The sequence below is a fragment of the Megasphaera sp. SC8-1 genome (genome assembly GCF_024436295.1).
Lineage (GTDB): Bacteria > Bacillota > Negativicutes > Veillonellales > Megasphaeraceae > Megasphaera > Megasphaera elsdenii.
The window spans coordinates 54415-168305 of sequence record NZ_JANFQH010000034.1; the positions used below are offsets into that span (position 1 = coordinate 54415).

A 113891-nucleotide genomic window follows, 5' to 3' on the forward strand; every position below is an offset into this window, starting at 1 on the left:
CCCTGCGACGTCTTCCGGATGTTCGACGACGACAGCCTCGATGCCGAATCGCTTACCCTCTGCCGCCGTCTGAGCCGCGACGGCCAGCGGCGCGAGGATCAGGACCGGCTTATCCGTATGCCGGCGCACCTGGTCCGCCCAAGCCAGCTGCATGAGCGTTTTGCCGAGGCCGCAGTCAGCAAAGATAGCCGCGCGCCCCTTAGCTAAGGCCCAATGGACGATATCGCGCTGGAAATCGAAAAGCGCTGCCGGCAGGGCTGTCGGGTCCACTTCAAAGCCGTAATCCTCGGAGACTTGTTCCTTTTCCCGGATGAATTGTTCATATGCTTCCAATTGTGTTTTCTCCGTTCGTGTGATATGATTGATTTGAGATGTTTGTGTTGGAGCCGTTCCCTGTTGGCGCAGGGGCGGTTCCTTTTTTTTACGGATATCCGCGCAATCATCGGGGATGCAATAGCCGTCATGCGGGCAGGTCTTGCAGTGCATCATCGTTACCCATGTTTCCGGTTCCATCATTGATATCACCTCCTTTCTCGGCGCTTTCGCGGGCTTTACGGTATTCTTCCAGGGCCTTGACATTTTCCGGCTTGCTGTAAAATTCCACGATGTCCGCGCAAAATAAATCGAGCATTGTCCTCACCTCCCTAGAATCGCAGGACGATTTTCTGCCCTGGTTTCAGGCTGGCGTTCTGATCAAGGCCGTTGTTGACACTGACCAGATACATCACTTCCCGGATGTCCATGCCGCGCACATCGGCCAGCGGGCGGCAGATGTCCCAGAGGTTTTCCCCCGATTCGACAACATGCACATCCGCTGGGTCCGCTTTGATTTCTGCGGCGCTGACATCGGCGGGGCGGTCAATGAACCAGCCCAGGCTGAGGGCAATCGCGACGGCTGCAATGGCCGCGCCGGGGATTCCCCGTTTCTTACCTTTTCTCATCAGTACCCGCCCCCTGTCTGTAAGAATAACGCTTCCATGGCGTCGTTCGCCGAGGATTCCAAGGCTTCCAGCGACAGGATAAGGTCTTCATCGTCGATGCCGTAATCAAGCAGGACGTCTTCATAGGACCGTGTTTCTTTGCGGACGATTTTATAGGATTCCACGCCGTCGCAGTCTTGGATCAGGCGCGTATGCCATGTGTAGAGTTTCTGGCCGGCGTCGTCCAGCAGCGAGATGCTGTAGCGCGTCGGTTCGATATTTGCTACTGCTTTCATGTTGTTCTCTCCTTTACATAATCCATGCCCCGGCTTGCTTTAAGATGTCATAGAGCATCGCCGGGATGTTGTCACAGGCCACATTTACAAGCCGCGAATTGCCGCTTTCGATGTCTGTGACGTGTATAGTTTCATCGTCGATCAGTTGGAAGAAAAAATGTTTCTCATCCAATGCCAGCGCCCGTTCGAGGTAAATCAGGGCTTTCATCTTGTTGCGTCGTTCTTTATCGGTCATTCGGTTTCACCTCCTTTAAAATCGGTGTAGGCTGAATCCCGCGTTGGATTCCGCATCCATCGCCCATTCGCGGATCATAACATAGACATCCGGGCCTTCGTATTCGGGGTTAGCTTTTAAAATGTCTTCGGCCAGGTATTTCGCGCCGACTGCTCTATCAATCGCACTCTGTGCGGCCGGCATCATGTCCGGCTTTTTCTGAGCGTCTCGCAGTAATGCTGCTGCGTGATACCATTGGGCGATGAATCCTTTTTTCAGGGCTTCCTTTTCAGCTTTCGTCATAGGTCATTAACCCCCCTTTCGTATTCGTCCATGGCCTCCTTGCGCCATGCAGATACAATTACGTAGGCTTCATCTTCCTCAACCGTCAACGAGAGGACAGTAACGGCCGCCATTGCGTAGCCGTATACGATATTCCAGTGAGCTCTTTCCCGGGCCGCAAGGTCCTTGTCATCGGGATTCTTCTGAGCTTTGGCCTTAGCGGCTAGCGCCTTATCTACATACATCTTGTAGTTTGCCTCTAGGTAGGCTCTTTCGTTCTTTGTCATTTGCTATCACCTCTTTTCAATTAAATCGAGAATGTCATAAACTTCGACACGGCTGACCTTATCGGTCAGTTCGTCGTCAACGCAATTTAGGATAATGGCATAAAAGCCGCCGTCGCATTCGTTGATGAATTCGTTGTGAATGTCCGACAGTTTCAGGTCGCCGCCCTTAGGCGTAGAGACAATCATGAAATGTCTGCCTGCGGTGTCGTAGTGGCCCCGCTCGATGATGATTTTTGGCTTTCTCATTCCAGGACCGCCCCTTCTTTTTCTTCCACTTCATCGGCCCAGGCGCGAACAATGCTATCAGCATTCGATACGCCTTTCGTGACTTGCAGGATATCTGCGATAGCGTACATGTAGCCCCGTGCAACGTTTGCCGCTTCTTCAGCGATTTCTTTTCTTTCCGGTTTTTCTTTGGCGAGCTGTTGCTGATAGATTGCTTGACTCCAGCGGCTTTTAAGATTAATTTCAGCCCGGATAAGTTCTCTCTTCGTCATAGTGTTCTCCTTTTGTTTCTTTTAGGAAACTTTTTGATTAAAAAAAACATCCATTACTTCCCCATCGTCCATGGTAAGTACGTGGATGATGGAGCACATTTCTGCGCGAGTGAATTCAGATAAGCCCCGGATTTTCTTGGACCATGTAGACGGCGGCATCTGAATCGCCATTAAAAAGTCCGACATGGAAAAGCCTCTGAGCTTGATAAGCGCTAATAATTTATTCGGGTTCATATTTTCACCTCCCTCGGTGTCGTTTCCTTTAGGACACTTACAGTATAATGCAATTTCCGATATATGTCAACACTTTAGGAAACTTTTCTTTCTTTTTCGGAAAAAATATTGCTTTTTGGAAACGAAAATAGTATTATATATGTAGGATAAAAAGGAGAGATCGCGATATGAAAGTTAATGAATTAATAGCTAACAGGCGAAAAGAACTAGGTTTGACCTTGGAAGAAGTAGCCGATAAAGTCGGCGTTAGCAAGAGTACCGTTAAGAAATGGGAATCCGGATACATAAAGAACATGCGCCGAGATAACATGGCGCTGCTTGCAGATGCCCTCCACATATCGCCCCTAGATTTGCTAGGCCCTGATGAGGACCCAAAAACAGCTGATGACAGCCGCGGCTATTACGTGGATCCGGAAGTCGCGGCCCTCGCGGAAGAGCTGCGAACGGACCCTAATCGCCGCATCCTTTTCGACGCGACAAAGGACCTGAGTAAAGCCGACATCGATATCGTACTGAATCTGATTAATGGATTGAAAGCGAAAGAAGGTAAAAAGTGAATATTGTACTGACCTATCAGGACCTGCCCGGGCGAATCCGGGCATTGGTCCACATGAATGACGACGGCAGCTATACAATTATCATCAATGCCCGTTGTAATTGGGAAACACAAAAAGCCGCTGTCCTTCATGAGCTGATGCACATTAAAGGCAACGACTTTAGCGCAGACGTCCAGGCGGACATGCTGGAAAAGCTCCTGCATGGCCAGGCCTGCGCGGATGCTGATCTAGATGACTTCCGGTTTTTCATTGCCGGATGAGTATATACAAAAAGAGGAGATGACGTAATGAAAAAATCAATTCTAGCCGCTTTAGCTTTGTCGGCCCTGCTGGTGTCGGGCTGCGGCAGTGATCCCACGAGTGATATTGCCGACGCTACGGGATTAACCAAGGACCAGGCAGGCGCCGTACTCACACAGCTGAAATGTGTCGGCGTGACAAAGTTTGACGGTGTATCTACACTGGACAAGGGCAAAGGTTATTACTATGTCCAGGATGAAAAGTATGGCCGTGTCTTTTTCGGTGTCAAAGACGGCAAACTGGTTTCTATTGAAAATCAGCAAGGCGTCAAAGTGTACGCGTCGGATCAGAAAATCAGTGATCTTGCCGACGTCACGCTGACGGATGCACAGGTAGCAGAATATCAGGTTATCGCCCAGGACGCTGTCAAAAACAAATTGAAAGCCCCATCGACGGCAGACTTTGACAATCTGAAAGTCGTAAAGAGCAAAGACGGCTCTGTCCTGATTTCCGGCACGGTCGACGCGCAGAACAGCTTCGGCGCAAAACTCCGGCGGGGCTTCATGGTAACTGTTGACGCCAATAAACAGGTATCCAGCGTGAATTTCTTATAAGTATCGTCTGATTTAAAGTAAAAAATTCCCCGGCCATCGTCGCGACACGATGCCGGGGATACGCAGGATGTCACATCCTGCGCGATTGTAAAACACTCTTGAAAGGGTTGTGCTTACTGTATCATTATAGCATACACAGCCCATTCGTAGCCATACGAAAGGACTGATTTTTTATATGGAAGAAAGAGCAAAAGCCGTCATCTATGCCCGTTTTTCCTCGGACAAACAACGGGAAGAGTCCATCGACGGCCAGATTCGCGAATGCACCGCCTATGCGGAAAGCCAGAATCTGGAAGTCATCGGCGCCTACATCGACAGGGCCCTGTCCGCCCGGTCTGATAATCGGCCTGATTTCCTGCGTATGATTGCCGACAGCGCGCGGAAGAACTTCCGGTATGTCATTGTGTACCAGCTGGACCGATTCAGCCGCAGCCGTTATGACAGCGCCGTCTATAAGAACAAGCTCAAGAAAAACGGCGTCCGGGTCCTGTCCGCGAAAGAGCACATCGGCGACGATCCCAGCTCTATCATACTTGAATCCATGCTGGAGGGCTACGCGGAATACTACTCTGCCGAGCTGTCCCAGAAGGTCAAGCGCGGCATGACTGAAAACATCTTAGAGGGTAAATGGGTAGGCTGCCGTGTTCCCCTGGGCTACAAGCTGACTGCTGACAAAACGCTGCAAATTGTTTCCCGGGATGCCGATGCCGTTCGTCTGATCTACACGATGTACAATGCCAACGAACGAATCATCGACATTGTCCGATACCTCAACGCGCATCGGTATAAGACAGCCGCAGGCCGAGCCTTTACCCGCAGCAGCCTTACAAAGATATTGGGCAATAAAATATACATTGGTACCTACGAATGGGATGGCCATGTCGTCGAGCAATTCGCCCCGCCTATTCTCGACGATGACGTCTGGGAAGCGGCGCAGAAACGGACCCAGCAGCATAAGCTAAACCCGCGGCCTAAGCGCCGCAGCGCCGATTATGCCCTGACGGGCCTCATCTACTGCGGTGAATGCGGCAACCCGATGACCGGGCAAAGCGGCCGGTCCAAGAACGGCAGCATGTACCGCTATTACCGGTGCAGCACAAAGAACAACTATCACTCCCGTGGAAAGAAACAGCATATCAAGTGCAAATCCCGGAACATCAGCCGCGAAAAAGTAGAAGACCTGGTCCTTGATGAGACGGTCCGCATCCTGAGCAACCCTAAAGCCGTGAAAATCATCGCCAAACAGGCCGCGAACGTACAAAAAATTGATCCCACGGCCCAGGAGCAAGCCCGGATATCGCAGGAGCGTAAAACTATTCAAAGCAAACTCGAAAACTCCATAGCGGCTGTCGAGAATGGATTATGCTCAAAGACAATCGCCGAGAACATCGAGCGGTATGAATCGCGGATCAGCGAATTAGACCAGCAGATCGACGAGCTCAAATTTGCCTACGCCCCTATCCGCATCGACGCCGTCGCTGTCGAATTTTTCCTGAAAAGCCTTCTGAACAAAAAGAAGGACCATGACAAATACCGCCTGGACATGTTCCGGACCTTCATCCGCCAGGTCATCGTCTATGCTGATAAAATCGAGATACGGTACAACTATACTGCCTGCCCACAGATACTAAAAAACCCCGTCAGCATAGCACTGACGGGGCTGCCCGAGTGTTCGGGTAATGATTCTGTGGTGCGCCTAGAAGGATTCGAACCTTCGCACCCGGTTCCGGAGACCGGTGCTCTATCCCCTGAGCTATAGGCGCAAGTAAGTGGTGACCCAGTAGGGATTCGAACCCTAGACCCACAGCTTAGAAGGCTGTTGCTCTATCCAGCTGAGCTACTGAGTCTCAAAAAATGGAGCGGGTGATGGGAATCGAACCCACATAACCAGCTTGGAAGGCTGGCGCTCTACCACTGAGCTACACCCGCATTCGTCGGTAATGGTCGGAGCAGCAGGATTTGAACCTGCGACCCCCTGGTCCCAAGCCAGGTGCGCTACCAAACTGCGCTATGCCCCGCCAACAAAAAACATTATACAAGAAATGAAATAGTTTGTCAACGTTTTTTTAGCTATAGCAGCTATCTTCTACGGGTCTATTTTCTAAATTTCCTATACGGCAGATAACTGTAGTATAACATACTCCCGATACGATAACAACGGGCGAACAATCCGCGAGCGGAGGCTACAATTTGCACCACGTGAATACCTTTTTGACATTGGCCCTCTGGGCGGCCCCTACGCACAAGGCTATTGCCGTATTTTTTTTGCAGTCTGCAGGACCGCGGCGACCTGCGGCCGACCGTCTGCGAACTGCGTTCATTTTACGGTGCGCCGCTGGCGATGACGAGTCCTGTCACGCTGGTGGCGCCTTTTTTTGTCAGCGCCTGGGCACAGGCTTCTAAGGTCGCGCCGGTCGTGAAGATGTCGTCGACGAGGAGAATGTGTTTTCCCTGGACGGGGACGGTTTCTTTGACGGCAAAGGCATCGTGGACATTCTCCTTCCGCTCGTCCCGGCAGAGCTGCCACTGGACTTTCGTCGGCCGCAGGCGCTGCAGGGCGTCGCACCAATCCCAGCGGACCGAAGCCCAGTCGCGAAAGAGGGCTTCGGCCTGGTTAAAACCGCGGCGCTGCAATTTTTCCGGTGCCAGCGGGACGGGTACGACCCGGTCGATGCGGTCGAACCGTTCCGGCCAGGGAAAGCGGTCGAGCAATACCCTGCAGGCCCGGCACTTCCCTTGTTTGCCGTTATATTTGATGTCGTGCAGGATGTGGCGCATGGCGCCGCGGTAATCGGCCAGGCAGTAACAAGCGGCGAGGTGCCTCACTGCCGCCGGCTTGTTGATGCGCCGGGGATGCCAGACAGCGGCCAGGCAGGACTGGCACCAGTCGCCGTCGCTGGCTACCAGGGCCCCGCAGGCCGGACACCGCGGCGGGTATAAGAGATTGAAAAGGTGTGTAATCAGGGACATAGTCTTCCCTCCCTAGACGATGAGCTCTCCTTGCAGGCGCGGGATGAGCAGCGTGAAGCGGCGGCTCGTGCGCTGGTTCTGGACGGCAGTCTGGACAGCCCGCTTGCTGCCGACGAGGATGACTTTCCGCTTGGCCCGGGTGACGGCCGTATAAAAGAGATTACGCTGGAGCATGATGGCATGGCTGTTGACCAGGACCATGATGACCGTGTGGTATTCGCTGCCCTGGCTCTTGTGGACGGTAATGGCATAGGCCAGGGTAATCTCATCGACTTCCTGCCCTTCGTACTTGACGTCCTGTTCGGGATAGCGGACATAGACCATATCCTTCTGGATGGCAAAGATTTCCCCTATATCACCGTTGAAGACGCCTTTTTCATAGTCATTGTGCTTCTGCATGACCTTGTCTCCGACGCGGAAAATCACGTTCTTCCCCTTCAGCTCGCCTTTTCCTTCAGCCGGCGGGTTGAACCGCCCCTGGATGAGCTGATTGAGGTTGTCGACGCCGCAAGGGTTCTTGTACATCGGCGACAGAACCTGGACGGCGAACTTATCCCCCGTTTCCAGGAGCTCGCTGTTATAGAGGGCGCTTATCTTCTCGGCCCCATGGGCTTCGTCTTCGATTTCAACGAAGCGAAATTCCGGGTCTTCATTGACGACGGGCAGACGGCCGCTGTTGATGAGGTGGGCATTGGTCACGATACGCCCTCCTTCTTGCTGACGGAAAATCGTATCCAGGCGGACGACCGGGACCTGTCCCGAGGCGATGATGTCATGCAGGACGGCACCGGCCCCGACCGACGGCAGCTGATCGGCGTCGCCGACGAGGATGCAGCGGCACTGCGGTTTCAAGGCACTGAGGAGATGGTACATCATTTCCATGTCGAGCATAGAGACTTCATCGACGATGACCAGGTCGGCCGGCAGCAGCTTGGTTTCGTTGTATTCAAAGACCTGGATCCGTCCCTGACGACCGTCGGGGATGAGCAGACGGTGAATGGTTTTGGCCTTGCGCTGCGTCGTTTCGGCCAGGCGCTTGGCGGCCCGCCCGGTCGGCGCACAGAGGAGGATGCGCAGCCCTTCCTGTTCGGCCAGGCGGATGATGGTCTGGACGACAGTCGTCTTGCCCGTCCCGGGACCGCCGGTAATGACCGTCATGCCCGATTCCAGCGATTTTTCGACGGCTTCGCGCTGCTTATCGGCCAGTTCAAAGTGGCACGAATCCTGCCAGCGGTCGAGGAAGAGCTGGACATGGGTCTTCATGGGCAGGGGCTTCATGGCTGCCATGTCCTGGATGCGCCGGGCAATATAATTTTCTTCTTCATAGGCTTCCGGCGTATAGACATAGACGGTCCCCTGGAAATCGGCCGTACAGAGCTGGCCCACTTCGATAGCTTCCTTCAGGATATCGTGCAGCCCCAGGGCATCGGCCTGTAAGATGAAAGCCGCCCGGCGGACCAGTTCCGCATCGGGGATGCAGACGTGGCCGTTCTGGGTCATGGTCTGCAAGACATAGGTCAGGCCGGCGCTGAGGCGCTGCGGGTCCTGCCGGTCCATGCCATAGGCTAGGGCCATCTGGTCGGCCGTCTTGAAACCGATGCCGTCGATTTCGGCGATCATGCGGTACGGTTCTTCCGTCAGGACATAGTGGACGTCGTCACCGTATTTCTGCAAGAGCCTGCCGGCGTAGCGCCCGGCGACGCCATGCTGTTCCAGGTCGTAGGCGATATCGTTGACCTGTTTCTCTTCGTAGAATGACTCCGTAATGACGGCCAGTTTCTTCGGGCCAATGCCTTCGACTTCCAGGAGCCGCTGCGGGTCCCTTTCCAATATCTTCATCGTGTCCTTGCCAAAGGCCGCGACGACGCGGTGGGCCAGGGCCGGCCCCAGTCCCTTGACGGCACCGCTTCCCAGGAAGCGTTCGATGCCGTCGACCGATTCAGGGATGATGCGGCTCCAGCCGTCGGCGGCGAACTGGCGGCCATAGCGCTTATGCTGGACCCAGTGGCCCTTGATTTCCAGGCGGTCGCCGACAAGAGGTTTCGTCCCATGGCCGGTGACGGTATACGTCGCGTCGTCGGCTTCGTCATGAAGGCGGAAGACGCGGTAATCCGAGTCGGGCGCTTCAAATAAGAGGCGTTCCGCAATGCCTCGTACTACAATCTGTTCCATCTTCACAGCCCCATATGCTCCCGTTCGTATTTCTTGCTTTCGTCCATGATGCACTGATAAATACGCCGCAGATACGGCGACAATTCCTTCTGGACCGTCAAATTGGCGATTTTATCCAGGACCTGCCGTTCCCGACGGGGGTCGTAGATTTCCATATGATGTTCCTTCTTATAGGCGGCGACTTCGGCGACGACCTGCATGCGCCGTTCCAATATTTTCGTCAAGTCCCGGTCCAATACGTCGATTTCCCGGCGACATTCTTCTAAATCCATACACTGCCCTTCCCTTCTGCAATTAATATCCTTATTATAACATAGTAAAAAAACTGCGGCCAATCCCTATAATCCATTAATCGCATAAACGATTTACGTCCATGCAGAATCTCCATTTGTCAGAGCCCGATTCTTCCTTTATAATGTAAAGGTATGAGTTTTTTTAGATTTTATTTATCAATTCTGTAAAAAAAGGTTGTGATTTTGCATGGAAGAAACTCAACAGCAGCAGGGGCTGCGCCGCAGCCTGAAAGCCCGTCACATGAACATGATCGCCATCGGCGGCGCTATCGGCACGGGCTTATTCGTCGCTGGCGGTGAAACGGTCAGCTCGGCCGGTCCTGGCGGCGCCCTCGTGGCTTACGCCCTCATCGGCATCATGGTTTATTTCCTCATGACGGGCCTCGGCGAAATGGCGTCGTACCTGCCGGTCAGCGGTTCTTTTGAAACCTATGCCAACCGCTATGTCGATAAATCCCTGGGCTTTGCCCTGGGCTGGAACTACTGGTTCAACTGGGCCATCACGGTAGCAGCCGAACTCGTCGCCGGCGCCCTGATCATGAAGTATTGGTTCCCCGACGTACCGGCTGCCATCTGGAGCGGCTTGTTCCTGATCATCCTCTTCGTCCTCAACTACTTGTCGACCCGTTCGTATGGCGAAAGCGAATTTATCTTCGCCGGCATCAAGGTCCTGACCGTCCTGGTCTTCCTCTTCGCCGGGACGCTGCTCATCCTGGGCCTCGGGCCGGAACCGTCGCCGGGCTTTACCAACTGGACCATCGGCGAAGCCCCCTTTGTCGGTGGTTTCACGGCCATGCTGGGCATCTTCATGGTCGCCGGTTTCTCCTTCCAGGGGACGGAAATGATCGGCATCGCAGCCGGTGAAAGTGAAGATCCGGAAAAGAACGTGCCCCGCGCCGTCCACTCCATCTTCTGGCGTATCCTGATTTTCTATTTAGGCGCCTTCACGGTCATCGGTTTCCTCATCCCCTATACGGACCCGAACCTGCTCAACACGAACATCGAAAACATCTCCATCAGCCCGTTCACGCTGGTCTTTGAACGCTTCGGCCTGGCCGCAGCCGCTTCCATCATGAACGCCGTCATCCTGACCGCCGTCCTGTCGGCAGGCAACTCGGGCCTCTACGTTTCGACGCGTATGCTCTACGCCATGGCTGAAACGGGACAGGCTCCGAAATGCTTCCTCAAGCTGAACAAGCGCGGCGTCCCGTCGTATGCCCTGTTCGCTACGGTCGTCTTCGGCCTGGCCGCTTTCCTGACGTCCCTCATCGGCGAAGGCAAAGCCTATGACTGGCTGGTCAACATCAGCGGCATGGCCGGTTTCATCACCTGGATAGGCATCGCCATCTGCCACTTCCGTTTCCGCCGGGCCTACGTCGCCCAGGGCAAGGACTTGAAAGACCTGCCTTATAAAGCCACGTGGTTCCCCTTCGGCCCCCTCCTGGCCCTGATCATGTGCATCATCGTCACGGCCGGCCAGAACTACTCGGCCTTCACAGGCGCTGAAATCGACTGGTACGGAGCCAGCGTAGCCTACATCGGCATCCCTGTCTTCTTAGCCGTCTTCTTCTATCATAAAATCAAACATAAGACCCACCTCATCCCCTTGAAAGAAGTCAATCTTTCCCGGGATAAGTAGGAAAAAGAGGCTGTCGCATTAAGACAGCCTCTTTTTCCGTTGATCGTAGGTCGTTCATCGTTTGTCGTATGGGATTAAAAATATCAATCCATCGCGATGAACGATGAACTACGAACAAAAAACTTTTAAGTTTAAGGGGCCTCACATGATGGTAGAAGCCTTCGTGCAACAGTCCCTTTTTAAGTAGTTATGAAAGGGACTGGGTAAGATTCTGAATACATCTTTTGGAAATCAGAAAATCAATACGTCTTCAGGGTCATACGTGTTTTTAGCCCCATAGTGCTCTATTTTTGATTGATATTTTTTACCGAGGTTATAGAATCGGATGCTATCTTTATTTTCATCCATAATTTTAATCAACTGATGTTTCAACAGCATCAATTCATCTGGCTGTAACAGACACTCAAAAACTGAATTCTGTACCCGCTGTCCGTACTTTTCGCACTGTTTAGCCACCTGATGCAGTCGCCGTTTTCCAGCATCATCTTCCGTACTGACATCATAAGTTACTAATACCAACATAGGCTCATCTCATTTCCATAAAAACGAAGGATATACATCTAAGTCACCACGTAATACCTTTCCCAATAATTGTGCCTGCACAAAAGGCACCAATCCCCAAGGTATTTTTTCATCTAAAAAAGGATGTTTGATGATATCTTTCTTACGATTCTGCCAATCTGTCAGGAAAATTTTCCTGCCTTTATCATTCAACAATACGGCTCCATTTTCTTGTCGCTCAAAGGCACTAGCATTTATTTTACGATTATTTATCAATGTTAAGACAAAACGGTCCGCATAGATACTACGAAGTTCTTCCATTAGATCCAAGGCCAATGAAATACGTCCCGGCCGGTCACGATGTAAGAAGCCTACATAAGCATCGAGTCCCACCGCTTCCAAGGCAGAAGCACAATCATTTGCCAAAATAGTATAACAAAAAGAAAGTAACGCATTGACAGAATCCTTAGGCGGTCGTTTCATCCGTTGTTTAAAAGAAAAAATTTTCTTATTTTGTAAAATCAGATGATCAAATACTGAAAAATACAAGCTGGCCGCTTCTCCTTCGTAACCGCGTAAGCTGTCTAAATCACAACACTTCCTGGCCTCCTTTGCCAACCGAAGTAACGACGAGCTGATTTCTTTCAAAGATTGTATATCAAAACTCATAGGATGATCCCGTTTGGCTCTTTCCAGTACACTGCGGGAATTGAATATTTTTCCAACAATAAAATATTTGGCGATTTGGCAGCTTCGTATTTCATCATCAGAACAACGATACTGCTCTTTTCGCAACAAAACATTTCCTTGCGTCGTACCCACTGTTCTGGCTAAAAACCTGCCATTGGGGCGATAAAAACAAAGACCTATATTTCTTTTAGCACATTCCCCCATCAAGGCCGGAGATGCCCCTTTATAGCCAAAATAAACAATCTGTTCCAACGTATGGAGTGGAAATTTCCCCAAGACTTTTTCATCCAGTAAAATGATAATATTATCGTTTTCCAATGCCAGATACGTTTCTGGAGTCATGACATATAATGTATTCAATAGTTTTCTCATACGTCGTCGCTTCCTAACATAGCTTCATAATACGGTTGGGCAGACTTCTTTTTACAAATAACGGGTAGGCAGATTTCTTTCAAAGAACAACTGGGGCAGCCCTTTTTAGGCCGTACTTTGGGAATATATCCGCGTTTAAAATAATCATGCATCATTTCCAGCATATTTCTAACTTCTTGGCGTAAAGGTTCTGTTAGCTCAACAGGTTCCCTTCTATGTGTTTCGTGATAATATAAAGCCCCTTGATATATAGAAACACCTAACATCTCTTCTAAACACATCGCTTGGCAACATAGTTGAAGACGATCTGCATTAATATCCTTTGTTTTCCCTCGTTTGTACTCAATAGGAAATGGAAGCCATAAGCCATTATGTCCATATAAACGACCTCCACCATCATCCCGGTGAAATTCCACCACATCACATTGTCCAGTTACACCTAAAGTCCTTGAAGCAATCCGAATCCCGCGAGAAATAAGAATTTCACCACGCTTCTCTATAAAATCTGGATTATGGCAATTTTCATGGATAATATTGCCTTCCATCGTCTTCATGTTTTCATCCCAAACCTGGTCGATGTGAATCAAGGCCCATTGTCGAGGACAAAATGAAAAATGTTGTATCCCTGAAATCATCAAAAAATCATCTTCATCGTATTCCATAACAGACACCCCCTCATTATATTGTAAAATTCGACTGCTGATCTATAAAAACATTTCCCCATCCCAATACGGATTCTCACCATTGAAGATTCTCTTCCGCAGTAATTTTGCCCGAACAATCTAAAGCAAGTTAACATTCTTTTTTCCCATGAAAGGTGATACTTGTAAGTATCCGTACAAGGCGGAGCCTCCATGTGATTTCAATCCACGCACCCATGAAGAGTGCGACCCACTGCCGGCGTTACTCATGACGTTATTTGTCTGATTTCAATCCACGCACCCATGAAGGGTGCGACCCACGGCAGGTCGCCGGTGGCTACCGTGCGGCTTTAATTTCAATCCACGCACCCATGAAGGGTGCGACCCGGCGTACGGCTAAGCGGACGCCTGTCTCTAAGTTATTTCAATCCACGCACCCATGAAGGGTGCGACGTCCCGATAGTTGGCCTTGATGTCCTCTCCTTTCGTATTTCAATCCACGCACCCATGAAGGGTGCGACCGAACGGGGACTGGGATACACAGATAAGGGATTTATTTCAATCCACGCACCCATGAAGGGTGCGACGACGCCCCACGCCAAGGACCTCTACGACGACTGGATTTCAATCCACGCACCCATGAAGGGTGCGACTCGGCACCGAAACCCATACCGTCGGCCTTTTTAATTTCAATCCACGCACCCATGAAGGGTGCGACGCGGTAAGAAACTCCGGTGTACCTGCTTTTACAACATTTCAATCCACGCACCCATGAAGGGTGCGACGTCGAGTGGGCGATTTCATGGGCGCAGGTGGCGTAATTTCAATCCACGCACCCATGAAGGGTGCGACGGCCCCTATCGTGGGAAACAGGCTGCCGTGATGACATTTCAATCCACGCACCCATGAAGGGTGCGACGCGCGTAGCATGACGAGCAAGGAAAAGGAACTGTTATTTCAATCCACGCACCCATGAAGGGTGCGACACGAGCGCCACCACGGGGCCAGGGCGGCAGAAATACATTTCAATCCACGCACCCATGAAGGGTGCGACGTAGTAGGCGTTATATTTAGTGCCACCTGGAAAGATTTCAATCCACGCACCCATGAAGGGTGCGACAACGCATCCGCAGCGTCATAGACCGCGCCTGCCGGATTTCAATCCACGCACCCATGAAGGGTGCGACGCGCTACGTAAAGGACGATATGTGGGCAATCCTCATTTCAATCCACGCACCCATGAAGGGTGCGACTGGGGTCATCGTTGGAACAAAGGGGGTATTAAATATATTTCAATCCACGCACCCATGAAGGGTGCGACATCCCGTTCTAGGCAATAAACATTTTCATTTTTTGATTTCAATCCACGCACCCATGAAGGGTGCGACACCTGCCCCAGCGGTCCAACGCGGGTTACAATGTCGATTTCAATCCACGCACCCATGAAGGGTGCGACGGCGCCCGTTGCCCGCACTGCCAGGGCGAAACAGTAATTTCAATCCACGCACCCATGAAGGGTGCGACCTGGACAGGCGGACCGGGCCAAGCGGGCCTTTCAGGATTTCAATCCACGCACCCATGAAGGGTGCGACGAAGATCTATACATCTTCGACGAAATCTATCAGCAATTTCAATCCACGCACCCATGAAGGGTGCGACAAAATAGGATCTACCAAGGCGTTGACGATAGGGCTATTTCAATCCACGCACCCATGAAGGGTGCGACTCGACGTTCATCCGGGCCGCGCAAGCAATCGTGCGATTTCAATCCACGCACCCATGAAGGGTGCGACAGTCTTCAAATTAACTCAGTCATCGCCTGCTTTTCTATCATCTATATTGCGAACTGAGAGAAAGCCAATCTAATTTTTTGAGTTAATTATCTGGATATTGCTTAATTTTATAGAAAGTAAGGCCTGCGCGGAACCCCGATATATTTTATGTGTGATGCCGCTTCGCACCACTTTCTCTCTATAAATCAGTCTTGACAGAGTTCGGTATGACCGGGTTACATATACGGATAGCCAAGATGCCCTGTCTTAATTCGGTAATCTATTTTATATGGTTAGTATACCTCTTTCACCATAGAAAATCAATATATAATTCTGTAATGTTGACTAGTAATTTAATAGCTATAGAAAAAACCTGCCGCAGGGTTAGCATACGGCAGGTTTCCACCTCACTTACTATTCAACGTTACAATTTCAATCCACGTCCTTGTGGAATCCACAAAAACGACAATTATATTATACCATAAAATCCAGTATCGACGCGACTTAGTTGTTGTTTAAGTTAAACCTTAAACTTAAACGTTTATTGGAATTATTTCAAAAAATATTATGTTTTATTCTTGACTTTATTAAGCGATGATGCTATTATAGCACCATCAACTGATAAACGTCACAAACGCGATGACGCAAAATAGTACGTCTGAGTCTATCGTTTCCAGAGAGCTGCCGGCTGGTGTGAGGCAGTATCGATTCCGGACCGAACTCATTGCTGAGCGGAAAGGCTGAATGAAGTAGGCCGATACGGGAACTCCCGTTACAGAGCGTGGATATCGCCATGGCCGTATCCGAGAGTGCATCCATAAAGGATGAAACAGAGTGGTACCGCGGAAGGATTACAACGCCTTTCGTCTCTCTTCAACGCTTCGTGCAGAGAGACGGAAGGCGTTTCGTTTCTCTCCATTGTCCTAAAAGGAGGAAAATCTTATGGCTAACATTTCATCAATCAAAGCCGCTTCACTGAGCATGTGTTTTTCCGTCGGTGCCGTCTTATTCAGTTCTCACGCCGGCGGCGGTTTCGCTACGGGCAACCAGGAAAACGTCTATTTCGTCAGCCTCGGCTGGCTCGGCCCGATTACGGCTATCATAACCATGCTGCTGTTCACGCTGACCATCAAGGAAGCCATGAACATGTACAATTCCCGTCACCTCACGAGCTACCGTCAATTATTCCAGAACTTATACAGCCCCTTCAAAGGCATTGAATACCTCTTCGAAGCATTCTTCTATATCATGGTCTTAATGGCCGTATCGGCTACGATTTCCGGCGCCGCCTCGGCCATCAATGCCCAGACGGGCCTCAATTATTACGCCGGTATCGGCATCGTCGGCACGATCATCTTCTTCCTGACCATATTCGGTGCCGGCCTGGTACGTCGGGCCACGACCTACATGGGCATGGCCATCTTAGCCATGGTCATCATGATTTTCTCCGTCGGCATCTACATGGGCGGTTCCATTGAAGGGACGCAGTTCTTCACGGCTGCCATGGCCCAGGATTTCGCCACGAACGGCTTCAGCAAAGTACCGACAGCCATTCTCCACGCTTTCACCTATTCCGGTTTCCAGTGCGTCGTCATCCCGACGATGATCGTCGTCGGCACGCCCTTAGTCACCCGTAAGAACTGTGCCACGTCCATGTGGTTCTCCTTCGCCATGAACGCCATCGCCCTGACCTTAGCTGTCTGCATGCTCTTAGGCTGGACCGGCATCTACGGCAAATCGCCCTTACCGACCCTGACCAGCTGCAAAGCCATGGGCATGTCCTGGCTGACCATTGCCTACAGCGCCTTCTTACTGCTGTGCCTCATCTCGACAGGTGTCACGACGGTCTTCGGTTTTACGGCCCGCTTCTCGGAAACGAAATGCCTGAAGAAAATCAGCCGCAGCACCGTTACCCGCTCGGCTATCGTCACCTTATTCATCATCATCGCTTCCATGACCGTCTCCGTCGCCGGCCTGACCAACATCATCAAATACGGCTACGGCTATTGCGGTTACTTAGCCATCGCCATCATCATCGTTCCCTTCCTGACCATCGGCCGCTACAAAAACAAACGCTATGCCGCTGACAGCGAATACCGCGCCCGCATCGACGCCATGAACGAAACCCCTGAAGCTGCCCAGGCATTCCAGCCGACAGCCGAAGCTGCTGGACATTAGAAAAAAGGGACCTCGCATGATGGTAGATGCGGCCTATTTCCCGATAGGAATGGCCTTAAAAAAATGAAAAATCATGGCTCGTGGTTCGTAAAAATCCTGCCATTATACTCGAATAGGCTGTGGTCGAACTTCGCAGCGGGCCGCCCTAACCGGGTCGGCCCCTACGCACAAGGCCATGGGCCGTGTATGTTTTTGCGGCCTGCCACCTGCGATCCGCGACCTGTGATCTGCAGCTGAAAAAGGCCCGTCATATGGCGACGGGCCTTTTTCAGTATCTATGAGGTAAATTTTAGCTGGAGCCTAGCGGATAGAAACGTCTTCGCCGGCGAGGATGCGTTTCATCGTGCGAGCCGGGCACATCTTGCCGCACATAGTGCAGGTACCTTCACATTCCGGTTTGCTCGATTCGTAGTAGCGGCGGGCTTTTTCCGGATCGATGGACAAGGAAATCATCTTGTCGAAGTCGACGTCAACGCGGGCTTTACTCATGGCGTCATCCCATTCCTGGGCACCCGGGATGCCTTTGACCAGGTCGGCAGCGTGAGCTGCGATGCGGGCAGCGATGATGCCTTCTTTGACGTCGTCGACGGTCGGCAGGCGCAGGTGTTCAGCCGGTGTGACGTAGCAGAGGAAGTCGGCACCACAGGAAGCGGCGATAGCACCGCCGATGGCACTGGTGATATGGTCATAGCCCGGTGCAATGTCCGTGACCAGGGGCCCGAGGACGTAGAACGGAGCGCCGTGGCATAGGCGTTTTTCAATTTTCATGTTGGCTGCGATTTCATTGAGGACCATGTGGCCCGGGCCTTCAATCATGACCTGGACGTTATGGGCCCAGGCGCGTTTGGTCAATTCGCCGAGGGTAATGAGTTCTTCAATCTGTGCGGCATCGGTAGCGTCATGGGTACAGCCCGGACGACAAGCGTCGCCGAGGCTCAAGGTGACGTCATATTTTTCACAGATGTCGAGAAGACGGTCGTAGTATTCGTAGAACGGGTTTTCCTGATTGTTCATTTCCATCCAGGCGAAGAGCAGCGAGCCGCCGCGGGAAACGACGTTGGTCAGGCGCGGGTTGTCTTTGATGCGCTGAGCCGTCTTGCGATTCATGCCGCAGTGGATGGTCATGAAGTCGACGCCGTCTTCTGCGTGCTGTTCGACGACGGAGAAAAATTCATCGACGGTAATGTCTTTCAGGTCCTTTTCCAGCATGCCGACAGCATCGTACATGGGGACCGTGCCGATCATGGCCGTAGACATCTTGACCAGTTTACGGCGAAATTCACGGGTCTTGCCGAAGTTGGACAAGTCCATGATGGCTTCGGCTTTCATATCGATGGCATTCTGGACTTTCTGCAATTCTTCTTCATGGTTGTTGTGTTCCGGAGAAACGCCGAGGTTGACGTTGATCTTGGTGCGGCAGTCCTGGCCGACGGCTTCCGGCGACAGACTGGTGTGGACTTTGTTGGCCGGAATGGCGACTTTGCCGCTGGCGACGAGGGCCATGAGTTTTTCGACAGGCATGTGTTCCTTTTCAGCGACGATCTTCATCTGCGGCGTGACGATGCCTTTGCGGGCAGCATCCATCTGTGTTGTGTAATCCATTACTAACATCCTTCCTATACAAAAAAATAATCCAATGCAATAAAAAAAGCTCGCCCTACGGTCTTCCGCAGGTAAGCTTTATAATCCCGTAAAGCTTCCCTACGGCGGCATGATCCGCATCAGGTAAAGGGTCAAGTGTAATCCGTCACTTTTCTCAGCCCGAAGGCTCCCCTAGCTTTTTCTATGTATCTGTGGCTATTATAGTACGCCACGAAAAAAAATGCAACACTTTTGTCATATTTGGCATAGACAAATACGTTATTTGTCCTACATAGACGTACATTCACCGATATGGTATAATGAAACCACATTGAAAAGGAGGTCTTACCTATGAAATATAAACCCTTGAAAGGCCTGGTCGTCGCAGCCATGCTGGCGTCGTCCCTGGTACTCGCTGCCCCGCAGTCCCTGGCAGCTGGCCCGGAACCATCTGTCGTCACCGTCACGGGCTATGCCCAGCAGGAAGTCGCACCGGATACGGCCTATGTCACTATCGGTACGACCAGCACCGATGCCGACGCCCAGCAGGCCCGGACCAAGAACAACCTGGCCATGAATGAAGTGACCAATGCCCTGAAAGCCATGGGCATCCCGGCCGAAAACATGAAGACTACGGGATTCTATATGTCGCCGAACTACGACATGAAAGGCCAGAAAGTCACGTCGTATACGGTAAGCAACAACCTGGAAGTCAAACTGACCGACCTGACCATGGTATCGCAGGTCATCAACAAGGCCGGCAGTCTCGGTGCCAACCAGATCAACAACGTACGTTTCACCAATGAACACGCCGACCAGATCAAAGAAAACCTGATCAAAGAAGCTGTCCACAACGGTCAGCGCGCTGCCCAGGCCGCAGCGGAAGCCGCTGGCAGCCAGCTCGGCGCCGTCAAGGAAATCAACATTTCCGGCACAAGCCCCTCGTATAACCGCGTCTATGCAGCCGGCATGAGCCTGCGGGCCGTCAAGATGGAAGCCGCCGATTCGACGCCTGTCGAAGCCGGCACCAATACCCTCAGCCAAAGCGTCAACTTGACCTATTATTTGCAATAAGCATACATGATTTGCGGGACGCCCTCTGGACGCCCTCTGGGCGTCCCCTACGAGCCACGAACCACGAACCACGAAAAAAAAGGTTTTGTCCTTTGATGACAAAGCCTTTTTTCTTTCCCCAAAATATGCTATGATAATACTGTTCTACCATAATAAAATAAGTTCTGAATCATGGAGGCCAGACAAGATGAAAGAATACACCCCTTTTAAATCCGGTAAAGTACGCGAAGTCTATGACGCAGGTGACAGCATTATCATGGTTGCAACGGACCGCATTTCCGCTTTCGACCATATCCTCAAGAACAAGATCACCAAAAAAGGCGCCATCCTCACGCAGATGTCCAAGTTTTGGTTCGATATGACGTCGGACATCATCCCGAACCACATGATTTCCGTCGACAACGCTGACATGCCGGAATTTTTCCAGCAGGAACAGTTCGTCGGCAACAGTATGAAATGCCAGAAACTGACTATGATTCCCATGGAATGCATCGTCCGCGGCTACATCACGGGCAGCGGCTGGGAAAGCTATCAGAAAGACGGCACCGTTTGCGGCATCAAATTGCCGGCAGGCCTCAAAGAATCAGAAAAACTCCCGGAACCGATCTTCACGCCGAGCACGAAAGCGGAACTCGGTGACCACGACGAAAACGTATCCCTCGAAGAAGGCGCCGCTTTCATCGACAAGACCTTCCCGGGAAAAGGCAAGGAATACGCTGAAAAAATCCGCGATTATACCCTGGCTCTTTATAAAAAATGTGCCGAATACGCCCTTTCCAAAGGCATCATCATTGCCGACACGAAATTCGAATTCGGCCTCGACGACAAAGGCAATATCGTCTTAGGCGACGAAATGCTCACACCGGACAGCTCCCGCTTCTGGCCCCTCGAAGGCTACAAAGCCGGCCAGAGCCAGCCGTCGTATGACAAGCAGTTCGTCCGCGACTGGCTCAAAGCCAACCCGGACAGCGATTATCTCCTGCCCCAGGACGTCATCGACAAGACCATTGCCAAATACAAAGAAGCTTACGAAATGCTTACAGGCAAAGCCTTCGACTAGTGTCTACCAGCTAACGAAAAGGGACTGTGCATGATGGTTTCGACCATCATGCACAGTCCCTTTTGCTTACCACACTTTTACTTGTATCCATTCATCGTTATAGCGTTTATCCCCTTCTTCACCTAAATACTTGTATGTTTCCTGACCAGCGTAAGCTTCTTCCGGCGGGAAGACGACAGGGTTATCTTTATAGTCTTCGTCTTCTTCCATATCCGGAACGGCCGTATTGGGCGTCGAATAGGTCAGGTACTCGAAGTTCTTCAGGGCAATGTCCGGGCGGCTCATGAAATCGATGAATTTATGGGCATTCTCGACGTGTTCGGCGTTCTTGGGGATGACCCACGAGTCGATCCAGAGGTTGGTCCCTTCTTTGGGGATGACGTATTCCAGGTCGCGGTTCTCCAGGATCATGCGCAGGGCTTCGCCGGAAAAGACGACTCCCATGGCCGCTTCGCCGGAGACGAGCTTGTCCTTGACGTCATCGATGCCATAAGCCTGGACCAGGGGCTTCTGGGCAATGAGCATCTCCCGGGCTTCTTGGATCTGCTGGGGATCCGTCGTATTCAGGGAATAGCCCAGGCGCTTCAAGGCGACCATGAAGGAATCGCGCGGCGAATCCTGCATGATGATGTCATTCTTGTATTTCTCTTTCCAGAGGATGGACCAGCTGTCGACGGGTTCATCGACCATGGTCCGGTTGTAGACGATGCCGACAGTCCCCCAGCAATAAGGGACGGCATAGCGGTTGCCGGGGTCGAAGGACTCGGACTGAGTCCAGAACTGCTTGCCGACGTACTGGCGGGCGTTAGGCAGCTGGGAATAATCGAGGGGCTGCAAGAGATCGTTGTGGATCATCTTCTGGATCATGTAGTCCGACGGGCAGATGACGTCATAGCGTTCGGCACCGGCTGCGACCAGGGGATACATGCTCTCGTTGGTATCAAATTCATCCATGACGACGCGGATGCCCGTTTCTTCTTCGAACTGCTTGAGCGTGTCCGGGTCGACATAGTCCCCCCAGTTGTAGACATAGACGACGTTGTCCCCGTCTTCTTCACTTTCCCAGAAGCCACAGCCGCTCAAGGCCAGGATGCAGCAAAGGCCGAGCAGGATCAGGCGGATATATTTCATGACAGACCTCCTACCAGTTCCGTCCCAGGGTCAGGCGCTTGCGGTTGACGATGAGCAAGACGGCGAAGACCAGGACGAAGACGAAGACTAACGTCGAAAGGGCGTACATTTCCGGATGGATGCCCAATTTCAGTTCGGCATAGATTTTCGTCGGCAGCGTATCGATGCCGGCGCCTTTGGTGAAATGAGTAATGATGAAGTCATCGGCAGACATGGTGAAGGCCAGCATGAAGCCTGCCAGGAGGCTCGGCCGCAATTCCGGCAGGACGACGCGGCGGAAAGCCACGAACGGCGTCGCTCCCAGGTCGCGGGCCGCATCATAGCAGCTGCGGTCCAGGGACAGGAACTGGGGCATGATGCACAGGATGACATAGGGCAGGTTGAAGACGACGTGGGCCATGAGGATGGAACCATAACCCAGGCGCAGGCCCATGCCCAAAAAGAGGAGCATCAGGGAAATCCCCGTGACGATGTCCGCATTGAGCAGAGGCATACTGGCCACGCCGAGGAAGACCGATCGCGGTTTGCGGCCCATGCCGCGCAGGGCCATGCAGGTGATGAGGCCCAGGACGGTGGCAATGGCCGCTGACGACAGGCCGATAGTGACGGTGTTCTGCAAGGCGTCGAGGATGCCTTCATTCTGGAAGAGTTCGCCATACCACTGCAGGGTAAAACCCGTCCAGTGACCGCGGTAGCGGCTGGCGTTGAAGGACTGGGCCACGAGGACGCCGATGGGCGCATAGAGGAAGAGGACGACCAGGGCGACGTAGAGTTTCTTCACTTTTTCCATCACTTCTTCACCTGCCCTTCACTGCGGTCGAAATAAGCCGTCACGGCCATGTTGATGACGATGAAGACCATGAGCACCAACGACAGGCCGCTGCCCAGGTGCCAGTCGTAGGCCATGGTAAATTCCTGTTCGACGATATTGCCGATGAGGAGGATCTTATTGCCCCCTAAGAGGCCGCTGATGAAGAACGTCGTCAGCGACGGAATGAAGACCATGGTGATGCCGCTGATGGCACCGGGCAGGGACAAGGGCAGGATGACCTTGGTGAAGGTCTGCCAGGAACTGGCGCCCAAATCGCGGGCAGCGGCGATGACGTTGCCGTTGATCTTGCTCAGGGCCACGTAAAGGGGCAGGACCATATAGGGCAGGAAATTGTAAATCATGCCGATGACGATGGCTGCCGGCGTATTGATGAGGCTCACGTCGGGCAGGGACAAGAGGCGCAGGAACTGGTTGAGGATGCCGTTCTTTTCCAGAATCGTCTGCCAGGCCATGGTCGTCAGCAGGGAATTCATCCACATGGGCAGGATGAAGAGCAGGAACAGGAGCGAGCCCTTTCCCCGCTTCTTCTCAGTCAGGATGAGGCATAGCGGATAGGCCACGATGAGGCAGATGACCGTGCTGATGAGGGCCAGGACGATGGACAATTCCAGGGCCTTCAAGTATTCCCAGTGGGTCATGAGGCTGATATTGGCCAAGGTCATCGCCCCCTGGGCATCGGTCAGGCCGTACCAGGCGATGGCCACGACGGGACAGAAGATGAACAGGACCGCCCAGATGAGGAACGGCGCGGCAAAGAGGTTGCGGATCGCTGCTGAATTAATCATTTTCCATCGCCCTTTCGTCTTCCGATTCCGGTTTATTCATGATCTGGATGTTGAAGGGGTCCACCCAGAGGCTGACTTCGTCGCCAGGCTGGTAGTGCTTCGTCGATTTGACCAGCCATTCGATGCCCCGCGCCTGGATAGTGAGGTTGTAGGTCATGCCTTCGAAGATGGTCTTGGTGACGACGCCGTTGAAACCGCCGTCCTGAGGCGGACGCAGTTCCATGTCTTCCGGCCGGATTTGGACGTCGACAGGCCGGTTGGTCCCGAAGCCGACGTCGACGCAGTCGAAGTCGTAGTCGGCAATGCGCACGAGCTTATCGTGGACCATGAGGCCGTCGACGATGTTGCTGTCCCCGATGAAGTCGGCAACAAAGGCGTTTTCCGGTTCATTGTAGATGTTTTCCGGCGTACCGATCTGCTGGATATAGCCCTGGTTCATGACGACGACCGTGTCGGACATGCTCAGGGCCTCTTCCTGGTCGTGGGTGACGAAGACGAAGGTAATGCCCAGTTCCTCTTTGATCTTGATGAGTTCCAGCTGCATACTGCGCCGCAGTTTGCGGTCCAAGGCGCTCAGCGGTTCGTCCAGGAGCAGGACCCGCGGCTCATTGACGACGGCCCGGGCGATGGCCACGCGCTGCTGCTGGCCGCCGGACAAGTCGACGATGTTGGCGTGTTCATAGCCGTCGAGGTTGACCAGTTTCAGGGCATAGCGGATCTTGTCGCGGATATAATCGCGGGACTTGCCGTGGATTTTCGGACCGAAGGCGATATTTTCGGCGACGTCCATATGGGAAAAAAGAGAATAATTCTGGAACACCGTATTGACCTGGCGCCGGTTCGGCGGCAGCTGGGTGATATCGGCTCCCTCAAAGAGGATGCGCCCTTCATCAGGCGTCTCAAAGCCGGCGATGAGGCGGAGCGTCGTCGTCTTGCCGCAGCCGCTGGGGCCAAGGAGGGTGACAAATTCATTTTCCGAAATCGCCAGGTCCAGGCCGTCTAATACCTTGTGCCCATCATAGGTCTTGGATACGTGCTCCAAGTGAATCAATTCTTTTTCCATTCTCACTTCTCCTTCTATTTATGAATAAGACCGTAAAAAAAGGGAGTCGCATGAGCTCGATGCGAGGTCCCTTTCTCGATATTATTTTCTACGGGTCCCTTCGCCCCATGGCAGGGACGTCGTCCAATAGGACGGACGCGGGTGTTCCGGTGCTACGCGCGCCGCTTTGGTCCGGACCAGAGCGGGTTTGGTGGAACCGACGGATTTCGCCTGGACCTGGGCAGCCTTCTGACTATGCTGTTCATGCCATTCCTTCAGGCTCGGGAAAATCGGCGCTTCCTTTTCCTGCATCGTCATGGCCGACCGCTTATAGGGCTGCATGGCCATGGCTTCATGACCGGCGAGGCGCCAGATTTCCCGCCGCGTCTGTTCGACGGTCTGGACGTAATTCATGGTCTCCGTATAATGCGGGACGCCACGGGCCCGGTCGACGGCACCGGGGCCGGCATTATAGGCCGCTTCGGCATAGACGAAGGGCTTGTCCCACGTACGGTAGCGTTCGACCATCTGGCCGAGGTATTTGACGCCGCCAAAGATGTTCTCCCGCCGGTTGTACGGGTTGACGTTGAGCGAGGCCGCCGTAGCCGGCATGAGCTGGGCGATGCCGACGGCGCCGACACCGGAAACGGCAGAATTGTCGAAATGGCTTTCTGTCGTAAAGACAGCCGTGACCAGGATCGGGTCGACGTCATACATATAGGATGCATCGCAGATATCCTGGGCGATAGCCGCCGCTTCGCTGCCGCGGATATATTTGCTGACCTGGTCGTAGACCATTTCTTCCTGTGTAATGGCCTGGACCGGCGCCAGGGCCATAACAACCAGCAAAAAGGCCGCCATTTTTGTCTTACAGGCTTTGCTAAGTATCAACTTTCACATTCCTCCCCACTCACGACGATACTCTACCTTTTATTATAGCATGGTCGTCAAGCTATCGGCCAATACCTTTTACGTCTGCCCTATTAGGGTTCTGCATCATTGTTCCACGATGCGGAAGACGACGCCTTCGTCGCAGTCGGGACACTGGATGTCCGATGGCCAGAGCGCCCCCTGGCGGCCGGCGAAGACATAGGGATAGAGGGCCTGGAGGGCCGTCATGCAGAGGGCGCCGCTCTTTTCTTTATTGACGACAGGCCCGTCGAAGACGATTTCATCGCCTTCCTTATAGAGATCGCAATGAGATTCGACGACGACTAATTTGACTTTCTTGGCATCCATTATAATACCCCCTTACAGTTCAACAGGAACGAAATCGAAAGCTTCGACGTCGAAGAGTCCCGTATCCAGCAATTTCAGCTTAGGGATGACGGGCAGGCTCATGAAGCACAAGGTCATGATGACGTCGACGTCGGCGCTGACCCCTAGGATATCGTGGGCCTTGGCATAGAGTTCGTCCATCGCCGCATCGACGGCGCCGGCCGGCTGGTCGCTCATGAGGCCGGCAATGGGCAGGGGAATGGCTGCCAGGACCTTTCCGTCCAAGACGATAGCCATACCGCCCTTCTGGGCTTCCAAGGCCTTGACGGCAACAACCATGTCCTTATTCTTCGTACCGGCAACGATGATATTGTGCGAATCGTGAGCTACTGACACGGCGACAGCCCCTCGTTTAAGGCCGTAACCGCGCAGCAGGCCCAGGCCGACGTTGCCCGTGCCGTGATGGCGTTCGACGACGGCGACCTTGACGATATCGGCCTGCGGGTCGTAGATGAAATCGCCGCGGTCGTCGCGCCGGATGGAAGCTTGCCCCTTTTCAGTGACGACGCCTCCCGGCAGGATATCGATGGTCCGGACCTGGTCCGATGTCAGGTGCATCACCAATTTATCTTCAGAAAAGCCGGCAATGCAGACGGAACTGCCGACGGCGCTGTAATCGGCTCGCGTAAAGGGCAGGCTGTACCGGCCTTTTTCGGCTACTTTCCGGCCGCCGATGAAGGTCGCTAGGGCCTTGAAGTCCTTCAAATCCTCGAAGAGGACGATGTCCGCCCGCTTGCCCGGTGCCAGGGCGCCGCGGTCGTCGAAGTGATAGCAGTCGGCGGCGTTGAGGGTCGCCATGGTAATGGCCGCTTCCGGCGACAGGCCGGCGGCGACGCAGAGGCGCAGGTGTTCGTTGAGGTGGCCTTTCTCGAAAATCGTCTTGGGATGAAGGTCGTCCGAGCAGAGCAGAAACCGGCGCAGGTTGGCCGGCGTCACGGCCTTGACCAGGTTGGGCAGGTCATGGCAGGCCGAGCCGTTGCGCAGCATGACATATATACCGGCCTGGAGGCGCGCTTCGACGTCATCCAAGGTGAAACATTCGTGGTCCGTCCGGATCCGGGCCGATGCATAGGCCTGCAGGTCCTTGCCCGAGATACCAGGGCTGTGGCCGTCGATGGGCTTTTTCGCTTCATAGGCGGCGACGAGCTTGTCCAGGACGGCATCGTCGCCGTTCAGGATGCCCGGGCAGTTCATAAATTCGCCGACGCCGAGGATGCGGTCGTCTGCCAGGGGCCCTTTCATATCGTCGGCTTCCAGCACAGCGCCGCTGTGGTCGAACGGCGTCGCCGGGACGCACGACGGCACCATGAAGCGGATGTCCAGGGCCGTCTTTTCTGCGGCTTCCATCATGTAGCGCAGGCCGGCCAGGCCGCAGACATTAACGATTTCATGCGGGTCGGCGACGACGGTCGTCGTCCCCAGAGGTACGACGAGGCGGCCGAACTCTTCCGGGCTGACATAAGACGACTCGATATGGATATGGCTTTCGATGAGGCCCGGTGCAGCATAAGCCCCATGGGCCTCGATGACTTCCCGTCCTTCATAAGGGCCGCCGACGCCGGCGATGACCCCGTCAGCCACGACGATATCCCCGGTCCGGATGGTCTGTGTATAGACGTCGACGATCCGGCAGTCCTTGAGGACGACGTCCCCCGGTTCCAGGCCCCGGGCTACGGCAATGCGCCGTTTTAAAAGATTCCCTGTCATAGTCATAAAGTGCTCCTTCCCTTCGGCAAAGGCGTAAATTTTTTTCTTTCGGACTCATTGTATCATAAATTTCCTTTTTTTGACAAAATAGTTGCTCAAAAAGGCAGAACCCCCTATAATAATTATATTCAGTTGATGTCCGTCGTCTTTTTGGCTTTATGTGTGTACATGTATGGGTATCAACTTGTTTCATTTCAAAAGGAGTGTGAATGTATTATGGAAAACCAACCGTCCTTTCTCGACCGGTTCTTTCACCTGAGTGAAAACGGCACGACGGTCCGCACGGAAATCCTGGCTGGCATCACGACGTTCATGACCATGGCCTACATCCTGGCCGTCAACCCGACCATCATGAGTGCCGCCGGCATGGACAAAGGCGCCGTCCTCACGGCGACGGCCCTGGCCTCCTTCATCGGGACGCTGTGCATGGCCTTCTTTGCCAACTACCCCTTCGCCCTGGCACCGGGCATGGGCTTGAACGCCTTCTTCGCCTTTACCGTCGTCCTGCAGATGGGCTACACCTGGGAAATGGCCCTGGCCGCCGTCTTCTTTGAAGGCCTGATTTTCATCGTCCTGTCCCTGACCAATGTCCGCGAAGCCATCTTCAACGCCATCCCTATTACCTTGAAGAAAGCCGTCTCTGCCGGCATCGGCCTGTTCATCGCCCTCATCGGCCTGCTGAACGCCCAGATCATCGTCGCCAATCCGGCAACCAAGATTGCCCTGTTCTCGTTCAAACAGTCCGCTGCTACGGGGACCTTCCACACCGTCGGCATTACGGTCCTCCTGGCCATGCTCGGCATCGTCTTCACGGCCGTCCTCATGGTCAAGAAAGTCCGCGGCAACATCCTCTGGGGCATCCTCTTCACATGGATCCTGGCCATCCTCTGCGAACTGACCGGCCTCTACGTCCCCAACCCGGAAATGAAGATGTTCAGCGTCATCCCCGACCTGTCCGGCGGTGCCGCTGCCTTTGCTCCGGCCAGCCTGAGTCCCATCCTGGGCCAGCTCGACTTCAGCCGCGTCTTCAGCCTGGACTTCCTGGTCGTCATGTTCGCTTTCCTCTTCGTCGATATCTTCGACACGTTGGGCACGCTCATCGGCGTCTCGTCCAAGGCCAACATGCTCGATGAACGGGGCCGCCTGCCTCGCATCAAAGGCGCCCTCCTGGCCGACGCCGTCGCCACGACTATCGGGGCAGTCCTCGGTACGAGTACGACGACGACCTTTGTCGAAAGCGCTACCGGCGTCAGCGAAGGCGGCCGCACGGGTCTGACGGCAGTCTGCGTCGCCGTCCTCTTCGCCTTGTCCCTCTTCCTGTCGCCGTTCTTCATGGCCATCCCGGCCTTTGCTACGGCACCGGCCCTGGTCATCGTCGGCTTCCTCATGCTGACCTCCGTCGCCGGCATCGATTTCAATGACTTCAGCGAATCCATTCCGGCATACATCACCATCATTGCCATGCCGTTCTGCTACAGCATCTCTGAAGGCATCTCCTTCGGCATCATCTCGTATGTCGTCATCAACCTGCTCACAGGCAAACGGGAAAAGATTTCCCTCCTCATGTACTGCCTGGCCGTCATCTTCGTCATGAAGTACATTTTCTTGTAAGAGATAGTAGTTCACAAAAAAGGCGCTGTCCTATGAAGACAGCGCCTTTTTTAAGTTTGAAGTTGAAAGTTTGATGTTTGATGTGGATGGGACAAAATAAAAAAACATCGCCTCAAACATCATACATCAAACCTCAAACATTTAAGAAAATGGACCTCGCATGATGGCAGAAGCCTTTGTGCACCCCTATTTCAGCAATCCTTTTTCGGCGATGAAGTCGGAGACCATGTCGGCGGCGGTAGCCGTGATCTTGATGCAGTGCTTGCGGTATTCCGGCGTACCGAAGCTGAGGGTATTGAGGGCCCGGCAGCAGGTGGCGCCGAAGTGCTGTTTGAAGCGGTCATGAAATTCGCTGGTGTATTTATAGACTTCCGGCAAGGGCTTTTCGTCCGGTGTCCGGCGGCCGACGAGGGCGCCGATGACCAGACAGGCCCCGCTCAAAGCGCCGCAGACACAGCCCGACCGGCCGATGCCGCCGCCCATGCCCGAAGCCATGCGGATGGCCACGTCCGGCAACTGGAGGTTCATCGTATCGTTACAGGTCTTGATGACCGATTCGATACAGTTATTGCCCTGCAAATGATACTGTTCTGCTAATTTATATTCTCTTTCCATGAGGATCAATCCTTTCGTAATTAACTCCGGCCTTCGCCGTCCTTGAGATCGTCGGCGATCTTGTGGAGGACCTTCTTGGCCTGCTGACGGCGATGCCAGTACCACAGGCCGCCGTAGACGATGGCGATGACGATGAGGACGATGGTCAGGCGCATAGAATGTTCTTCCATCATGACCAGGTCGTGGCCGACCAGGACTTCGCAGGCTACAGACGGCAATTTGCCGATGAAGCAGCCCAGGATATAGTCGCGGTAGCTGATGCGGCTCAGCGCCCCCAGGGCCGTGACCAGGCCGTTCGGCGAATACGGGACGGCCCGGGCCAGGGTCATGGCCTGCCACGTACTGTAGTGGTCGAGCTTGCTGAGCATGCGGCTCTTCTCGATGACCTTCTTGGCCTTATGGCGGAACAAGGTCCGCATGAAGAAGAAGCTGATGATGACGCCGATAGTCTCGGCCACCCAGGAGACGACGGTCCCGCCGACGACGCCGAAGAGGACGCCGTTGGCCGTGGAAATGAAGATGGACGGCAGGAAGCCGACGATGTTGATGACGATGTCGATGATCATGCTGACCAGGACGGCCCAGGCGCCGAAGGAGCGCAGGTAGTCGATGGTCCCCTGCATATTGCCGCTCGTCGACAGCTGCCAGACCGTGCGGTAAAAGTCAGGGATGGCCACATAAATCGCGGCCAGCATGATCACTAAAACGGCAAAGAAAGCGATTTTGATATGTGTTTCATGAATCTGCTGCGTAGTCATTCGGATGCCTCTTTCTATTTTCGTTCCTGCATCTTGGCCATTTCGGCAATCTTATCGTGCTTGAGCTTGGTCAGGTACATGGACCCGCCGATGATGAGCACGCCGCCGGCAACGGTCAGGCCCGTCAGGATTTCGCCAAAGATGACGAAGCCCCAGAGGGCGTTGAAGAAGACGCCGATATAGGAAACGAAGCTGACGACGACGGGATTGGCCGTCGCATAAGCATTGGTCATCCAGATCTGGGCGATGACGCTGAACAACGCCAGGCCGCCATAATAGATCCAGTCGCCATGAGCCGGCATGACGAAGCCGCCGGTCAGGGCCATGAGGACGATGCCGGCCAGGGCGGCACAGACCAGGAAGTACAGGACGACTTCATACGGGTGATGACGGCCGGAACCGGTGAGCTTGCTCACCGTCGTATAGGCACCGGCGGCAAAGACGGCCTGCCCCAGGGCGAACAGGGAATAGACGTTGAAGGACGAAAAATTCCAGGGCCGGACGACGAGGCAGCCGCCGATGAAGATGATGAGCAGCGGCAATTTCGACCCAGGCGGCAGGACTTCCTTTAAGAAAAGCGCCGCGAAGAGCATGACGAAGAACGCCGACAACTGGGAGATGATGGATACGTCGGCCAAGGGCATGCCGCGGAGGGCATAGAAGATGCAGATCATGCCGATGCCGCCGAGGACACCGCGCAGGGTCAGCGTCGGTATGTCCTGCTTCGACAGATGTACATGCTGGATGCGCATGAGCCCCAATATCAGAAGGGCACTGAGGAAGCCGCGGAAGAACGCGATTTCCCCAGTGCTCGTCGTATAGGACAATTCTTTTACGATGACATTCTGGATACTGAAGGCCAGGGCCGATAAGATAGCGTAAATAACCCCTTTACTCAAACCAAAGGCCTCTTTTCCTAGTGCTTGGCAGCAATGGCGTCGACAAAAGCCAGGACGGCTTTCTTCATGTCTTCTTTGTCGATGGAATCGCTGAAACGGACCGGTTTGTCCTTGAGATCAGCCAGGGGCTTGGGCAGGGCAATGCCCGTGACGCTGCTGATGTCGGCCAGCATGTCGAAGGGATCATCGCTCTGGCGCAGGGCCAGGGCTTCGCAGATGACCGGCGGGAATTTATAGGGATGAGCCGTCGCCATGACGACAGTGTGGCGGCCTTCGTCCAGGCCCTGGCGGTGGCGGTTCATGCCGACGCCGTAAGCGACCGCCGTATGGGGATCGAGGAGATAGCCAAAATCATTGTAGACGTGGTTGATGACGGCCTTCGTTTCGTCATCGTCGATCCAGCCGCCTTCAAATTCCTGGCGGAGGGTCTTCAATTCCGCTTCCGAAACGCTCATCTTCCCCGTTTCCAGCAGGTCTTTTTCCCACTGGGCGACCTTTTGGGCATTCTGGCCGGCGACGTAGAACAAGAAGCGTTCAAAGTTGCTCGACAAGAGGATGTCCATAGACGGGCTCGACGTCGTATAGAAATCGCGGTTCATATCGTAGACGCCGGTTTCAAAGAAGTCGGCCAGGACCTTGTTCTGATTGGATGCACAGATCAGTTTGCCAATGGGGATGCCCATTTTCTTGGCGAAATAGCCGGCCAGGATATTGCCGAAATTCCCTGTCGGGACGATGACGTCGAATGTTTCGCCTTCGCTGATGGCGCCATTATCGACGAGGGAGACATACGTCGATACATAGTAAGCGACCTGCGGGAACAAGCGGCCGATGTTGATGGAGTTGGCGCTGGAGAAGAGGACGCCTTTTTCGTTGGCATAGGCATTGACTTCGGCGCTGGTGAAAACGCGTTTCAAGAAGCTCTGGGCGTCGTCGAAATTGCCGTAAATGGCCGAAACCTTGACATTGTCCCCTTCCTGCTTCTGCATCTGCTGCTTCTGCATGGGGCTGACGCCTTCGCTGGGATAAAAGACCATGATATTCGTACCGGGTACATCTTTGAACCCTTCCAGGGCGGCTTTACCCGTGTCGCCGCTGGTCGCCGTCAGGATGAGGATATCCCGGTCTTCTTTTTCCTGCTTCTTGGCCGCCGTCAGCAAGTACGGGAACAACGACAGGGCCAGGTCCTTGAAGGCCAGCGTCCGGCCGTGGAACAGTTCGGCAATGGACAAATCCGTATCGATGGAATGGAGCGGTACGATGCGGTCATCGCGGAAAGTCGTATCATTGTAGGCCGAAGCGATCATCTGCTTCCGTTCTTCCGCCGTGAAATTCGTAAAGAAATGGGACAAGACGGCTTCGGCGATGTCCTGATAGGATTTGCCGGCCAGGTCTTTATAAGACAGGACATTTTCCGGGAATGATTCCGGTACATAAAGGCCTCCGTCAGCAGCCAGCCCATGCAAGAGTGCATAAGACGGCGAAACACATTCGTCAGATCGTGTACTTCTAAAATTCATCGATAAAATCCCCCTTTTTGGCTAACCTCATAGAATGGCTATAAGTAGTTCTATTATAATGGGAAATCCCCATATTGTCCACTGTTCCTCAAGGACTGACGGGCATTTTCCGCTTATCTTTCGGCCCCGGCGTCTCTTTGTTTTACCAGTAATCTGTAGTATAATGGAAAGGTAAACGATAAACTTGATAAGCATCCGCAGAAATGAGGTATACCATGGAAAAATTAGCCATCATCGACATGGGCTCTAACTCCATCCGCTTTGTCGTCATGCAGATTGCCGACAACCAGTCCTATTCCCTGCTCTACCAGGAAAAGGAAGCCATCCGCCTGGGCCACGGCCTGAGCCAGACCGGGGTCATCAGCGAAGAAGGGGTGCAGCGGGCCCTGACCTGCCTGCACGTCTATAAACACATCATGGAAGTCATGGACATCCATGAATGCCGGGCTGTCGCGACAGCAGCCGTCCGCAATGCCAGCAACGGCGAAGCCTTCTTGCAGCGCATCAATGCGGAAACGGGCATCACGATGGAAGTCATCAGCGGCGAACGCGAAGCGTACTTGGGTTATCTCGGCGTCATCAACACCATTGCCATGAAAGATTTCCTCATCTTCGACCTGGGCGGTGCCAGCGTCGAAATGACCTTGGTCCGCAATGGCGAAGCCGTTCATTCTCTGTCGGTCCCCATCGGCGCCGTCACGCTGACTGAAAAATTCGGCACCCAGGGCAACCCGGACGCCGACGCCATTGCCAGCCTGATGAAATTCGTCCGCAAAAAAATGGCCGCCGTCCCCTGGATCCAGGACATCCACCTGCCCATCGTCGGCATCGGCGGCACAGCCCGTAATTTCGCCAAGATGGACCAGCGGGCGACGAATTACGAATTGTCGAAGCTCCACAACTACATCATGCCCTTGGACCACTTCGAAGGCCTGTACCAGGAAATCACGACGCGGACCAGCGCCAACCGCAAGAAAATCGCCGGGCTGTCCAGCGAACGGTCAGACCTCATCGTCGCTGGTGCTGCCGTCATCAAGACCATCTTCGACATGACGGGCAGTCCGGAAATGGTCGTCAGCGGCTGCGGTCTCCGCGAAGGCTTGTTCTATGAATATTATGCCTCCTACTGCCACCTGCCCTCGCCTCGCTTCGACGACATCCTCGATTTCAGCGTCAAGAACTTCCTCGGGACCCTGAGCGGCGTCATCATCAACCAGGCCCACTACGACCAGGTCACGCGCATCGCAACGCAGCTCTTCGACCAGCTCCAGCCCCTTCACGGCTATGGCCCGCGGGAACGCCTCTTATTGCAGACGGCAGCCCGCATGCACGACGTCGGCAAGATTGTCAACTTCTACAATCACGCCCGCCACTCGGCCTTCATGATCGCCCACGCTCCGCTCTACGGCCTGACCCAGGTCGAACAGATCATTACCGGCTTCATCGCCGGCTTCCACCACGGCATCAGCCGCAAAATCATCCGGGCCTACCGCTATGCCAACATGGCCTCGGCTGAAGACTGGATTATGATCCGCAAGCTCTCGACCATCCTGGCCCTGGCCGAAGCGTCGGACCTGACGTATGAACAAATCGTCACCAACGTCGAAGTCACGCTGGCCGAAAACGTCGCCGTCATGATCCTCACGACGACACCGGGCTCGACATACAACGCGGCCGACTACGAAATGAAACAACTGAGCAAACAATTCAAAAAAGAATTCGGTGCCTCCCTGCTCCTCGTCTGGAAATAAGGGTGCCGGGTGAAAAAGGCGCTGTCCTATGAAGACAGCGCCTTTTTGTGTTTGAAGTTGAAAGTTTGATGAAGGAGCCTCGCATGATAGCAGAAGCCTTCGTGCGACAGGGCCCTTTTTCTCTTATCGCCGCGTCATATCGGCGGCGGTGACGTCGGGATGGTGGTACTGGTCTTCGGCGAGGACCTTTTTTCCATGGACGGTGACGGCCTGCTGGGGACACCAGTGGACACAGGCCAGGCAATGGCTGCAATGGGACCCGATGACGGCTCGTTTGGCCGTACAGATGATATTGCTCACGGGGCAGATGCGGGCACAGAGGCCGCAGGCAATGCAGCGGTCCCCGTCGACGGAAGGCGTCAGCCAGCGTTCCCCGGCACGGCGGACCAGGCCCAGGTTCATGAGCCAGGCCGATGCAGACGAACGGATGGCGTCGGTATCCCGGATCTGCCTGCGTATCTTATCGGCGGCAGCGGCAATCAGCTCATCGGCGTGGTCCAGGCGGTTCGTGTCGTAGCGGATATGGCGGCGCGACGCGATGGTGCTGTTGGCGATCATCGGCAAGACGGCGCCATACGACAAGGCACACTGCTGGCGCTGCAAAATCCGGTCCATCGTCTTGAGCGCCCGGCCGGCCGTACTGCCGCAGGTGGCGATGCCATAGAAATACGTCGATTTCTGGAACCGGACTTGTCTGATGAAATCCTGTACGGGGTCAGGAAGGTCCCCGAAATAGACGGGAAAGACGAAGCCGATGATGCGGTCCTGGATGCGCTGGCACCGTTCGTGGATAGCCGAAATGGGCACCGCCGTATCACCGGTCAGTTCAGCCAGTTTCTTGGCCACATATAATGAATTTCCCGTTCCTGAAAAGTAAAGAATCATAAGGCTCACCTCAGAGACCGCACTGCAAATTTCCCTTTTGCAGACGGACGGTATTTTACATCCATTATAGCATGAAACCCTGTCATTTGTCTTGATACATTTGTCTTTACACGTATCCGCGTTCACAAAGGCTGACGAAAGTCCCGTCGCCGATGATGATATGGTCGAGGACGGGGATTTCCATGATCTGGCCGGCATCGGCAATGCGCTGGGTGACGACGATGTCCTCGTGGCTCGGTTCAGGGTTCCCCGACGGGTGGTTGTGGACCAGGACGACGGCTGCCGCATTGTAACGCAAGGCATAGCGGAAGACTTCCCGCGACTTGGCCAGGCTGGCATTGATCGTGCCGATGGTCAAAGTCCGATAGGCGATGAGCTGGTTCTTCGTCGATAAATAGACGGCGCCGAACTGTTCCTGCGGCAAAAAGCGCAGGTCTTCCATGACATAGCCGGCAATGGCCTGGGGCGTACTGAAATCGGGTGCCGCTTCCTTGACATGCTGCCGGGAAATGCGCCGTCCCAGCTCGACAGCGGCACAGACCGTGACGGCCTTGTCCGTCCCGATACCGGGAATCTGGCAGAGGTCACCGATACTGGTATCGCTGAGATAACAAATATTTTCCCCTGGCAGGGAATGGAGGACCTGCCGCGACACATCGAGGACGGATTGTCCCTTCGTACCCGTCCGCAATAAAATCGCCAGCAAATCCTGATCGGTCACAGCGGCCGGGCCGTGACGGAGGAATTTTTCCCGCGGTTTCTCACAAACAGCGAGGCTGCGGAAAGGATCGCTCATACATGGACCTTGGCCTTGTGGAACAACTTGCATACCTGGGACAAGGGCAGGCCGACGACATTGGTATAGGAACCGTTGATTTTATCGACGAAAGCCGCAGCCCGGCCCTGTATGCCATAGGCACCGGCTTTGTCCAGCGGTTCCCCGGAAGCGACATAGGCTTTGATTTCCTTTTCACTGAGCCGTCGGAACCAGACCTTCGTTTCGACGACCTTCGTGTATTCCTTGTGGCCATTGATCAGAGCGATGCCCGTATAGACGGAATGTTTCCTTCCCGATAATTCGCGGAGCATCTCGATGGCCGCCGCTTCATTCTTGGGCTTGCCCAGCATTTCCCCATCGATGGCGACGATCGTATCGGCCCCCAGGACCCACTGGCCCGGGAATTTCTCGGCTACATCGCGGGCTTTCCCCAGAGCCTGGGCCTGGACGTATTTTTCCGGGTCCTTCTTTTTCGGCGATTCTTCATTATACGTACTCGGATTGACCATATAGGCGACGCCGATTTGCGTCAACAGTTCGCGGCGACGGGGCGAACCAGAAGCTAAGATAAGCATGTAATCCCTCCTAAATTACTGAAGATGACGGAAGAGGATGGCTGCCAGGATGACGCCGATGATGCTGAGCATGTTCGGAGCCAGGTGGATGCCAAACTGCAATTCCATGAGATAAAGATTGAGGTGAATATTCTGGATATTCAAGATTTCATAATGCTGCGTCAGCGCCGGCAGGATGCCCTTCAGGGCCGGGACCGCATACAACGCTTCCCCGACGATACCACCGAGGATGCCGCCGACGATGAGAAAGATAAAAAAGAACAGCAGGCTGTGTGAACCAGGGGTTTTCATGGACTACCTCCATTATACACGAAAGATACGAAGGGGCCGCCCTTTCTCATGAAATTCTAATCCATTCTGAGAAAGGCAGCCCCTTTTTTAATAAATGACCTTATTGATTTTTCTTTTTCTGCATTTTAGCCCACGTATCGCGGAGGCCGACGATGCGGTTGACGACGAAATGGTCTGCCGTCGTATCGGGATCAATGACAAAATAGCCCTGGCGCAGGAACTGGAACTTATCACCTACGTGGTACGTTGCCAATGCCTTTTCAGCCTTGCTGTGATATACATCGAGGCTGTGGGGATTGATCTGGTCGAGGAAATCCTTGCTTTCCCCTTCTTCTTCGCTGCCATCGTCCTTGAGGAGATAATCATAGACGCGGGTTTCGACATCGACAGCGTCTTCTGCGTTGACCCAGTGCAGAGTCCCTTTGACCTTGCGGTTGGCGTTGGCACCACTGCCGCTCTTGCTTTCCGGATCATACGTGCAGTGCAGTTCGACGATGTTGCCGTCTTCATCCTTGATGACTTCTTCGCACTTGATGATGTACGCATATTTGAGGCGGACTTCCTTGCCCGGAGCCAGGCGGAAGAATTTCTTGACCGGTTCTTCCATGAAGTCATTGCGTTCGATGTAGAGGTTCTTGCTGAACGTCATTTCACGCGTGCCCATGGCTTCATTCTCCTGGTTGTTGTCGGCTGTCATCGTTTCCGTCTTGCCGTCGGGATAGTTGGTGAGGACGACCTTGATCGGGTCGATGACCGTCATCAGGCGCGGTGCTTTCAGCTTCAAGTCTTCGCGGATGCAGTATTCCAAGAGAGAAATATCGACCAGGCTGTCAGCCTTGGCGACGCCGATGCGTTCGCAGAAATCACGAATCGATTCCGGCGTATAGCCGCGGCGGCGGATACCGGAAATGGTCGGCATACGCGGGTCATCCCAGCCGCTGACGATGCCCTTTTCGACGAGGAGACGCAGTTTGCGCTTGCTCGTGATCATGTTGGTGACATTCAGGCGGGCAAATTCGATCTGCCGCGGTTTCTGGCCTTCCGGATCGTCCCAGTCTTCGAGGACCCAGTTGTACAGCGGACGATGGGCTTCAAATTCCAGCGTGCAGATAGAATGTGTAATGCGTTCGATGGCGTCCGATACAGGATGAGCGAAGTCGTACATCGGATAGATGCACCACTTGTCGCCCGTCCGGTGATGCGAAGCATGGACGATACGGTAAATGACGGGGTCGCGCATATTGAGGTTCGGGCTGGCCATATCGATCTTGGCGCGCAGGACCTTTTCCCCATCGGCATACTTGCCGTCCTTCATTTCTTCAAAGAGCTGGAGATTTTCTTCGACACTGCGGTTGCGGTACGGGCTTTCCTTCCCCGGCGTATTGAACGTGCCGCGGTATTCGCGGATTTCATCGCCCGACAGGTCATCGACATAAGCCTTGCCCAGGCGAATCAATTTCTTGGCATATTCATAGAGCTTATCGAAATAATCCGAAGCATAGAACATGCGGTCATCCCAATCGAAACCGAGCCATTTGACATCGCGCTTGATCGATTCGACATATTCCGTATTTTCCTTGGACGGATTGGTATCATCAAAACGGAGATTCGTCAGTCCGCCATATTTCTTGGCAATGCCGAAATTCAGGCAAATCGACTTGGCGTGGCCGAGGTGGAGATAGCCATTCGGTTCCGGCGGGAAACGGGTATGGACCCGCTTGCCATATGTATTCTTTTCGTTGTCTTCATCGATAATATTTTCAATAAAATTCTTGGTCGTTTCGTTATCCATCGATGCAACTCCCTTTCATATATGTATAAATGCCTTCAATATCACATTATACCGTGATTTACACCTATTTGGCAACCATTTTAGAGGGATTTGTGATGAGAGGCTGGTCCCGCCCGGAGCCATTGCAAATATGTCATATTCCGAGTACAATAAAGGTAATACGACTTAGGAGGTAATATACGTTATGCCTAGTGCAATGAGTATTCATTTTGAATCGGATCATCCTTTTATCGCCGTTCCTTTGGAATGTGAAACCATTGAGGATTTGCAGGACCGGATCGACGAAATTTTGAAGAAACCTTATGACATGATTGCTTTTGATGCCGGCCTCTTCAACGGCACCATCAATTTGTCCCAGCTCTGGAACGCCTTGTTATTCATCGCCCGTGACGCAGAACAGCCGTCAGTACTCTTTTCCTGCGATAAGAGCAAGCTGCCGGAAATGTATCAGACCGACAACGATTATGCCACGATTCTGCGCTTTGCCATCCGCTCGGCCCTCATCGACGCGGTCAAAATCGAAGGCAGCCTCGACGAAGATGATATCGACGATATCGCCGGCCAGGCCGTCGACCTGGGCAGTGTCCCCATCATCGTCATCCGTGCTGACCAAGGCGCAAAGGCCGATGAATTAGTCCAGAAGATGGAAAGCCGCTGGGATTTGGAAGCCAAGACCTTTGAACTGGCCGTCCCCGTCCAGACTCAGGAAGACATCCAGGCCCTGGAAGATGCGGCCAAAGCCTTCCACGAAGCCCATCATGACGCAACGGTCATCCCCCATCCTATCGGCAAAATTGCCAAGGAAGCCATGCTCCGCGGCGACACCTTCGGCGCGCCCCTGCTCTACACGACAGACGGCGAAGAAACAGAAACGTTGCCGACCAGTACAGCTATCCACAAACTGCTCCATCCGGAAGAATGATAGAAAAAAGGGCTTGTCGCACGACGACAAGCCCTTTTAAGTGGTTAGTCCCTTTTTCTTTTACTGCAAATTCTTAGTCAACAGCTGGTTGACGACGCCCGGGTTGGCCCGGCCTTTGGTTTCTTTCATGATCTGGCCGACGAGGAAGCCGATGGCTTTCTTCTTGCCTGCCTTGTAGTCAGCCACGGACTGCGGGTTGGCGGCGATGACTTTCTTGACCATATCTTCCAGGGCCCCTGTATCGGTGATCTGGACCAAGCCCTGTTCTTTGACGACGACATCAGCCGATTTGCCGGATTCCCACATTTCCGGCAGGACTTTCTTGGCAATCTTGCCGGAGATAGTCCCTTTGGCGATGAGCTTCAAGAGACCAGCCAGGTCAGCCGGTTTGACTGGCGAAGCCGTGATGTCGACGTTTTCTTCGTTCAATTTCTTGGCAAATTCGCCGAGCATCCAGTTGGCCGCTTCTTTGGCATCGACGCCTTCTTTGACGACAGCTTCGAAGTAATCAGCCGTCTGTTTTTCCAGGGTCAGCAAGTTGGCATCGTATTCGGACAAGCCCAGTTCATCCTGGAAGCGCTGGCAGCGGGCATCGGGCATTTCCGGCAGTTCCTGACGGACCTGTTCGATGTATTCCGGCGAAACTTCGATAGGAATGAGGTCCGGTTCCGGGAAGTAACGGTAGTCGCTGTCCCCTTCCTTGACACGCTGGAGAATGGTAATGCCCTTGGCTTCATCCCAGCCGCGCGTAGCCTGCTGGATGGTGCCGCCTTCGTCAAGGATCTGTGCCTGGCGGACGGCTTCGTATTCAATGCCCTTCTGGACGGCACTGAAGGAGTTGATGTTCTTGATTTCCGTCTTGGTCCCCAATTTATCCGAACCGACGGGACGGACAGAAATGTTGGCGTCGCAGCGCATACTGCCTTCTTCCAGACGGCAGTCGGAAACGCCGAGATACTGCATGATGGAGCGCAGTTTTTCCAGATAGGCTCTGGCTTCGGCACCGCTGCGCAGTTCCGGTTCGCCGACGATTTCCAGGAGCGGTACACCCGTCCGGTTATAGTCGACGCTGGTCGAGTCGGAGTTGGCAATACTGCCGCCGCTGTGGACGAGCTTGCCTGCGTCTTCTTCCATGTGGATACGGGTCAGATGGATGCGGCGCTGTTTGCCGTCGACGTCGATGTCGATGTAACCGCCTTTGCAGATCGGCAGGTCGAACTGGGACGTCTGGAAGTTCTTCGGCAAATCCGGATAGTAGTAGTTCTTGCGGTCGAATTTGCTGAACGGCAGGATGTCGCAATGCAGGGCCAGGCCGGCTTTGACGGCATAATGCAGAACTTCTTTATTGAGTACGGGCAGGACGCCGGGCAGGCCTAAGCAGACCGGGCAGACGTGGGTATTCGGTTCGGCACCAAATTCCGTGCTGCAGCCGCAGAAAATCTTCGTTTTCGTTTTTAATTCGACATGGACTTCCAAGCCGATAACGGATTCATATTTCATTAAAGTTCAACCTCCCCCATGGGCGACGGCTTGCGAAGGTCCGTCCGATTCTGTTCAAACGTATAGGCCACGCGAAGCAGTGTGGCTTCGTCCAGGGCCTTGCCGATGAGCTGCATGCCGATGGGCAGGCCGTCTTTGTAGCCGCAGGGAATGCTGAGGCCCGGCAGGCCAGCCAGGTTCAACGTAACCGTGCAGACGTCGCCGAGGTACATAGCCAGCGGATTGTCGCTGTTCTGGCCAATCTTGAAGGCTGTGTCCGGCGCCGTCGGCGTGAGCAGGACGTCGCATTTCTTCAAAGCTTCGTCGTAGTCCTGTTTGATCAGGGTACGGACTTTCATAGCCCGCAGATAATAGGCATCGTAATAGCCCGAGCTGAGGACGTAGGTCCCGAGGAGGATACGGCGTTTGACTTCGTCGCCAAAGCCTTCGGTACGGGTCTTGATGTACATGTCGACGATATCCTTGCCGTCGACGCGCATGCCAAAGCCGACGCCGTCGTAACGGGCCAGGTTGGAGCTGGCTTCGGCCGGCGCGATGATATAGTAGGCAGCGATACCGTATTTCATGTGCGGCATGCTGACCGGTACGATTTCGGCACCGAGTTTCTTATACGTTTCGATAGCGTCTTCCAAAGCCTTGCGACAGGTAGCGTCGAGGCCTTCGCCGAAGAATTCTTCGGGGACGCCGATTTTCATGCCCTTGACGTCATTGACCAAAGCCTGTTTATAGTCTTTTTCGGCCTGGGGAATGGACGTCGAGTCCTTGGCGTCATGGCCGGCAACGGCATTGAGGACGATGGCGCAGTCTTCGACGTCATTCGTGAAAGTACCGATCTGGTCCAGGGACGAAGCGAAGGCGATGAGGCCGTAACGGGAAATGAGGCCGTATGTCGGTTTGAGACCGACGACACCGCAGTAGGAAGCCGGCTGGCGGACGGATCCGCCAGTATCCGAGCCGAGGGCCCAGACCGTTTCACCCGAAGCGACAGCAGCCGCCGAACCGCCGGAAGAACCGCCGGGGACGCAATCAAGGTTCCACGGATTGTGAGTCAGCTGGAAAGCCGAGTTTTCCGTCGAGCTGCCCATGGCAAATTCGTCCATGTTGGTCTTGCCCAGGCTGACGTAATCAGCTGCCATCAATTTATCGATGACCGTCGCATTGTACGGCGATTTGAAATTTTCCAACATCTTCGAAGCACACGTAGCCTTCTGGCCTTTTATGCAGATGTTATCCTTAATGGCACCGGGGACACCGGCAAGGTCACTGATCGTTTCGCCAGCTGCGATTTTAGCATCGACAGCGGCAGCCGCTTCCAGGGCATATTCGCGGTTATCCGACAAGAATGCCTGTACTTTCGGTTCTACTGTATCTTTATGTGCAAGAAAAGCCTTGGTCAATTCGACAGCCGATACGTCGCCGTTGACCAGTTTTTCATGCAGTTCATGGATTGTTAACATACATACGCCTCCCTGTTAATCCTGGATGACTTTCGGAACTTTGAAATAGCCATCAGCCTGTTCCGGCGCATTCTGAAGCGCTTTTTCATTGGCCAGCGACGGCTGGGGAACGTCGTCGCGCATGACGTTGGACATAGATACGGCATGGGCCGTCGGTTTGACATCGGTCACATCGACCTGGCTCAAGAGATCCATGTACGATAAAATGTCGTTCAGCTGTTTCCCGACCGTTTCCATCTGGTCTTCCTTGACTTCCAGGCGGGACAACAGTGCGATCTTCTTTATTTCTTCGGCACTGATTTTCATACTGACACTCCTTGCAGATATTTTTAGCGTGACAAATCGGAATCGTTTGTCAAAATTCAACACATATATAATTTAATCACCTTTTGCCATATTTTGCAAGCCTCGGAGCCAATGCCGCAGGTGGCAGACGGCAAACGAGGCTGCCCACCAAGACAGCCTCGTTTTGCGTTTGCAGTTTGCAGTAAATATCAACTCATCGCCTGTATGCGATACCGTAGGGGACGTCCCAGAGCCTTTTTGTCCCATCCGATGCAGGACGATTCCCCCAACGGATAGCAGCGGCGGGCGGCCCGCTACGCGCTGAGGGCTTCCCGAAGCGTCGTTGTCAATTTGAGTCTGTTGCGGCACAGCCGCATCTGACTCGTAGGGGCGTACACGTAGCGCGCCCGCTTTTGAACTCCGTAAATAACCGTGACTGCGTTCTTTTCCATCGCCTGACTGCGATACCGTAGGGGACGCCTAAAAGGCGTCCCGCCATGAATCCTGTGCCTAGCCGGAATTTATGACGAATGGCACGCGGTCGTAATACAATCATGAATTTGACGCGGCAAAGCCGCATCTGAGTCCGAGGAAAAAGCCGGAGTTCGCAATTCGTGGTTCATGGCTCGTAAAAAACCACCATTATACCAGAATGGGCTGTGATGGAATCTCGCAGCGGGCTGCCCTCATCGGGACAGCCCCTACGCACAAGGCCGTTGGCCGTGTATTTTTTTGTGGTCCGCAGGACCATTGCGGCCGGCTACCTGCAAACTGCGGCCTGCATTCATGTTTATCGCCTGGCTGCGATACCGTAGGGGACGCCTAGAAGGCGTCCAGCCACGGCTGTCCGTTTTGACAGCCGTCTTGCGCCTTCCGCTGGTCAGCACCTGACGGGCCAAAAAGGCCGCCGTGAATCCTGTGCCTAGCCGGAATTTATGACGAATGGCACGCGGTCGTAATACAATCATGAATTTGACGCGACAAAGCCGCATCTGAGTCCAAGGCGGCCGGTGGCCTGCGGGACACCCTTTGGGCGTCCCCCACAATGCCTACCCTCTCGTCAGGCTATAGATGAGGGCGTTGCAGATGGCGGCGGCGATGGTGCTGCCCCCTTTCCGTCCTTTGGCGACGATATATGGGACGCCGGCTTCCATAATGGTTTCTTTGGCATAGACGACGTTGACGAAACCGACGGGGACGCCGATAATCAGGGCCGGTTTCATCTTGCCGGCGTCGATGAGTTCCCGCAGGCGCAGGAGGGCTGTCGGCGCATTGCCGACGGCGACGATGACCGCCCCTTCCAGGGTTGCGGCTTTATCCATGGAAGCCTGGGCCCGCGTCGTCCCCTGGGCTTTGGCCGCCGCCGCGACATCTGCATCGGCCATGAAGCAGACTTTGCGACAGCCCAGTTTCTCAAGGCCTGGCTGGCTGATACCCATGCAGGCCATATTAGTATCGGTCACGATAGTACAGCCCGATTTCAAGGCGGTCAGGGCCTGTTCGACGGCGCCTGGGCTGAAGCGCAGGTTGCGGACATAGTCGAAGTCGGCGCTGGTGTGGACGACGCGCTTGATAATGTCTTTTTCGTCCGGCGGCAGGATGATGTCGCCTAATTCGTCTTCAATGATTTCCATGCTGCGCCGTTCGATATCGGCCGGCAAAATATGTTCAATTTTCATGGGATCCTTCCTTTTGATGGATGCAGGCTGCGACGAAACGGGCGGCCCAGTCCCGTTTCCCCAGGAAATGGATATGGGGATAGCCGCCGACAAAGTGGTCGCCAGCGATGATGCAGGGCCAATGGCGCTGGCTCCCGGCCTTATAGGCCGTAAAGTCACTGCCCCTGTCCGTGCTGTCCGAATAATGGAACTCGTGGGCCGTTACGGTATCTCCGGCCTGGCAGAAGAGATTGTCCTTTTCGGCCTGGAGAGTGACGTAACCGAAGCGCTTCAAGGACGGCGTCATGAAGGTCTCGCCAGGGACGGCGCCGACCCAGGGCCAGCTGTGGTCCTGACTGTCGCGGAAGCTTTCATGGAGGTACATGAAGCCCCCACATTCGGCGAAGCACGGCACGTGTGCGGCCAAGGCCCGGCGCAGGGACGCCCGCATTGGCTCATTCTGGCTCAAAGCCTGGGCGTAGAGTTCGGGATAGCCGCCACCGAGATATATGCCGTCACAAGGTGGCAGTTCTTTATCGTGGAGGGGGCTGAAAAAGGTGAGGTCTGCTCCCGCCTCCCGCAGGACCTGGAGGCTGTCTTCATAATAAAAGCAGAAGGCTTCGTCCTGGGCGACGGCGATGACGGCCCGCCCCGATGCTGGCGGGGCCGGGTTTCGACTGCCCCCTGCCAAGGGAGCGGCCTGACGGGCACAGGCCAAAAGGCCGTCCATGTCGAGGCTCTTTTCTGCCTGGAGAGCCAGTTTTCTCATGGTTTCCTGGAGGTCGGCAATTTCCCCGGCCGTGACCAGGCCCAGATGGCGGCTGGAAAAGGTGCAGTACGGCATGTCCGGGAAACAGCCAAAAGCCTTCAGGCCCGATGCGGCTTCCCAGGACGATTTGAAATGTTCGTACACCATGGGCTTGATGCGGTTGACGATGAAACCTGCGACATGGCTGTCAGGACGAAATGCAGCCAGACCCTGCAAGACGGCGGCTAAAGACAATCCCGCACCGCGGCCGTCGACGACGAGGACGACCGGCGTATCTGTCGCCGCTGCCAGCTCATAGGCGCTGGCTTCACGGCCCGTGCCGACGCCGTCGTAATACCCCATGGCCCCTTCCAGGATGGAAATGTCCGCAGCCGCACCATGGCGTATCAGCACTTCCCGGGCAGCTGCCGCGCCCTGTTCATGGCGGCCGAAGAGAAAGAGATCCAGATTATATGACGGCGTATCCAGGACCCGGCGATGGAACATGGGGTCGATATAATCGGGGCCGCTCTTAAAAGCCGCCGGCGACAAGCCGCGGTCCTTGAGGGCCTGCAGCAAGGCACAGACTACGGTCGTCTTGCCGCTGCCGCTGCGCGGAGCTGCCAAGAGCAGCCGCGGAAGCTGCGTAGGTGATATGGATGAGGGCATGAAAATCTCCTTTCGTGAATGTAGGGGCCGCAGGCCACTTTGTAGGGGCCGTCCCAAAGGGCGGCCCGCCTTTGCAGGGGAGGCAGTGGGCCGTCTTTCAGGTCGGCCCCTACGCAAGCCCCGGTCGGGGGGCTAGGCCTTCTCTGCGTCCTGACGGACAGCGGTAATGATATATACCGGGTTCTGGGCTATCATGAGGTGGTGCTGGCCGGCTTGTTTACTGCGGGCCGTGCTGACCTGGGTGATATCCAGGTGGTATTCGTCATGGGCAGCATAATAGGCCGTGACGGCGGCCAGGGTTTCCAAGGTAATGGCCGTGACGACCATGCGGCAGGTTTTGTTTTTGCGGTACAGGTCATCGAGGATGATGGCCAGATTGCCCTTCGTCCCGCCAATAAAGGCATAGTCCGGTACGATATCCAGCGATGGCAAGGTCTGGCTGGCATCGCCAGCGACAACGGTGACGTTGGACAGGTCGAAATGGCCGATGTTTTCTCGTAATACGTCCAGGGCTTCTTCATTGATCTCAAAGGCATAGACATGGCCAAACGGCGCCTGCAAGGCCAGTTCGACCGTACAGGAACCGGTGCCGGCGCCGATGTCACAGACGACGGCGTCCGCTGATGGCGCCAGCTTGGACAGGGCGACGCTGCGGATTTCCTGCTTGGTCATAGGCGCTTTGCCGCGCAGGAAGGCTTCGTCCGGCAGTCCATGGACGGGACGCACCCAGAGCCGGGCCTGTTCGTTTTCAATCATCATGACAGCCAGGGCATCCTCAGAGCGGCTGGTAAAATCGGCAGCTGTCCCGCGTAGGATGGTTTCATTGTCATAAGACAAATTGCAGCCAATGGCCACGGATACCGCATCCAGGCCGGCCTGACAGAGTTCCCGGCACAAGGCCGCCGGTGAATCAGATCCACCCGTCAGGACGAAGACTTTCCGGTGCTGGCAGACGGCGGCGACGAGGGATTCCTGGCGGCCGTGGCGGCTGACGACGAAAGCGTCGTTCCATGTCGTCTGCAAGGCCGCGGCAAAATAGACGAGACTGCTGATGCCTGGCATTCGGGTTACCGTGCAGTCGGGAATATCCGTAAGCATGGCGGCGAGACTGAAAAAGCCGACATCGCCCGATACCAGGACGGCCATGGGTCCTTCGTCAGCAGATAGCGAGGCAGCGAGCCGGCAAATCTCGTCGCGCCGGTATGTCGGGACCAGGCGCTTCCCGGAAGAAGCAAAAGGCGCCAGCATCCGCTTGTCGCCGACCAGGATGGGCGATGCCGCAATAGCTGCTTTCGCCTGCCCCGTCAACAAGTCTGGATTGCCAGGACCGGTACCGATAATATAGATGTGCATGGTATGTCTCCTTTCATGGGGTGCAGGGGCGCCCTCGTTGGGCGCCCGCAGGCCGCAGTCCGATCGGACTCAGATGCCGCGACGCGGCCACAGTTTCAAGCTGACAACATCACTTCGAGTAACCCTCGCTCGTAAAAATTCCCTGAACGGGGCCATTTTTCTACAACCTGCGTCTTCCCTATTTGACTGAATAGGTATGCGTAAAAAGCAACCTCTCAGTCAGCTGCGCTGACAGCTCCCCTATGAGGGGAGCCTTGCTCTTGCCTCCCTGGCATGTTGCAAGCCGTAATGCCCCGAACGGGGCCGTCTTTTTGTGACCTGCGCCTCTCCTATTTGACTGAATAGATATGCGTAAAAAGCAACCTCTCAGTCAGCTGCGCTGCCACCTCCCCTATGAGGGGAGCCTTGCCCTTAACCTCCCTGGCATGTTGCAGGCCGTAATGCCCCGAACGGGGCCGTTTTTTGTGACCTGCGCCTCTCCTATTTGACTGAATAGATATGCGTGAAAAGCAACCTCTCAGTCAGCTGCGCTGACAGCTCCCCTATGAGGGGAGCCTTGCCCTAGCCTCCCCTCATAGGGGAGGTGGCTCAAAGAGCCGGAGAGGTTGCTTTTTTGTCATTACTCTCCCCGTTCGATGACGATGACCTTGGCGCCTGTCTGCCGGGCGGCCTCTAATTTCTCTTGGAAACCGCCAGTGCGGCCGGAGTTCTTGGTGACGACGTAGCGGGCGCCGGTCTGGCGGAACATGGCCGCATTGAGTTCTGTCGTGAACGGTCCCTGCATACAGATGATATGAGCTGGCAGATAGCCCAGGCCCAGGGCCCGGTCCAGCGAAGGCCGGACGGGCAGGATGCGGGCATAGAGGCGCTGGGCGTAGTCGGGAAGCTGGGCAAAGGAGTCCAAATCCTTGCTGCCTGTCGTCAAAAAGACAGGGCCCGTCGTATGGCTCAGGACCTCGACGGCTTCGTCGACGGAATGGACGGCGATGCAATCGGCCTGTTCGGCATAGCTGCCGCTTCGCCGTTGTATGCGGCGGTACGGGACGCCGACGGCCCGGCAGGCCTGACGGATATTAGCGGTCACAGCCGTCGCGTAGGGATGGGTCGCGTCGATGACCTGGGCAATGGCTTGTTCCCGAAGAAAGCTTTCCATCTCCCCTTCGTCCATGCGACCGGTCACGACGGTCACGAAGGGACTGTCCGGCACCAGGGAAGCGCCGTATTCCGTCGCCACGGACACATAGGCCCGGATATGACAGTGGTCGGCATAATGGGCCAATTTCCGCCCTTCTGTCGTACCGCCGGCAATCCAGACAGGACTCCTCATAAATGATAACCCCGCGGCGTGACCAGTTTGCCACCGATATTCTTGGTCTGGCTGTTGCCAATGAAGACGGTACAGAACATGTCCAGGTGCATCTTACGCAGTTCGCCCAAGGTCAGGACAGTGACTTCCTGGCCTTCGCGGCCGATGTTGCGGACGATGCCGGCTGGCGTATCGGCCGACTGATGGCGCAAGATGATGTCGCAGGCCTTTTCCAGATAATCGGCCCGCTTCTTGCTGGCCGGGTTGTACAGGCAGATGACGAAATCACCAGCAGCGGCACAGTCGAGGCGATTGGCGATTTTTTCCCACGGCGTCAGCAAATCGCTGAGGGAAATAAGGCACGTATCGGCGACTAAGGGCGCGCCGAGCAGGGCCGCACCGGCACTGGCAGCGGTCACGCCGGGAATGACTTCGATGTCGATATCCTCGCCGGCAGCGACTTCGTGCATGATACCGGCCATGCCGTAAATCCCGGCATCGCCGCTGGACACGATGGCCACGGTCTGGCCTTGCAGGGCCCGGTCCCGTACCATCCGGCAGCGTTCGACTTCCTTGGTCATGCCTGTCGTGACGAATTCTTTACCCGGGAAGTAATGGCGAATCAAATTGATATATGTATCATAACCGACAATGCAGTCGCAGCCATCGAGGATTTCCCGGGCCTGCAAAGTCATGCCCTGCAAGGACCCCGGCCCGATGCCGACGACATAAATGCGATGTTTCATAAAATTTCTCCTCTCAATAATCGAACCGGGCCTGGTAGCGTTCACAGGCTACGGCTACGGTGATGCCGCGGCGACTCTGTTTGGTGACGATGAGTGTCCCCTGATGGCTGGCCAGGACAGCCGCCCGTTCGCAGACGTTATCCGTGCCGACCCTTTCTTTGACGAAATCCGATGCCGTAAAGTCACCTGGAACGGCATTGAGTTCATCGGCCGTAAAGAAGTGCAGCGGCCACTGCTGGGCTTTGGCAAAGGCCAGGAGACCGGCTTCACCTCGTTTCACGTCGATGGAGCTGACGTCAGCAATGGCGTCGGGCGATAAGTTTGCCCGCTGCAGGACGGCATTGACCCAATAGGCGATATCCCTGGCCGTCGTCCCCTTGCGGCAGCCGATACCGACGTGGACGATGACCGGCCGGGCAACGACGGTTGTGCGGAAAACGGGTACCTGGGCTTTGGTCGTGATCACCAGACCGGCATCGCCGTGGAAGGCATAGACCAGGCCCTGCGGCAGCGGCCCTTGCAGGGGAAAGTCACTGTAGACACCGGCAGCGCCCTTCTCCAGCATAGCTGCAGCGAAAGCCTTGGCGTCGGCCAGGGAAGACAGGCGCAGGCCCTGGCGGGCAGCCCATTCATCGACGGCGAACAAGGCGTTGACATCGGTCGCCGTCGTCACGACAGCCTGGCCCTGCAGTTCTTCTGCCAGACGGCGGGCAATGGCATTGGCTCCGCCGATATGGCCGGACAAAAGGGGAATGACGAACTGCCCTTTTTCGTCGATGACCAAGACGGCCGGGTCCAGGTCTTTATGGCGGATAAAAGGGGCAATGGTTCGGACGGCGATGCCCGCCGCGCCGATGAAGACGACGAGCCGCGCCGCTTCAAAAGCCCGGGCCGCTTCGTCGTGGAGATTGGGCGTAAACGGCAGGACTCCTTCCTGGACGACGGCGAATTTCTTCAATGATGCCTGACGGACGTCCCAGCCTTCTCCCCGGAGATGGGCAACGACGCGGCAGCCTAAGGCCGTCCCGGCCTGGGTAAAGGAAAAGACGACGGCTTTCATGATTCCGTCTCCCCTTGGATATGGTCGCCGTACTGCTGCTCGTCCGGAGCGGCCTGGCGGCAGCCATGGGTAAAGGCGGGATGATACAAGAGGCTGCGGTCATAAGCCTGGCCCAGGACCTGTCCTACGACAATGAGAGCCGTCTTGGAAATGCCTTCACGCTGCGCCGTTTCGGCCAACGTGCCGACCGTGCAGGTATAGGTCCGCTCTTCCGGCCACGAAGCCTTATAGACGATAGCCGCCGGTGTATCGGCGGGATAGCCGCCGCGCAGGAGTTCGGCCTGGAGTCCGTCTAAGAGGGACGCGCTGAGGAAAATGACCATCGTCGCCTGATGAGCGGCGTAATCGGCGATTTTCTGCTTGTCCGGCACAGGCGTCCGCCCTTCCATGCGGGTAATGATGACGGACTGGCTGATTCCCGGCAGGGTATATTCGGCCTGGAGGGACGCGGCAGCGGCGCAGAAGGAGCTGACGCCGGGCACGACGTCATAGGCAAGGCCTTTCTGGCTGAGGATATCCATTTGTTCGCGGATGGCACCGTAGACCGACGGGTCGCCCGTATGCAGGCGGACAGTCATCCAGCCCTGGCCTTCCCCTTCTTCCATGGCGGCGATGACCGCTTCCAAGGTCATGCCGGCACTGTCGAGGATACGGCAGTCTTTTTTCGCACAGGCCAGCAGCTGCGGGTTGACCAAAGAGCCAGCGTAAATGATCTGATCCGCTGTTTCCAGCAGTTTCTGGCCGCGGACGGTAATGAGGTCGACAGCACCGGGACCGGCGCCGACAAAATGTATCATCGTAGTTCCCCCTTTGTATGCAATGCAAGAAATGCCTGGGCCCGTGACGACTGTCCCAAGACGCCATAGGCATTGGAAAAGACGACGGCTGCCGTCGGGACCTGGCCGTGGGTCCGCTGATCCATATAGGCCTCGATTTTTTCACAGACTGCGGCCATGACGGGCTCCAGCAGGCCCGTTTCTTTCAGCAGGCGGACGGCTTCGTCCGTCGTCAGGCTGTCGTAGATCTTTTGGGCCACCTCACGGGAAGCGCCGGCAAAAACCGCTTCCAGGGCCAACAGCGTCGTCCGGCCATCGGCATAGCGCGAATGAGTATTCATGATGCCTTGGGCGACTTTGACCAGTTTTCCGATGTGTCCGATGAGAAGGACGTCGGAAAAGCCTTTATAGGCGGCGTAGTCGAGGGTTTCGCCGACATAATTGCTGATAGTCACGCGCGGACTGACGTCGAGGCCCAGATGGTCCCGGCTGAAATCGACGCCGTAATTGCCGAAAAAGGCCAGTAAATGAGCCTGGCCGGCAGCGCGGCGGGAATCCATTTCTGTATGGATCGTATCGACCAGGGCCTGTTCGCTCATGGGGTCGACGATGCCCGATGTCCCCAGGATGGACAGGCCGCCGACGATGCCCAGGCGCGGGTTGAAGGTCTTTTGGGCCAGGCGCTGGCCATCGGGAATGGACAGAGTCAGGCGCAGGCCGCCGGTATAGCCGCACTGCTGGCAAGCCTGTTGCAGGGCTTCGGTAATCATGCGGCGCGGCACGGGATTGATGGCCCAATCGCCGACGGCACAGGCCAGGCCGGGCTGGGTCACGCGGCCGACGCCCTCTCCGCCGATGAGGCTCAGACCAGAAGGCGTCTTTTCGACAGTGCCGTAGACCAACATGCCGTCGGTAATATCCGGGTCGTCGCCACTGTCCTTGCGGATGGCACACGTCGCCGACTGCGGGCCGAAGGAGACGTCTTCCGGGATGAGCTGGAGCACGGTCCCCTGCGGCGTCTGCAGCGACACGGCATCGACGCGGCGCCCGGTCAGGACCATCATGGCCGCCGCCTTGGCTGCCGCAGCGGCACAAGAGCCGGTCGTATAGCCGCAGCGCAGTTTCTTCCCCTCTTTGACAGTGAATAATGACATGGTAATATTCTCTCTTCCTATCTCTCTACAAATCTTATCACGTTTTCCCTAAGTTTGAAGTTTGAAGTGAAACATCACTCCGCAAGACGACAATCGCCGAACGGCCATCACAGGTGGTGACGATGTCCGTATGGACGGCAAAAACATCCCACAGGCGTTCTGGCGTGAGGACGGCCTGAGGTGGTCCGGTGCAGACCAGTCTCCCGTCTTTCATGACGACCACTTCGTCGGCATATTGCCAGGCCTGGTTCATATCGTGGAGAACGACGACGACGGTCTTCTGCCAGCGCTCGTTGATGCGGCGCAGGAGGTCGAGGATGCGCAATTGATGATGCACGTCGAGGTACGTCGTCGGTTCGTCCAACAAGAGGATGGGTGCATCCTGGGCCAGCAGGACGGCCAGCCAGGCCCGCTGCTGTTCCCCGCCGGACAGGTGCTGCATGGCTTGGCCGGCATGGGATTCGAGGCCGACGGCCCGGATAGCCCCTTCGACAGCGTCCCGGTCTTCCCGTCGCGAGCCACTCCAAAGACGGCGGTAGGGAAAGCGCCCCATCCGCACCAACTCGTGGACAGTCACATCCGGCGGCACGTCATGGGTCTGGGTCAGGAAGGCGATTTCCCGCGACAAGGCCTTTCGGGAAAAATCATGGACGTCGCGGCCACCGAGGCAGATAGAACCGCCGACGACGGGAATCATGCCGTTCACGGCCTTGAGAAAGGTACTCTTGCCGCAGCCGTTGGGGCCGATGATGGCCGTCACCTTCCCCTTGGGCAGGCCTATGCTGAAATCATGGAGTATTGTCCGCCGGCCGCGGCAGACGACGAGATTCCGGACCGTAATGGCATCAGCCATGACTCACACTTCCTTCCGCAAGAGAAATAAGAAAAACGGCGCCCCGATGAAAGCCATGATGATGCCTACGGGCAATTCAGCCGGCGCCAGGATCAGCCGGGCTGCCGTATCGCTCAAGGTCACCGTCGCCACGCCGAGGATGGCCGCCCCCGGGATGAGATAGCGATAATCGGACCCGACCAGGAGGCGCACGATATGGGGTACGATGAGGCCGACGAAGCCCAGCAGGCCGGCGACGCTGACGGCACTAGCCGCCAGCAGGGCAGCCACCGCCGTCAGGCCCAGGCGGGCGCCTTCGACAGACAGGCCCAGGCTGCGGGCCATGTCGTCGCCGAGCTGGAGCAGGTTGAGGTAATAGGCCCCGATTCCCGACAGAATCAAGCCGATGACCGTATACGGCAGAATCGTCGTCACGTCTTTCCAGCTGCTAGCAGCCAGGCCGCCGACCATCCACAACAGGGCTCCGTGGACGCGGTCACTGTAAAAAATGAGGATGCCCGAAATGATAGCGCCCAGGAAGGCCGACACGGCGACACCAGCCAGGATGATGCGCACCGGCCGGATGCCGTCTTTCCAGGCCAGGAGATAAATGAGGACGGCTGCCGCCATGGCCCCGAGGAAGGCGGCCGGCGTCATCCAGAAGAGGTATGCCGGCCAGACGATGAGGACGACAATGCCCGCCAGGCCGGCACCGGATGAAATGCCGATGATATGCGGGTCGGCCAGGGGATTGCGCATGACCGCCTGGAGGATGGCGCCGGACAAAGCCAGATTCGCCCCGACCAGGGCCCCCGTCAGGGTCCGGGGCAGGCGGATATTCCAGATAATCTGATCGGCCGTCCGGATCGACGGCTGCCAGAGGATATGGATGACGTCAACCGGCGTAATCGCCGCAACGCCCTGCAAGATGGATAGGATCAGGCCGGCCAGGGCCAGGACGGCAAAGGCGCCCAGCACGAGCCAGCGCCAAAGCGTGCGGTGACGGCTGGCGACACTATTCATGAACGGCCTCCGGATAGACCAGATGGGCCATATAGGCGACGGCTTTCGGATAGTCCAGGCCCGGATTGAGGAGGAAATATTTTTCCGGCAGGACATAGACCCGGCCGGCCTTCACGGCTGACAGGGACGCCCAGGCCGGATTGCCCTTGATGTCTTCCTGGATGCGCTTTTCGATTTTATCCGACGAACCCATAGAGGTCAGGAAAATGACGTCCGGGTCGGCCTGGACCAGTCTTTCCATGCTGTATGGGATGCGCGTCGTCTGGCCATCCGTCGCAGCATCAGCAGCGATATTCTGTAAATGCAGGAGCTGGGCCATATCGCCGGCAATACTCGACGGCAGTTCGACGCTGACCGAGCTGGGCGTAGCGTGGATGATGGCGACCCGCTTCCCCTGGGCCGGTACGGCATCGGCGATGGCCTGGACGGCCTGGTCCAGTTCGGCTTCCTTGCCCTTGGCCGCGTCTTCTTTGCCGTATACTTTGCCGATGATATCGAGGTTGCGCTTGACGTCGTCATAGGTCTTGGTCTTGAGGACCAAAACGGGAATATGGCTTTCTTCCAGCTGGGCCGCCAATTTCGCATGGTGGTCGGCGCTGGCAATGACCAAATCCGGCTGGCAGGCCAGGACCTTTTCCAGGCTCACGTTGTAGACCGGGCCGACATCCGGCACGGCTTGATACTTCGCCGGCAGGGACGCATCTTCCGCTTTGACCGCCGACCGTCCGGCCAGGTCCCCATCGACAGCCGCGGCAAAATTGAGGAGTGACGTCGACAGGACGACGACGCGCTGCGGTTTCTCAGGCAACGTGACAACCGTCCCCCTATCGTCGGTCACGACGGCATAGGCTCCAGATGAGCTGCCGCCTTGAGTAGCCGCGTTCTGCGGCGCACACCCTGCCAGAACCAGCAGGCAAAAAGCGACGATGAGCAGACAAATTTTTTTCACCGTAAAGGCACCTCCTAAAACTTTTTCTTCACGCCGACCTGCCAGTTGCGCCCGGCAGCCGGATAATTATGGTACAGATCATAGGCCTCGTCGTTGAGGTTGTTGACTTTGACATACATCGTCGTCGCCGCATCAGGCGAATACGATGCGCTGACATTCCAGACGACATAGGAATTATTGCGGTAATACGTATCGTTGCGTCCGGTCCCGGCAGTCATATCGGCGCCAGCCTGCCATTTACCGCTGTGGTAATGGATGCCGGCGTGATAGCCGTTGGGCTGGTTATACGTCGTATCGAAAGTAAGGCCTGCCCCTTTATCCACTTTCGTGCGGATGTAGGAATAGCCCCCTTCATAATCCCATTTATCGTTGACTTTCTGCTTCCACGTCAGCTCGAAGCCGCGCTTGTCCTCTTCGTTGAGGTTTTCCGCTTCCGAGTAGCTGGACGTGCGGTTCCAGCGGATGACGTTTTCCAAATTGCTGTGGAAAATGCTGCCTTCGAGGCTCGTCTTGGGACCGGCCTGATACTGGAAGCCCAGGGTCTGGGTATAGCCTTCTTCAGGCTGCAAGTTTTCGTTGCCGTGCGACGTCGAGGTAATGTAGAACTGGTCGTTCAGGCGGGGCGGCGAAAAGACGCGGCCCCATGAGGCATAGACGTTGAAGGCGTCATTGGCCTTATAATTCATGGCCAGGCGCGGCGTCTGGTGCGACCCGAAGGTACTGTTCCGGTCCCAGCGCAGGCCCGGCGTGACGGTGAACTTGCCGAAGGTCAGGGCATCTTCGGCATAGAAGGCCTGATTATGACGTTTTTTGTCGATATAATGGGCTTCATAATTGGTCCCCATGTCTTCCGTCCATTCGGCACCGGCCGTCACATGCTGATGCGAGCCGAGCTGCCAGTTATCCTGCCATTCCAGGCCCTGGGTGCGGGTGAAATAATGGTTGGACCAGTACGTCCGCTGGTAATCATTGAAATAGCGCAGGAAACCCGGCTGGGCTGTCTGCTTCTTAAAATGATAAGTCACACTGTAGTCGTTGACCAGCCGGTCGATGGGCTTATTCGCCGTCAGGTACCAGCCGGCCGGGTCGGCTTTATACGTCGAACCGTGGCCGTGATAGTCCTGATGATAGGCTTTCACCGTCAGCGACGTCTGGTCCGTCAGGTCCTGGTCCAGCCGCAAGGATAAGGACTTCTTGGCGATGTCGCCGCGGGAATGGTCCGTATTGGCCCCGTGAGGAAAGGCATAGTACTCCCGCTGTTCCAGGCTGCCGCTGACAAGCCAGCTCGTCGCACCGGCCCGGCCGCTGTCGGTCAGGGTGTAGCCGTGCATCCCCCAGGAGCCGGTATAGGCATCGAGGGACGATTCGCGACGGTCCCCTTTCTTGGTGACGATATTGATGACACCGCCGACGGCACCGCTGCCGTAGCGGACGGAGCCACTGCCCTTGGTGACTTCGATGTGATCGATGGCCCCGATGCCGGGCAGACTGGCCAAATCGACGCTGCCCCGGCCATAGCCGGAACCCTGGGCGTTAGCCAGGCTCTGGCCGTCGACGAGGATCAGGACCCGGTCGTCGCCATTGAGTTTGACATACGAGGAAATACCGGGCACCATTTCGTTGACCGTTACGCCCGTGACGCGCTGCAGGGCCTGCTGGACCGTCGTATCCTGGTGGGCTTCCATGTTTTCCGCCGTAATGACGGTCGTATTCGATTGGCTGGGCGGGATGGTCGGTGTGGGTGGAACTATCTTCGCTTCCGATAACTTTACGGGAATTTTTTTCCGCAAGGCGTCAAGAATATCGGCGACGGCATCGGGTACCTGGAGAGTCCCAGCCGGAGCGGCTGCCTCGTTCTTCCCCGGCCCGGCAGCCCGTACCGTACCGCCCGAGTCCCGGCCGGATTGGCTGGCAGATTGGGGCTTCCCTGCCAAGGCGGGGGGCCGGGAGACAGTCCCGGAGCCTGTCGAAGCGCCCCCTTCCCGGCGGGCCTGGGATATGGTCCCATAGGTCATCCCATCGGCAGCGGTTCCCATCTCGTCAGGATTAGTCGAAGCAACTTCGCCGGCAGCCATGGCGCCTGATGCTTCAGCCCTGCCTTCTGGGTCAGCGGCGCCGCCCAGGTCCTCATCGGTCCCTGCCGCATCACGGCCGCCGGCGCCGGCCAGATCTTCTGCATTGTAGACCATGACCTCGGTCACGCCGGCCTGACGCGTATACTGCTGGAACAAGGTAAAGAAACCACCGGCTGCCAGGGCCAGGTAGACGGCAGCGTGGAGCGATACGGAGGCGCCGGCAGCGATGCGTCCCCGTTTCCCCTTCCAGGGCTTCACGGCTGGTCCCCTTTCTCAGCAGCCAGGCCGATACGGGTGATGCCGGCCCGCTTCAAATCGTCGAGGACATCGGCGACCTGGCCGTAATCAAGGCCCCGGTCGGCACAGAGAACGACGTAGAACGCGCTGTCCTGAGCCTGCTGATCCCGGGCGGAGGCAATCAGTTCTTTTTCCTGGACGGGCTGACCGTCGAGCCACAACGACCCGTCAGTCTTCAAGGTCACGACGTACGGCGCCGACGGCTGGGCCTGGGCAGCCGAAGCCCGCGGCAGCTGGACACCCAGGCTGTGCAGGTCGACCATGGACAGGGACGTCATCATGAAGAAGACCAGCAGGAAGAACATAATGTCGATCATGGGGATAATCATAATCGAAGGCCGCTCGAACTGGCGGCGATTGCGTAATTGCATGGTCACTGCCCCACTTTCTCAGCCATCGTTTCCAGCGCCGAAAAGCACAGTTCCATGTCGGTAATGATGCGGTCCAGGCGCTGCGTGAAATAGGCGTGGACGGCCAGGGCCAGGATGGCCACGCAGAGGCCGAAAGCCGTGGCGATGAGGGCTTCGCCGACGCCGCCGGTAATGGCGATGGCCTGGCCGGACTGGATGTTGAGGACACTGAAGGCGCGAATCATGCCGCTGATTGTCCCCAAAAGCCCCAAGAGCGGCGCCATGGTGACGATGACCGACAGATAATAGAGGCGGTTGCGCAATTTCGCAATGAAGATGCCCGACTGCATCTCGACGAAGGCCTTGACGTCAGGCCCAGCCTGGCCCTGGAAGACCTCCTGCAAGATGAGGGGCAGTCCGCCATGAGCTCCGGCAGCCAGCTGCTGTGCCTGGTCGCAGCGCCGCAGTTTCATCTGCGTATAGAACTGTTCGGCAAAGGCCTTCCCGGCGTCCATGTTCCCATAGAACAAAGCCCGTTCGATGCCAATATAGCCGACGAAGAGTGAACAGGCCAGGAGCAGGTACATGACCGGCCCGCCTGCCTGAAATAACTGAAATCCCTTTAAAATCGCTTCCATTATGACCTCCTGTCCGGCCTGGCGAAGCGCCGAACAGAGGTACAAATAGAAAAGGAGCCGCCTTTAGCTGACAGCTCCTCCAAGTAACTTTCCATACAATCTCCTTCCCATCGCTCGCAGGTCTATCGGTGATTATCCGTCAGGCAGTTCTTCTGGCTTGGCTTCATGGCCCTGGCTGCGCCTTCCCATACCTCCGTACAGTGACGTCGTTGCAGCCTGGCTCCACCCTACAGCGGCGGGACCGCGCCGGCATCGGACCGGCTTCTCTATTGAGTCTGTGACACCTGACTTACTTCAAACTTACAAACATAACTATATCATGCCCGGCGTCAGACTGTCAATGAAGGGCCTGGCCGTCCATTCCGGCCGTCGTGACTTCAACGGTCACGACGCTTCCGGTCTCGCTTTTCTCCCATTGGAGAATCTGGCAAGTCCCTTGAGGGCAGACGGCGGGCCAATCATTGATCCAGCTCAGGAGACTGGCAAAGGTACCGGCCAGGACCAGGGTCTGCCGGCCGGCTTCGCGGCCCGACTGTTGCCACGACAGAAGCTGGATGTCCCGGGCCGCCAGGGAGGCCGTTACATCGGGGACGCCGTCACAGCCAGCAGGCGCCGGTACCGGCCGCGGCCGCCACGAACGGGCATACGGCGCTAACTGGCGATGGACGCCTTGCCATCCCTGCCAGGCCTGATACGACGAGACGGCAAAAAGAGCGGCTCCCACGGTCAGGATGGCCAGGATGGGAAAGGCCCGCTGCCAGTCAACCCGTTTTCGCCACGCCTTCACGGCAGGTCACCTCCAGCGCAAAGGGAATCCCCTGGCCCATATCGGGCTTCATCCTGGCAACGGCCGCCTGGCCGAGGCCCTGCTGCTGCAAGGACCGCTGCCACTGCTGCGGCGTATCCGGTGAGGCCGTCCGGCCTTCGATGACGACCCGGCCGGACCGGCTGCTGACCTTTTCGACGGCGACTCCCTCCGGCTTAGACCCGGCCAAAGCCACCATCAGGGACGGCGATAAGGGGCCAGCCGGCCGCTCCTTTGCAGCCCGTTCCACCTGTGCCTGGCCGCGGCGGATTGCTTCGTTTCCCTGCCGTATCTGTTGCTGCAGCGGGTACAGGCAGTCCGTATAATAGGCCTTTTCCCGGTGCAGCTGGTACTGGAAAAAGAGGCCTGCCCCCAAACAGACCGTCAGTATCAGGAGCAAGCCCAGACAGGCCGGCCGCTGCCAAAGCCCGTGGTGCTGGCGGTATCCCAAGGGCAAGAGATTGCATTTCATGATCATCCCTCCTCATAAGAAAGCCAGCATGGCCGTGGCCTGGGTCAGCTGGCAGTCCTCCATCAGGCAGCGAACAGCCGGACTCGGCCCGGCCGGCTGCCAGTCTTCCGCACCGGCCCCTTCGGGAAGCCAGCGGAAAGGCGGCAGGTCCGCCGGCGGCACAACCGCTTGTACCTCATAAGCCAGGGGCAGGCCATCTTTCAGGCGGATCCGGTGCTGCTGTCTATCCGGCATTTCCTGGAAGACCAGCATCCCCGTACCGGAAGGCCAAAGGCGTCCCAGGAAAGCGGGCAGCAAGTCGATGGACCGGATGACAGCCCCGGCATCATGGCAGGCCTTACAGATAGCGGCGACACCTTCCTTGGGATAGGCCCCGACGGTCCAGTCATAAAGGCCGCCATCACCTTTGGCCGGACAGGCTGCCTCGAAGGCATAGGCCCGCCCTTCCTCACTGACCAGGCCGGCCCCGGCAATGAGGGCATCCGCTTCCTGTCGGTCCGGCGTCCCCAGGGACAGGCGTTTCCAGAGCACGCCCGGCCCGCCCAGGAGCAGACGCAGGTGCCAGCCGGCCAGGCCATAGCGCCGCAGGAGGCCGGGCAGACAGGCCTGTACTGCAGTTTCCCGTCCCATCCAGTCCGGGTCCCGCTTCGCTTCATAATCCCAGTGACCCTGGCGGAAAGCGACGCCTCCATACCAGGTCCGTTTCGTCTTTAATAGATGGACAGACTGTCCATTCAGCCACAAACAGGCATTTTGTTGCCACCACATACGCTCACCTCTCTCGTTAATTCACATACTGGCAGCGGTGCAGCACAGGCCGCCCCTGCTCATCGGCACGGACCTCGAAGCGGAGGCCGCACGTCTGCTGGACCGCCGAGTCTGGCACGGCCGCCTGGGCCTTCAAGAAACCACCGGCCACTGCACCGGCCGGCTGATACCGGCAGCGCACGGAAAGCTGTTCTCCCTGAGAAGCCAGGCCTTCTGCCTGCGGCACGGGGATAGGCCTTCCCTGGAGGAAATCATCGGGATGCCGACAGAGCTGGTCCCAGCCTTCATGGAGGGCACTTTCTGCTAAATAGGTCAGCCGCACCGTTTCTTCGTAAGTCCGGGCCATCTGGAAATGCTTCCACGCCAGGGACGCCGCCGTCAGGGACAGGCTCAAAGCCAGCAGGGCCACGGTTACGATAGAAAAAGAAAAGAAACCGTTTCGTTTTTTCATAGCTCACCTTCGTTCAAAGGCCATACGGCAAACTGCACGGGCCGGGACAAGCCGCTCCGCTTTTCTTTCAGGAGGAAGGCGACCTGGACAGCCCGGCCTGTCCGGGAGAAAAAGGGCTGGCCGTCGAGAGGCAGGATGGCTAGAAAACGGCCTTTCACCGTACTGCCGCCGCCCGTCAGGGGCTGATAGCGGCCATCACTGAGGCGGACATACAGGCTTTGATGGCGGACGGCAAAGCCCCTGGCCGTGCCCTGGGACGTGTGGAACCGGACCTCCGCCGGCGCCACTTCCACCTCCTGGCCGTAGCGCAGGGCCTGGAACAGCGTTTCTTCCACGTTGACGTGCTGCCGCAGCAAGGCTTCTTCAATCTGACAGCGCCGGTCCAGCCGGGCCGTCTGTCCGGCCAGGGGCAGCAGGGCCGTCAGGGTCAGGGCGGACAGGCTCAAGGCCAGGAGCACGTCTAAGAGAATCCAGCCGTTCTTCTCCGGTCTTTTCCGGCGCCAGGAGCCGGCAGGAAACACGGAGCCCATGGTCATCACCTGCCTCTACATACCGTAAAATCAGGCCGCCATCCCGTTCGGTCTGCTGAGAAACCACTTCATAAGACCGGCCCTCCAAGACGACGCGACTGGGCGGCGGACAGCCGCCTTCCCAGGCTTCCATAACCTGCCGGCAGACCATGGCGGCCAGCTGCCGCTGCCGGGCCTGCTGATGCCATTGGATGGCCTGGAGCGAAAGGCCCAGGGCCGTCATGAGCAGACAGGCCCCGATGAGCAGGCCAGCCAGGCCGTCGGCGAAGAACAAGAAGCCATTGGCTTCAGGCCAGGCGGATGCGCCCGGTCTGAGCCGCCACGACGATAGAGCGCTCATAAGCCCCATCGGGCGCCGTGATGACCACAGACATCGTATGCTGCGGACGACCATCGACATCAAAGCACACATCTCCTTTCGTCACTTGCAGGCCTGGCGGATAAGGCCGTTCCTTGATCCGGACGTAGCCTTCCTGGAGGACGTAGCGGTCTCCTTCCAGGACCAGTTTCCAGCGGCCGCTGCCCTGGTTGTTGCCGACACAACGCTGCCGGACCTGCTGTATATCCAGGGCCATTTCCCGCGCCAGGCCATCGACGGCCTGATGGCTGCGGCTGCGCTGGCTCCCGGTCAGGCACAATCCCAGGTACAGCACCAGCAATCCCGCAGCCAGCATCAAGCCGGTCAGGCTGAGGAAGCCGTTTCCCTTCACCATAGCCAGCCTCCTGGCCACCACGACGGGAAAGGCCCCTGGGCCAGCCACCAGCCCAGCAGGAGGAACGGGCCGAAGGGAATGACAGAGGCCCCTTTCCAGCGCCGATACACCAAGGCGGCCGGTGCAGCCAGGCAAAAGGACGCGACCAGCATGACCCAGGCGCCCCAGTCGGGGCAGCCCGGCGACAAGGCCAGGGCCAGTTTGATGTCGCCGCTGCCGATAGCGCCGGGCCAGAGGCCATAGAGGACCAGGAAAAAGGCGGCGACGCCGACAGAGACCGGCCAAAACGGGCGCACTAAGCCGGCATATCCGGCCAGGCCGTTGCCCAGGGCCAGGGCCAGGACGGGAGCGTCGGCAATCCAGCAGCGCCGGATATCGGTGTAGCAGATCCAGGCCGTACAGCCTGCGGCCGTGCCATACCAGAGGAACAGTTCAGGCCACTCCATAGGCTCAGCCCTTCCCTTCCTGGGCCGACGCCGCATCGGACGAAAAATGCTTGTTGTTATAGTCGGCAGAGACGACGCCATTGGCTATCTGATATTCCCCTTTGTCCGGCGTGAGTGGCTTGAACTGCAAGTACTGCTTGCCATCGCTGTCCTTGGTCACTAAGTCGTCGATACTGGCCGGAAAGACGCCGTGGTCGATTTCATAGAGAGCGGCAGCATTGCTGATGGTCCGGATATCGGCTTGTACCTTGGCTTCCTGGGCCGTCTTCGTCGCCGAAGAGAAGCGCGGTACGGCAAAGGAGGCGAAAATGAGGACCAGGGATACACAAATCAACATTTCCAACAGAGAAAAACCATTGCGAGTCTGCATAGTAAAAACTCCTTTCATCAAGTCACAACGCTGGATGCCATATCCAGCAGGGGTAAGAGGAAACAAAGAATCAAAAAGCCCATCAAAGCCCCGGTCAGCAAGAGGACGACCGGCCCGAGCCAGCGCTGCAGCCGGCCGGCCAGCTGTTGGAGGCGGCTGCCGTAATAGCGGGAAATCGATGCCAGGGCCTCATCGTACCTGCCGGTCATTTCCCCGACGGCCAGCATGGTTTCGACATAAGGCGTGCCGAAACGGCCGGCGTGGACGGCCTGGCTGAAGGCACAGCCCCGTTCCAGCAGCAGCCGGGCTTGCAGGATATACTGCCAGAAAAGGCGCGACGGCACGACGGCAGCGGCTTCGGGCAGACTGTCCAGCAAGGGGATGCCGCCGGCCAGCTGGACGGCCAGGATCTGGCTGAACCGCTGCCAGGCCCAGACGAGGACCCAGGTCTGGAGCCAGGGCAGGCGGAAAAATTGCCATTCCAGTTCCAGCCGCCATTTGGCCTGCTGCCAGGCCCAGCACAGGACGAGGAGGCCGACGGTCAGCCCGGCCAGGCCATAGACGCCGTAATGGCGCAAGGCGCCCATGGCGGCCAGCAGATACTGCGTCCCTTTTGGCAGGGGGACGGCCAGCTGGTCCATCATATCCGTAAAGACAGGGATGATGAAAAGGCACGCTCCTGCCGTCAGCAGGATCAGGCAGACCAGCAGGAAGGCCGGATAGGCCAGGGCCTGGACGAGGAGGCGCCGCTCCTTCCCCTTGGTTTCATAGAAATCGGCCAGGACACGGCAGAGTCCTTCGAGGTTCCCTGTCTGCTCGCCGGCCCGGATAAGGCGGCAGGCCAACTCGGGGAAGGCCCGGCACTGGTCCATGGCCTGGGATGGACAGACGCCCTGCTCCATCTGCAAGGCCGCCAGATGGAGCGGACGGCGATAGCGGCCCGGCATGTCGGCCATCAGCAGCTGCCAGGCCTGGACCAGCGGGATGCCGCTGCCGACGAGGGTTGCCAGCTGGCGAAAGAAAAAGGCCAGCAAGGTCACGGGCAGCCGTGCGGTCCGGCGCCTCATAAGGCCCCTCCGGCCCGGCAGCGGCGCAGGGCCTGGTCCATCGTCCGCATACCGGCAGCGGCACCGGTCTGCATGACCGTCGGCAGCTGATATTCTTTGCCGCTGCGGATGAGCTGGACTACGGCCGGCGTGCGCACGAGGACCTCCCGGACGATTTCGACCTGCCCCTGCCCTTCCAGCCGGCGCTGGGCCAATACGGCCTGCAGTACCATGGCCAGGCGGTAGCGGACTTCCTGCCGGGCATCGCCGCTGTAAGCCCCGGCAATGCGGCTCACGGCCTGGGCCGCGGACGGCGTGTGCAGCGTCGACAAGACGAAGTGCCCCGTTTCAGCAGCCATCAGGGCCGCATCCATGGCCGGCCGGTCGCGCATCTCACCGATGAGGATGACGTCCGGGTCCTGGCGCAGGGCCTGGCGGATGCCCTCGGCAAAGTCCGGGAAATGCGTTCCCAGTTCGCGCTGCGTAATCAAGGAGGCCTTGCCCTTTTCGACGTATTCGATAGGGTCTTCCAAGGTGATGATGTGGCACGGCCGCCGTTCATTGATGGCCTGCAAGATGCGCCACAAGGCCGTCGTCTTGCCGCTGCCCGTGGGACCGCAGACCAGGACCAGGCCCTGTGTCAGCCGGCTGAGGCGCTCCAGCAGGGGCCCGTCGCCATCCGGCGGCAGGGACGCCAGGGGATAGAGGAAGCGTATCGTCGCGTGGAGGCCGGCGTATTCCCGGCAGACATGGAGGCGGCAGCGCAGGGACCGGCGCCAGGAAAAGGCGCCATCCCCCACTTCGTCCCGGGTCCAGCCGACAGCGTGCAGCAGGCAGCGCACGTCGTCTTCGGACAACGGCGGACCGGGAAAGGAACAGAGGCCCTGGGCCAGGCGAAGCATGGGCGGCCGCCCCGTCTGCAAGTGAAGGTCCGCCGCCTGCTGACCGATGGCCTTTTCCATCAGTGCCGTTACGTCCATCGGGCCTCACCACCTTCACAGATGCGGCGTATCTCTTGTTCATCGGTCCAGCCGGCCGCCAGGACCCGGGCGATGACATCGGTCAGGAGGACAGCCCCATCGTTCCGGGCCGCTTCAGTCAGGGCAGCGACGCCGGCACGGCTGCGGATGGCCGTGCGGAGATGACGGCCGGCCGGCACGACTTCACACAGACAGAAGCGGCCTTCATAAGTCCCTGCTTTGGTTTTCCGCCGGACCAGGCGCTGCGATACGACGCCCGCCAGGGCATCGGCTGCCAGATACGGGGCGATGCCCATATCGGTCAGGCGGATTACAGCTTCAACGGCACTCGGCGCATGGAGGGTGCTGAAGATGACGTGTCCCGTCAAAGCGGCCCGCACGGCAATGCGCGCCGTCTCGCTGTCACGGATTTCGCCGACGACGAGGATATCCGGGTCCTGGCGCAGCAGGGCCCGCAGGCCGTCCTGGAACATCATGCCCCCTTTGGCCTGGACCTGGCTTTGGGAAACGCCTTCCATGAGGATTTCCACCGGGTCTTCCAAGGTCGCAATACTGACGGAATCATCCTGGATCTCATGGAGGGCCGCGTAGAGGGTCGTCGTCTTGCCGCTGCCCGTCGGGCCGCAGATGACGATGAGCCCCTGGCGGCAGCGGATGAGTCTTTCCAGGCAGCGCCGGGCCTGGTCATCCATGCCCAGGGCCGAAAGGTCCAGGGGGATGCGCTGGCCGTCGAGGATACGGATGACGACCTTTTCGCCGCGTACCGTCGGCAGTGTACTGACCCGCAGGTCCAGGCGGCGATTCCCATCCTTCCAGACGATGCGCCCGTCCTGGGGCAGGCGGCGGTTGGCAATATCCAGGCCGGCCAGGACTTTGATGCGGCTCACCAGTTTCTCCAGGCTGCTTTTGTGGAGATACCCAGCCTGACAGAGGACGCCGTCCCGGCGCCAGCGGATGCGGACGGCGTCGTCCATGGGTTCGATGTGGATGTCACTGGCCCCGGCGGCCAGGGCGTCTTGCAATAACTTGTTTACGTCCATAAAAAAATCTCCTTTCCATAGCTAGCATAGCATGGAAAGGAGACGGTCTGACAAAATTTAATCGTTCTCTAATGGAAAATCGGAAAATTTAAGGATTCCTTAATCTTCCGCTTCGTCCTGCGTTTCTTTGTTGCGGATTTCACTGAGTTTTTCCGCTAATTCATGGAAGGTCTTCTGATAGAGCTCTTCCTTCTTCTTTTTTTCTTCGCCTGCATCGATGGTCTTCGCCATTTGTTCCCAAAAACTCATAGGTAATTCCCCCTTTGATAAAAGATAAAGTAACGATAATATTGTCTTTATTATACGGCAAAGGGATAGTCTCATGCAAGGGATTCCCCCCAATTACCAGCTGTTGCGGTGGCGCCAGAAAGACGGCATGAGGATGGCCAGGACCGGAAAGGCTTCCAGCCGGCCCATGAGCATGGAAAAGCAGAGGGCGACCTTGCTGAGCGGCGGCAGGGCCGAACAAGTCGCGGTCGCGCCGAACTGGCCGAAGCCCGGTCCGCAGCTGCCCATCGTCGATACGCTGAGGCCGATGGCATCGAAGATGGCCACGCCGTCAAAGACTAGGATGAACGTCCAGAGGACGCCGAGCATGGTATAGACGAAGAAGAATCTGGCCACGCCGTAAATGAGGTCCATCGAGAATTCTTCGCCATTGGAACGGATGTGCAGGACCAGGTTGGGATGCATCTTCTGACGGATGATGGCAGCAAGGGTCTTGACCAGCAGCATGATACGCGTGACCTTCAGGCCGCCTGTCGTCGAACCGGCGCAGCCGCCGACGAACATCAAGACCAGGAGGATGAACTTCGAGAAGACCGGCCACTGGTCGAAGTCGTTGGAGACAAACCCCGTCGACGACGAAATGGACACGGACTGGAAAAAGGCCTGGCGCAGGGCTTCGACGCCATCCCATTGCTGGGCTAAGACGAGGTCGAGGCTCATCGCCGCCGTCGCCACGACGACGATGGCCAGATAGACGCGAAATTCCGTGTCGTCCAGGATGACTTTAAAGCCCTTCTGCCAGGCGGCGACGTACATGCCGAAGTTGGCACTGCTGATGAGCATGAAGAAAGAAAGACACAGTTCAATAACGGGGCTGTGGAAATGGGCCACACTGTCATTATACGGCGAAAAGCCGCCCGTCGCGATGGTCGCGAAGGCATGGTCGGCGGCGATGAGGAACGGCATGCCGCAGAGCATGAAGACAAGCGTCGAAACAATCGTAAAGGCGACATACACCGTGAACAGGGCCTTGGCCATTTCCTTGATGCGCGGCAAGGTCCGGTCCGACCGGGGACCCGTGCTTTCGGCGTTGAACATGTGGACGATGCCCTTGCCGAACTGCGGAAAGACGGCGATGAAGATGACGATGATGCCCAAGCCGCCGAACCAGTGGGTCAGGGCCCGCCAGAGGACCAGGCTGGCCGGCAGGCCTTCGATGTCGTCGATGACCGTCGCCCCCGTGCCGGACAGGCCGGAAATACATTCAAAGATGCTGTCCAGGACGGACAAATAGCCGCCGGCGGCATAGGGAATCATCCCCAGCAAGGTAATCATGATCCAGCCCAGGGCCGTAATGGCCACGCCTTCGCGGACAGTCAGGCTGTCGGTCGGCCGATGGCCCTGCCCCATGAACAGGCGCCCCAGGAAGAGACTGATGACGATGGCCACCAGGAACGCCATGAGGCTGCTTTCCCCATAAAAAAGGGCGACAACAAAGGGAATCATCAGAGCCAGGCCGCAGGCCTGGGCCAATTTCCCCAAGACGAATAAAATAATCCGTATATTCATGATGCACCTCCTACCAGCGCCGCCGCAGATACCCGAATGCGGTCTGGATGACGACGAGGAAGGAAAAGATTTCGACGCGTCCTAAAATCATGAGGAAACTGCAATAAATCTTAGTCCATGCCGGCAAGACAGAGACATCGGCTACGCCAAAGAGGTCCATCGTCGAACCGACACTGGACAGGCAGCCGACGGCCATGCCCATAGCCTGCATGGGCGTGACGCCGGACAAAGAGATGATCAGCATGGAAACAAAAAACGTCGCCATGAACAGGAAAAAATAACTGAGGACGCGGCTGATGATCTTCATGTCGACAGGGACGCCGTCGACCTTCAGGGAAATGACCATATGCGGATGCAGGGTCCGGCGCATTTCCTGAGCCGCCATCTTAAAGAGGACCATGAAGCGCATGACCCGGAGGCCGCCCGTAGCCGAACCGATACAGCCGCCGACAAAGGCCAATGCAAAGAGGACGTATTTATCAAATTCCGGCCAGTACTGATACGATGCCGAGGCAAACCCGCTGGTGCTGCTGAAGGACAGGACCTGGAAAAAGCCGTAGCGCAGGTTGTCCCAGCCGTCATAGACGCCGAAACGCCATAAATGGAAAGACACGACGAGCCCTGCGGCCACCAGGACCGCCAGGAAGACCTGCAGCTCCGCATCCTTGAAGAGTCCCTTGAAATCGCGCCGTTCCCAGCCCTTCCAGTAGAGCAGGAAATTACCGCTGGCCAGGAGCATGGAGACGGCACCGACGGCTTCCAGGGCCAGGCTGTCATAGCGGGAAAAATCGAAGAGGGCGTCGCCGCCGCTGGTCGACATGGTCATGAACCCCTGGTTGATGGCCATTCCCAAAGGCAGGCCGGCCAGCCAGTACAGGAGCATGGAAAAGGCCGTAATGGCCAGGTAGATGCGTCCGGCCTGGCGGGCCGCTTCCTGCATGCGGGCGACCATGGGACTGAAGGCCACGCTCTGGTGAACCGACAGGGTCAGGCCGAAACAGCCGCTGACCTGGGGCATGACCGAAACTAGCATGAGGATGAAATTGAGGCCGCCGAGCCATTCCATGAGGCTGTGCCATAACAAGAGGGACTGCGGCAGGGCTGCCCCGCCATCAGCCAGGCACGACGTCCCCGTCGTCGTAAAAGCCGACACACTTTCAAAGAAGGCATCGACGGGCGACGCAAAGATACCGGCCATGACGTAGGGAATCATTCCCAAGAGGCCCAGTAGGAACCAAGCCGCCACCATGTACCACGCTCCCTCACCCGGTCCTAAATGGCGTTTATGATGGCGGCCGCGGTAACGGCAAAAGGCCGCTACGACCAGGGCAGCTGCCAGAGCCGGGACGAAATAAACGATACCCGCTTCCCCCCACCATAAGGCGGCCAACAGAGGGATAATCAAAGCCAGACCGTTGATCAGAGCCAGGCGGCTGACGAGATAAAAGACGATACTGCGGTTCATGATTATTCCCTGCCTTTGAAGTACTTCATGACCTTCTTGGAGTACTCGGTCTGGATGAAGAGGATGATCCGGTCCCCGGCCATGAGGACAGACTGGCCATTGGGGATATAGGCTTCGCCGTCGCGGACATAGGCGCAGACCAGACATTCCTTGGGCAGGCGGACATCCATGAGGCGTTTACCGGCTACGGGAGCCCCGTCCTGTACGATGACTTCCACCGCTTCGGCCTTGGCCCCTTCCAGGAGGGAAACAGAGACGACGCCGCCGCGGCGGGCAAAGGCCAGGACTTCACTGGCCGACAAGAGGCGCGTCGACAAGACGATGTCGACGCCGACTTTTTCCATGAGGTCGCTGTATTCGATGCGCGATACGCGGACGATGGTCTTCTTGGCGCCCAGATGCTTGGCGATGAGGGCCAGCATGAGGTTCAGCCGGTCGTCATCGGTCAGGCAGATGACGACGTCTGCATCGGCGATGCCTTCCTGTTCCAACAGGTCGATATCCGTACCGTCGCCGTAGATAGCCAGACCATTGTCCAGGAGCTCGGCCGCCTGACGGCAGCGTTCGCGGTCTTTATCGAAAATCTTGACCTTGATGCCTTCCTTATCGAGCATGGGCGCCAGAAAGCGGCCGGTCCGGCCGGCACCGATGATGATGACCCGTTCGACCATTTTCGTATCGCTGGGAACGAAGTTCTTGCTGAATTTCTCGATGGCCTTGGGATCGCCGATGAAGTAGGCATTGTCCCGCGGGAACAGGCAGTCATCGCCGTGAGGGATGATCATGCGGTGGTCGCGGAAAATCATGCCTGCCAGGATAGACGGCGGCATGTTCATGTCTTTAAAGGGGATGTTGATGAGCGGCGAATGGCGGCGGACCTTGGTTTCAAAGAGCCGCACCTTGCCATTGGCGAAATCTTCGACGTTGAGCGCTGCCGGCGTCATGAGGATGCGGTTGATTTCGCGGGCCGTAATCATTTCCGGGTTGAGCATGAGGTCGATGTCGAAATTCTGCTTGAGATAATCCTTGGCTTCCGACAGGAACTGCATGTCCCGGATACGGGCTGCCGTATATTTGATGCCGTGCTTCTTGGCCATGATGCAGGCCACCATATTCACTTCATCGACGGCCGTGCAGGCGACGAGGATATCGGCACCGCGGATGTCCGGGTCATTCATGGTGATCGGGCTGGCCCCGTTGGCCAGGACCGTCAACACATCGAGATTATTCTTGACGACTTCCAGCCGTTCTTCATTATGGTCGACGACAACGACGTCGAATTGTTCATTCGATAACAGCTCGGCAATACTGTACCCCAGTTTGCCAGCCCCTACGACAACAATACGCAAAGGAAAGACCTCCTTAAAAGTTCGATGTTGAAAGTTTGATGTTTGATGTGCGAAGGTGAAAATTTAAAAGCATCACCTCAAACTTCAAACTTCAAACATTAAGAAAAAAGGGGCTCCACATGACGGCGCAAACCACCATGTTCCAGCCCCTACAAATAGTATCACATTTTATCGTTTTTGTACATCTTTCCCCTTCGCCGCCCTGGCCTCCTCAGAAAAGGCCCAATTGTTCGTATTCGTCGAGGCGGGCCAGGCTTTCGGGATGGTGTTCTTCAAAAAAGGCCGTCTTGATTTCCTTATCCGGTACCAGGACTTTCCCCTTCTTGTTGGCCATTTCGGCGAAGCGGCAGCTGTAGACGACAGGGAAATACTTGCGGATGAAACTGCCCTCTTGATGGGCCGTCAAGGCGAGAATCTGGAAGCCCAGCTGCTTGGCGATGAAGAAGACCGGACTGAATTCTCAAAGGGCTGTCCAAAAGCCCCTTACACAGTCCCTCGAAATCGAAGTTCTGCTTACTTTTACGGAGTATGTTGTATGCTCCATTCACATCCGCGTTGGCCATCCTGCCATCGGCTAAGAGCGCCGCTACAGCAGGCCGGAAACGGCGGTAATCCCAGGAAGCAAAAGCGGCCTGCATAACGCTTCTCCTCCTCTTGTCTGCCAGTCTTCTCTTTGATGGTAACACAGACCCAGCAGGAAAGGACACGGTTTTCCGCCTTTACGACCGTGGGGCCAGGTGCTTTTTCTGTTCATACATTTTCGTGTCGGCCCGGTTGAAGACGGCTTGGTACGCAGCATCGCAAGTCTGGTCGTAGACGGCCATGCCTACAGAAGCGGCGAGCTGCGTCCACGGCTGAGCGGCTTTCAAATCGCGGATGCGTTCGAAAGCCTGGACTTTTTGGAACAAAGCGTCCCGGTTATCGTAGTCCTCGCCTTCGAGGATGACGACGAATTCGTCGCCGCCGATGCGGTAAACCGGACTGTGCTTGTAAAGGCGGCAGACGGCCCGACACAAAGTCTGCAAAGCGATGTTCCCTTTTTCATGACCAAAGCGGTCGTTGACTTCCTTGAGCTGGTTCAAATCGACCATGACTACGGCAAAGGCAGCTTGGCCGGCGGAGATTTTCTGATTCAGGTCGTATACCTTCTTATCGTAAGCGGCAACGTTCTTCACAGACGTCAGTTCATCTTGATAGGCCTGTTTCTGCATGGCGCCAACGTAGTTTCGCATCCGTTCCATCGTATCGTTCATGTGGCTGGCCAGGCTGCCGATTTCATCGTGACCGGTATAGGTCAGATGCTGGTCGTATTCCCCGCGGCCCAGGCGGCGGGCAGCTGCGCTGATATCCTGCAAAGGACGGACGATGCGGTCGGCCGCCTTCACAGCTAGGATGGTCGAACCCAGGCCGACGACGATTGTAATGGCCAGGACCAGGAAGATCATCGTCCGGCGGCCGGCGTAGATTTCATCGGCCGGCGCTGTAATGGCCAGTTTCATACCATTACGAAAAGTGGTGAAGGCTAAGGCCATGGGTATGCTTTTATACTCGTAATGGATCAGCTTTTGTTCCGTTGCCGACCGCTGCAGCAGATCACCGTTTTGGAGAATCATAAAATCCGGATTAAAATCAGGCTCAATGCCTTTGCCATCGGGATGGAAATAGACGGTCTGCCCATCTTTGAACAAAAAGCCATAGCCATCCTGATAGGCTTTCATGGCTCCGACGACGTCGCAGAGCACGTTGAAATCGATGTCGACGCCGGCGACGGCGACGAACTGGCCTTTGACGAAGATAGGCATGACATAGGTAATCATACGGACGCTGTTATTACCATTGATATACGGTTCGAGCCATTGGGCCTGTTTCGTCCGCAAAGGCCGGTAATACCAGTTCGTCCGGTTCACGGCTTTTTCTCCATAGGCTTTGACCGGCGTAATCGGCTGAATCGTAAAATCGTAGCGCGAATTGCGGCGGGCATACCAGAAGCCGTCGGGCGTACCGGATATATCTTCATTGTAGTGGAGATAATAACCCTGAACGCCGTCGATACCGCTGATGGCATTATAAAAAGACCGCCGGACCTTGTCTTCCAAGCGGTCCCGATACGCTTTATCGCGCAGTTCCTGCGGGTCCTTGACTTCGTGTTCGATCGTGTTGCCGATGTAATGGACGATATCTTCAGACTGGATGAAAATGGGGTTCAACGTCGTATAGACATGAGCTGCCTGACCATTGAGCGTCCTGGCGGCAATGATGGTTTCATCGTGATCGACGAGAATGACAGCGAGGGCGCCAAAGACCATGGACAGCGTCAGCGACACGCCGCAGATGATAGTCAGGAATCGCGAGCGGATCGTCTGCATCACAACCGCCTCCTCTCCCTATGTCTACTATATATAGCTATCCGTAATACTTTGTATTAATTATAGTATAAGACAGGCAGAAGTACAAGCCATTTCTACGACACCTGTCCTGCCAGCCACGGTGCTGTCAGGGCTGATAGGACAAGATGGAAAAGACTTCCCGATTCGGGTGGTGCGATTCTTCAAAATAAAGGGTCCGCTTCAGTTCCCGTTCCCATTCGGCTTTGCGCTTCTTATCCTTGAGCAGGGCCAGGACATCGGGATGCGCCTCGATGAGGACGTCGCCCTGCAGATGATGACTCCCGGCCAGGTGGCGCAGGCGGCGGATAATCTGGATGGCCACGGTTTCCGGCGAATAGAGGACGCCCGAACCGCCGCAGACATCGCAGGAGCTAAACTGGACCTGATAGAGGCTCTGGCGGGCCTTCTTGCGGGTAATTTCCACCAGATTCAGCGCCGTCATGCCCAGGACGCGGGTCTTGGTGCAATCCAGGGCCGTCTCGCGGGTTAGGATCTGCAAAATCTCGTCGCGTTTCGTCGGCTGGGCCATGTCGATGAAATCGATGATGATGATGCCGCCGATGTCGCGTAGGCGCAGCTGGCGGGCGATTTCTACGGCGGCTTCCTTGTTGACGTGGAAAATCGTATCCTGCAAGGTCGAGCCGTTGCCTGTATACTTGCTGCTGTTGACGTCGATGACCGTCAGGGCTTCCGTATGGTCGATGACCAGATTGCCCCCTGACGGCAGGGGCACGATGCGCGACATGAGGCCTTTCAGGCTGTCTTCGATGCCATAGTGTTCAAAAATAGGCGCGGCGCCTTCGTAAAAGCGGACGCGGCTGCGCCAGGCCGGATCCGGGAAGACCTGGCAGATCCGTTCATAAGCCTCGCGGCTGTCGACGACGACCTGCTTGACGTCGGCCGTAAAATGGTCGCGGATCATGCGCATGACCAGGTCGGCTTCGCGATATAAGAGAGTCGGCTTGCGGGCCAGCTTATAGCGCTGGCAGATACTGTCCCAGGTCCCCAGGAGATACTTCAAGTCGCCTAAGAGTTCTTCCCGGGACACGCCTTTGGCGACGGTGCGGATGATGAGGCCCATGCCGGCAGGCTTGATTTCCGACACGATGCGGCGCAGGCGGTTGCGTTCTTCTTCGTCGCGGATTTTTTTAGAGACGCCAATATAATCGACCGTCGGCATGAGGACGGCATAACGGCCGGCCAGGCTGACATTGGTCGTGACTTTGGGTCCTTTCATGCCCTGTTCGTCCTTGATGACCTGGACCAGGACCGACTGGCCTATGGACAGGTGCATCTGCTGGATTTCCTCTTTCGACGCCGCCCGCGGGAACATATCGCCCATATAGATGAAAGCATTCTTGTGGCGGCCGATGTTGACGAAAGCGGCCTGCAGCGACGGCAGGATGTTCTGGATCGTCCCCTTGTAGATATGATTGACGATGTGCATGTCGTCATTGCGTTCGACGGCGAAATCGCGAAGACGGCCATCTTCCAGGATCGCCATGCGTGTTTCTTCTGGCATGACATTGCCTATGATTGTTTTCATCTTCTCATTCCTCCTGTGCGGACAAATTCATAACTCCGGCCCGGATTATTTCACCAGCAAGACGGCGAAATAGCCCGTATCTTTGGCGTCGGCCGCTTTTTCATAAACCGTTTCTCCCGGCAGGCCGCAGCGCTCGATCATGGCCGTCTTGTCCAGGAGCTGCAAGTCCCGCAGCTCGTCCTGGATAGGGCCCAGTTTCCCGGACGGCTTCATGATGACCTTGCTGCCGTCCAGGGCCAGCAGGTCCCGGCGGTGCTTATGATTGCCGGGGATGACGATGAGGGCCTCATCTTTTTCGCACAGCGGCTGCTGGAGCTCGGCTGCGACGGCACAGAAGCTGGGCACGCCGGGCACGATTTCCGTCGCATAGCCGGCCTGGCGGATCAGGCGGTGGACGTAGATACTGGTCGCATAGACCGTCGGGCAGCCCAGGGTGATGAGGCAGACGTCGCGGCCTTCGTCGAGTTCGTTCATGAGGCGGTGCGCCGCTTTTTCATGAGCGTCCTTCAGGACCTGGTCGTCACGGGTCATGGGAAAATCCATGGTGATGACGGTCTTGTCGTCGATGGTAATGCCACAGCCGTCCAGGGCTTTCATGAGGATGCCCTGGGCCGTGACGACGCCTGTCCGGCTCTGGGGTACGGCCAGGACGGGACAGGTGCGGATGATTTTCAGCGCCTTCAGGGTCAGCAGTTCCGGATCGCCCGGGCCGACGCCGACGCAGTACAGTGTTCCTTTCATATTATGTTATCCCTCGAATAATGAATATTTCTTGCCATCTTCCTTGCGGACGAAGATGCCCGTCCGGCGGGCCAGCATCATGTCCGTATGGATGGGCAGGCCAAATTCATGACCCAATATTTCCCAGACCTGGGACGGCTTGATGGCCCCTTCGCCGGTCTGGTAGATGCCGACGGTCAAATAGACATTGCCCTCTTTGACGTTGCCGTGGACGGCTTCAACGACGTGCTGCTTGACGTCGATGGTCCGCACGCGGTGCTTACCCTTATGGGATACTTTTTCATAGAGGACGCTGGGCGCGTCGTTGAACTTCGCCAGGATCTGATTGAGTCCGTCCTGGCTGAGGTCTTCCGTCAGCGGGCCGCGCAGGGTATAGACGGCGTAGTTGGCAATGGCCATCAACTTCGGCGCCTTGGCATCGACGTACTTGCCGTCGAGGACGGCAAAGCCGTTAGGCGACATAGCGTTCATCCGTTCCATGACGTCGGGGACAGGCAGTTTTTCCGCCAGTTCCATGTCGAGGTATTCCACATCGGCCGAGACGCCGACGCCCAGGGCGGAGGCGAAACTGAGCTTCATATGGGGATTGAAGCCTTCGGAATAACAGATGGGCAGCTTGGCCCGGATAATGACGTAGCGCACGGCCCGGGCAAAATCCAGGTGCGACAGGAACTGCAGGGCCCCGTCCTTCTTAACAGCTAAACGTAGTCTTTCCATGGTCGTCCCCTTCCTTTCTGTCGATGATGGATACGCCCAGGTGCGGGCAGACACCGCAGCCCGTACAGGGCAGGCGGCGGCAGTCGTGGGTCAGTTCAGCCACCGTGGCTTTCTGCCATTCACGTTTCAAATAAGCCTTGGCAGCGCCGTTGCTCAGGTGGTCCCAGGGCAGGGCTTCGTCGAGGCTGCGCGTCCGGGCCGCGTAGTAATCGGGGTCGATGCCGGCCAGGTCGAAGGCCTTCATCCACATATCGTAATCGAACATTTCCGTCCAGCCGTCGAACTTGCAGCCCAATTTCCAGGCTTGGTAAAGGACTTTGCCCATACGGCGGTCGCCGCGGGCGAAGGTCGCTTCCAGGCGGCCCGTCTTGGCGTCATGGTAGTGATAGGAAATGTGCTTGTCGTTGATAAGGCCCTTGATGTACTGCTGTTTCCGTTCGATTTCTTCGATGGGCAGCTGGCCGAACCACTGGAAGGCCGTGTGCGACTTGGGCACGAAGCTTGATACGGAAACCGTGACCTTGCCGTTGTTCTTGTGGGTCACTTTGCGGTACAAGTTGAGGACCTTATAGGCCAAATCGGCAATGCCGGCCAGGTCTTCATCGGTTTCCGTCGGCAAGCCCATCATGAAGTAGAGCTTGACCGTGGACCAGCCGTTCTGGAAGGCATTTTCACAGGCTGCCAGCAAATCTTCTTCGGTGACGCCCTTGTTGATGACGTCGCGCAGGCGCTGGGTCCCCGCTTCGGGCGCAAAGGTCAGGCCGCTCTTGCGGACCTGCTGGACCTTCTTGGCGATGTCGACGGAAAAGCTGTCGACCCGCAGTGACGGCAGGCTGACGCTGACTTTCTGCCCCTTAAATTCATCCAGGAGCTGGTCGACCAGTTCCGGCAGGCACGAATAATCAGCCGAGCTGAGACTCATGAGGGAAATTTCATTGTAACCGGAATTGGCGATGATCTGTTTGGCCAGGTCCGCCAGGTGTTCCGGCGATTTTTCCCGGACCGGCCGGTAAAGCATGCCGGCCTGACAGAAACGGCAGCCCCGGCTGCAGCCGCGGAAGAGTTCCAGGACGGCCCGGTTGTGGACGATGTCGATGTTAGGGACGATAGGCTTGGTCGGGAAAAAGACGTGTTCCACATCGGAGACGACGCATTTCTCGATTTCTGCCGGTGCCCCCGGTTCGGTCACAGTCAGGCCCTGGAAATCGCCGTTGTCATCGTAGTGGGCTTCATAGAAAGACGGCACGTAGTTGCCCGGCTGCTGGGAGAGCTGTTTCAACAGGCCCTTCTTTCCGCCAGGCTTCCCCTGCTCTTTCCAGGCGATGATCGTATCGGCCAGGACCTGCGTCGATTCTTCCGATTCGCCCAGGAAAAAGACGTCGATATAATCGGCTAAGGGTTCGGCGTTATAGGCACAGGGACCGCCGGCTGCCACCAGGGGCATATCGTCGCCGCGGTCTTTGGCAAAGAGCGGGATGCCGGCCAGGTCGAGCATGTTGAGGATGTTGGTGAAGCTCATTTCGTACTGGAGGGTAAAGCCGACCATGTCGAAATCGCGGACAGGCGTCTTCGTTTCCAGGGAAAAGAGCGGATAGCCCTGACTGCGCATGACTTCTTCCATATCCGGCCAGGGCGCATAGACCCGTTCAGCCGCCACATCGGGCCGTTCATTGAGGAGCGCATAGAGGATGCGCAGCCCCAGGTGGCTCATGGCGACTTCATAGACGTCAGGGAAACAATAAGCAACGGTCAGCTTGACGGCGTCGTGGTCTTTGACGACGCTGTTCCATTCGCCGCCGACATAACGGGCGGGCTTGCTGACTTTGCTCAATAAAATCGGATCGATCTCCACGGGATGTGACAAATTAGTTTCCTCCTTCACGGCGGGTTAAAAAATCATCGTCTGTTGACGCATGTAAATACTCAGTAACAGGCCCAGGCCCATCATATTGGTCGTCAAGGCGCTGACACCGTAACTCATGAACGGCAGAGGAATCCCCGTGACCGGCATGATGCCGCAGGTCATGCCGACGTTGACCAGTATCTGGAAAGCCCACATGGACACGACGCCGGTCGCCAGCATCATGCCGAAGCTGTCCTTGCAGTCCTTGGCGATCATCAGGCCGCGATAGACGAGGATGAAATACAGGAACAAGAGAAAGACGCAGCCCAAAAAGCCCAGTTCTTCACCGATGACGGAAAAGATGAAGTCCGTGTGGTTTTCCGGCAGGAAGTTCAGCTGGCTCTGGGTCCCCTGGAAGAGGCCCTTGCCAAAGAGCATGCCCGAACCGATGGCGATTTTGGACTGGATGATGTGGTAACCGGCACCGAAGGGGTCGGCATTCGGATTGAGGAAGACCGTAATACGGGACTTCTGGTAATCCTTGAGAAAATGCCAGCCTACAGGCGCCAGGACGACGCCGGCCAAAAAGACATTCCGCAAGAGGGACATCTTGATGCGGCCGACGAAGAGCATGCCAAAGGTAATGGCCAGGAAGACAAGACTCGTCCCCAAGTCAGGCTGTTTCAAGACCAGCAGGAACGGAATCCCGACATAGAGGCCGATGGGCAGGACCTGGCGCCACGTATTGAGCTGGCCTACGCGGTCGCTGAGGATGGACGCCGTGCAGATGATCATGATGAGCTTGGAAAATTCCGACGGCTGCAGGGTAATCGGCCCGAGCTGGATCCAGCGCTGGGCCCCCAGGGCCGACGTGCCGACGAACATGACGGCGACCAGCATGAGCAGGTTGATGATGTACAGGGGTTTGGCGTATTTTTTCAGCTTCGCATAGTCGAAGCGGCTGAAAAAGAGGATGATCATCAAGTCGACGACGAAAGCCGCCCCCTGCTTGGCGACGAAGTCGTAATTGATGGCCCCTTTGTTGATATGCGTCGCACTGCCGATGATACACAGGCTGATGCAGACGATGAGGAAGCTCACGATGAGCAGGACTTTATCTAAGTTTTTCCATTCGCGTTGAATAAACATTTCTCTCTCCTATCGACGATAGTGGCGCCAATTCTGACATTCCTGACGACGGCGGCGCAGTGACAGGCCCGATGAAACAGGCCGGGCCAGCTGCTTCGGCAGTAAGGCCGTCAACGCGGCCGTGTCGATGGCCTGCCCCGTTTCCAGCCAGTCTGCCGTCGCCGACAAGGCCTGACAGAACGGCAGCGATTCCGATACGCTGGCAATCCGCCCTTCTCCGGCAGCCCGGTCGATGCCTTCATCATGCGGCAAGAGACCGGCGAGGTGGCCGGTCTGCAAGCACGATTGGGCCGTATCGGCGGTGATGAGGCCGTCGGCGTAAAAATTATTGAGGATGACGTCGTAGTGAAAACGCTTCTGCCGGTCGCAATACTGCATGAGCCTGGACACATCGCGCAGCGACGACGGCGACGGTCCGACGACGAACAAGATGTCATCGGCCAGGGCCGTCGCCGCCTTATAGGCGCCATCGCGGCCAGGCGGGCAGTCGATGAGCGTATAGTCATAAGAAGCAGATAGCGACTCCAGGACATACTGGTATGATGGGATATCGACCCGCTCCCAGGTCCGTTTCTGGCTGGCCGGCAGGAAATCCAGTCCCGGCACGACCGTCAACAGGGCCTGGCCAGGCAGGCACTTGCCCCGCGCCGCCTGGCTGGCATCGTAATGGATAGCGCCGTCCAGACCGAAGAGCAGGTCCAGGTTGCGCAGCCCCATATCGGCATCGGCCGCCAGGACGCGATGGCCCCGGCGCTGCAAGAGGACGGACAGGGCCGCCGTGATCAAGGTCTTGCCGACGCCGCCCTTGCCGGAGGCGATGGCGATGAGCTGGGACATGAAATCACTTTCCTTTCTGATGGGATGCAGCCGTCACCGGCGCTTACCGGTCATCACTGTCGTGCTGACTGTCACCCTTCCCATCGTGGGTGTTCTTATCGGCTTTAGTATTTTTATCTTTGCCGTTCTTGTCCTTATCCTTCGGTGCGCCTTCGGCATATTCGCCGACATGGAAGTACGCTTCCAGCATGGAACGGACAATCGGGCCGGACGACAGGGAGCCGAACCCGCCCTGTTCCGTCAGGACGGCGATGACGATGCGCGGATGTTCATACGGCGCATAGGCGACGAACCAGCCATGGTCCGTGCCGCCGAAGTTTTCCGCCGTCCCTGTCTTGCCGGCGACCTGAATCGGGAAGCCTGCGAACAAGGAACCGGCAGTACCGGATTCTTCGGCAACGTTACGCATCCCTTCGCGGACCAAGTCCAGCGTCGATTTGGATACGGACAAGGTGCCGACCTGTTCCGGTGCGAAAATCTTATATGGCGTGCCGTCGAGATTGTCGATACGGCTGACGATGAACGGCCGGTACTGGATGCCGCCGTTGGCGACTTCGCTGACGATCATCGCTGCCTGGAGCGGCGTGACCAGCTGGAAGCCCTGGCCGATAGCCGAGTTGAACGTATCGCCGAGGTACCATTCATCGTGGAAATTCTTCTTCTTATATTCCGCACTGGCGACCAGGCCCGGTGCTTCGCCGCGCAGGGCGATGCCCGTTTTCTTGCCCATGCCGAACATACGGGCGTATTTTGCCAGTTCGTCGATGCCGACGCGGCGGCCCATTTCGTAGAAGTATACGTTATCGGACTTGGCCAGGGCTTCGACGAAGTTGATCCAGCCCAGGGCTTCGCCACCGGCGTTGCGCATATCGACTAACCAGTGACGACCACTGTCGAAGATCATTTCATCAGGCGTGACTTTCTTCAATTCCAAAGCGGCCGACCCGGTGATCAGCTTGAACGTCGAACCTGGCGGATATTCACCGGCAATGACGCGGTTTTCCATGGGGTGGTTGGGATTGTCGTTAATGAGGGACCATTCCTTTTCCGTAATGCCCCGGGTGAACCAGTTCGGGTCGTATGCCGGGCGGCTGGCCATGGCCAGGACAGCGCCCGTGTTGGGGTCGACGGCGACGGCGGCGATGCCGTGGGTGCCGATGCCATTGGCAATCTGGCGGTCCATGGCCCGTTCCGTAGCCTGCTGCAGGTAGAGGTCGATGGTCAAGTGCATATTATGGCCGGCGACGGGTTCCTTCCGTTCCATTTCCTTGACCGGGCTGCCGGCCGCATCGACTTCGACCTGACGGCCGCCGTCCTTGCCGCGCAGGAGGTCGTCATAATAAGCTTCCAGGCCGGCCCGGCCGATCTGGGTGATGTTGGACACGCCTTCGACGCCTTTCAGGCGCTTGGCATCTTCTTCATCGATCTGGCCGACATAACCGAAAACCTGAGCAGCCATCATCTTATAAGGATAATAGCGGATCGGCTGAACGTCGACAGAGACGCCAGGCAGGTCATTGCGCTGTTCTTCGATTTTGGTGACGATATCCTGGGTCAAATCATTGGCCAGGACCGTCGGCACATAGGAACTCTTGACTTTCTGGACCTTTTCCCGCAATTTATCTTCGGGCATGTTGAGGATACCTGCCAATTTCTGCAGTTCTTCGTCACTCATGCCTTCTTTAGGCGGTACATACGTGACCATGAAGCTCGGCCGCGAGCCGACCAGGATCTGGCCATTGCGGTCGTACATGATGCCGCGCATCGCTGCGATAGGAATAGCCCGCAGGCGGTTCCCTTCGGCCAGAGTGTGGTAATATTCACCGGCAAAGAGCTGTAAATAGACCAGCCGGCTGACGAGTATGATGAAAATCACGATGATGATCCAGTAGAGATACCGGAAGCGGCCATCTTGATTTTTCTTTTTCAGTAACGCTTCAAGCATAAATTAATCTCCTTCATTTACCAGCGATAGCCGGGAAACCCGTAAAAAGCATCTTCACGGCGCAAGTGCCAGACGATGTGGTCTACGGGCAGGGCCAGGATCCCGTGATAAACAAGCATGGGTATGCTGAATTCCAATAAGTAGGCGGCAATATTGATGTACTGGCCGGCCAGGAAAAGGAAGCCGCAGGTCAGGGCCAGGCCGACTTCCGTCGCGCCCAGGACGATGAGCAGCGTCAGGACCCACTGGTCCTTGTCGATATCCCGGCCCAGGTAGCTGCAGACCAGGGCTACGATGAGGTAGACCAGGAGGTGCATCCCAAAGAAATTGCCGATGATGACGTCCTGACAAAAGCCGCCCAGCAGGGCCGTGATGATGCCGATGCGCTGGCCGTGATGGAGGGCCATGAGGACGACGAAGACGAAGATGAGGTTCGGCTGGCTCACACCGTTAAACATAAAAGGCAGGACAGCGCTCTGCAAAATGAAGACGATGAAAGCCGTCATGATACAGTTCAGTTTCTTCATAAGGCTGCGGCTCCTTTGATCCCTTCTACTTTGTCGCGATTCGTCTGCGGTACGAGTTTCGGCGTAACCTCCGGTTTTTCATAAGACCCGGTGTCGGCCGACTTCAAGATGACGAAGACTTCTTCCAGTTTGGAGAAATCGACGCTGGGACGAATGACGGCATATTTTACGAAATCATTTTCATTCTGATGGATCGACACGATGGTACCGATGGGCAGGCCCTTCGGGTAGATAGAGCCGAAGCCCGACGTGACCAGTGTATCCCCTTCCAGGATATCTGCGTCCTTGGCGATGTTGACGAACTGCGGTTCCGTCGGTACGTTGCCGTTACCGCGGACGACAGAGGATACCCGCGATTCCGGACGCTGGACGATGGCGCCGATGCTCGTCCGCGGGTCGGTCAGGAGCTGGACCCGAGCCGAATGAGGATAGACATCGCTGATGAAGCCGACGACGCCGCTCGGCGTGATGACAGGCATATCCTTTTCGACGCCTTCACCGCTGCCGACGTCGATGATCATCGTATTGGTCCACGTGCCATAGTCACGGGAAATGACGGACCCAGCCAGAAGCTGGTACTGGTTGTGGGACGATTTGAAATTGAGGAGCGCCCGCAGGCGGTCGTTTTCGGCTACGACTTCATCGTAGTCGACAGTCCGGCTCTTGAGGTCGGCATTTTCTTTTTCCAGCGATTCCCATTCAATGCGGTTTTTCAGGCTGATGTCGACAATGTGGATGCTCGACGTCAGGGAGTCCATGACGCGGCTGGCACCGTATTCAAAAGGCGACATGATCGTCATCAGCGGCTTGGTGATGAACGGCAGGGAATCGCGCTGGCGCCAGGCCCAGCCGACAAGCGCAATGACGATGAATAAGATGAGTACGAAGACGACGCTTCTTTTACCGAACGAAAACAATTTTAAAATCTCCTCCTATATATACGCTGAGCCCCTTCGACGAGGGCCGATAACTTATCACGATCCGCGACGGCAATGCCCGTGCCTTTGGCAACGGCCAGTTCCGGTTCCGGGGCCACCATGACCGGCACGCCCAGTTCCTGCGTAAAGAGCTGGTCCATGCCCTTGAGCTTGGCGCCGCCGCCGGTGAGGACGATGCCGTGTTCCATGATGTCCGCTGCCAGTTCTGGCGGCGTTTCCCGCAGGACATCCTTGACCAGGTCGAGGATCTTGATAAGGGGCTTGCCGATGACGTGGTAGAGCTCACTCGATTTGATGGCCATTTCCCGCTGGAGACCGTCGTCGAGGCCGCGGCCCATGAAGTAATAGCCCCGGTCCTCTAAAGGCAGGATCGCCGAACCATTGGTCACTTTCATTTCCTCGATAGTCGTATCGTCCGTGACGATATCGTACTGATAGCGCAGATAATCTTTGATGGCCGCATTGAAATCAAGGCTGCCCAAGTGGAGCGACTTGGAAACGACGATGCCCCCCAGGGACAGCATGGCCACATTAGTCGTACCGCCGCCGATGTCGATGACCATGTTGCCGACCGGGTCATAGACGGGCAGGTTGACGCCGAGGGCAGCCGCCGCTGCCGTTTCGATCAAAAAGGCTTCTTTCGCGCCGGCCTGGTAGACCGCTTCCATGACGGCCCGCTTCTCGACATTCGACGCTGCCGACGGCACGCCGATCATAATGCGCAGGCGCTGGACACTGCGGACGCACTTGCTGAGGATATACCCCAGCATGGTCCGGGTAACACTGTAATCGGCGATGACGCCGTGGACCAGCGGCCGATGGAGCTTCACCGTTTCCGGTGACCGGGATAACAAGTCTTCGGCGGCCCGGCCGACAGCAATGATCTTGCTGTTCCGTTCGTCCGTCGCCATGACCGATGGTTCAGACAGGACGATGCCCCGGCCCTCCACATAGACCTGGGTTGTAGACGTCCCTAAATCAATCCCTATATTTTTAGTTAATGGAGAAAAAATCGAAGCCATAACAAATCCTTTCTATTCCTTTCGCATATTCTGTCTTAGTTGAACAGTCATCAATTCCATATTTTATCACATTGCGCCCCTTTTCGCATTAACTAATTTCAGGGAATGGAAAAAAGGGCCTGTCGCACGTGCGACAGACCCTTTTAAGTGGTTAGCAGCTAGTGGCTAGCGGATGGTCTTTAATTTAAAAGCCATCGCTCCAAACATCAAACTTCAAACAGGGATACACCCACATGTGCATGACAGCCGAAACAGCCACGCGCCCCGTCCCTTACGCGACTTTCAAGCCGGCGCGGTGCAAGGCCATGACGATAGGAGTGATGATGAGGCCCGATACGATGGCTTCCGGGATACCATTGACGGCCGTGATGCCCAGCATGATGTTGATGACATTCATGAAGGGAATACCCTGCGCTTCAGCATAGGGGACGCCGACGATGGCCGTAAAGGACCCGAGGAAGAGAATCGTATGGCAGACCGTCGTCAAGACTGCCGTAATGGCAATACGCCATACTTCGCGGATTTTCAGATGACGATAGATTTCAAAAGCAATGACGCCGATGAGGATGCGCGGTATGATACAGATGAAGGCATCGGCAACGACGTTATACTGAACGGCGAACAAGAGCAAGGCACTTGGCGCCTGTAAAGACCGGATAAAAGAAAAAATGCCGAACATGAAGCCGACAATCATGCCGACCTTGCGGCCTGCCGTCAGGCTACCGATAATCGTCGGAATATGAAGGATCGTCGCATTCATGATGACCAGCGGAATGAAGCCATAGCCCGTAAGGCCTAAAAAAATCGTAATGGCCGACAAAAAACCGGCAACTGTCAACTGCCGGATCGACAAAAAAGTGCGCTGTGCCGGCATGGTGCCAGCTGCATTCTGTTTTCCCATGATTTTCCTCCGTTCTCGCTCTCTCGCAAGATACAAGTCGCAAACAAGCAAATAGACACAAAAACACGGCCGGTCCGCGCCAGTATCCGCCCGTTCCCGGTACCAATCCGGCGCTATCAAAGAACCTGCCTTCTGTGTCACGCGTAGTATATCATATTTAGCCAGGCCTTGCCAATAGCAATTGGGAATATTGTGAATTTTTACACGAGCATAATACAAAAGGCGCTGTCGCACGAAGACAGCGCCTTTTTTGAGTTTGAAGTTGAAAGTTTGATGTGGATGGGACAAAATTTAAAAGCCATTGCCTCAAACATCATACATCAAACCTCAAACATTTAAGAAAAAAGGCCTCGCATGATAGCAAAAAGCTTCATGCGACAGCCCCTATTGGTGGTGCGAGTGGAGGGACTTGAACCCTCACGCCGTGAGGCGCCAGATCCTAAGTCTGGTGCGTCTGCCATTCCGCCACACTCGCAAGTACCTTTTTATTTTACCATGATTTCCTCCTATTGGTCAAACAAAAAATATGGTATCATATTTCTATACATATCATAAAGGAGGCTTGTTATGTTATTACAAAGGGAATCGAAATTTGAAGGGTCTGTACTCGGATTTATCGGCTATGGCCTCATCTTAGTCATCATTACGATTTGTACGTTCGGAATCGCCTACCCTTGGGGCGAAGTCATGTTCCGCCGCTGGATCTGCCGCAATACGATTATCGACGGCCAGCGTCTCACTTTTGATGGAACAGGTCTGCAGCTCTTCGGCAGCTACATCAAATGGTGGTTCTTCACTCTCATCACGCTGGGCATCTATGGCTTCTGGCTGTTCAACAAGATGACAGCCTGGCGGGTCAAACATACGCATTTCGCAGAATAAAAAAAGGCGCTGTCACACGAAGGCAGCGCCTTTTTAACACTATACGACCTGGAACAAATAGAATTTCAGGTAATTCGTTTCCGGGACGTTCCAGAGGATGGGATGGTCCGGCGACTGCTGGCGTCCTTCGATTTGGCGGAGGCGGACGCCGGCGTCTTTGGCGGCATCGTGGAGCATCTGGCGGAACAGGTCGTCGCGCATGAAGTGCGAGCACGAGCAGGTCGCCAGGTAACCGCCGCGGGGCAGGAGTTTCATAGCTTTCAAGTTGATTTCTTTATAGCCCCGGATGGCATTGCGGACGGTATGGCCCGACTTGGTGAAGGCCGGCGGGTCGAGGATGATGAAGTCATAGTCGTGGCACTTGTGGTCGGCCAGGTCGGTCAAGAGGTCGAAGACGTTAGCCTGCTTGGCCGTGACGATGGCTTCCAAGCCGTTGCGGCGGATGTTCTCGTTAGTCATGTCAACGGCTTCCTGGGAAATATCGACAGCTGTGACGCTGGCTGCCCCGCCCTTGGCCGCATTGAGGGCAAAGGCCCCGGTATGGGTGAAGCAGTCCAGGACGTGTTTGCCGGCGGCGATTTTGGCAACAGCCAGGCGGTTGTATTTCTGGTCCAGGAAGAAGCCCGTCTTCTGACCATTTTCGACGTCTACATCATAGAGGATGCCGTTTTCGTCGATCGTCGTCAAGACGCTGCCCGGCTGAGGCAGGAAGTCCGCTTCATACCAGCCTTTATACTCTTCCATGCCGTCCAGTTTACGGACCTTGACGTCATTCCGTTCGTAAATGCCGCGGATGGTGACGCCCATAGCGGCCAATTCATCGACGAGGGCCTTGAAGATGACCGGTTTCACCTGGTCCATGCCGTAGCATAAAGTCTGAGCGACGAGGACGTCGTTATAGCGGTCTACTGTCAACCCCGGCATATCGTCGGCATCGCCGAAGATGAGGCGGCAGCAGGCAAAGTCCTTATCGCCCATGACGGTCTTGCGGTAATCCAGGGCGTACTTGACCCGGCGCTGCCAGAAGGCTTCATCGAAGCGGTCGTTGGCATTGCGCGACACGATGCGCACGCGGATTTTGGAAATATCATTGGCAAAGCCCGTCCCGAGGTAGCGGTCCTTATCGCTGTAGACATCGACGATGTCCCCGGTCTGATACGTGCCTTCGACATGGGTCACTTCTTCCCCATATACCCAGGGGTGGCCACTGCGGGCGGCCCGTTCCCCTTTTTTCGTAATCGTTAATTTTGCATAAGGTCGGTTCATAGTACCCCCGTTTTATAAAATATAATGGCTCAAGTCGACGTTTTGGACGACGTCGTTCAGTTTGCCCGAAACGAATCCCTTGTTGACGACGATGTGTTTTTCGTCGATGTCCGGTGCTTCATAAGCTACGTCTTCGAGGATTTTTTCCAAAATCGTGTGCAGCCGGCGGGCGCCGATGTTTTCCGTTTCTAAATTGACGCGGTATGCGTATTCGGCAATAGCGTCGATACCGTCATCGGTAAATTCCAGGGTGACGCCGTCTGTTTCCAAGAGGGCCTTGTACTGTTTGACCAGGGACTGGTTCGGTTCAGTCAGGATGCGGCGGAAATCGTCGACCGTCAGGGACTGGAGTTCGACGCGGATCGGGAAGCGGCCCTGCAGTTCCGGAATGAGGTCGCTCGGCTTGGAAACGTGGAAGGCACCGGCAGCGATGAAGAGGATGTGGTCCGTCTTGACCGGGCCGTATTTCGTATTGACCGTGGCCCCTTCGACGATGGGCAGGATGTCGCGCTGTACGCCTTCTCGGGAGACGTCCGGCCCGTTGGCGTGGCCTTTTTCAGCGATCTTATCAAATTCGTCGATGAAGACGATGCCCGATTCTTCTGTCGCTTCGATGGCTTTATCGACGATGATGTCCATGTCCAGGCATTTTTCTAATTCTTCTTCCTTGAAGATTTCCCGGGCCTTGGCGACGGTCATCTTCTTTTTCTTCTTCTTTTTCGGCATGATGCTGCCCAGCATTTCCTGGAAGTTATTGGTTAGTTCTTCCGTCGAATTGCCCGTCAGGATGCCCTGGAAACCCTGGTTCTGTTCAGCCACTTCGACTTCGATTTCCCGGTCGTCCATCTTGTGGGCGCAAATATCTTCAAACATCTTCTGCCGGCGGTCGGACTTCGGTTCTTCGAGCTGCTTCGGTTCTTCCGGCGTATCGTCGTCATCATCGTCGCTGCTGAAGAAGACGTCCATCGGGTTCTTGACCTTTTCCTTGATGGATTTCTTCGGCCAGAAGACCTGAAGAATGCGCTTGTTGGCTTCTTCTTCAGCCTTTTCTTCATAGCGCTGGCTTTCCTGTTCCTGGACCATGCGGATGGCGTTGGCCACGAGGTCGCGGATCATCTGTTCGACGTCGCGACCGACATAGCCGACTTCCGTATATTTCGTCGCTTCGACTTTGATGAACGGTGCGCCGACGAGCTTGGCCAGGCGGCGGGCGATTTCTGTCTTGCCGACACCGGTCGGGCCGATGAGCAGGATGTTCTTAGGGATGATTTCATCCTGCATGTCTTCGCTCAGGCGTTTGCGGCGCCAGCGGTTGCGCAGGGCGATGGAAACGGATTTCTTAGCTTCGCTCTGGCCGACGATGTATTTATTCAGTTCCGCCACGATCTGTTTTGGCGTCAATTCTGTTTTTTCCATAGAAATACCTCTTTCTTAGATTTCTTCGACAATGACATTGTGGTTGGTGTAAACGCAGATGTCCGCTGCGATATGCAGGGACTTTTCAGCGATATCCCGGGCCGACAGGTCCGTATTCTGCAGAAGGGCCCGTGCCGAAGCCAAGGCGTAGTTACCGCCGGAACCGATAGCCAAGACGCCGTCATCCGGTTCAATGACTTCGCCATTGCCGGAAATGAGCAAGATACGCTGACTGTCAGCGACCAGGAGCAGGGCTTCCAATTTATGGAGAATCTTGTCGGACCGCCAGTCCTTGGCCAGTTCGACGGCGCTGCGGACGAGGTTGCCGTTGTGTTCGTTCAATTTAGCTTCAAAATGGTCGAATAAGGTGAACGCATCGGCAACAGAACCGGCAAAGCCGCTGATAATCTTACCGTGGTAAAGGCGGCGAACTTTCTGGGCCGTCCCCTTCATGATGACAGCATTGCCCATCGTGACCTGGCCGTCACCGGCAATGGCCGTCTTGCCATCGCGCTGGACAGCACATATCGTAGTAGCGTGGAATTCAGTAGACATTAATTCAGACATGGGTAATCCCCCTTCATTTGTTCGATTTCATCGAGCGCCCGCTGAGCCAGCAAGGCGTTCTTTTCTTTCTTCTTCATGCGCTTCTTGATGCCCAGCGGTTCCATGAGACCGAAGTTGATGTTCATCGGCTGAAAATGGTCGTTCGGGCCGCTGGAGATATATTGGCTCAGGCCGCCCATGGCCGTGCGCCTGGAAAAGGTCAGGCCGTCTTCCCCTTGCAGGAGGCGGGCTGCATTGACACCGGCCAAAAGGCCCATGGCTGCCGATTCCAAGTAGCCTTCGACGCCGGTCAGCTGGCCGGCAAAGAGGAGATTCGGCTGCTTGCGCAGCTGCAGCGTCGGCAAGAGTAGTTCCGGCGAATTGATGTAGGAATTGCGATGCATGACGCCGTAGCGGACGAATTCAGCGTGTTCCAGGCCGGGAATCATAGAAAAGACCCGCTTCTGTTCGGGGAACTTGAGGTGCGTCTGAAAGCCGACGATATTGTACAGTGTGGCACTGCCATTATCCTGGCGGAGCTGGACGACGGCATAAGGCAATTCGCCCGTGCCGGGCAGTTCCAGGCCGACGGGCTTCATCGGGCCATAACGCATGGTGTCGATGCCGCGGCCGGCCATGACTTCAATAGGCATACAGCCTTCAAAGACACTGTCGTCCTTCTCAAATTCGTGGAGCTCAGCACATTCAGCCGTCGTCAGGGCCTGCCAGAAGGCTTCATATTCTTCTTTCGTAAAAGGGCAGTTCAGATAGTCTGCGCCTCCCTTGCCGTAACGGGCCGCGCGGTAGACCTTGGTCATGTCCAGGGAGTCGACGGCGACGATAGGCGCTGCGGCATCGTGGAAATGGAAATAGTCTTCCCCCGTCAGGCGGCGGATGGTATCGGCCAGGGCGTCACTGGTCAGAGGGCCGCTGGCGACGATGCAGATCTGGTCATCCGGCAGTTCCGTCACTTCTTCATGACGGATAGTGACCAAAGGATGATCCTTGAGTTTTTCCGTCACATACTGGCTGAAAGGGACGCGGTCGACGGCCAGGGCGCCGCCAGCCGGGACGCGGTGCGTATCGGCTGCGTCCATGATGAGCGAGCCCAGACGACGCATTTCTTCCTTCAAGAGGCCGACGGCGTTTTCGATATTGGCTGCCCGCAGGGAGTTGCTGCAGACGAGTTCAGCAAAATATTCCGTATGGTGTGCCGGCGACGATTTGACCGGCCGCATTTCGACGAGTTCCACCGGGATGCCGCGGCGGACGAGCTGCCAGGCAGCTTCTGAACCGGCCAGGCCGGCACCGATGACTAAGACACTATTCTTCATTCACTACCTCACCTTTTTTATGGTTTTCACACTCTGCATTGCTGCAGAAAATCTTATCAGGCCCTTTTTTATAATGTTTGACGATCATGATACTGCCGCAAACAGGGCATTTCTTGTCGACAGGCTGGTTCCAGAGGACGAAGTCACATTCCGGGTACTGGCTGCAGCCGTAGAAGACGCGGCCCCGCTTGGACTTACGCTTGATGAGCGTCCCCTTGCCGCACTTGGGACAAGTAATGCCCAAGTCTTCGACAATGGCCTTGGTATTGCGACATTCCGGGAAATTAGAGCAAGCCAGGAATTTGCCGAAACGGCCGAATTTATAGACCATGGGCGCGCCGCAGAGTTCACAGACCTGTCCCGAATCCTGGCCAGAAATCGTGACCTTTTCCATCTTTTCTTCGGCTTCGTCCATTTCCGGTTTGAAAATATCATAAAATTCCTGCAGGACGTGGCGGTACGTATCCTGGCCCTGCTCGATGGCGTCCAGTTCTTCTTCCATGTGGGCCGTAAAGCCGACGTTGATGATCTGGGCGAAATATTTTTTCAGTAAATCGACGATGATGACGCCCAGTTCTGTCGGGACGAACTGTTTGTCCTTCTTTTCTACGTAATTGCGGTTCTGGATGGTATCCATAATCGGCGCATACGTACTCGGCCGGCCGATACCCTTTTCTTCCAGCGTCTTGATCAGGCTGGCTTCGGTATAGCGGGCCGGCGGCTGAGTGAAATGCTGCTGCGGCGTGACCGCCTGGTTGTGGACGACGGTATTGGCTGAGATGTGCGGCAGTTCGGCCAGGGTCTTGTCCTTTTTGGCGTCCTCGTAAAGTTCCGTAAAGCCCTTGAACAGGACCTTGTAGCCGGCAGCCCGCAGTTCATAGCGGCCGCTGTTGATGATGATGGCCATGTGTTCCGTTTCGACCGATTCCATCTGGCTGGCCAGGAAGCGGTTCCAAATGAGGGTATACAGGCGCAGCTGGTCGCGGGACAGAAATTCCGACACCTTGTACGGCGTCAGTTCCAGCGACGTCGGACGGATAGCTTCGTGCGCATCCTGACTGGTCTGCTTGGTCTTGTAGACGCGGGGCTTTTCCGGGATATATTCTTCGCCATAGTTCGACGTAATGAATTCCCGCGCAGCCTGGACCATGTCGTCGTTGATGCGGACCGAGTCTGTACGCATGTAGGTGATGAGGCCGACATGGCCCTGGTCGCCCATATCGAGGCCTTCATAGAGCTGCTGAGCCAGCATCATGGTCTTCTTGGCACCGAAATTGAGCTTGCTGACACATTCCTGCTGCATCGTCGACGTCGTGAACGGCGGCTGAGGCTGGCGTTTGCGCTTGCGCTTTTCGACTTTTACGATCATATCGGGGTCGTGCGTTTCGCCGCGGTTTTCCCAGGTCAGGTCGTGAGCAATGGTTTCGGCTGCCTCCTGTGTCGGGATTTCCGCCTTCTTGCCGTCGATCTTGGTCAGTTCCGTCGGCAACGTCAGGCCGTCTTCCGTCGTATAGGTCCCGCTGACGGTCCAATATTCTTCCGGTACGAAGGCCTTGATGGCTTCTTCCCGTTCACAGATGAGGCGGACGGCGACGGACTGGACGCGGCCGGCGCTGAGGCCCTTGCAGACTTTCTTCCACAGGAGAGGGCTCAATTTATAGCCGACGATGCGGTCCAGGACGCGGCGGGCCTGCTGGGCGTCGACTTTCTTCAAATCGATCGGTTCCGGGTCCTTGATGGCCTCGATGATGGCTTTCTTAGTAATTTCGTGGAACATGATGCGGCACTTATCGTGCGGATCGATTTCCAGCAAATGGGCCAAATGCCAGGAAATGGCTTCCCCTTCGCGGTCCGGGTCCGTTGCCAGATAGACTTTTTTCGAGCGGATGTATTCGTTCTGCAAGTCTTCGATGAGCTTGCGCTTATCCCACATATTGGTATACGTCGGTACAAAACCGTCTTCGATATTGACACCGAACTGATTGCGCGGCAAATCGCGCAGGTGACCGCGGCTGGCCATGACCTTATAGCCGCTGCCTAAAAAGCGTTCAATCGTCTTGGCCTTGGCCGGCGATTCGACGATGACCAGGTTCTTGGCGTTCTTCGGAAGCGGATCCAGCTTCTTCAGCGGTTCCTTCTTGGGCAGATTGACTGTGCCGTGGATGACGGTCTTCTCACCGTCGCCTTTTTTCTTGCGGCCTCGCTTCTTCTTTTTGGAATCATCAATAATGATCGTGCGTTTAATCGGAAATTCTAACATCTATCTCCATCCTGCCTCTCGCTGTACACGAAATCTGAAAATGTACTTAAACTATTTTCCATCATACACTATTCGCCGCTACCTTTCAAGGTGTGACTCTCTTTAATACTATAATATAGGTGCAAAAAAGGAGCTGTCGCATCGTGACAGCTCCTTTTTGAGCTTGAAGTTGAAAGTTTGATGTCTGATGTGGATGTTTTTAAATTTAAAGCAATCACCTCAAACATCATACATCAAACCTCAAACATTAAAGAGAAAAGGGCCTTGCATGATGGCAAAAAGCTTCATGCAACAGCCTCTTTTTGAGTATTAAGTTAGCAGTTTGCAGCCAAACGATTTATTGAATTTTGCTGATGATGACGTCGGTCATCTGCTGGGTGTCGGCTTTCTTGAAGCCTTCTTTGTAGAGGTCCGGTGTGCGCCAGCCGTCGGCTAAGGCCGCATCGACGGCTTTTTCGATCTTGTCGGCCGCTGCGTCTTCATCTAAGGAGTAGCGCAGGAGCATGGCTGCCGAGAGGATGGTCGCGCAGGGATTGGCAATGCCCTGGCCGGCGATGTCCGGTGCCGAACCGTGGATCGGTTCGTAGAGGCTGGTCATTTCGCCGATGGAAGCCGACGGCATCATGCCAATGGAACCGCCGAGGACGGCCGCTTCATCGCTGAGGATATCGCCGAAGAGATTGCTCGTGACGATGACGTCGAACTGTTTAGGATTAAGGGCCAGCTGCATGGCACAGTTGTCGACATAGAAATGATTCAAGTCGATATCGGGATAGTCCTTGGCGACGTCGATGACCGTACGGCGCCACAGGCGGGACGTAGCCAGGACGTTGGCCTTGTCGACGGACGTGACCTTATGACGGCGTTTCTGAGCCGCTTTCATGGCAAATTTGCTAATGCGCTGTACTTCAGGAACACTGTAATTTTCCAGGTCCCAGGCGCGTTCGACGCCGTTATGGATTTCCGATTCACAGCGGTCACCGAAGTAGATGCCGCCGACGAGTTCGCGAACGATGAGGACGTCCGTGCCGGTGACGATGTCCGGTTTGAGCGGCGAGTATTCAGCCAGCACTTCCGGCACCTTGACTGGACGCAGGTTGACATAAAGTCCCAAAGCCTTGCGAAGGCCCAGGACAGCCTGTTCCGGCCGCAGTTTCGGGTCGACGTTATCCCACTTGTCGCCGCCGACGGCGCCGAAGAGGATGGCATCGGCCTTCTTAGCCGCTTCAATCGTATCTTCCGGCAACGGCGAGCCGCAGAGGTCATAGGCCGTACCGCCAGCCGGTTTCTTTTCAAAAGTCAGGCCAATGTGGCAGACTTCATCGATTTTCTGTAAAACTTTGACGGCACCTGCCGTGATTTCTTCCCCGATTCCGTCGCCGGGGATGACGACGATATGTTTAGCCATGTTACTTAGACTCCTTTACGTAATTGATCAAGCCGCCAGCCTGGGCGATATCCTGGATAAAACCCGGCAGCGGCGGGGCCTGGAAAGTATCGCCCGTCGTCTTGTCGATGATCTTCCCCGTACTGAGGTCGATGGAAAGGATGTCACCGGCCTTGATCTTTTCGACGTCGTCGCCGATTTCCAGGGCCGGCAGGCCGACGTTGATGGCGTTGCGGTAAAAGATGCGGGCGAAGCTGGCCGCAATGACGACGGGAACGCCCGAAGCCTTGATGGCAATCGGCGCGTGTTCACGGGACGAGCCGCAGCCGAAGTTGTGGCCGCCGACCATGATGTCCCCTTCCTTTACGTTACCGGCAAAGGTTTCATCAATGTCGACCATGCAGTGCGTGGCCAATTCCTTCGGGTCGAAGCTGTTCAAATAACGAGCCGGGATGATTACGTCTGTATCGATATTGTCGCCGTAGCGCCATACTTTTCCTTCTAATGTCATAATTTAACGGACCTCCTTCGGTGCGGCAATCTTGCCGAGAATCGCACTGGCTGCGGCCACCTGCGGGCCAGCCAGGTAAACTTCGCTGTCGACGTGACCCATTCGGCCGCGGAAGTTGCGGTTCGTCGTGGAGACACATTTTTCACCAGCCGTCATGATGCCCATGTAGCCGCCCAGGCAGGGGCCGCAGGTCGGCGTCGAAACGGCGCAGCCGGCAGTGATGAAGGTTTCGATATAGCCAGCCTTCATGGCTTCCATATAGACGTGCTGGCTGCCGGGAATGACGATGCAGCGCACATCAGGATGGACCTTATGGCCTTTCAAAATATCTGCAGCGATTTTCAGATCTTCCAGACGGCCATTGGTACAGGACCCGATGACGACCTGGTCGATCTTGATGTCGCCGAAAGTGCCGATGACCTTGGTGTTTTCCGGCAAATGCGGGAAGGCGACGACAGGCTTTAATTCGGACAAGTTGATTTCGACGGTCCGGCTGTAATGGGCGTCGGCGTCGGCCGTGACGATATCGTAGCCATCGGGGACGCGGCCCTTTTCATAAGCGATGGTCTGTTCATCGACGGGGAAAATGCCGTTCTTGGCACCGGCTTCGATCGCCATGTTGGCAATGGTGAAGCGGTCGGTCATATCCAGGGCTGCGACGCCTTCGCCAGTAAATTCCAGGGACTGGTAGAGGGCACCGTCGACGCCAATCATGCCGATAAGGGTCAGCATGACGTCTTTCCCGGTAATGTCGTCCGGTTTCGTGCCCGTCAGGTGGACGTTGATGGCATCGGGGACCTTGAACCAGGCCTTGCCCGTCGCCATGGCAACGCCTAAGTCCGTCGAGCCGACGCCGGTGGAGAAACCACCGAGAGCGCCATACGTACAGGTATGGGAATCAGCGCCGATGGTCAGCATGCCCGGAGCGACGATGCCCTGTTCCGGCAAGAGGACGTGTTCGATGCCGACGCGGCCGACTTCAAAGTAATGCGTAATGCCGTGCTTCTTGGCAAAATCGCGGACGATCTTGGCCAAGCCGGCCGACTTGATATCCTTGTTCGGCGTGAAGTGGTCGGGAACCAGGGAAATCTTGGTCTTATCGAAAACAGGCTTGCCGATCTTATCGAATTGTGCAATGGCCGGAGGAGCCGTAATATCGTTGGCAAGGACCATATCGAGATTACAAGTAATTAAATCACCCGGTTTCACCGAGTCGACGCCGGCATGTTTTGCCAGAATCTTCTGCGTCATCGTCATACCCATATGTATATACACTCCTTATGCTAATTAACTCTGAAAGTTATAATATAGTGAATCGCTATCATATTTAAGTTTGATGTGGTAGGTTTGATGTTTGATGTAAGTGATTTTACGTCAAACATCAAACCTCAAGCATCAAGCTTTAATGCTGACCCGACGTGGCTTTGAAGGCCGTGATCGTGTCCGGCGTGGATTTGAGGGCCCGGAACTTGACGCGCTGGGCCATGCCGTCCATGCGGTTAATGGCCGTCATGAAAGCGAAGATAGAAGCCGTGATGGTGTCCGTATCGACGCCAGCGCCCCAGGTCGTATGGCCGGCTTTATCAGTCAGGCCGAAGTAAGCAATGCCGCGGGAATCAGAATCGCGGTCCAAATCGTGTTCGCTGTAGACGAGGTTGCTGAATTCAATGCCATAGGCTTTGCAGACAGCGTTGCTGACGGCGTTCAGCTGGCCATTGCCAGCCCCTTCGAGGACGACTTCTTGGTCGTTGGCGCGGACCAGGACTTTGCCGACCCATTTGTCGCCTTTCTTCTTGAGCGAGAAGTCTTCGACTTTCAGCGGCGTTTCGGCATTGAGGTAATTCTTCTGGAAGACGTCGTAGATTTCGGCCGGTTTCAGTTCCTGATGCTTGTGGTCCGAAACTTCCTTGACGAAGTAGCTGAAGTCTTCGCGCATCTTCTTCGGCATATCGATGCCGTAGTTCTGTTCCATAATGAAGCCTACGCCGCCCTTGCCGGACTGGCTGTTGATGCGGATGACGTCGGCATCGTACGTGCGGCCCACATCATGCGGGTCGATATACAGATACGGGCAGGTCCAGTACTGTTCGTTGTTTTCTTCGCGGAAATGCATGCCCTTGGCGATGGCGTCCTGATGGGAACCGGAGAAAGCGGCGAAGACCAGCTGGCCGGCATAAGGCTGACGCGGATGGACATGCATGCGGGTCACTCGTTCGTACGTTTCCACCAGTTTCGGCATGTTGGAGAAATCCAGGCCCGGATCGACGCCTAAGGCATACATGTTCATGCCGATGGTGACGATGTCGGCGTTGCCCGTCCGTTCACCATTGCCGAACAGAGTCCCTTCAACGCGGTCCGCGCCGGCGAGCATAGCCATTTCAGCATCGGCAACGCCTGTGCCGCGGTCATTGTGGGGATGAACCGATAAGATGACGTTGTCCCGGTATTTCAAGTTCTGCGACATATAGGCAATCTGCGAAGCGAAGACGTGAGGCATGGACATCTGTACCGTCGACGGCAGGTTGATGATGGCCTTGCGGTCAGCCGTCGGTTTCCAAACATCGAGGACGGCGTTGCAAACTTCCAAAGCATATTCCGGTTCCGTACCGGTGAAGCTTTCCGGCGAATATTCAAAGCGGAAGTTGGCACCGGCTTCGTCCGTCAGGCGCTGTAATAATTTCGCACCGTCAACGGCAATCTGCTTGATTTCTTCCTTCGATTTGCGGAAGACCTGCTGGCGCTGGGCAAAGGACGTGGAATTGTAAACATGGACGATAGCGTTCTTGACGCCCTTCAGGGCGTCGAAGGTCTTGCGGATGATGTGTTCGCGAGCCTGGGTCAGGACTTGGACCGTGACATCATCAGGAATCATATCGTGATCAACTAAGTAGCGCAGGAATTCAAATTCCGTTTCCGAAGCAGCCGGGAAGCCGACTTCGATTTCCTTGAACCCCATACCGACTAAGACTTTATAGAATTCAATCTTTTCTTCAAGGCTCATAGGAATGATGAGGGCCTGGTTACCATCGCGCAAATCGACGCTGCACCAAATCGGCGCTTTATCGGGATATTCTTTCTGTGTCCAGGACATATCGACAACGGGGGGCATAAAGTAACCTTTTTTGTAATGTTCTACGTTTTTCATACTGCATCTCTCCTATGATTATGAAATAAATTTAAAATAAATCATTACACAATCAAAATAAAAAAATCTTCCGTCTCAAAGAGACGAAAGATTATACTTACGCGTTACCACTCTAATTCCTATCCGAAGATAGGCTCTCTACAGGTACGGACAACTGTCGATACCCTCCTGTCTGTTAACGGCCAGGCCCCGGCTCCACCTACTCCTTTTGTTTCAGCGAGCTGCTTAGAGATGAGTTCTGTTCCGTGCCGCTGCTGCCTCACACCACCCGGCAGCTCTCTGGAAACATTCCGGAACTTACTAGTTCTCTTCAACGCATTTTTATTTTGGATTGTTTGTCTGTTGACGCTTTGTATGTTATCATACCCTTTTGTAATTTGCAAGGCTTTTTCCAGAACTTTTCCGAATATTTTTAACTTAAACGTGGTACTTTATTTAAGAAAAACCAGTAAAATCAGGTTTAACGTTTATCTTTATGCAAGTCTTCTCCTATACTCCCGCCCCTATCTTTTTCCCTTGATTAATGCTATAATAAATAAGTTACACAACAAGGAGGAAGTACATGTTAGAACAATTCCAAAATTTGAATATTAGCGAAGTCATTATCCGCGCTCTCAACGAAATGGGCTTTGAAGAACCGACGCCAATCCAGGCTGAATCGATTCCTGTCGCCATGAGCGGCAGCGACATGATTGGTCAGGCCCAGACCGGTACGGGTAAGACCGCTGCCTATGGCATCCCGGTCCTGGAAAAAATCCTGAAAGCCGAACCGTCCAAGGATATCCAGACCGTCGTCCTGTCGCCGACGCGTGAACTGGCCATGCAGGTCGCCGAAGAACTGAACCACCTGGCCCAGTTCACCAACATCCAGGCCCTGCCGATCTACGGTGGCCAAGATATGGAACGCCAGCTGCGCCGCCTGCGCAAATGCCCGCAGATCATCGTCGCTACGCCGGGCCGCCTCATCGACCATATGAAACGCGGCACCATCGATTTAAGTCACATTACGACGATCGTCCTCGACGAAGCCGACGAAATGCTGGACATGGGCTTCATCGATGACATCAACCTCATCATGGCCGCTACGCCGAACACGCGCCAGACTCTGCTCTTCTCGGCTACCATGCCCAAACCGATCCAGCAGCTGGCCGAAACGTTCCTGCACGACCCGCTCATTATCCGCATGAAGGCCAAAGAAGTCACGATGGACCTCATCGAACAGTCCTACATCGAAGTGCCGGACCGCCAGAAATTCGACATCCTCTGCCGTCTCCTGGACCTGCAGGAACCGGACCTGGCTATCATCTTCGTCCGCACCAAGCGCCGCGTCGACGAAGTATCGGAAGCCCTCAAGAAGCGCGGTTACTCGGCTGAAGGCATCCACGGCGACTTGACCCAGGCGAAGCGCGACACGGTCATCCGCCAGTTCCGTGAAAAGACCATCGACATCCTCGTCGCTACAGACGTTGCCGCCCGCGGCCTCGACATCAGCGGCGTCACCCACGTCTTCAACTACGACCTGCCTCAGGACCCGGAAAGCTACGTCCACCGCGTCGGCCGTACCGGCCGTGCCGGCCAGAGCGGCGAAGCGACGACCTTCGTCATTCCCCGCGAAATGGAACACTTGCGGACCATCGAACGACTCATCAAGCGCCGCATCACCCGCCGCAAGGCACCGACCTTCTCGGAAGCCTTGGAAGGCGCCCAGCAGGCAGCCATCCGCAGCCTGATCACGACGACAGAAGAAGGCAATTTCGGGACGTACAAAGAAAATGCCGAAGAACTCCTGTCCAACTACGACTCGGCCGCCCTCGTAGCCGCTGCCATCAAGCTCTTGACGAAAGAACCGGACACGACGCCAGTCAAGATCACCGAAGAAGCCCCGCTCCGCGTCCACCGCAGCCGCAACAACCGCGGCGACCGCAATAACCGCCGCTACAACCGTAACGACCGCCGGGGAGACCGCCGCAACCGCAAAGACGACGGTGAAGGCAACAGTGAACACCGCGGTGAACGGCGCCGCCATTTCGCTCCCAAGAATCGGGACAACAACCGCAATAATTCCCGCAACAACCAGCGCCGTGAAAATAAACAGCATAAAGAACCGAACCGTTCCGTATTCAAACCTTATTTTAAGGATTGATGTGAAAAAAGGAGCTGTCGCAAAGCGACAGCTCCTTTTGTGGTTCGTTTGGCGTGATTCGTTTGCCGAAAATATGCACAAATACAGCACAGGCTGTTCACAGAATTCGCGCGGGCGCCCGGTATGGGCGCCCCTACGCTGACCTGCGGCTTGCTCCATTACGACAAACGCCCCACGGCAAACGGCAAACGTGGAAAAAAAGCTTCATGTATGACGTCAGAGGCTTTTTCATGCTTACTGCAGCGCGTCCCAGGCGTTGGCGACGTCGGCAAATTCCTGCAGGGACAGGGTTTCGCCCCGGCGCTTGCCGTCGATACCGGATTTTTCCAGTACCTGGACAATCTGTTCCTTGCTCATGCCCGTGTTCTTCAAGGCATTGGCAAAGGTCTTGCGGCGCTGCTGGAAAGCGGCCTTGACGACCTGGAAGAAGCGCTTTTCATCGGTCAGATCCACCGGCGGCTCTTGGCGGACATCCATGGCGACGACGGCCGACGTGACTTCCGGTGCCGGCATGAAGCATTTCGGCGAGATTTCAAAAAGCATCTGGGGCTTCGTATAATACTGGACCGAGACGGACAGGGCGCCATAGATTTTATGGCCTGGTTCCGCCACCATGCGTTCTGCCACTTCCTTCTGGACCATGACGACGATGCGCTTGATAGGCAGCTTCTGTTCCAGGAGCTTCATGATAATCGGCGTCGTAATATAGTAGGGCAGATTGGCACAGACCGTGAAGGGCTGGTGATTCATGACTTCTTCGATATCGATTCGCAGGATATCGCCGTGGACGACGCGCACGTTGTCATAGTGTTCCAGCGTCTTGTCGAGGACAGGCAGCAGATGATCGTCCAGTTCGACCGCCGTCACAGCGGCCCCCGTTTCAGCCAGGGCCTGGGTCAGCGTACCGATGCCCGGACCTATTTCCAGGACCGGGTCGCCTTCACCGATGCCGGCTGCGTCGGCAATGTCGTCGACGACGGCGTGGCGGATGAGGAAATTCTGGCCCAGCTTCTTATTCATACGCAGGCCAAAGCGTTTGACGACGTAGCGGACGACGTCGGGATTGGACAAGTCGACTTCTTTCATTTATTTCACCTCGTGGATCTGACGGAGAGCGGCGTCCCATTCGTCACGGGTGACGCCGTAATGATTCAAGCGTTTCAAAAACTGTTTGGCATTGCCATAGCCGATGCCCAGGATGGCCCCGACTTCAGCCCGGCGGTCGGCGGCATCCGGCGTCCCGTTGAGTCCAGCTGCGGCGATGTCCTGCATGGTAAAGGTCGTCTGCGGTTCATACGTCGCACAGCGGACTTTGGACAAGGCCAGGCGGATGGCTTCTGGCGAAGCCTGTTCGACCCCCAGGTCGTTGTTGGCAATGGCGTCTTTCCTGGGGATGAAGGCGTGCTTGGCCTTGGGGAAGCGGTCGGTCAGGAACTTGCGGATCTGCTCCCCTGCCCGGTCGGGGTCGGTCAGGATGATGATGCCCCGCTTTTCATAGGCACAGCGTATCTGTTCCAGCGTATGGGGCTTCAAATTGAAGCCGTCTGTCGTAATCATATCGACATCAATATGGCTGGCGCGGATGCGGGCGACGTCGGACCGGCCTTCGACGACGAGGACTTCCTTAATCATGAGCGGCTCCTTCCCGGTGTTCGGCAATATACTGGGCTGCGCTGAGGATGGCCAGGACATTGTGTTCAAAGACGATGCCCCCTTGGAGATAAATCATATAGGGGTCGCGGATCGGACCGTCGGCCGACAATTCGATGGACGACCCCTGGACAAAGTCGCCAGCAGCCATGATGATCTTATCGGCATAGCCCGGCATATCGTCGGGAATGGGCGTGACATGAGCATCGACAGGCGAGAAAGACTGGATGCCCTGGCAGAAGAGACACATATTCTGTTCATTTTCCAGATAAATGGTCTGAATCAGATCGACGCGCGGATCCTGGACGGCCGGTGAGACCTTGAAGCCCATCTTTTCAAAGACAGCGGCGGCAAAGACAGCGCCTTTGATGGCCTGGGCCGTGACGTGCGGCGCCATGAAGAAGCCCTGGAAAAAGAGGCGGTAACCAGCCGCATAGGAGCCGAGTTCGTCGCCCAGGCCCGGAGCGGTCAGGTAATCGGCGGCGGCGTGGACCAGTTCTTCCTTACCGGCAATATAGCCGCCTGTCGGTGCGATGCCGCCACCGGGATTCTTGATGAGCGAACCGGCGATGATGTCGGCACCGGCTTCAATCGGTTCTTCTTCGGCAGCAAATTCGCCGTAGCAGTTATCGACAAAGCAAATCGTCTGAGGGCTGACCTTCTTGACGACAGAAATAATCGAACGGATATCATCGATTGTCAAAGAGGCCCGCGTGCTGTAACCGCGAGAACGCTGAATGAGGACCAGTTTCGGCTGCTTTTCAGCCACGGCGGCCTCAATACCGGCCAGATCATAGGCGTTGTCCTTCAAGGGGACTTCTTCATAGCGAACGCCTTTTTCCTTCAGAGAATGGGGCGTTTCATGGGCGTAGCCGATAACGCCCTGCATCGTATCATACGGTGCGCCGACAAGGCTCATCATGAGGTCGCCTGTCTGCAACAGGGCCAGCAGGACCGTCGCCAGCGCATGGGTCCCCGATACGAAATGAGGACGGACAATGGCTTTTTCCGCTTTAAAGACGCGGGCAAAGACTTCGTCGAGCTTTTCCCGTCCCATATCGCTGTAGCCATAACCGGACGTACCGGCAAACTGATACGACGAAATCTGAGCTTCCTTATAAGCAGCCAGGACTTTCGCCGTATTATGGAGACAAATCGTATCAATCCGTTCAAACTGGGCCGCACATTCGGCCAGCGCTTCTTTTCGTAATGTTTCTAAATCCAAAGACAATGTTATGATTCCTTTCTGTATTTGCTTAGTTTATAATGAAAGGCTCTCCTAATAGGGGAGGCTTTCTGCTCTTCGCTTTCATTCATCAGGATGTGCACAGGATTCGCGCGGGCACCCCACGTGGGCGCCCCTACGCTCTCCAGTGAGCGTCTATATCACGGATGACGGCCCGGGCCAGGGCGGCTTCGTCCTCGTACTGGTCTTTTTCGTACCAATGGATGTAGGGCATGCGTTTGAACCACGTGAGCTGGCGCTTGGCAAAACGCCGCGTCCGGGTCTTGATGCGGGCCACAGCGTCATCGAGGGGCATCTGTCCCTGGAGATACAGGGCCAGCTCCTGATAGCCGATGGCCTTCATGGCCTGACAGTCCGTCGGGATGCCCCGGTCCAACAAGTGCCGCACTTCATCGACCCAGCCGGCAGCGATCATAGCGTCGACGCGTTCTTCGATGCGGGCATATAAGACGTCCCGCGGCAGGCGCAGACCGATGACATAGGCGTCATAGACCAGACCGTGAGCCTTGCCGGCGCGGACGAAGGTCTTCCCTTCGCCCTGTTCGATAGCACTGACCAGGCGGGTCAGGCGATGCGTATTGGAAAGCAGCTCGTGCCAATCTGGCGGCTGCCAGTCCGTTTCCCGGACAATATAGTCTTTCAGCGCCCCTTCATCGAGGGAGGCAATGCGTGCCTGAGCCGCTTCCTTGTCAGCTTCGGTCATGCGGGCCGTCTGAAAATCGTAGCCTTCCAGGAGGGATTGGACATAGAGCCCTGTGCCGCCGACGACGATGGGGACTTTGCCCTTCCCGTTGACTTCGGCAATGGCGCTCCCTGCCATCTCACAAAAACGGGCTGCCGAATAGGGCTCGGCAGGCTCGGCAATATCGATGAGATAATGGTGATAGCGGGCCAATTCGTCCGCTGTCGGTTTGGCCGTACCGATATCCATATGGCGGTAAATCTGGTAGGCGTCGCCAGAAATGAGGTCGGTCCCGTAATGTTCGGCCAGGGCAAAACTGAGCGCCGTCTTGCCGACCGCCGTCGGACCGATGATGGCCATTACTTTTTCCATGAATCACACTCCAATACGGCATAGCCAATGCGGCTGTATTTGCCGCCATATAAGGTAACCTCCGGGAAATCGCGGCAGAGTTGGCGGAAATCCCGCTCCTTGATGACGACCCGGCGCCGGGCTTTCTGCAGCGCCCGTTCAATCAGGTCCCGCGTCAGACCGCCGTGTTCCATAATGGCCCGGACGGGCTGGAACTGGCAGCTCGCCTCGACAGGCCGCTGGAACATGGGATCGAAATAGAGGACGTCGTACACGGGCCCTTCGTCGGATAATAGGTAATCGCGATAATCGCCACGGCGCAGGGAAATCCGTCGCAGTGCCGCCGTGACGTCGTCTTTCTTGTGGACAAAATGGGAAAAGCCCCACGATGTGACCGCTTCCAACAGGGGTGACACCTCCAGGGCATCGACGCGTGACCCAGCAGGCAAGCCAAAAGAAGCGACAGCCGCATCGGCGCCAAAGCCGCAAGTACAGTCGAGGACGGTAATAGGCGGCTCGGAAGAACCCTTCCACCGCGAGCGGTCCCCCTCCCCTTCGCAGGAGAGGCTTTCGGCTCCCCTGTGAAGGGGAGCTGTCAGCGCAGCTGACTGAGGGGTTCTTCCTTCCCTCTCCTTCATCCCCATGAGCGCTTCCAGCAAATGGTCGCGCTGGCCTTTCCGCAAGTTCTGGATGCGTAGTTCGGCCATGTTGAGACTGAAGAAATGGCTGCCTTCCGGCCGATCTATCTGAGGCCCTCGCGACGAATAGACGAGAAAGTCCTCGCCGTATTCATCCATCAAGTCCTGGATAGTCCGCTGGTGCCGCAACACATAAGTGAAGCCCTGACTTTCGGCCCAGGCCTTCCCTTCACTTTGTAATTTTTCTTTGGCCTTCAATGAAGGCACGACGTAAATCATATGAGTCATGTCCGTTTAAATAAATGGGCTAATTCTTTCGGTGTAAAGCGGATGATTGTCGGCCGGCCATGAGGGCAGACATAGGGTTTTTCCGTATGGAACAAATCATCCAAAAGTTGTTTCATCTGGCGGATATTGAGGCTGTCGCCGGCTTTGACAGCACCGTGGCAGGACAGATAGGCCAGGGAGCGATGACGGACCATGGCTTTATCCGGTTCTTTCTGATCGTGCAGGAGCAGGCAGATATCTTTCAGGGAATCAGCAATATCGCTGGTCTGCAAATCGCAGGGCACTTCTTCCACGCGCAGCGTCGTCGGTCCGGCTTCAGAATAGGTATAGCCCAGGTCGTTGAAGACGTCCTGCCGTTCCAGCAGAAGCGTCATATCGTCGCTGTCGACATCGACGAACTCCGGCGTCAGCAGCTGCTGGCTCGGCATCCGTTCGACACGCTTACAAAAGGTATCATAGCGGATCCGTTCGTGAGCGGCATGTTGATCGACGATGTATAGATCTTGTCCCTTTTTGGCAATGATGAAGCAATCCGCCACTTCTCCCAAAGGAATGAAGACGTCGTCATCGCCGTCAAAGACGATTTTCGGAGCTGCCGCTTCCGAAACGACAGACGTCGCTTCCGATGGACCCCCTTGCCCGTGTTGAGCCAAAGCCTGGGAAAAGAGACTGGGTTGATCGGCTCCCCCACGTTCTTGGCGGGCACCCCACGCAGGAGACTCCCCTAATAGGCCCTTTTGGGCCCGGTCAGGACCATCCGCAAGAGGCTCCCCTGATAGGCCCTTTTGGGCCCGGTCAGGACCATCCGCAAGAGGCTCCCCTGATAGGCCCTTTTGGGCCCGGTCAGGACCATCCGCAGGAGGGTTCAGGCCGGCTGCCCAAACGGAGATCCCGGCTGGAGCTGTCCGCGCAGCGGACTGAGAGGTTGTCTTTCCCCACTGCGGGCCGCCCTTTGGGACGGCCCCTACGGTGGTTGTTTTGCCACCTTCTTGCGGGCGGGCGCCCCACACAAGAGGCTCCCCTGATAGGGGAGCTGTCCGCGTAGCGGACTGAGAGGTTGCTTTCTCCTGCGGGCCGCCCTTTGGGACGGCCCCTACATCGACACCGATGGTCTTGGCGATGGCTTCTGGCTTTTCCTGGGCCACCAGGGCCGTGACGATACTGTGGTAAATGGCCCGATAAACGGCTTGTTCATCGGAGAATTTGATTTCCGTCTTCGCAGGATGGACATTGACGTCGATCGTCGCCGGGTCGACATGGAGATGGAGCATGGCAAAGGGATAGCCCGATTTCGGCAGCATGGCGTGATAAGCATTGTCGATGGCCTTGAACATCAAAGGATTATGGACGATGCGGTGATTGACGATGCACGTTTGCCAGTTGCGGTTGCTCTTTAAGACCGACGGCTTGCCTACATAGCCTTCCAGGCTGATGCCGTCCTGGTCGGCAGCAACGGCAAAGACATCGCGGGCGACGTTGGCCCCGTAGATATTGGCAATCGTTTCCCGCAGGTCCCCTGTACCGCCGGTCTTCATCGTCGTCCGGCCATTATTGGTAAAGGTAAAGGCAATAGCCGGATTGGCTAGAGCCAGTTTAGTCACCATTTCAGAGATTTTCGAACTTTCTGTCCGTTCGCTCTTGAGGAACTTGCGCCGCGCTGGCGTATTGTAAAAGAGGTCGCTTACTTCCATCGTCGTCCCGACCGGGGCACCGGCCTGGTCTTCTGCTGTAATTTCGCCCCCATCGAGGATGAGGTGCGTGGCAAAATCGTCGTCCGCCTGGCGCGTCGTAATCTGCATGTGCGATACGGCAGCAATACTGGGCACGGCTTCGCCGCGGAAACCCAGAGACGTAATGGCAAAGATATCTTCGACAGAACTGATTTTGCTCGTGCCATGACGGATGATGCACTTATGGGCATCTTCCGGGCTCATACCGCAGCCGTCGTCGGTGACCCGCATATAGGACTGACCGCCATCGGCGATTTCCACTTCAATGGCATGGGCACCGGCATCAATGGCATTTTCTACCAATTCCTTGATGCACGACGCCGGCCGTTCAACGACTTCGCCGGCAGCAATCTTATTGCGCGTCGCTTCATCTAAGACATGAATGATTGAACTCACTGGATCCCACTTCCTTCTTTGGCATCTTTTTGCAGATTATATAAGAAAGAAATCGCTTCAATCGGCGTCATACTGCTGACATCGACACTGAGCAGCTTATCGATGACGGGACTGGAAAAGAGACTGTTCCCCATCGGTGACGGCGCAGGGTTCACAGGCGCCTTGGCCGGGACGGGAGCGCCGCCGTTCTTTTCCAAATCTTCCAAGATGACGTCGGCCCGCTTGAGCAGGCTTTCGGGCAGGCCGGCCAGGCGCGCCACGTGCAGGCCGTAGCTGCGGTCGGCGCCGCCGGGAATGATGCGCCGCAGGAACTTGATGTTCTTACCCCGTTCCTTGACGGCGACCGTATAATTCTTGATTTTCGGCGAATCGTCGGCCATGGCGATGAGTTCGTGATAATGCGTCGCAAACAGCGTCAAGGCGTGGATATGCTTCAGGCAGTATTCGATGACGGCCCTGGCGATGGACATGCCGTCAAAGGTGCTCGTCCCGCGGCCTATTTCGTCGAGGATGAGCAGGCTGCGGCTAGTCGCATGTTTCAGGATGTACGACACTTCCTTCATTTCCATCATGAACGTACTCTGACCGGTGAGGATATCATCGCTGGCACCGATGCGGGTAAAGATGCGGTCTACCGGGCAAATAGACCCTTCCTTGGCCGGAATGAAGGAGCCAACTTGAGCCATGAGGACCAACACGGCGACTTGGCGCATATACGTCGACTTACCGGCCATATTCGGTCCGGTAATGACCAGGATTTCATGATCTTCATGGTTCAAAGTGACGTCATTGGGGACGAACAATTCATCTTTCAAATACTTTTCAATAATGGGATGACGGCCGTCCTTGATGGAAATCGTCGCCTTCGTATTCAGGCTAGGCCGGACGTAGCGGTTGTCATAAGCCGCGCAGGCCAGGCTGTACAAGCAGTCGATGCGGGCAATGGCCCGGGCCGTTGCCTGCATGGCCGGGATATGTCCCTGGATCTGACGGCGGATGTCGCCGAAAAGCTTATATTCCAAAGCCAGCATCCGTTCCTGGCTGGTCAGGACTTTGACTTCAAATTCCTTCAATTCCGGCGTGATATAGCGTTCGGCATTGACCAAGGTCTGCTTGCGTACGTAATAATCGGGAATGGGCTTAGTATTGGCATGGGAAATCTCGAAGTAATAGCCAAAGACTTTGGTGTAGCCGATTTTCATCTTAATGCCGGTCTTTTCCTTTTCCTTCTCTTCCAGTTCCTGCAAAAAGGCATGGCTGTTGGCCGCAATGGAACGGATTTCATCGAGTTCCGGCGAAAAACCATCGCGGATGACGCCGCCGTTGCGGATGACCAATCCCGGTTCGTCCTTGATGCCCCGGCAGAGCAGGTCATACACATCGTCATGAGTCTGCAAGCGGTCATTGAGGTTGTGCAGGAGGTCGGCGCTGGCCCCGGCCAAGACGTTTTTGAGCTGCGGAATGACGGCCAGCGATTCCCGCAGGGCTACCAAGTCTTTCGGGCTTACCGTTCCCGTTTCGATACGGGTCAATATGCGTTCAAAGTCGTAAATACGGTTCAGCACGTCAGCTGTATCTTGGCGCATGATTTCGTGGAGGACGAAGTCTTCGACGGCATCTTGGCGGCGCGTAATATCGGCAATGCGGATGAGCGGCGCTTCCAACCACTTGCGCAGGAGCCGCCCGCCCATAGCCGTCTGGGTCTTGTCCAAGACATCGAGGAGCGTCCCCCGGCGGCCGCCGTCGCGGACGTTCTGCGTGATTTCCAGATGGCGCAGGCTGGCCGCATCGACGACCAGGCGCCGGTCATTGTCGATGTGTTCTAGGGAATTGATGTGAGAAATATCGGACTGCATGACGTCGCTGACATAGGCCAGGAGCATGCCGATGCAGTCGCCAGCCGCTGTGGCAGCGGCAAAATCTTCAGGCGGGAAATAGGACCGGGCCTGTTCGCTATAATCGACGTTGTCATCAGCAGGAAATTCCGTGACCGTACATTGCGCCAAATGGCTTCGCAAGTATTCGCGGACAGCGTCCATATCCTTCCCCATATGGGCGTAAATGAGTTCACTCGGTTCGTAGACGGCAAGGATATCGAACAAGGAGTCTTCCATGACCGACGCAGCGCAGTCAGCCCACAGACATTCGCCGGTCGTGACGTCCATAAGGGCCATAGAAAGGATGCCTTCTTTTTCATTCAGGCAGCCGATGTAATTGTTCTGCTTCGACGCTACGGCATTTTCCAGGGTAATCGTCCCTGGCGTAATGACCTTGATGATCTTGCGCTTGACCAAGCCTTTCGCCAGCTTCGGGTCTTCCATCTGTTCGCAGATAGCGACCTTATAGCCTTTATGGACCAGCCGTTCAATATAGGTATCGGCCGAATGAAAGGGCACGCCGCACATAGGGACTTTTTCCTTATTGCCGCCAGCCCGGCCCGTCAAGGTCAGGTCCAGTTCGCGCGACGCCGTCAGGGCATCGTCAAAAAACATTTCATAGAAGTCGCCGAGGCGGAAAAAGAGGATTTTATCCTGGCACTGCTCTTTGACTTCCATGTACTGCTGCATCATAGGCGTTAATTTTTTTCCTGCCAAAGTCTCACCTTCCTTTAGTGCACTAAGTGACCTTTGAGGACCCATGTCTGGCCCTTGTCGACCTGGACCGGCACGGTATCGCCGATAGCGACGGAGCCGTCATTTTCCCAAATGATCATCTTGTTGCCCGTCGTCCGGCCAAACCAGTGATTGGCATCATTCTTAGTCGGTCCTTCGACGATGACATCATAGACATGGTCTTCCATTTCTTTATTCTTGGCTAAACTATAGACGTTCTGTACTTCCATCAGACGCTGAAGGCGACGGCTCTTTTCTTCCTGCGGAATCTGGTCTTCCATCTTAGCTGCCGGTGTCCCCGTCCGCGGCGAATAAATGAACGTATAAGCCATATCGTACTGGACGCGTTTGAGCAGGTTCAGCGTATCTTCAAACATGGCTTCCGTTTCGCCAGGAAAGCCGACGATGATATCCGTCGTCAGGACCAGGTCGGGCATGCGCTTGCGGGCATAATCGACGAGTTCCAAGTAATGTTCCACCGTGTAACCGCGGTTCATCTTCTTCAAGAGCTCATTGGAGCCGCACTGGATAGGCAGATGCATGTGGTTGACGACCTTTTGGCTGTCGGCAATGGCGTCGATCATGGCAAAGGTCATATCCTTGGGATGGCTGGTCATGTAGCGCACCCGTTCGATACCGTCGATATCATCGACAGCGGCGACGAGCTTGGAGAAATCCGTGCCGTCTTTGAGGTCCAGACCATACGAATTGACGTTCTGACCGAGCAAGGTGATTTCCTTGTAGCCTTCAGCGGCGACCTTCTTGATTTCTTCCACAATGGCATCGATAGGGCGACTCACTTCGCGGCCCCGGACATAAGGCACGATGCAGTACGTGCAGAACTTGTTGCAGCCGTTCATGATGGGAATCCAGGCAAAGAACTTCTGGAAACGCTTGACCGGCATATCGTGGAAGGCCGGCAGGCTCATGTCGGCAGCCATATAATGGTCGGCCTTGCTGCGCCGTTCCTGGATGAGCTCGATGAGCTTGTGGATATTGTGCGTCCCAATGACCAAGTCGATATGAGGCGCCCGCTTGAAGAGCTTATCCTGCCATTCCTGGGCCATGCAGCCTGTGACGGCAATGATCAAATCGGGGTTCTGCGTCTTCAAATGCTTGAGCTCGCCGATTTTCCCCAACGTCTTGTCTTCCGCCGTTTCGCGGACACAACACGTATTGATGAGGATGACATCAGCCGTATCCAAATCCTCCGTATGATGGTAGCCCAGCTCTTCTAACTGCCCGGCATAATGCTCGCTGTCAGACATATTCGCCTGGCAGCCATAAGAAATAATATGATAAAATCGATTGCTCTGAAAATCCATGTAATCTCTCCGTTTTTCACAAAAATCATAATTTTAGTCTACCGTATATGATACCATATATGGGCCGCCTATGTGAAGGGCTTTTTAGGGCCTAGCGGCCCCGTTCATCATAGGTCGTTCATCGTTCATCGAATTTTTGGGACTGACGGCCCGCCGGTCGCCGGTCGCCTCGAGTGACCTCTGACTCGTAAAAAAAAAAACCAAGTCGGGGCAATATGATTTCTCATCCGTATTGACACGATTATCACCACATGTCACGGCGGGACGCCCTTTGGGCGTCCCCTACGCACAAGGCCGTTAGCCGTGTGGTTATATTCGGTAAATGGCCTTCCCACTCATCGCCTGTATGCGATATGTAGGGGCCGACCTGTCCAAGGCGGCCCGCCATCTGCGACCTGCGTTCACTGGTCCTCGTGTCTCCGTTTGATGCGGTAGACGGTGGATCGGCTGATACCGAGTGCTTTGGCGATTTGGGCACCGCTTTTGCCTTCACGGCTCATTTTTTCAATCATTTCATAAGTGCGCCCCCTGAGATGGCCTTCTTCGTCAAGTTTTCCCCGTTCCTCAGCAACAACATCCCGATGCATGACACGCAAGACGTCTTTTACCTGAATCGTCTGATTCTTGACGACCAGCACCAGTCGTTCGATGATATGGGCCAACTGCCGTACATTACCGGGCCAGGGCTGATTCTTCAAAAGCTCCCAGACATTGGCATCAAAGGTGTGGGATTTATGGTAGCGGATGTCCAGCATCCGTAAAAGGGCCTGGGAAATCTCCTGGATGTCCCCTTTGCGCTTGCGCAGGGGCGGGACTTCAATCGTCGAGTCGGTGGCACCATAGACTTTTGCCAGTTCCTTGACCTCCGTAATAGCCTGAGAAGAGCCGATGATATCTTGCAGATGGTAATGGGCCAGCATCCCGTTCTGCGGGAAGGCAGCGCGAATATTTCCCTGATAACGGTGGTGGATATTCCACAACGCCTTGAAAAAGGCACGGGTAATCCCTTCCCGTCCCGGCCGCAGGGGAATCCAATTCATATGCCGGGCAACAGTCATGGCAGAAATAGCATCAGTCCCGATAAGATCCGTAACCCCTTGGGACGCGGCCCGCCGGATAAGGTCCCGCAATTCCCGTTCATCATATGCCGGCGCCAAGCGATAAAAAGAGACATCCATGACCTGCAACGCATCTTCCAAGTCATGATAGTAATCGCGGAGGGCAAAGGGGATGATAGCCCCTAGTTTCCCGCCTTTAGGGGCAAAATAAATACACCTCAACAGATCCAGGACACTAGGCTGAATCACATAGACCTGTACCTGAGGATAGGAAGCCGCCAGCTTCGTCGCCATCGGTTCCCAGGCAAAAAAAGCGACCACTTCCGAACGGACGGCTTCTGCAATCTGAAGCTTGGCCCCTTTACGCGCCCCGTTAATGAGGATAACCTGTGAGGGTTCAATCCGTCGGGATACCCGTGTCATCTGCTGAACCATGTCATAGACAGCCCCATTCGGCGTGATAACAGAAACTTTTAAGTTTCTGTTTACCCCATCCATGTAAAATATCTCGTCATTTATACCTGCTCCTTTATATTTTTAAAAACGGTCTCCAGCAATATTGAACGTAGTATTAATTCAATATTTGATTTATATTTTGTATTGAATACGTACATTATACAATAACTGAGAAGAAAACACAAAAAAGCCAGCACCGGATGATTTGACTCATCGAGTGCTAGCTTTTTCATGATTTAATGTCTCATATCATTCTGACCTGGAGCCTTTACTTCAAAGGGAATCCGTTGTTCCCGGACAGCGGTCTTGATGAACAAGATAATCGCTGTAGACATGCTCAGTCCAACGGAATCACAGAAGGCTTCAAAGTCTTCTTTCAACTCCTTATTGATACGAAAAGATACTCCAATTTGTGAAGCCATAATAGTCCCCCTTTTTATTTAGCATCGGAAATGACGCGGACGCGTTCGATGGTCGGTTTGCCATTCTTATCTTTGGCAATCGTATCGATGCGGATGTATTTCATTTCCGATGAAAATTCGTTAGCTAATTTATCCAGCGTCCCATCCTGATTCAAAGCCGGGTTGGAAGCGGCGCCGGCCATGATGGCCCGGTAGACGATGGCCGCAAATTCATAGCGCGTCATCATGCG

At 55.9% G+C, this 113891-nt stretch carries 111 protein-coding genes, 5 tRNA genes, 1 pseudogene, 1 CRISPR repeat array, 2 riboswitches and 2 other annotated features (2 of these 122 only partly in view); of the genes and pseudogenes, 13 read left to right on the forward strand and 104 right to left on the reverse strand.

Going from position 1 to position 113891, the window contains the following annotated elements; genetic code table 11:
* The 10 genes from NOS26_RS10995 to NOS26_RS11040 form a co-directional block, all read right to left on the reverse strand.
* Nucleotides 1-333: the beginning of an SNF2-related protein gene (locus NOS26_RS10995; protein ID WP_255917781.1), read on the reverse strand. Its footprint begins 1041 nt before the window's first position; 333 of the gene's 1374 nt are visible here — the first part of the coding sequence; it begins with the start codon at nt 331-333; its stop codon lies beyond the left edge, outside the window.
* Between the two features lie 127 nt (nt 334-460).
* Nucleotides 461-631 (reverse strand): hypothetical protein, encoded by a 171-nt coding sequence (locus NOS26_RS11000; RefSeq protein WP_255917782.1) that lies wholly within the window; start codon nt 629-631, stop codon nt 461-463.
* A 13-nt stretch (nt 632-644) separates the two neighbouring features.
* Nucleotides 645-941 (reverse strand): LysM domain-containing protein, encoded by a 297-nt coding sequence (locus NOS26_RS11005; RefSeq protein ID WP_072983470.1) that lies wholly within the window; start codon nt 939-941, stop codon nt 645-647.
* Nucleotides 941-1216, reverse strand: a complete 276-nt coding sequence (locus tag NOS26_RS11010) for a hypothetical protein (protein WP_255917783.1) — start codon at nt 1214-1216, stop codon at nt 941-943. The genes NOS26_RS11005 and NOS26_RS11010 overlap by 1 nt, the downstream gene beginning before the upstream one ends.
* Before the next feature lie 13 nt (nt 1217-1229).
* Complete coding sequence (locus NOS26_RS11015) at nt 1230-1451, reverse strand: hypothetical protein (RefSeq protein WP_255917784.1); 222 nt, start codon at nt 1449-1451, stop codon at nt 1230-1232.
* A 15-nt stretch (nt 1452-1466) separates the two neighbouring features.
* Nucleotides 1467-1733, reverse strand: coding sequence for a hypothetical protein (locus NOS26_RS11020; RefSeq protein ID WP_255917785.1), 267 nt, complete (start codon nt 1731-1733; stop codon nt 1467-1469).
* Nucleotides 1730-1999 (reverse strand): hypothetical protein, encoded by a 270-nt coding sequence (locus NOS26_RS11025; RefSeq protein ID WP_255917786.1) that lies wholly within the window; start codon nt 1997-1999, stop codon nt 1730-1732. The genes NOS26_RS11020 and NOS26_RS11025 overlap by 4 nt, the downstream gene beginning before the upstream one ends.
* 6 nt (nt 2000-2005) lie before the next feature.
* A complete protein-coding gene (locus tag NOS26_RS11030; RefSeq protein WP_255917787.1) occupies nt 2006-2245 on the reverse strand; it encodes a hypothetical protein in 240 nt (79 codons plus the stop codon).
* Nucleotides 2242-2496 carry a hypothetical protein gene (locus NOS26_RS11035; protein WP_255917788.1) on the reverse strand — a complete coding sequence of 85 codons (255 nt, stop codon included), beginning with the start codon at nt 2494-2496 and terminating at the stop codon, nt 2242-2244. Before NOS26_RS11035 ends, NOS26_RS11030 begins: the two co-directional genes overlap by 4 nt.
* Before the next feature lie 21 nt (nt 2497-2517).
* A complete protein-coding gene (locus NOS26_RS11040; protein WP_255917789.1) occupies nt 2518-2730 on the reverse strand; it encodes a hypothetical protein in 213 nt (70 codons plus the stop codon).
* Nucleotides 2731-2897: 167 nt separating this feature from the next.
* On the opposite strand from NOS26_RS11040, the gene NOS26_RS11045 reads away from it, so the two are divergent.
* The 4 genes and pseudogenes from NOS26_RS11045 to NOS26_RS11745 form a co-directional block, all read left to right on the forward strand.
* Nucleotides 2898-3287, forward strand: coding sequence for a helix-turn-helix domain-containing protein (locus NOS26_RS11045; RefSeq protein ID WP_255917790.1), 390 nt, complete (start codon nt 2898-2900; stop codon nt 3285-3287).
* Nucleotides 3284-3547 (forward strand): hypothetical protein, encoded by a 264-nt coding sequence (locus NOS26_RS11050; RefSeq protein ID WP_255917791.1) that lies wholly within the window; start codon nt 3284-3286, stop codon nt 3545-3547. The genes NOS26_RS11045 and NOS26_RS11050 overlap by 4 nt, the downstream gene beginning before the upstream one ends.
* A gap of 27 nt (nt 3548-3574) precedes the next feature.
* On the forward strand, nt 3575-4141 hold the full coding sequence (locus NOS26_RS11055) for a hypothetical protein (protein ID WP_255917792.1): 567 nt from the start codon (nt 3575-3577) through the stop codon (nt 4139-4141).
* Nucleotides 4142-4316: 175 nt separating this feature from the next.
* Nucleotides 4317-5276, forward strand: a pseudogene (locus NOS26_RS11745) (recombinase family protein); the annotation flags it as partial.
* Nucleotides 5277-5829: 553 nt separating this feature from the next.
* Here the strand turns inward: NOS26_RS11745 and NOS26_RS11070 are convergent.
* The 7 genes from NOS26_RS11070 to NOS26_RS11100 all read right to left on the reverse strand — a co-directional run bounded on the left by NOS26_RS11070 (nt 5830) and on the right by NOS26_RS11100 (nt 9555).
* Nucleotides 5830-5904, reverse strand: a tRNA-Arg gene (locus tag NOS26_RS11070).
* A gap of 7 nt (nt 5905-5911) precedes the next feature.
* A tRNA-Arg gene (locus tag NOS26_RS11075) sits at nt 5912-5988 on the reverse strand.
* Between the two features lie 8 nt (nt 5989-5996).
* Nucleotides 5997-6070: transfer RNA gene (locus tag NOS26_RS11080), tRNA-Gly, on the reverse strand.
* A gap of 12 nt (nt 6071-6082) precedes the next feature.
* Nucleotides 6083-6159: transfer RNA gene (locus tag NOS26_RS11085), tRNA-Pro, on the reverse strand.
* 304 nt (nt 6160-6463) lie between these two features.
* The gene (locus NOS26_RS11090) at nt 6464-7111 is read right to left on the reverse strand and encodes a ComF family protein (RefSeq protein ID WP_255917795.1); all 648 of its coding nucleotides are present in this window, start codon (nt 7109-7111) and stop codon (nt 6464-6466) included.
* A gap of 12 nt (nt 7112-7123) precedes the next feature.
* Nucleotides 7124-9283, reverse strand: coding sequence for an ATP-dependent RecD-like DNA helicase (locus NOS26_RS11095; RefSeq protein WP_255917796.1), 2160 nt, complete (start codon nt 9281-9283; stop codon nt 7124-7126).
* A 2-nt stretch (nt 9284-9285) separates the two neighbouring features.
* The gene (locus tag NOS26_RS11100) at nt 9286-9555 is read right to left on the reverse strand and encodes a chorismate mutase (RefSeq protein ID WP_014016549.1); all 270 of its coding nucleotides are present in this window, start codon (nt 9553-9555) and stop codon (nt 9286-9288) included.
* 208 nt (nt 9556-9763) lie between these two features.
* On the opposite strand from NOS26_RS11100, the gene NOS26_RS11105 reads away from it, so the two are divergent.
* Nucleotides 9764-11215, forward strand: coding sequence for an amino acid permease (locus NOS26_RS11105; RefSeq protein ID WP_014016548.1), 1452 nt, complete (start codon nt 9764-9766; stop codon nt 11213-11215).
* A 231-nt stretch (nt 11216-11446) separates the two neighbouring features.
* Here NOS26_RS11105 and cas2 read toward each other — a convergent pair whose 3' ends face one another.
* From cas2 to cas4, 3 genes are read right to left on the reverse strand one after another with little or no spacing between them, the layout of a single operon-like run.
* Nucleotides 11447-11737, reverse strand: coding sequence for a CRISPR-associated endonuclease Cas2 (gene cas2 / locus NOS26_RS11110; protein WP_014016547.1), 291 nt, complete (start codon nt 11735-11737; stop codon nt 11447-11449).
* A 9-nt stretch (nt 11738-11746) separates the two neighbouring features.
* Complete coding sequence (gene cas1c, locus NOS26_RS11115) at nt 11747-12778, reverse strand: type I-C CRISPR-associated endonuclease Cas1c (protein ID WP_255917797.1); 1032 nt, start codon at nt 12776-12778, stop codon at nt 11747-11749.
* Nucleotides 12775-13440, reverse strand: a complete 666-nt coding sequence (cas4, locus tag NOS26_RS11120) for a CRISPR-associated protein Cas4 (protein ID WP_255917798.1) — start codon at nt 13438-13440, stop codon at nt 12775-12777. Before cas4 ends, cas1c begins: the two co-directional genes overlap by 4 nt.
* Nucleotides 13441-13637: 197 nt before the next feature.
* Nucleotides 13638-15212: direct repeats of the CRISPR family, unit length 32 nt; unit sequence ATTTCAATCCACGCACCCATGAAGGGTGCGAC.
* A gap of 609 nt (nt 15213-15821) precedes the next feature.
* Nucleotides 15822-16065 (forward strand) — a binding site (T-box leader).
* Between the two features lie 68 nt (nt 16066-16133).
* Here cas4 and NOS26_RS11125 point away from each other — a divergent pair.
* Nucleotides 16134-17369: a hypothetical protein gene (locus NOS26_RS11125; protein ID WP_072981950.1), complete on the forward strand. Its 1236-nt coding sequence runs from the start codon at nt 16134-16136 to the stop codon at nt 17367-17369.
* Nucleotides 17370-17669: 300 nt separating this feature from the next.
* On the opposite strand, the gene thiC is transcribed toward NOS26_RS11125, so the two are convergent.
* Nucleotides 17670-18971, reverse strand: a complete 1302-nt coding sequence (gene thiC / locus NOS26_RS11130) for a phosphomethylpyrimidine synthase ThiC (protein WP_014016543.1) — start codon at nt 18969-18971, stop codon at nt 17670-17672.
* A gap of 79 nt (nt 18972-19050) precedes the next feature.
* A riboswitch (TPP riboswitch) is annotated at nt 19051-19154 on the reverse strand.
* A gap of 147 nt (nt 19155-19301) precedes the next feature.
* On the opposite strand from thiC, the gene NOS26_RS11135 reads away from it, so the two are divergent.
* Nucleotides 19302-20024: an SIMPL domain-containing protein gene (locus tag NOS26_RS11135; protein ID WP_027895023.1), complete on the forward strand. Its 723-nt coding sequence runs from the start codon at nt 19302-19304 to the stop codon at nt 20022-20024.
* Nucleotides 20025-20211: 187 nt separating this feature from the next.
* Nucleotides 20212-21084 (forward strand): phosphoribosylaminoimidazolesuccinocarboxamide synthase, encoded by an 873-nt coding sequence (locus NOS26_RS11140; protein ID WP_014016541.1) that lies wholly within the window; start codon nt 20212-20214, stop codon nt 21082-21084.
* A gap of 66 nt (nt 21085-21150) precedes the next feature.
* Here NOS26_RS11140 and NOS26_RS11145 read toward each other — a convergent pair whose 3' ends face one another.
* The 7 genes from NOS26_RS11145 to ade form a co-directional block, all read right to left on the reverse strand.
* Nucleotides 21151-22215, reverse strand: a complete 1065-nt coding sequence (locus NOS26_RS11145) for an ABC transporter substrate-binding protein (protein WP_014016540.1) — start codon at nt 22213-22215, stop codon at nt 21151-21153.
* A 10-nt stretch (nt 22216-22225) separates the two neighbouring features.
* A complete protein-coding gene (locus NOS26_RS11150; protein WP_022497815.1) occupies nt 22226-23005 on the reverse strand; it encodes an ABC transporter permease in 780 nt (259 codons plus the stop codon).
* Complete coding sequence (locus NOS26_RS11155; RefSeq protein ID WP_054336761.1) at nt 23005-23832, reverse strand: ABC transporter permease; 828 nt, start codon at nt 23830-23832, stop codon at nt 23005-23007. The genes NOS26_RS11150 and NOS26_RS11155 overlap by 1 nt, the downstream gene beginning before the upstream one ends.
* A complete protein-coding gene (locus tag NOS26_RS11160; RefSeq protein WP_022497817.1) occupies nt 23825-24895 on the reverse strand; it encodes an ABC transporter ATP-binding protein in 1071 nt (356 codons plus the stop codon). The genes NOS26_RS11155 and NOS26_RS11160 overlap by 8 nt, the downstream gene beginning before the upstream one ends.
* A gap of 81 nt (nt 24896-24976) precedes the next feature.
* Complete coding sequence (locus NOS26_RS11165; RefSeq protein WP_255917799.1) at nt 24977-25723, reverse strand: lytic transglycosylase domain-containing protein; 747 nt, start codon at nt 25721-25723, stop codon at nt 24977-24979.
* Between the two features lie 147 nt (nt 25724-25870).
* Nucleotides 25871-26113, reverse strand: coding sequence for a TIGR04076 family protein (locus NOS26_RS11170; protein ID WP_022497454.1), 243 nt, complete (start codon nt 26111-26113; stop codon nt 25871-25873).
* Between the two features lie 12 nt (nt 26114-26125).
* Nucleotides 26126-27859, reverse strand: coding sequence for an adenine deaminase (gene ade, locus NOS26_RS11175; RefSeq protein ID WP_074786574.1), 1734 nt, complete (start codon nt 27857-27859; stop codon nt 26126-26128).
* Nucleotides 27860-28075: 216 nt separating this feature from the next.
* On the opposite strand from ade, the gene NOS26_RS11180 reads away from it, so the two are divergent.
* Nucleotides 28076-29470 carry an NCS2 family permease gene (locus tag NOS26_RS11180; RefSeq protein WP_022497012.1) on the forward strand — a complete coding sequence of 465 codons (1395 nt, stop codon included), beginning with the start codon at nt 28076-28078 and terminating at the stop codon, nt 29468-29470.
* A gap of 186 nt (nt 29471-29656) precedes the next feature.
* Here NOS26_RS11180 and NOS26_RS11185 read toward each other — a convergent pair whose 3' ends face one another.
* Genes NOS26_RS11185 through thrC form a run of 4 tightly spaced genes read right to left on the reverse strand, consistent with a single transcriptional unit; the run spans nt 29657 to nt 33262 of the window.
* Entirely contained in the window at nt 29657-30085 is a 429-nt protein-coding gene (locus NOS26_RS11185) for a C-GCAxxG-C-C family protein (protein ID WP_022497013.1), read from the reverse strand.
* 20 nt (nt 30086-30105) lie between these two features.
* Nucleotides 30106-30843 (reverse strand): TVP38/TMEM64 family protein, encoded by a 738-nt coding sequence (locus NOS26_RS11190; RefSeq protein WP_014016534.1) that lies wholly within the window; start codon nt 30841-30843, stop codon nt 30106-30108.
* 14 nt (nt 30844-30857) lie between these two features.
* Complete coding sequence (locus NOS26_RS11195) at nt 30858-31742, reverse strand: DMT family transporter (protein WP_014016533.1); 885 nt, start codon at nt 31740-31742, stop codon at nt 30858-30860.
* A 17-nt stretch (nt 31743-31759) separates the two neighbouring features.
* Nucleotides 31760-33262 (reverse strand): threonine synthase, encoded by a 1503-nt coding sequence (thrC, locus tag NOS26_RS11200; RefSeq protein ID WP_014016532.1) that lies wholly within the window; start codon nt 33260-33262, stop codon nt 31760-31762.
* Between the two features lie 215 nt (nt 33263-33477).
* Between thrC and ppx the strand changes: the two genes are divergently transcribed.
* The gene (gene ppx, locus NOS26_RS11205; RefSeq protein WP_014016531.1) at nt 33478-35013 is read left to right on the forward strand and encodes an exopolyphosphatase; all 1536 of its coding nucleotides are present in this window, start codon (nt 33478-33480) and stop codon (nt 35011-35013) included.
* A 123-nt stretch (nt 35014-35136) separates the two neighbouring features.
* Here the strand turns inward: ppx and NOS26_RS11210 are convergent, their stop codons facing one another.
* From NOS26_RS11210 to NOS26_RS11230, 5 genes are all read right to left on the reverse strand, one after another.
* A complete protein-coding gene (locus NOS26_RS11210; RefSeq protein ID WP_177183649.1) occupies nt 35137-35898 on the reverse strand; it encodes an EFR1 family ferrodoxin in 762 nt (253 codons plus the stop codon).
* Nucleotides 35899-36004: 106 nt separating this feature from the next.
* The gene (gene radC, locus NOS26_RS11215; protein ID WP_014016529.1) at nt 36005-36694 is read right to left on the reverse strand and encodes a DNA repair protein RadC; all 690 of its coding nucleotides are present in this window, start codon (nt 36692-36694) and stop codon (nt 36005-36007) included.
* The gene (locus NOS26_RS11220) at nt 36691-37251 is read right to left on the reverse strand and encodes a nucleoside triphosphate pyrophosphatase (RefSeq protein ID WP_014016528.1); all 561 of its coding nucleotides are present in this window, start codon (nt 37249-37251) and stop codon (nt 36691-36693) included. The genes radC and NOS26_RS11220 overlap by 4 nt, the downstream gene beginning before the upstream one ends.
* 15 nt (nt 37252-37266) lie before the next feature.
* Nucleotides 37267-37542: a DUF4321 domain-containing protein gene (locus NOS26_RS11225; protein WP_014016527.1), complete on the reverse strand. Its 276-nt coding sequence runs from the start codon at nt 37540-37542 to the stop codon at nt 37267-37269.
* Between the two features lie 100 nt (nt 37543-37642).
* Nucleotides 37643-39334: a glutamine--tRNA ligase/YqeY domain fusion protein gene (locus NOS26_RS11230; RefSeq protein ID WP_022496873.1), complete on the reverse strand. Its 1692-nt coding sequence runs from the start codon at nt 39332-39334 to the stop codon at nt 37643-37645.
* Nucleotides 39335-39518: 184 nt separating this feature from the next.
* Between NOS26_RS11230 and NOS26_RS11235 the strand changes: the two genes are divergently transcribed.
* Nucleotides 39519-40256 carry a type I 3-dehydroquinate dehydratase gene (locus NOS26_RS11235; RefSeq protein ID WP_014016525.1) on the forward strand — a complete coding sequence of 246 codons (738 nt, stop codon included), beginning with the start codon at nt 39519-39521 and terminating at the stop codon, nt 40254-40256.
* 60 nt (nt 40257-40316) lie between these two features.
* Here the strand turns inward: NOS26_RS11235 and gatB are convergent, their stop codons facing one another.
* The 47 genes from gatB to NOS26_RS11470 all read right to left on the reverse strand — a co-directional run bounded on the left by gatB (nt 40317) and on the right by NOS26_RS11470 (nt 86392).
* Nucleotides 40317-41756: an Asp-tRNA(Asn)/Glu-tRNA(Gln) amidotransferase subunit GatB gene (gene gatB / locus NOS26_RS11240; protein ID WP_014016524.1), complete on the reverse strand. Its 1440-nt coding sequence runs from the start codon at nt 41754-41756 to the stop codon at nt 40317-40319.
* Nucleotides 41756-43213 carry an Asp-tRNA(Asn)/Glu-tRNA(Gln) amidotransferase subunit GatA gene (gene gatA, locus NOS26_RS11245; RefSeq protein ID WP_074786712.1) on the reverse strand — a complete coding sequence of 486 codons (1458 nt, stop codon included), beginning with the start codon at nt 43211-43213 and terminating at the stop codon, nt 41756-41758. Before gatA ends, gatB begins: the two co-directional genes overlap by 1 nt.
* Nucleotides 43214-43228: 15 nt before the next feature.
* A complete protein-coding gene (gene gatC, locus NOS26_RS11250; protein ID WP_014016522.1) occupies nt 43229-43519 on the reverse strand; it encodes an Asp-tRNA(Asn)/Glu-tRNA(Gln) amidotransferase subunit GatC in 291 nt (96 codons plus the stop codon).
* A 1028-nt stretch (nt 43520-44547) separates the two neighbouring features.
* Nucleotides 44548-45177: a precorrin-8X methylmutase gene (locus NOS26_RS11255; protein WP_074786714.1), complete on the reverse strand. Its 630-nt coding sequence runs from the start codon at nt 45175-45177 to the stop codon at nt 44548-44550.
* Nucleotides 45167-46573 (reverse strand): cobyrinate a,c-diamide synthase, encoded by a 1407-nt coding sequence (locus NOS26_RS11260; protein WP_255917800.1) that lies wholly within the window; start codon nt 46571-46573, stop codon nt 45167-45169. Before NOS26_RS11260 ends, NOS26_RS11255 begins: the two co-directional genes overlap by 11 nt.
* Before the next feature lie 132 nt (nt 46574-46705).
* Nucleotides 46706-47926, reverse strand: coding sequence for a bifunctional cobalt-precorrin-7 (C(5))-methyltransferase/cobalt-precorrin-6B (C(15))-methyltransferase (locus NOS26_RS11265; protein ID WP_074786716.1), 1221 nt, complete (start codon nt 47924-47926; stop codon nt 46706-46708).
* A 619-nt stretch (nt 47927-48545) separates the two neighbouring features.
* Nucleotides 48546-49253 carry a precorrin-6A reductase gene (cobK, locus tag NOS26_RS11270; protein WP_074786718.1) on the reverse strand — a complete coding sequence of 236 codons (708 nt, stop codon included), beginning with the start codon at nt 49251-49253 and terminating at the stop codon, nt 48546-48548.
* Nucleotides 49250-49978 carry a precorrin-3B C(17)-methyltransferase gene (gene cobJ / locus NOS26_RS11275; RefSeq protein WP_074786720.1) on the reverse strand — a complete coding sequence of 243 codons (729 nt, stop codon included), beginning with the start codon at nt 49976-49978 and terminating at the stop codon, nt 49250-49252. The genes cobK and cobJ overlap by 4 nt, the downstream gene beginning before the upstream one ends.
* A gap of 13 nt (nt 49979-49991) precedes the next feature.
* Nucleotides 49992-51038: a cobalt-precorrin 5A hydrolase gene (locus tag NOS26_RS11280; RefSeq protein WP_014016516.1), complete on the reverse strand. Its 1047-nt coding sequence runs from the start codon at nt 51036-51038 to the stop codon at nt 49992-49994.
* Nucleotides 51035-51835, reverse strand: a complete 801-nt coding sequence (gene cobM, locus NOS26_RS11285) for a precorrin-4 C(11)-methyltransferase (RefSeq protein WP_014016515.1) — start codon at nt 51833-51835, stop codon at nt 51035-51037. The genes NOS26_RS11280 and cobM overlap by 4 nt, the downstream gene beginning before the upstream one ends.
* Complete coding sequence (cbiD, locus tag NOS26_RS11290) at nt 51832-52968, reverse strand: cobalt-precorrin-5B (C(1))-methyltransferase CbiD (protein WP_072982146.1); 1137 nt, start codon at nt 52966-52968, stop codon at nt 51832-51834. Before cbiD ends, cobM begins: the two co-directional genes overlap by 4 nt.
* 37 nt (nt 52969-53005) lie before the next feature.
* Nucleotides 53006-53821 (reverse strand): ABC transporter ATP-binding protein, encoded by an 816-nt coding sequence (locus NOS26_RS11295; RefSeq protein ID WP_074786724.1) that lies wholly within the window; start codon nt 53819-53821, stop codon nt 53006-53008.
* 3 nt (nt 53822-53824) lie between these two features.
* Nucleotides 53825-54823 carry an iron ABC transporter permease gene (locus NOS26_RS11300; RefSeq protein ID WP_072982150.1) on the reverse strand — a complete coding sequence of 333 codons (999 nt, stop codon included), beginning with the start codon at nt 54821-54823 and terminating at the stop codon, nt 53825-53827.
* Entirely contained in the window at nt 54816-55772 is a 957-nt protein-coding gene (locus NOS26_RS11305; protein ID WP_074786726.1) for an ABC transporter substrate-binding protein, read from the reverse strand. Before NOS26_RS11305 ends, NOS26_RS11300 begins: the two co-directional genes overlap by 8 nt.
* 14 nt (nt 55773-55786) lie before the next feature.
* Nucleotides 55787-58105 carry a TonB-dependent siderophore receptor gene (locus tag NOS26_RS11310; protein WP_074786728.1) on the reverse strand — a complete coding sequence of 773 codons (2319 nt, stop codon included), beginning with the start codon at nt 58103-58105 and terminating at the stop codon, nt 55787-55789.
* Entirely contained in the window at nt 58102-58515 is a 414-nt protein-coding gene (locus NOS26_RS11315) for a biopolymer transporter ExbD (protein ID WP_074786800.1), read from the reverse strand. The genes NOS26_RS11310 and NOS26_RS11315 overlap by 4 nt, the downstream gene beginning before the upstream one ends.
* A 2-nt stretch (nt 58516-58517) precedes the next feature.
* Entirely contained in the window at nt 58518-59132 is a 615-nt protein-coding gene (locus tag NOS26_RS11320) for a MotA/TolQ/ExbB proton channel family protein (RefSeq protein WP_036204594.1), read from the reverse strand.
* A 124-nt stretch (nt 59133-59256) separates the two neighbouring features.
* Nucleotides 59257-59435, reverse strand: a riboswitch (cobalamin riboswitch).
* A gap of 34 nt (nt 59436-59469) precedes the next feature.
* Nucleotides 59470-59919, reverse strand: a complete 450-nt coding sequence (locus NOS26_RS11325) for a hypothetical protein (RefSeq protein WP_036204597.1) — start codon at nt 59917-59919, stop codon at nt 59470-59472.
* A complete protein-coding gene (locus NOS26_RS11330) occupies nt 59894-60409 on the reverse strand; it encodes a hypothetical protein (RefSeq protein WP_074786730.1) in 516 nt (171 codons plus the stop codon). The genes NOS26_RS11325 and NOS26_RS11330 overlap by 26 nt, the downstream gene beginning before the upstream one ends.
* A gap of 12 nt (nt 60410-60421) precedes the next feature.
* Nucleotides 60422-61177 (reverse strand): hypothetical protein, encoded by a 756-nt coding sequence (locus NOS26_RS11335; RefSeq protein WP_074786732.1) that lies wholly within the window; start codon nt 61175-61177, stop codon nt 60422-60424.
* A gap of 16 nt (nt 61178-61193) precedes the next feature.
* Entirely contained in the window at nt 61194-61628 is a 435-nt protein-coding gene (locus tag NOS26_RS11340) for a hypothetical protein (protein ID WP_014016504.1), read from the reverse strand.
* Nucleotides 61625-62074, reverse strand: coding sequence for a hypothetical protein (locus NOS26_RS11345; protein WP_255917801.1), 450 nt, complete (start codon nt 62072-62074; stop codon nt 61625-61627). Before NOS26_RS11345 ends, NOS26_RS11340 begins: the two co-directional genes overlap by 4 nt.
* Complete coding sequence (locus NOS26_RS11350) at nt 61992-62432, reverse strand: hypothetical protein (protein ID WP_255917802.1); 441 nt, start codon at nt 62430-62432, stop codon at nt 61992-61994. The genes NOS26_RS11345 and NOS26_RS11350 overlap by 83 nt, the downstream gene beginning before the upstream one ends.
* A gap of 13 nt (nt 62433-62445) precedes the next feature.
* Nucleotides 62446-62871: a hypothetical protein gene (locus tag NOS26_RS11355; RefSeq protein WP_177183651.1), complete on the reverse strand. Its 426-nt coding sequence runs from the start codon at nt 62869-62871 to the stop codon at nt 62446-62448.
* On the reverse strand, nt 62865-63317 hold the full coding sequence (locus tag NOS26_RS11360; RefSeq protein WP_014016501.1) for an A24 family peptidase: 453 nt from the start codon (nt 63315-63317) through the stop codon (nt 62865-62867). Before NOS26_RS11360 ends, NOS26_RS11355 begins: the two co-directional genes overlap by 7 nt.
* A gap of 4 nt (nt 63318-63321) precedes the next feature.
* On the reverse strand, nt 63322-63687 hold the full coding sequence (locus tag NOS26_RS11365) for a competence type IV pilus major pilin ComGC (protein ID WP_255917803.1): 366 nt from the start codon (nt 63685-63687) through the stop codon (nt 63322-63324).
* Nucleotides 63688-63704: 17 nt separating this feature from the next.
* Complete coding sequence (locus NOS26_RS11370; RefSeq protein ID WP_074786736.1) at nt 63705-64754, reverse strand: type II secretion system F family protein; 1050 nt, start codon at nt 64752-64754, stop codon at nt 63705-63707.
* Nucleotides 64751-65713, reverse strand: a complete 963-nt coding sequence (locus tag NOS26_RS11375; protein ID WP_074786738.1) for a type IV pilus twitching motility protein PilT — start codon at nt 65711-65713, stop codon at nt 64751-64753. The genes NOS26_RS11370 and NOS26_RS11375 overlap by 4 nt, the downstream gene beginning before the upstream one ends.
* The gene (locus tag NOS26_RS11380; protein ID WP_074786740.1) at nt 65704-66753 is read right to left on the reverse strand and encodes a GspE/PulE family protein; all 1050 of its coding nucleotides are present in this window, start codon (nt 66751-66753) and stop codon (nt 65704-65706) included. The genes NOS26_RS11375 and NOS26_RS11380 overlap by 10 nt, the downstream gene beginning before the upstream one ends.
* A 99-nt stretch (nt 66754-66852) precedes the next feature.
* Nucleotides 66853-67002 carry a hypothetical protein gene (locus NOS26_RS11385; RefSeq protein ID WP_014016496.1) on the reverse strand — a complete coding sequence of 50 codons (150 nt, stop codon included), beginning with the start codon at nt 67000-67002 and terminating at the stop codon, nt 66853-66855.
* A 93-nt stretch (nt 67003-67095) separates the two neighbouring features.
* Nucleotides 67096-68550 carry a TrkH family potassium uptake protein gene (locus NOS26_RS11390; protein WP_072982174.1) on the reverse strand — a complete coding sequence of 485 codons (1455 nt, stop codon included), beginning with the start codon at nt 68548-68550 and terminating at the stop codon, nt 67096-67098.
* A gap of 10 nt (nt 68551-68560) precedes the next feature.
* On the reverse strand, nt 68561-70015 hold the full coding sequence (locus NOS26_RS11395; protein WP_074786742.1) for a TrkH family potassium uptake protein: 1455 nt from the start codon (nt 70013-70015) through the stop codon (nt 68561-68563).
* 2 nt (nt 70016-70017) lie between these two features.
* A complete protein-coding gene (gene trkA, locus NOS26_RS11400) occupies nt 70018-71364 on the reverse strand; it encodes a Trk system potassium transporter TrkA (RefSeq protein ID WP_014016493.1) in 1347 nt (448 codons plus the stop codon).
* A gap of 211 nt (nt 71365-71575) precedes the next feature.
* Nucleotides 71576-71770, reverse strand: a complete 195-nt coding sequence (locus tag NOS26_RS11405) for a hypothetical protein (protein ID WP_143073054.1) — start codon at nt 71768-71770, stop codon at nt 71576-71578.
* 313 nt (nt 71771-72083) lie between these two features.
* Complete coding sequence (locus tag NOS26_RS11410; RefSeq protein WP_255917808.1) at nt 72084-73730, reverse strand: diguanylate cyclase; 1647 nt, start codon at nt 73728-73730, stop codon at nt 72084-72086.
* Between the two features lie 127 nt (nt 73731-73857).
* Entirely contained in the window at nt 73858-75297 is a 1440-nt protein-coding gene (locus NOS26_RS11415; RefSeq protein WP_027895060.1) for an Rne/Rng family ribonuclease, read from the reverse strand.
* 45 nt (nt 75298-75342) lie between these two features.
* Nucleotides 75343-76038, reverse strand: a complete 696-nt coding sequence (gene cobI / locus NOS26_RS11420; protein ID WP_074786746.1) for a precorrin-2 C(20)-methyltransferase — start codon at nt 76036-76038, stop codon at nt 75343-75345.
* 6 nt (nt 76039-76044) lie between these two features.
* A complete protein-coding gene (locus NOS26_RS11425) occupies nt 76045-76755 on the reverse strand; it encodes a TIGR03936 family radical SAM-associated protein (protein WP_014016489.1) in 711 nt (236 codons plus the stop codon).
* Nucleotides 76730-78619: a TIGR03960 family B12-binding radical SAM protein gene (locus NOS26_RS11430; RefSeq protein WP_230579048.1), complete on the reverse strand. Its 1890-nt coding sequence runs from the start codon at nt 78617-78619 to the stop codon at nt 76730-76732. Before NOS26_RS11430 ends, NOS26_RS11425 begins: the two co-directional genes overlap by 26 nt.
* A 24-nt stretch (nt 78620-78643) precedes the next feature.
* Entirely contained in the window at nt 78644-79747 is a 1104-nt protein-coding gene (gene rodA, locus NOS26_RS11435) for a rod shape-determining protein RodA (protein WP_014016487.1), read from the reverse strand.
* Between the two features lie 9 nt (nt 79748-79756).
* A complete protein-coding gene (locus tag NOS26_RS11440; protein WP_014016486.1) occupies nt 79757-80584 on the reverse strand; it encodes an AAA family ATPase in 828 nt (275 codons plus the stop codon).
* Between the two features lie 43 nt (nt 80585-80627).
* On the reverse strand, nt 80628-82529 hold the full coding sequence (mrdA, locus tag NOS26_RS11445; RefSeq protein ID WP_014016485.1) for a penicillin-binding protein 2: 1902 nt from the start codon (nt 82527-82529) through the stop codon (nt 80628-80630).
* Between the two features lie 17 nt (nt 82530-82546).
* A complete protein-coding gene (mreD, locus tag NOS26_RS11450) occupies nt 82547-83056 on the reverse strand; it encodes a rod shape-determining protein MreD (RefSeq protein ID WP_014016484.1) in 510 nt (169 codons plus the stop codon).
* Nucleotides 83053-83973: a rod shape-determining protein MreC gene (gene mreC / locus NOS26_RS11455; protein ID WP_014016483.1), complete on the reverse strand. Its 921-nt coding sequence runs from the start codon at nt 83971-83973 to the stop codon at nt 83053-83055. Before mreC ends, mreD begins: the two co-directional genes overlap by 4 nt.
* 2 nt (nt 83974-83975) lie before the next feature.
* Nucleotides 83976-85016, reverse strand: a complete 1041-nt coding sequence (locus NOS26_RS11460) for a rod shape-determining protein (RefSeq protein WP_036204639.1) — start codon at nt 85014-85016, stop codon at nt 83976-83978.
* A gap of 271 nt (nt 85017-85287) precedes the next feature.
* Entirely contained in the window at nt 85288-85917 is a 630-nt protein-coding gene (locus tag NOS26_RS11465) for an ECF transporter S component (RefSeq protein ID WP_014016481.1), read from the reverse strand.
* 391 nt (nt 85918-86308) lie between these two features.
* Nucleotides 86309-86392, reverse strand: a tRNA-Leu gene (locus NOS26_RS11470).
* Nucleotides 86393-86484: 92 nt separating this feature from the next.
* On the opposite strand from NOS26_RS11470, the gene NOS26_RS11475 reads away from it, so the two are divergent.
* Nucleotides 86485-86799 carry a DUF898 family protein gene (locus NOS26_RS11475; RefSeq protein WP_014016478.1) on the forward strand — a complete coding sequence of 105 codons (315 nt, stop codon included), beginning with the start codon at nt 86485-86487 and terminating at the stop codon, nt 86797-86799.
* A gap of 39 nt (nt 86800-86838) precedes the next feature.
* On the opposite strand, the gene NOS26_RS11480 is transcribed toward NOS26_RS11475, so the two are convergent.
* The 9 genes from NOS26_RS11480 to NOS26_RS11520 all read right to left on the reverse strand — a co-directional run bounded on the left by NOS26_RS11480 (nt 86839) and on the right by NOS26_RS11520 (nt 98664).
* The gene (locus NOS26_RS11480; RefSeq protein WP_054336789.1) at nt 86839-88065 is read right to left on the reverse strand and encodes a class I SAM-dependent rRNA methyltransferase; all 1227 of its coding nucleotides are present in this window, start codon (nt 88063-88065) and stop codon (nt 86839-86841) included.
* Nucleotides 88066-88077: 12 nt separating this feature from the next.
* Nucleotides 88078-89481, reverse strand: a complete 1404-nt coding sequence (gene hslU, locus NOS26_RS11485; protein WP_027895070.1) for an ATP-dependent protease ATPase subunit HslU — start codon at nt 89479-89481, stop codon at nt 88078-88080.
* Nucleotides 89482-89496: 15 nt separating this feature from the next.
* Nucleotides 89497-90036, reverse strand: a complete 540-nt coding sequence (gene hslV / locus NOS26_RS11490; RefSeq protein ID WP_027895071.1) for an ATP-dependent protease subunit HslV — start codon at nt 90034-90036, stop codon at nt 89497-89499.
* Nucleotides 90036-91361: a methylenetetrahydrofolate--tRNA-(uracil(54)-C(5))-methyltransferase (FADH(2)-oxidizing) TrmFO gene (trmFO, locus tag NOS26_RS11495; protein ID WP_074786748.1), complete on the reverse strand. Its 1326-nt coding sequence runs from the start codon at nt 91359-91361 to the stop codon at nt 90036-90038. Before trmFO ends, hslV begins: the two co-directional genes overlap by 1 nt.
* Nucleotides 91351-93621: a type I DNA topoisomerase gene (gene topA / locus NOS26_RS11500; RefSeq protein WP_074786750.1), complete on the reverse strand. Its 2271-nt coding sequence runs from the start codon at nt 93619-93621 to the stop codon at nt 91351-91353. The genes trmFO and topA overlap by 11 nt, the downstream gene beginning before the upstream one ends.
* A gap of 337 nt (nt 93622-93958) precedes the next feature.
* Nucleotides 93959-95029 (reverse strand): 3-isopropylmalate dehydrogenase, encoded by a 1071-nt coding sequence (gene leuB / locus NOS26_RS11505; protein WP_074786752.1) that lies wholly within the window; start codon nt 95027-95029, stop codon nt 93959-93961.
* A 1-nt stretch (nt 95030) separates the two neighbouring features.
* Nucleotides 95031-95519, reverse strand: coding sequence for a 3-isopropylmalate dehydratase small subunit (locus tag NOS26_RS11510; protein WP_014016471.1), 489 nt, complete (start codon nt 95517-95519; stop codon nt 95031-95033).
* A gap of 3 nt (nt 95520-95522) precedes the next feature.
* The gene (leuC, locus tag NOS26_RS11515; protein ID WP_074786754.1) at nt 95523-96782 is read right to left on the reverse strand and encodes a 3-isopropylmalate dehydratase large subunit; all 1260 of its coding nucleotides are present in this window, start codon (nt 96780-96782) and stop codon (nt 95523-95525) included.
* A gap of 139 nt (nt 96783-96921) precedes the next feature.
* Entirely contained in the window at nt 96922-98664 is a 1743-nt protein-coding gene (locus tag NOS26_RS11520) for a 2-isopropylmalate synthase (protein WP_074786756.1), read from the reverse strand.
* Between the two features lie 76 nt (nt 98665-98740).
* Nucleotides 98741-98987 (reverse strand) — a binding site (T-box leader).
* 239 nt (nt 98988-99226) lie between these two features.
* Between NOS26_RS11520 and NOS26_RS11525 the strand changes: the two genes are divergently transcribed.
* Entirely contained in the window at nt 99227-100807 is a 1581-nt protein-coding gene (locus tag NOS26_RS11525) for a DEAD/DEAH box helicase (RefSeq protein ID WP_074786758.1), read from the forward strand.
* A 234-nt stretch (nt 100808-101041) separates the two neighbouring features.
* On the opposite strand, the gene rsmA is transcribed toward NOS26_RS11525, so the two are convergent.
* The 11 genes from rsmA to NOS26_RS11580 form a co-directional block, all read right to left on the reverse strand.
* Nucleotides 101042-101893 carry a 16S rRNA (adenine(1518)-N(6)/adenine(1519)-N(6))-dimethyltransferase RsmA gene (gene rsmA / locus NOS26_RS11530; RefSeq protein ID WP_054336797.1) on the reverse strand — a complete coding sequence of 284 codons (852 nt, stop codon included), beginning with the start codon at nt 101891-101893 and terminating at the stop codon, nt 101042-101044.
* Nucleotides 101894-102439 (reverse strand): ribonuclease M5, encoded by a 546-nt coding sequence (gene rnmV / locus NOS26_RS11535; protein ID WP_054336798.1) that lies wholly within the window; start codon nt 102437-102439, stop codon nt 101894-101896. It lies immediately after the preceding gene.
* Entirely contained in the window at nt 102432-103682 is a 1251-nt protein-coding gene (locus NOS26_RS11540; RefSeq protein ID WP_177183653.1) for a methionine gamma-lyase family protein, read from the reverse strand. Before NOS26_RS11540 ends, rnmV begins: the two co-directional genes overlap by 8 nt.
* 136 nt (nt 103683-103818) lie before the next feature.
* Complete coding sequence (gene miaA, locus NOS26_RS11545; protein WP_074786762.1) at nt 103819-104757, reverse strand: tRNA (adenosine(37)-N6)-dimethylallyltransferase MiaA; 939 nt, start codon at nt 104755-104757, stop codon at nt 103819-103821.
* Nucleotides 104745-105641 (reverse strand): class I SAM-dependent methyltransferase, encoded by an 897-nt coding sequence (locus tag NOS26_RS11550; RefSeq protein ID WP_255917804.1) that lies wholly within the window; start codon nt 105639-105641, stop codon nt 104745-104747. The genes miaA and NOS26_RS11550 overlap by 13 nt, the downstream gene beginning before the upstream one ends.
* Before the next feature lie 17 nt (nt 105642-105658).
* Nucleotides 105659-107788 (reverse strand): DNA mismatch repair endonuclease MutL, encoded by a 2130-nt coding sequence (mutL, locus tag NOS26_RS11555; protein WP_255917805.1) that lies wholly within the window; start codon nt 107786-107788, stop codon nt 105659-105661.
* Nucleotides 107785-110358, reverse strand: coding sequence for a DNA mismatch repair protein MutS (gene mutS / locus NOS26_RS11560; protein ID WP_255917809.1), 2574 nt, complete (start codon nt 110356-110358; stop codon nt 107785-107787). Before mutS ends, mutL begins: the two co-directional genes overlap by 4 nt.
* Before the next feature lie 38 nt (nt 110359-110396).
* Nucleotides 110397-111725: a tRNA (N6-isopentenyl adenosine(37)-C2)-methylthiotransferase MiaB gene (gene miaB, locus NOS26_RS11565; RefSeq protein ID WP_074786768.1), complete on the reverse strand. Its 1329-nt coding sequence runs from the start codon at nt 111723-111725 to the stop codon at nt 110397-110399.
* Between the two features lie 401 nt (nt 111726-112126).
* Nucleotides 112127-113281 (reverse strand): helix-turn-helix domain-containing protein, encoded by a 1155-nt coding sequence (locus NOS26_RS11570; protein ID WP_081354079.1) that lies wholly within the window; start codon nt 113279-113281, stop codon nt 112127-112129.
* 194 nt (nt 113282-113475) lie between these two features.
* On the reverse strand, nt 113476-113661 hold the full coding sequence (locus tag NOS26_RS11575) for a type II toxin-antitoxin system RelB/DinJ family antitoxin (RefSeq protein ID WP_014016456.1): 186 nt from the start codon (nt 113659-113661) through the stop codon (nt 113476-113478).
* Nucleotides 113662-113675: 14 nt separating this feature from the next.
* Nucleotides 113676-113891: the end of a YadA-like family protein gene (locus tag NOS26_RS11580; RefSeq protein WP_255917806.1), read on the reverse strand. The gene runs 7185 nt beyond the window's last position; only the last 216 of its 7401 coding nucleotides appear in the window; its start codon lies off the right edge, out of view; it ends in the stop codon at nt 113676-113678.

Excerpts from the sequence above, each read along its gene's own strand:
- NOS26_RS11000 (WP_255917782.1), bottom strand. The coding sequence starts at position 631 with ATGCTCGATTTATTTTGCGCGGACATCGTGGAATTTTACAGCAAGCCG.
- NOS26_RS11005 (WP_072983470.1), bottom strand. The coding sequence starts at position 941 with ATGAGAAAAGGTAAGAAACGGGGAATCCCCGGCGCGGCCATTGCAGCC.
- NOS26_RS11010 (WP_255917783.1), bottom strand. The coding sequence starts at position 1,216 with ATGAAAGCAGTAGCAAATATCGAACCGACGCGCTACAGCATCTCGCTG.
- NOS26_RS11015 (WP_255917784.1), bottom strand. The coding sequence starts at position 1,451 with ATGACCGATAAAGAACGACGCAACAAGATGAAAGCCCTGATTTACCTC.
- NOS26_RS11020 (WP_255917785.1), bottom strand. The coding sequence starts at position 1,733 with ATGACGAAAGCTGAAAAGGAAGCCCTGAAAAAAGGATTCATCGCCCAA.
- NOS26_RS11025 (WP_255917786.1), bottom strand. The coding sequence starts at position 1,999 with ATGACAAAGAACGAAAGAGCCTACCTAGAGGCAAACTACAAGATGTAT.
- NOS26_RS11030 (WP_255917787.1), bottom strand. The coding sequence starts at position 2,245 with ATGAGAAAGCCAAAAATCATCATCGAGCGGGGCCACTACGACACCGCA.
- NOS26_RS11035 (WP_255917788.1), bottom strand. The coding sequence starts at position 2,496 with ATGACGAAGAGAGAACTTATCCGGGCTGAAATTAATCTTAAAAGCCGC.
- NOS26_RS11040 (WP_255917789.1), bottom strand. The coding sequence starts at position 2,730 with ATGAACCCGAATAAATTATTAGCGCTTATCAAGCTCAGAGGCTTTTCC.
- NOS26_RS11045 (WP_255917790.1), top strand. The coding sequence starts at position 2,898 with ATGAAAGTTAATGAATTAATAGCTAACAGGCGAAAAGAACTAGGTTTG.
- NOS26_RS11055 (WP_255917792.1), top strand. The coding sequence starts at position 3,575 with ATGAAAAAATCAATTCTAGCCGCTTTAGCTTTGTCGGCCCTGCTGGTG.
- NOS26_RS11090 (WP_255917795.1), bottom strand. The coding sequence starts at position 7,111 with ATGTCCCTGATTACACACCTTTTCAATCTCTTATACCCGCCGCGGTGT.
- NOS26_RS11095 (WP_255917796.1), bottom strand. The coding sequence starts at position 9,283 with ATGGAACAGATTGTAGTACGAGGCATTGCGGAACGCCTCTTATTTGAA.
- NOS26_RS11100 (WP_014016549.1), bottom strand. The coding sequence starts at position 9,555 with ATGGATTTAGAAGAATGTCGCCGGGAAATCGACGTATTGGACCGGGAC.
- NOS26_RS11105 (WP_014016548.1), top strand. The coding sequence starts at position 9,764 with ATGGAAGAAACTCAACAGCAGCAGGGGCTGCGCCGCAGCCTGAAAGCC.
- cas2 (WP_014016547.1), bottom strand. The coding sequence starts at position 11,737 with ATGTTGGTATTAGTAACTTATGATGTCAGTACGGAAGATGATGCTGGA.
- cas1c (WP_255917797.1), bottom strand. The coding sequence starts at position 12,778 with ATGAGAAAACTATTGAATACATTATATGTCATGACTCCAGAAACGTAT.
- cas4 (WP_255917798.1), bottom strand. The coding sequence starts at position 13,440 with ATGGAATACGATGAAGATGATTTTTTGATGATTTCAGGGATACAACAT.
- NOS26_RS11125 (WP_072981950.1), top strand. The coding sequence starts at position 16,134 with ATGGCTAACATTTCATCAATCAAAGCCGCTTCACTGAGCATGTGTTTT.
- thiC (WP_014016543.1), bottom strand. The coding sequence starts at position 18,971 with ATGGATTACACAACACAGATGGATGCTGCCCGCAAAGGCATCGTCACG.
- NOS26_RS11135 (WP_027895023.1), top strand. The coding sequence starts at position 19,302 with ATGAAATATAAACCCTTGAAAGGCCTGGTCGTCGCAGCCATGCTGGCG.
- NOS26_RS11140 (WP_014016541.1), top strand. The coding sequence starts at position 20,212 with ATGAAAGAATACACCCCTTTTAAATCCGGTAAAGTACGCGAAGTCTAT.
- NOS26_RS11145 (WP_014016540.1), bottom strand. The coding sequence starts at position 22,215 with ATGAAATATATCCGCCTGATCCTGCTCGGCCTTTGCTGCATCCTGGCC.
- NOS26_RS11150 (WP_022497815.1), bottom strand. The coding sequence starts at position 23,005 with ATGGAAAAAGTGAAGAAACTCTACGTCGCCCTGGTCGTCCTCTTCCTC.
- NOS26_RS11155 (WP_054336761.1), bottom strand. The coding sequence starts at position 23,832 with ATGATTAATTCAGCAGCGATCCGCAACCTCTTTGCCGCGCCGTTCCTC.
- NOS26_RS11160 (WP_022497817.1), bottom strand. The coding sequence starts at position 24,895 with ATGGAAAAAGAATTGATTCACTTGGAGCACGTATCCAAGACCTATGAT.
- NOS26_RS11170 (WP_022497454.1), bottom strand. The coding sequence starts at position 26,113 with ATGGATGCCAAGAAAGTCAAATTAGTCGTCGTCGAATCTCATTGCGAT.
- ade (WP_074786574.1), bottom strand. The coding sequence starts at position 27,859 with ATGACAGGGAATCTTTTAAAACGGCGCATTGCCGTAGCCCGGGGCCTG.
- NOS26_RS11180 (WP_022497012.1), top strand. The coding sequence starts at position 28,076 with ATGGAAAACCAACCGTCCTTTCTCGACCGGTTCTTTCACCTGAGTGAA.
- NOS26_RS11185 (WP_022497013.1), bottom strand. The coding sequence starts at position 30,085 with ATGGAAAGAGAATATAAATTAGCAGAACAGTATCATTTGCAGGGCAAT.
- NOS26_RS11190 (WP_014016534.1), bottom strand. The coding sequence starts at position 30,843 with ATGACTACGCAGCAGATTCATGAAACACATATCAAAATCGCTTTCTTT.
- thrC (WP_014016532.1), bottom strand. The coding sequence starts at position 33,262 with ATGAATTTTAGAAGTACACGATCTGACGAATGTGTTTCGCCGTCTTAT.
- ppx (WP_014016531.1), top strand. The coding sequence starts at position 33,478 with ATGGAAAAATTAGCCATCATCGACATGGGCTCTAACTCCATCCGCTTT.
- NOS26_RS11210 (WP_177183649.1), bottom strand. The coding sequence starts at position 35,898 with ATGATTCTTTACTTTTCAGGAACGGGAAATTCATTATATGTGGCCAAG.
- radC (WP_014016529.1), bottom strand. The coding sequence starts at position 36,694 with ATGAGCGATCCTTTCCGCAGCCTCGCTGTTTGTGAGAAACCGCGGGAA.
- NOS26_RS11220 (WP_014016528.1), bottom strand. The coding sequence starts at position 37,251 with ATGCTTATCTTAGCTTCTGGTTCGCCCCGTCGCCGCGAACTGTTGACG.
- NOS26_RS11225 (WP_014016527.1), bottom strand. The coding sequence starts at position 37,542 with ATGAAAACCCCTGGTTCACACAGCCTGCTGTTCTTTTTTATCTTTCTC.
- NOS26_RS11230 (WP_022496873.1), bottom strand. The coding sequence starts at position 39,334 with ATGGATAACGAAACGACCAAGAATTTTATTGAAAATATTATCGATGAA.
- NOS26_RS11235 (WP_014016525.1), top strand. The coding sequence starts at position 39,519 with ATGCCTAGTGCAATGAGTATTCATTTTGAATCGGATCATCCTTTTATC.
- gatB (WP_014016524.1), bottom strand. The coding sequence starts at position 41,756 with ATGAAATATGAATCCGTTATCGGCTTGGAAGTCCATGTCGAATTAAAA.
- gatA (WP_074786712.1), bottom strand. The coding sequence starts at position 43,213 with ATGTTAACAATCCATGAACTGCATGAAAAACTGGTCAACGGCGACGTA.
- gatC (WP_014016522.1), bottom strand. The coding sequence starts at position 43,519 with ATGAAAATCAGTGCCGAAGAAATAAAGAAGATCGCACTGTTGTCCCGC.
- NOS26_RS11255 (WP_074786714.1), bottom strand. The coding sequence starts at position 45,177 with ATGAAAATTGAACATATTTTGCCGGCCGATATCGAACGGCGCAGCATG.
- NOS26_RS11260 (WP_255917800.1), bottom strand. The coding sequence starts at position 46,573 with ATGCCCTCATCCATATCACCTACGCAGCTTCCGCGGCTGCTCTTGGCA.
- NOS26_RS11265 (WP_074786716.1), bottom strand. The coding sequence starts at position 47,926 with ATGCACATCTATATTATCGGTACCGGTCCTGGCAATCCAGACTTGTTG.
- cobK (WP_074786718.1), bottom strand. The coding sequence starts at position 49,253 with ATGAGGAGTCCTGTCTGGATTGCCGGCGGTACGACAGAAGGGCGGAAA.
- cobJ (WP_074786720.1), bottom strand. The coding sequence starts at position 49,978 with ATGAAACATCGCATTTATGTCGTCGGCATCGGGCCGGGGTCCTTGCAG.
- NOS26_RS11280 (WP_014016516.1), bottom strand. The coding sequence starts at position 51,038 with ATGAAAGCCGTCGTCTTTTCCTTTACCCAGGCCGGGACGGCCTTAGGC.
- cobM (WP_014016515.1), bottom strand. The coding sequence starts at position 51,835 with ATGATACATTTTGTCGGCGCCGGTCCCGGTGCTGTCGACCTCATTACC.
- cbiD (WP_072982146.1), bottom strand. The coding sequence starts at position 52,968 with ATGTCATTATTCACTGTCAAAGAGGGGAAGAAACTGCGCTGCGGCTAT.
- NOS26_RS11295 (WP_074786724.1), bottom strand. The coding sequence starts at position 53,821 with ATGGCTGATGCCATTACGGTCCGGAATCTCGTCGTCTGCCGCGGCCGG.
- NOS26_RS11300 (WP_072982150.1), bottom strand. The coding sequence starts at position 54,823 with ATGAATAGTGTCGCCAGCCGTCACCGCACGCTTTGGCGCTGGCTCGTG.
- NOS26_RS11315 (WP_074786800.1), bottom strand. The coding sequence starts at position 58,515 with ATGCAATTACGCAATCGCCGCCAGTTCGAGCGGCCTTCGATTATGATT.
- NOS26_RS11320 (WP_036204594.1), bottom strand. The coding sequence starts at position 59,132 with ATGGAAGCGATTTTAAAGGGATTTCAGTTATTTCAGGCAGGCGGGCCG.
- NOS26_RS11330 (WP_074786730.1), bottom strand. The coding sequence starts at position 60,409 with ATGAAATGCAATCTCTTGCCCTTGGGATACCGCCAGCACCACGGGCTT.
- NOS26_RS11335 (WP_074786732.1), bottom strand. The coding sequence starts at position 61,177 with ATGTGGTGGCAACAAAATGCCTGTTTGTGGCTGAATGGACAGTCTGTC.
- NOS26_RS11340 (WP_014016504.1), bottom strand. The coding sequence starts at position 61,628 with ATGAAAAAACGAAACGGTTTCTTTTCTTTTTCTATCGTAACCGTGGCC.
- NOS26_RS11355 (WP_177183651.1), bottom strand. The coding sequence starts at position 62,871 with ATGGTGAAGGGAAACGGCTTCCTCAGCCTGACCGGCTTGATGCTGGCT.
- NOS26_RS11360 (WP_014016501.1), bottom strand. The coding sequence starts at position 63,317 with ATGGAGTGGCCTGAACTGTTCCTCTGGTATGGCACGGCCGCAGGCTGT.
- NOS26_RS11365 (WP_255917803.1), bottom strand. The coding sequence starts at position 63,687 with ATGCAGACTCGCAATGGTTTTTCTCTGTTGGAAATGTTGATTTGTGTA.
- NOS26_RS11370 (WP_074786736.1), bottom strand. The coding sequence starts at position 64,754 with ATGAGGCGCCGGACCGCACGGCTGCCCGTGACCTTGCTGGCCTTTTTC.
- NOS26_RS11375 (WP_074786738.1), bottom strand. The coding sequence starts at position 65,713 with ATGGACGTAACGGCACTGATGGAAAAGGCCATCGGTCAGCAGGCGGCG.
- NOS26_RS11380 (WP_074786740.1), bottom strand. The coding sequence starts at position 66,753 with ATGGACGTAAACAAGTTATTGCAAGACGCCCTGGCCGCCGGGGCCAGT.
- NOS26_RS11385 (WP_014016496.1), bottom strand. The coding sequence starts at position 67,002 with ATGAGTTTTTGGGAACAAATGGCGAAGACCATCGATGCAGGCGAAGAA.
- NOS26_RS11390 (WP_072982174.1), bottom strand. The coding sequence starts at position 68,550 with ATGAATATACGGATTATTTTATTCGTCTTGGGGAAATTGGCCCAGGCC.
- NOS26_RS11395 (WP_074786742.1), bottom strand. The coding sequence starts at position 70,015 with ATGAACCGCAGTATCGTCTTTTATCTCGTCAGCCGCCTGGCTCTGATC.
- NOS26_RS11410 (WP_255917808.1), bottom strand. The coding sequence starts at position 73,730 with ATGCAGACGATCCGCTCGCGATTCCTGACTATCATCTGCGGCGTGTCG.
- NOS26_RS11415 (WP_027895060.1), bottom strand. The coding sequence starts at position 75,297 with ATGAAAACAATCATAGGCAATGTCATGCCAGAAGAAACACGCATGGCG.
- cobI (WP_074786746.1), bottom strand. The coding sequence starts at position 76,038 with ATGAAAGGAACACTGTACTGCGTCGGCGTCGGCCCGGGCGATCCGGAA.
- NOS26_RS11425 (WP_014016489.1), bottom strand. The coding sequence starts at position 76,755 with ATGGAAAGACTACGTTTAGCTGTTAAGAAGGACGGGGCCCTGCAGTTC.
- rodA (WP_014016487.1), bottom strand. The coding sequence starts at position 79,747 with ATGTTTATTCAACGCGAATGGAAAAACTTAGATAAAGTCCTGCTCATC.
- NOS26_RS11440 (WP_014016486.1), bottom strand. The coding sequence starts at position 80,584 with ATGTCCCAGCTCATCGCCATCGCCTCCGGCAAGGGCGGCGTCGGCAAG.
- mrdA (WP_014016485.1), bottom strand. The coding sequence starts at position 82,529 with ATGCTTGAAGCGTTACTGAAAAAGAAAAATCAAGATGGCCGCTTCCGG.
- mreD (WP_014016484.1), bottom strand. The coding sequence starts at position 83,056 with ATGAAGAAACTGAACTGTATCATGACGGCTTTCATCGTCTTCATTTTG.
- NOS26_RS11460 (WP_036204639.1), bottom strand. The coding sequence starts at position 85,016 with ATGGCTTCGATTTTTTCTCCATTAACTAAAAATATAGGGATTGATTTA.
- NOS26_RS11465 (WP_014016481.1), bottom strand. The coding sequence starts at position 85,917 with ATGGGAAAACAGAATGCAGCTGGCACCATGCCGGCACAGCGCACTTTT.
- NOS26_RS11475 (WP_014016478.1), top strand. The coding sequence starts at position 86,485 with ATGTTATTACAAAGGGAATCGAAATTTGAAGGGTCTGTACTCGGATTT.
- NOS26_RS11480 (WP_054336789.1), bottom strand. The coding sequence starts at position 88,065 with ATGAACCGACCTTATGCAAAATTAACGATTACGAAAAAAGGGGAACGG.
- hslU (WP_027895070.1), bottom strand. The coding sequence starts at position 89,481 with ATGGAAAAAACAGAATTGACGCCAAAACAGATCGTGGCGGAACTGAAT.
- hslV (WP_027895071.1), bottom strand. The coding sequence starts at position 90,036 with ATGTCTACTGAATTCCACGCTACTACGATATGTGCTGTCCAGCGCGAT.
- trmFO (WP_074786748.1), bottom strand. The coding sequence starts at position 91,361 with ATGAAGAATAGTGTCTTAGTCATCGGTGCCGGCCTGGCCGGTTCAGAA.
- topA (WP_074786750.1), bottom strand. The coding sequence starts at position 93,621 with ATGTTAGAATTTCCGATTAAACGCACGATCATTATTGATGATTCCAAA.
- leuB (WP_074786752.1), bottom strand. The coding sequence starts at position 95,029 with ATGGCTAAACATATCGTCGTCATCCCCGGCGACGGAATCGGGGAAGAA.
- NOS26_RS11510 (WP_014016471.1), bottom strand. The coding sequence starts at position 95,519 with ATGACATTAGAAGGAAAAGTATGGCGCTACGGCGACAATATCGATACA.
- leuC (WP_074786754.1), bottom strand. The coding sequence starts at position 96,782 with ATGGGTATGACGATGACGCAGAAGATTCTGGCAAAACATGCCGGCGTC.
- NOS26_RS11520 (WP_074786756.1), bottom strand. The coding sequence starts at position 98,664 with ATGAAAAACGTAGAACATTACAAAAAAGGTTACTTTATGCCCCCCGTT.
- NOS26_RS11525 (WP_074786758.1), top strand. The coding sequence starts at position 99,227 with ATGTTAGAACAATTCCAAAATTTGAATATTAGCGAAGTCATTATCCGC.
- rsmA (WP_054336797.1), bottom strand. The coding sequence starts at position 101,893 with ATGAAAGAAGTCGACTTGTCCAATCCCGACGTCGTCCGCTACGTCGTC.
- rnmV (WP_054336798.1), bottom strand. The coding sequence starts at position 102,439 with ATGATTAAGGAAGTCCTCGTCGTCGAAGGCCGGTCCGACGTCGCCCGC.
- miaA (WP_074786762.1), bottom strand. The coding sequence starts at position 104,757 with ATGGAAAAAGTAATGGCCATCATCGGTCCGACGGCGGTCGGCAAGACG.
- mutS (WP_255917809.1), bottom strand. The coding sequence starts at position 110,358 with ATGATGCAGCAGTACATGGAAGTCAAAGAGCAGTGCCAGGATAAAATC.
- miaB (WP_074786768.1), bottom strand. The coding sequence starts at position 111,725 with ATGGATTTTCAGAGCAATCGATTTTATCATATTATTTCTTATGGCTGC.
- NOS26_RS11570 (WP_081354079.1), bottom strand. The coding sequence starts at position 113,281 with ATGGATGGGGTAAACAGAAACTTAAAAGTTTCTGTTATCACGCCGAAT.
- NOS26_RS11575 (WP_014016456.1), bottom strand. The coding sequence starts at position 113,661 with ATGGCTTCACAAATTGGAGTATCTTTTCGTATCAATAAGGAGTTGAAA.